Origin of the sequence: Clostridium sp. OS1-26 (assembly GCF_030915445.1) — a bacterium.
GTDB lineage: Bacteria > Bacillota > Clostridia > Clostridiales > Clostridiaceae > Clostridium_AM.
Window position 1 is genome coordinate 345,333 of the sequence record NZ_CP133264.1, and the last position, 115,343, is coordinate 460,675.

At 31.5% G+C, this 115,343-nt stretch carries 98 protein-coding genes, 1 other RNA gene, 6 pseudogenes and 3 riboswitches (2 of these 108 cut by a window edge); of the genes and pseudogenes, 18 read left to right on the forward strand and 87 right to left on the reverse strand.

What is annotated here, in order from left to right; all coding sequences use genetic code 11:
- The 20 genes and pseudogenes from RCG18_RS01765 to RCG18_RS01855 form a co-directional block, all read right to left on the reverse strand.
- Nucleotides 1-124 carry the start of a flagellar biosynthesis anti-sigma factor FlgM gene (locus tag RCG18_RS01765; RefSeq protein ID WP_308039727.1) on the reverse strand. The gene continues 143 nt to the left of window position 1, outside the view, so the window shows 124 of its 267 coding nt (coding positions 1-124); its start codon is at nucleotides 122-124; its stop codon lies beyond the left edge, outside the window.
- 224 nt (nucleotides 125-348) lie between these two features.
- The gene (fliY, locus tag RCG18_RS01770) at nucleotides 349-1,551 is read right to left on the reverse strand and encodes a flagellar motor switch phosphatase FliY (RefSeq protein ID WP_308039728.1); all 1,203 of its coding nucleotides are present in this window, start codon (nucleotides 1,549-1,551) and stop codon (nucleotides 349-351) included.
- Entirely contained in the window at nucleotides 1,544-2,539 is a 996-nt protein-coding gene (fliM, locus tag RCG18_RS01775) for a flagellar motor switch protein FliM (protein ID WP_308039729.1), read from the reverse strand. The genes fliY and fliM overlap by 8 nt, the downstream gene beginning before the upstream one ends.
- Nucleotides 2,540-2,573: 34 nt before the next feature.
- Nucleotides 2,574-2,972 (reverse strand): chemotaxis protein CheW, encoded by a 399-nt coding sequence (locus RCG18_RS01780; RefSeq protein ID WP_308039730.1) that lies wholly within the window; start codon nucleotides 2,970-2,972, stop codon nucleotides 2,574-2,576.
- Nucleotides 2,973-3,105: 133 nt separating this feature from the next.
- Entirely contained in the window at nucleotides 3,106-3,465 is a 360-nt protein-coding gene (locus RCG18_RS01785; protein WP_308039732.1) for a response regulator, read from the reverse strand.
- Between the two features lie 35 nt (nucleotides 3,466-3,500).
- Nucleotides 3,501-4,100 carry a chemotaxis protein CheC gene (locus tag RCG18_RS01790; protein WP_211142241.1) on the reverse strand — a complete coding sequence of 200 codons (600 nt, stop codon included), beginning with the start codon at nucleotides 4,098-4,100 and terminating at the stop codon, nucleotides 3,501-3,503.
- 13 nt (nucleotides 4,101-4,113) lie between these two features.
- A pseudogene (locus RCG18_RS28935) lies at nucleotides 4,114-5,259 on the reverse strand (chemotaxis protein CheA); the annotation flags it as partial.
- 191 nt (nucleotides 5,260-5,450) lie between these two features.
- Nucleotides 5,451-6,186, reverse strand: a pseudogene (locus RCG18_RS28940) (Hpt domain-containing protein); the annotation flags it as partial.
- A 15-nt stretch (nucleotides 6,187-6,201) separates the two neighbouring features.
- Nucleotides 6,202-6,969 (reverse strand): protein-glutamate O-methyltransferase CheR, encoded by a 768-nt coding sequence (locus RCG18_RS01800; protein WP_308039734.1) that lies wholly within the window; start codon nucleotides 6,967-6,969, stop codon nucleotides 6,202-6,204.
- 5 nt (nucleotides 6,970-6,974) lie between these two features.
- Nucleotides 6,975-8,045 (reverse strand): chemotaxis response regulator protein-glutamate methylesterase, encoded by a 1,071-nt coding sequence (locus RCG18_RS01805; protein WP_308039735.1) that lies wholly within the window; start codon nucleotides 8,043-8,045, stop codon nucleotides 6,975-6,977.
- A gap of 22 nt (nucleotides 8,046-8,067) precedes the next feature.
- Complete coding sequence (locus tag RCG18_RS01810) at nucleotides 8,068-8,556, reverse strand: chemotaxis protein CheD (RefSeq protein ID WP_308039736.1); 489 nt, start codon at nucleotides 8,554-8,556, stop codon at nucleotides 8,068-8,070.
- A 22-nt stretch (nucleotides 8,557-8,578) separates the two neighbouring features.
- Nucleotides 8,579-9,025, reverse strand: a complete 447-nt coding sequence (locus RCG18_RS01815) for a chemotaxis protein CheW (RefSeq protein WP_308039737.1) — start codon at nucleotides 9,023-9,025, stop codon at nucleotides 8,579-8,581.
- Between the two features lie 75 nt (nucleotides 9,026-9,100).
- Nucleotides 9,101-11,128, reverse strand: a complete 2,028-nt coding sequence (locus RCG18_RS01820) for a flagellar assembly protein A (RefSeq protein WP_308039738.1) — start codon at nucleotides 11,126-11,128, stop codon at nucleotides 9,101-9,103.
- Between the two features lie 286 nt (nucleotides 11,129-11,414).
- Nucleotides 11,415-13,327: pseudogene (locus RCG18_RS01825) on the reverse strand (glucose PTS transporter subunit IIA).
- Between the two features lie 23 nt (nucleotides 13,328-13,350).
- Nucleotides 13,351-14,175: a PRD domain-containing protein gene (locus RCG18_RS01830; RefSeq protein WP_308039739.1), complete on the reverse strand. Its 825-nt coding sequence runs from the start codon at nucleotides 14,173-14,175 to the stop codon at nucleotides 13,351-13,353.
- A 24-nt stretch (nucleotides 14,176-14,199) separates the two neighbouring features.
- Nucleotides 14,200-15,021, reverse strand: a complete 822-nt coding sequence (locus tag RCG18_RS01835; protein WP_308039740.1) for an aminotransferase class IV — start codon at nucleotides 15,019-15,021, stop codon at nucleotides 14,200-14,202.
- Nucleotides 15,022-15,056: 35 nt separating this feature from the next.
- The gene (locus tag RCG18_RS01840; protein WP_308039741.1) at nucleotides 15,057-15,698 is read right to left on the reverse strand and encodes an HAD-IB family hydrolase; all 642 of its coding nucleotides are present in this window, start codon (nucleotides 15,696-15,698) and stop codon (nucleotides 15,057-15,059) included.
- A 150-nt stretch (nucleotides 15,699-15,848) separates the two neighbouring features.
- On the reverse strand, nucleotides 15,849-16,208 hold the full coding sequence (locus tag RCG18_RS01845; protein ID WP_308039742.1) for a DUF1292 domain-containing protein: 360 nt from the start codon (nucleotides 16,206-16,208) through the stop codon (nucleotides 15,849-15,851).
- 164 nt (nucleotides 16,209-16,372) lie between these two features.
- On the reverse strand, nucleotides 16,373-19,876 hold the full coding sequence (gene nifJ / locus RCG18_RS01850; protein ID WP_308039743.1) for a pyruvate:ferredoxin (flavodoxin) oxidoreductase: 3,504 nt from the start codon (nucleotides 19,874-19,876) through the stop codon (nucleotides 16,373-16,375).
- 889 nt (nucleotides 19,877-20,765) lie between these two features.
- Complete coding sequence (locus RCG18_RS01855; RefSeq protein WP_374119112.1) at nucleotides 20,766-21,815, reverse strand: undecaprenyldiphospho-muramoylpentapeptide beta-N-acetylglucosaminyltransferase; 1,050 nt, start codon at nucleotides 21,813-21,815, stop codon at nucleotides 20,766-20,768.
- Between the two features lie 438 nt (nucleotides 21,816-22,253).
- Between RCG18_RS01855 and RCG18_RS01860 the strand changes: the two genes are divergently transcribed.
- Nucleotides 22,254-22,433 carry an alpha/beta-type small acid-soluble spore protein gene (locus RCG18_RS01860; RefSeq protein WP_308039745.1) on the forward strand — a complete coding sequence of 60 codons (180 nt, stop codon included), beginning with the start codon at nucleotides 22,254-22,256 and terminating at the stop codon, nucleotides 22,431-22,433.
- A gap of 22 nt (nucleotides 22,434-22,455) precedes the next feature.
- Here RCG18_RS01860 and RCG18_RS01865 read toward each other — a convergent pair whose 3' ends face one another.
- Entirely contained in the window at nucleotides 22,456-24,522 is a 2,067-nt protein-coding gene (locus RCG18_RS01865) for an ATP-binding protein (RefSeq protein WP_308039746.1), read from the reverse strand.
- A 231-nt stretch (nucleotides 24,523-24,753) separates the two neighbouring features.
- Nucleotides 24,754-26,532: a single-stranded-DNA-specific exonuclease RecJ gene (recJ, locus tag RCG18_RS01870; protein WP_308041947.1), complete on the reverse strand. Its 1,779-nt coding sequence runs from the start codon at nucleotides 26,530-26,532 to the stop codon at nucleotides 24,754-24,756.
- Nucleotides 26,533-26,683: 151 nt separating this feature from the next.
- On the opposite strand from recJ, the gene RCG18_RS01875 reads away from it, so the two are divergent.
- The gene (locus tag RCG18_RS01875) at nucleotides 26,684-27,439 is read left to right on the forward strand and encodes a SagB/ThcOx family dehydrogenase (protein WP_308039747.1); all 756 of its coding nucleotides are present in this window, start codon (nucleotides 26,684-26,686) and stop codon (nucleotides 27,437-27,439) included.
- Between the two features lie 7 nt (nucleotides 27,440-27,446).
- Here the strand turns inward: RCG18_RS01875 and RCG18_RS01880 are convergent, their stop codons facing one another.
- The 12 genes from RCG18_RS01880 to RCG18_RS01935 all read right to left on the reverse strand — a co-directional run bounded on the left by RCG18_RS01880 (nucleotide 27,447) and on the right by RCG18_RS01935 (nucleotide 45,464).
- Nucleotides 27,447-27,662, reverse strand: coding sequence for a heavy-metal-associated domain-containing protein (locus RCG18_RS01880; protein ID WP_178906361.1), 216 nt, complete (start codon nucleotides 27,660-27,662; stop codon nucleotides 27,447-27,449).
- Nucleotides 27,663-27,803: 141 nt separating this feature from the next.
- Entirely contained in the window at nucleotides 27,804-29,030 is a 1,227-nt protein-coding gene (locus RCG18_RS01885) for a pitrilysin family protein (protein ID WP_308039748.1), read from the reverse strand.
- 268 nt (nucleotides 29,031-29,298) lie between these two features.
- Nucleotides 29,299-31,140 carry an APC family permease gene (locus RCG18_RS01890; RefSeq protein ID WP_308039749.1) on the reverse strand — a complete coding sequence of 614 codons (1,842 nt, stop codon included), beginning with the start codon at nucleotides 31,138-31,140 and terminating at the stop codon, nucleotides 29,299-29,301.
- A 390-nt stretch (nucleotides 31,141-31,530) separates the two neighbouring features.
- Entirely contained in the window at nucleotides 31,531-32,100 is a 570-nt protein-coding gene (locus tag RCG18_RS01895; protein ID WP_308039750.1) for a DJ-1 family glyoxalase III, read from the reverse strand.
- A 126-nt stretch (nucleotides 32,101-32,226) separates the two neighbouring features.
- On the reverse strand, nucleotides 32,227-33,717 hold the full coding sequence (gene glpK, locus RCG18_RS01900) for a glycerol kinase GlpK (RefSeq protein WP_308039752.1): 1,491 nt from the start codon (nucleotides 33,715-33,717) through the stop codon (nucleotides 32,227-32,229).
- A gap of 230 nt (nucleotides 33,718-33,947) precedes the next feature.
- Nucleotides 33,948-34,508, reverse strand: coding sequence for a glycerol-3-phosphate responsive antiterminator (locus RCG18_RS01905; RefSeq protein ID WP_308041948.1), 561 nt, complete (start codon nucleotides 34,506-34,508; stop codon nucleotides 33,948-33,950).
- Nucleotides 34,509-34,631: 123 nt separating this feature from the next.
- On the reverse strand, nucleotides 34,632-35,333 hold the full coding sequence (locus RCG18_RS01910; RefSeq protein WP_308039753.1) for an MIP/aquaporin family protein: 702 nt from the start codon (nucleotides 35,331-35,333) through the stop codon (nucleotides 34,632-34,634).
- Nucleotides 35,334-35,614: 281 nt separating this feature from the next.
- A complete protein-coding gene (locus tag RCG18_RS01915; protein ID WP_308039754.1) occupies nucleotides 35,615-38,497 on the reverse strand; it encodes a DNA topoisomerase IV subunit A in 2,883 nt (960 codons plus the stop codon).
- 17 nt (nucleotides 38,498-38,514) lie between these two features.
- The gene (locus RCG18_RS01920) at nucleotides 38,515-40,470 is read right to left on the reverse strand and encodes a DNA topoisomerase IV subunit B (protein WP_308039755.1); all 1,956 of its coding nucleotides are present in this window, start codon (nucleotides 40,468-40,470) and stop codon (nucleotides 38,515-38,517) included.
- Between the two features lie 454 nt (nucleotides 40,471-40,924).
- Entirely contained in the window at nucleotides 40,925-41,959 is a 1,035-nt protein-coding gene (gene mnmH, locus RCG18_RS01925) for a tRNA 2-selenouridine(34) synthase MnmH (RefSeq protein WP_308039756.1), read from the reverse strand.
- Between the two features lie 642 nt (nucleotides 41,960-42,601).
- The gene (locus tag RCG18_RS01930; protein WP_308039757.1) at nucleotides 42,602-43,951 is read right to left on the reverse strand and encodes an amino acid permease; all 1,350 of its coding nucleotides are present in this window, start codon (nucleotides 43,949-43,951) and stop codon (nucleotides 42,602-42,604) included.
- Nucleotides 43,952-44,102: 151 nt separating this feature from the next.
- The gene (locus RCG18_RS01935; RefSeq protein ID WP_308039758.1) at nucleotides 44,103-45,464 is read right to left on the reverse strand and encodes a sigma-54 dependent transcriptional regulator; all 1,362 of its coding nucleotides are present in this window, start codon (nucleotides 45,462-45,464) and stop codon (nucleotides 44,103-44,105) included.
- 249 nt (nucleotides 45,465-45,713) lie between these two features.
- Here RCG18_RS01935 and RCG18_RS01940 point away from each other — a divergent pair, with 249 nt between their 5' ends.
- A complete protein-coding gene (locus tag RCG18_RS01940) occupies nucleotides 45,714-46,034 on the forward strand; it encodes a DUF1540 domain-containing protein (RefSeq protein ID WP_308039759.1) in 321 nt (106 codons plus the stop codon).
- Nucleotides 46,035-46,082: 48 nt separating this feature from the next.
- Here the strand turns inward: RCG18_RS01940 and RCG18_RS01945 are convergent, their stop codons facing one another.
- From RCG18_RS01945 to RCG18_RS02000, 12 genes are all read right to left on the reverse strand, one after another.
- Complete coding sequence (locus tag RCG18_RS01945) at nucleotides 46,083-46,631, reverse strand: NADH peroxidase (protein ID WP_308039760.1); 549 nt, start codon at nucleotides 46,629-46,631, stop codon at nucleotides 46,083-46,085.
- Nucleotides 46,632-46,834: 203 nt separating this feature from the next.
- Nucleotides 46,835-48,829, reverse strand: coding sequence for a methyl-accepting chemotaxis protein (locus tag RCG18_RS01950; RefSeq protein WP_308039761.1), 1,995 nt, complete (start codon nucleotides 48,827-48,829; stop codon nucleotides 46,835-46,837).
- A gap of 181 nt (nucleotides 48,830-49,010) precedes the next feature.
- Entirely contained in the window at nucleotides 49,011-50,444 is a 1,434-nt protein-coding gene (locus RCG18_RS01955; RefSeq protein ID WP_308039762.1) for a HAMP domain-containing sensor histidine kinase, read from the reverse strand.
- A gap of 25 nt (nucleotides 50,445-50,469) precedes the next feature.
- Complete coding sequence (locus RCG18_RS01960; RefSeq protein WP_308039763.1) at nucleotides 50,470-51,165, reverse strand: response regulator transcription factor; 696 nt, start codon at nucleotides 51,163-51,165, stop codon at nucleotides 50,470-50,472.
- 145 nt (nucleotides 51,166-51,310) lie between these two features.
- Entirely contained in the window at nucleotides 51,311-51,544 is a 234-nt protein-coding gene (locus tag RCG18_RS01965; RefSeq protein WP_308039764.1) for an SHOCT domain-containing protein, read from the reverse strand.
- Between the two features lie 191 nt (nucleotides 51,545-51,735).
- Nucleotides 51,736-51,906, reverse strand: coding sequence for a hypothetical protein (locus RCG18_RS01970; RefSeq protein WP_308039765.1), 171 nt, complete (start codon nucleotides 51,904-51,906; stop codon nucleotides 51,736-51,738).
- Between the two features lie 345 nt (nucleotides 51,907-52,251).
- Nucleotides 52,252-52,926, reverse strand: a complete 675-nt coding sequence (locus RCG18_RS01975) for a methionine ABC transporter permease (RefSeq protein ID WP_308039766.1) — start codon at nucleotides 52,924-52,926, stop codon at nucleotides 52,252-52,254.
- The gene (locus RCG18_RS01980) at nucleotides 52,926-53,909 is read right to left on the reverse strand and encodes a methionine ABC transporter ATP-binding protein (RefSeq protein WP_308039767.1); all 984 of its coding nucleotides are present in this window, start codon (nucleotides 53,907-53,909) and stop codon (nucleotides 52,926-52,928) included. Before RCG18_RS01980 ends, RCG18_RS01975 begins: the two co-directional genes overlap by 1 nt.
- 18 nt (nucleotides 53,910-53,927) lie before the next feature.
- Nucleotides 53,928-54,722: a DUF169 domain-containing protein gene (locus tag RCG18_RS01985; protein WP_308039769.1), complete on the reverse strand. Its 795-nt coding sequence runs from the start codon at nucleotides 54,720-54,722 to the stop codon at nucleotides 53,928-53,930.
- Between the two features lie 221 nt (nucleotides 54,723-54,943).
- Nucleotides 54,944-55,786 (reverse strand): MetQ/NlpA family ABC transporter substrate-binding protein, encoded by an 843-nt coding sequence (locus RCG18_RS01990; RefSeq protein WP_308039770.1) that lies wholly within the window; start codon nucleotides 55,784-55,786, stop codon nucleotides 54,944-54,946.
- A 341-nt stretch (nucleotides 55,787-56,127) separates the two neighbouring features.
- Nucleotides 56,128-57,822 carry a CoA-disulfide reductase gene (locus tag RCG18_RS01995; RefSeq protein ID WP_308039771.1) on the reverse strand — a complete coding sequence of 565 codons (1,695 nt, stop codon included), beginning with the start codon at nucleotides 57,820-57,822 and terminating at the stop codon, nucleotides 56,128-56,130.
- Between the two features lie 37 nt (nucleotides 57,823-57,859).
- Nucleotides 57,860-59,197: an amino acid permease gene (locus RCG18_RS02000; protein ID WP_308039773.1), complete on the reverse strand. Its 1,338-nt coding sequence runs from the start codon at nucleotides 59,195-59,197 to the stop codon at nucleotides 57,860-57,862.
- Between the two features lie 284 nt (nucleotides 59,198-59,481).
- Here RCG18_RS02000 and RCG18_RS02005 point away from each other — a divergent pair, with 284 nt between their 5' ends.
- Nucleotides 59,482-59,607, forward strand: coding sequence for a hypothetical protein (locus RCG18_RS02005; protein WP_308039775.1), 126 nt, complete (start codon nucleotides 59,482-59,484; stop codon nucleotides 59,605-59,607).
- 25 nt (nucleotides 59,608-59,632) lie between these two features.
- Here RCG18_RS02005 and RCG18_RS02010 read toward each other — a convergent pair whose 3' ends face one another.
- From RCG18_RS02010 to RCG18_RS02020, 3 genes and pseudogenes are all read right to left on the reverse strand, one after another.
- Entirely contained in the window at nucleotides 59,633-60,055 is a 423-nt protein-coding gene (locus RCG18_RS02010; RefSeq protein WP_308039776.1) for an OsmC family protein, read from the reverse strand.
- A gap of 261 nt (nucleotides 60,056-60,316) precedes the next feature.
- A pseudogene (rlmD, locus tag RCG18_RS02015) lies at nucleotides 60,317-61,668 on the reverse strand (23S rRNA (uracil(1939)-C(5))-methyltransferase RlmD).
- Between the two features lie 24 nt (nucleotides 61,669-61,692).
- Nucleotides 61,693-62,391, reverse strand: a complete 699-nt coding sequence (locus RCG18_RS02020) for a hypothetical protein (RefSeq protein ID WP_308039777.1) — start codon at nucleotides 62,389-62,391, stop codon at nucleotides 61,693-61,695.
- Nucleotides 62,392-62,761: 370 nt separating this feature from the next.
- Here RCG18_RS02020 and RCG18_RS02025 point away from each other — a divergent pair, with 370 nt between their 5' ends.
- Both RCG18_RS02025 and RCG18_RS02030 read left to right on the forward strand, forming a co-directional pair.
- Nucleotides 62,762-64,621: an LTA synthase family protein gene (locus RCG18_RS02025; RefSeq protein ID WP_308039779.1), complete on the forward strand. Its 1,860-nt coding sequence runs from the start codon at nucleotides 62,762-62,764 to the stop codon at nucleotides 64,619-64,621.
- Between the two features lie 123 nt (nucleotides 64,622-64,744).
- Nucleotides 64,745-65,266: a hypothetical protein gene (locus RCG18_RS02030; protein WP_308039780.1), complete on the forward strand. Its 522-nt coding sequence runs from the start codon at nucleotides 64,745-64,747 to the stop codon at nucleotides 65,264-65,266.
- A 34-nt stretch (nucleotides 65,267-65,300) separates the two neighbouring features.
- Here RCG18_RS02030 and RCG18_RS02035 read toward each other — a convergent pair whose 3' ends face one another.
- The 5 genes from RCG18_RS02035 to ribD form a co-directional block, all read right to left on the reverse strand.
- Nucleotides 65,301-65,441, reverse strand: coding sequence for a hypothetical protein (locus RCG18_RS02035; protein ID WP_308039781.1), 141 nt, complete (start codon nucleotides 65,439-65,441; stop codon nucleotides 65,301-65,303).
- Nucleotides 65,442-65,503: 62 nt separating this feature from the next.
- Nucleotides 65,504-65,968 carry a 6,7-dimethyl-8-ribityllumazine synthase gene (gene ribE / locus RCG18_RS02040; protein WP_308039782.1) on the reverse strand — a complete coding sequence of 155 codons (465 nt, stop codon included), beginning with the start codon at nucleotides 65,966-65,968 and terminating at the stop codon, nucleotides 65,504-65,506.
- A 3-nt stretch (nucleotides 65,969-65,971) separates the two neighbouring features.
- Nucleotides 65,972-67,195 carry a bifunctional 3,4-dihydroxy-2-butanone-4-phosphate synthase/GTP cyclohydrolase II gene (locus RCG18_RS02045; RefSeq protein WP_308039783.1) on the reverse strand — a complete coding sequence of 408 codons (1,224 nt, stop codon included), beginning with the start codon at nucleotides 67,193-67,195 and terminating at the stop codon, nucleotides 65,972-65,974.
- 40 nt (nucleotides 67,196-67,235) lie between these two features.
- Nucleotides 67,236-67,889, reverse strand: coding sequence for a riboflavin synthase (locus tag RCG18_RS02050; RefSeq protein WP_308039784.1), 654 nt, complete (start codon nucleotides 67,887-67,889; stop codon nucleotides 67,236-67,238).
- A gap of 15 nt (nucleotides 67,890-67,904) precedes the next feature.
- Complete coding sequence (gene ribD, locus RCG18_RS02055; RefSeq protein ID WP_308039785.1) at nucleotides 67,905-69,023, reverse strand: bifunctional diaminohydroxyphosphoribosylaminopyrimidine deaminase/5-amino-6-(5-phosphoribosylamino)uracil reductase RibD; 1,119 nt, start codon at nucleotides 69,021-69,023, stop codon at nucleotides 67,905-67,907.
- A 255-nt stretch (nucleotides 69,024-69,278) separates the two neighbouring features.
- Nucleotides 69,279-69,397, reverse strand: a riboswitch (FMN riboswitch).
- A gap of 224 nt (nucleotides 69,398-69,621) precedes the next feature.
- Here ribD and RCG18_RS02060 point away from each other — a divergent pair.
- The 3 genes from RCG18_RS02060 (at nucleotide 69,622) to RCG18_RS02070 (ending at nucleotide 71,229) form a co-directional block, all read left to right on the forward strand.
- Complete coding sequence (locus RCG18_RS02060; protein ID WP_308039786.1) at nucleotides 69,622-70,254, forward strand: 5-methyltetrahydrofolate--homocysteine methyltransferase; 633 nt, start codon at nucleotides 69,622-69,624, stop codon at nucleotides 70,252-70,254.
- Between the two features lie 94 nt (nucleotides 70,255-70,348).
- Nucleotides 70,349-70,627 (forward strand): LysO family transporter, encoded by a 279-nt coding sequence (locus RCG18_RS02065; RefSeq protein WP_308039787.1) that lies wholly within the window; start codon nucleotides 70,349-70,351, stop codon nucleotides 70,625-70,627.
- Entirely contained in the window at nucleotides 70,627-71,229 is a 603-nt protein-coding gene (locus RCG18_RS02070; protein WP_308039788.1) for a lysine exporter LysO family protein, read from the forward strand. Before RCG18_RS02065 ends, RCG18_RS02070 begins: the two co-directional genes overlap by 1 nt.
- A gap of 122 nt (nucleotides 71,230-71,351) precedes the next feature.
- On the opposite strand, the gene RCG18_RS02075 is transcribed toward RCG18_RS02070, so the two are convergent.
- On the reverse strand, nucleotides 71,352-71,669 hold the full coding sequence (locus tag RCG18_RS02075) for a hypothetical protein (protein WP_308039789.1): 318 nt from the start codon (nucleotides 71,667-71,669) through the stop codon (nucleotides 71,352-71,354).
- A 169-nt stretch (nucleotides 71,670-71,838) separates the two neighbouring features.
- On the opposite strand from RCG18_RS02075, the gene RCG18_RS02080 reads away from it, so the two are divergent.
- A complete protein-coding gene (locus RCG18_RS02080; RefSeq protein ID WP_308039790.1) occupies nucleotides 71,839-72,732 on the forward strand; it encodes an MBL fold metallo-hydrolase in 894 nt (297 codons plus the stop codon).
- Nucleotides 72,733-72,808: 76 nt separating this feature from the next.
- Here RCG18_RS02080 and RCG18_RS02085 read toward each other — a convergent pair whose 3' ends face one another.
- The 11 genes from RCG18_RS02085 to purE form a co-directional block, all read right to left on the reverse strand.
- Nucleotides 72,809-74,221, reverse strand: a complete 1,413-nt coding sequence (locus RCG18_RS02085; RefSeq protein WP_308039791.1) for an amino acid permease — start codon at nucleotides 74,219-74,221, stop codon at nucleotides 72,809-72,811.
- Nucleotides 74,222-75,183: 962 nt separating this feature from the next.
- The gene (locus RCG18_RS02090) at nucleotides 75,184-76,593 is read right to left on the reverse strand and encodes an amino acid permease (RefSeq protein WP_308039792.1); all 1,410 of its coding nucleotides are present in this window, start codon (nucleotides 76,591-76,593) and stop codon (nucleotides 75,184-75,186) included.
- A 429-nt stretch (nucleotides 76,594-77,022) separates the two neighbouring features.
- Nucleotides 77,023-78,075: a hypothetical protein gene (locus RCG18_RS02095; protein WP_308039793.1), complete on the reverse strand. Its 1,053-nt coding sequence runs from the start codon at nucleotides 78,073-78,075 to the stop codon at nucleotides 77,023-77,025.
- A gap of 11 nt (nucleotides 78,076-78,086) precedes the next feature.
- Complete coding sequence (locus RCG18_RS02100; RefSeq protein WP_308039794.1) at nucleotides 78,087-79,100, reverse strand: phosphodiester glycosidase family protein; 1,014 nt, start codon at nucleotides 79,098-79,100, stop codon at nucleotides 78,087-78,089.
- A 369-nt stretch (nucleotides 79,101-79,469) separates the two neighbouring features.
- A complete protein-coding gene (purD, locus tag RCG18_RS02105; protein ID WP_308039795.1) occupies nucleotides 79,470-80,714 on the reverse strand; it encodes a phosphoribosylamine--glycine ligase in 1,245 nt (414 codons plus the stop codon).
- 21 nt (nucleotides 80,715-80,735) lie between these two features.
- Nucleotides 80,736-82,235, reverse strand: a complete 1,500-nt coding sequence (gene purH / locus RCG18_RS02110) for a bifunctional phosphoribosylaminoimidazolecarboxamide formyltransferase/IMP cyclohydrolase (RefSeq protein WP_308039796.1) — start codon at nucleotides 82,233-82,235, stop codon at nucleotides 80,736-80,738.
- 15 nt (nucleotides 82,236-82,250) lie between these two features.
- Nucleotides 82,251-82,862, reverse strand: coding sequence for a phosphoribosylglycinamide formyltransferase (purN, locus tag RCG18_RS02115; RefSeq protein ID WP_308039797.1), 612 nt, complete (start codon nucleotides 82,860-82,862; stop codon nucleotides 82,251-82,253).
- Nucleotides 82,850-83,845 (reverse strand): phosphoribosylformylglycinamidine cyclo-ligase, encoded by a 996-nt coding sequence (purM, locus tag RCG18_RS02120; RefSeq protein ID WP_308039798.1) that lies wholly within the window; start codon nucleotides 83,843-83,845, stop codon nucleotides 82,850-82,852. The genes purN and purM overlap by 13 nt, the downstream gene beginning before the upstream one ends.
- 18 nt (nucleotides 83,846-83,863) lie before the next feature.
- On the reverse strand, nucleotides 83,864-85,303 hold the full coding sequence (gene purF, locus RCG18_RS02125) for an amidophosphoribosyltransferase (protein WP_308039799.1): 1,440 nt from the start codon (nucleotides 85,301-85,303) through the stop codon (nucleotides 83,864-83,866).
- A 48-nt stretch (nucleotides 85,304-85,351) separates the two neighbouring features.
- Entirely contained in the window at nucleotides 85,352-86,059 is a 708-nt protein-coding gene (purC, locus tag RCG18_RS02130; protein WP_308039800.1) for a phosphoribosylaminoimidazolesuccinocarboxamide synthase, read from the reverse strand.
- A 1-nt stretch (nucleotide 86,060) separates the two neighbouring features.
- A complete protein-coding gene (gene purE, locus RCG18_RS02135; protein WP_308039801.1) occupies nucleotides 86,061-86,540 on the reverse strand; it encodes a 5-(carboxyamino)imidazole ribonucleotide mutase in 480 nt (159 codons plus the stop codon).
- Between the two features lie 122 nt (nucleotides 86,541-86,662).
- Nucleotides 86,663-86,766: riboswitch (purine riboswitch) on the reverse strand.
- A gap of 283 nt (nucleotides 86,767-87,049) precedes the next feature.
- On the opposite strand from purE, the gene RCG18_RS02140 reads away from it, so the two are divergent.
- Both RCG18_RS02140 and RCG18_RS02145 read left to right on the forward strand, forming a co-directional pair.
- Complete coding sequence (locus RCG18_RS02140) at nucleotides 87,050-87,364, forward strand: hypothetical protein (RefSeq protein ID WP_308039802.1); 315 nt, start codon at nucleotides 87,050-87,052, stop codon at nucleotides 87,362-87,364.
- A 15-nt stretch (nucleotides 87,365-87,379) separates the two neighbouring features.
- Nucleotides 87,380-87,958: a GDSL-type esterase/lipase family protein gene (locus tag RCG18_RS02145; RefSeq protein ID WP_308039803.1), complete on the forward strand. Its 579-nt coding sequence runs from the start codon at nucleotides 87,380-87,382 to the stop codon at nucleotides 87,956-87,958.
- A 379-nt stretch (nucleotides 87,959-88,337) separates the two neighbouring features.
- Here the strand turns inward: RCG18_RS02145 and RCG18_RS02150 are convergent, their stop codons facing one another.
- The 5 genes from RCG18_RS02150 to RCG18_RS02170 form a co-directional block, all read right to left on the reverse strand.
- Entirely contained in the window at nucleotides 88,338-88,583 is a 246-nt protein-coding gene (locus RCG18_RS02150; protein WP_178908109.1) for a hypothetical protein, read from the reverse strand.
- Between the two features lie 145 nt (nucleotides 88,584-88,728).
- Nucleotides 88,729-89,322 carry a YdcF family protein gene (locus RCG18_RS02155; protein WP_308039804.1) on the reverse strand — a complete coding sequence of 198 codons (594 nt, stop codon included), beginning with the start codon at nucleotides 89,320-89,322 and terminating at the stop codon, nucleotides 88,729-88,731.
- A gap of 127 nt (nucleotides 89,323-89,449) precedes the next feature.
- Nucleotides 89,450-90,886, reverse strand: a complete 1,437-nt coding sequence (locus RCG18_RS02160) for an NCS2 family permease (protein WP_308039805.1) — start codon at nucleotides 90,884-90,886, stop codon at nucleotides 89,450-89,452.
- 80 nt (nucleotides 90,887-90,966) lie between these two features.
- Nucleotides 90,967-91,067, reverse strand: a riboswitch (purine riboswitch).
- Nucleotides 91,068-92,059: 992 nt separating this feature from the next.
- Nucleotides 92,060-93,820, reverse strand: coding sequence for a TaqI-like C-terminal specificity domain-containing protein (locus RCG18_RS02165; protein ID WP_308039806.1), 1,761 nt, complete (start codon nucleotides 93,818-93,820; stop codon nucleotides 92,060-92,062).
- A 40-nt stretch (nucleotides 93,821-93,860) separates the two neighbouring features.
- Nucleotides 93,861-95,012, reverse strand: a complete 1,152-nt coding sequence (locus tag RCG18_RS02170) for a metallophosphoesterase (protein ID WP_308039807.1) — start codon at nucleotides 95,010-95,012, stop codon at nucleotides 93,861-93,863.
- Nucleotides 95,013-95,126: 114 nt separating this feature from the next.
- On the opposite strand from RCG18_RS02170, the gene RCG18_RS02175 reads away from it, so the two are divergent.
- Nucleotides 95,127-95,264 (forward strand): hypothetical protein, encoded by a 138-nt coding sequence (locus RCG18_RS02175; protein WP_308039808.1) that lies wholly within the window; start codon nucleotides 95,127-95,129, stop codon nucleotides 95,262-95,264.
- A gap of 55 nt (nucleotides 95,265-95,319) precedes the next feature.
- Here the strand turns inward: RCG18_RS02175 and RCG18_RS02180 are convergent, their stop codons facing one another.
- Nucleotides 95,320-96,705: an MATE family efflux transporter gene (locus tag RCG18_RS02180; RefSeq protein ID WP_308039809.1), complete on the reverse strand. Its 1,386-nt coding sequence runs from the start codon at nucleotides 96,703-96,705 to the stop codon at nucleotides 95,320-95,322.
- A 111-nt stretch (nucleotides 96,706-96,816) separates the two neighbouring features.
- Nucleotides 96,817-97,254: a MarR family transcriptional regulator gene (locus RCG18_RS02185; protein ID WP_308039810.1), complete on the reverse strand. Its 438-nt coding sequence runs from the start codon at nucleotides 97,252-97,254 to the stop codon at nucleotides 96,817-96,819.
- 276 nt (nucleotides 97,255-97,530) lie between these two features.
- Here RCG18_RS02185 and RCG18_RS02190 point away from each other — a divergent pair, with 276 nt between their 5' ends.
- From RCG18_RS02190 to RCG18_RS02205, 4 genes and pseudogenes are all read left to right on the forward strand, one after another.
- On the forward strand, nucleotides 97,531-97,656 hold the full coding sequence (locus RCG18_RS02190) for a hypothetical protein (RefSeq protein ID WP_308039811.1): 126 nt from the start codon (nucleotides 97,531-97,533) through the stop codon (nucleotides 97,654-97,656).
- Nucleotides 97,616-98,281: a trypsin-like peptidase domain-containing protein gene (locus tag RCG18_RS02195; protein ID WP_308039812.1), complete on the forward strand. Its 666-nt coding sequence runs from the start codon at nucleotides 97,616-97,618 to the stop codon at nucleotides 98,279-98,281. The genes RCG18_RS02190 and RCG18_RS02195 overlap by 41 nt, the downstream gene beginning before the upstream one ends.
- Nucleotides 98,282-98,324: 43 nt before the next feature.
- Nucleotides 98,325-98,402: pseudogene (locus tag RCG18_RS02200) on the forward strand (trypsin-like serine protease); the annotation flags it as partial.
- Between the two features lie 66 nt (nucleotides 98,403-98,468).
- Entirely contained in the window at nucleotides 98,469-98,762 is a 294-nt protein-coding gene (locus tag RCG18_RS02205) for a PDZ domain-containing protein (protein WP_308039813.1), read from the forward strand.
- 27 nt (nucleotides 98,763-98,789) lie between these two features.
- On the opposite strand, the gene RCG18_RS02210 is transcribed toward RCG18_RS02205, so the two are convergent.
- The 3 genes from RCG18_RS02210 to RCG18_RS02220 form a co-directional block, all read right to left on the reverse strand.
- A complete protein-coding gene (locus RCG18_RS02210; RefSeq protein WP_308039814.1) occupies nucleotides 98,790-101,105 on the reverse strand; it encodes an Eco57I restriction-modification methylase domain-containing protein in 2,316 nt (771 codons plus the stop codon).
- Between the two features lie 107 nt (nucleotides 101,106-101,212).
- Nucleotides 101,213-101,983, reverse strand: coding sequence for a prolipoprotein diacylglyceryl transferase (lgt, locus tag RCG18_RS02215; RefSeq protein WP_308039815.1), 771 nt, complete (start codon nucleotides 101,981-101,983; stop codon nucleotides 101,213-101,215).
- 115 nt (nucleotides 101,984-102,098) lie between these two features.
- A complete protein-coding gene (locus RCG18_RS02220; RefSeq protein ID WP_308039816.1) occupies nucleotides 102,099-102,992 on the reverse strand; it encodes a TSUP family transporter in 894 nt (297 codons plus the stop codon).
- A gap of 273 nt (nucleotides 102,993-103,265) precedes the next feature.
- Here RCG18_RS02220 and RCG18_RS02225 point away from each other — a divergent pair, with 273 nt between their 5' ends.
- Nucleotides 103,266-104,096, forward strand: a complete 831-nt coding sequence (locus RCG18_RS02225; RefSeq protein ID WP_308039817.1) for an aromatic acid exporter family protein — start codon at nucleotides 103,266-103,268, stop codon at nucleotides 104,094-104,096.
- A 107-nt stretch (nucleotides 104,097-104,203) separates the two neighbouring features.
- Here RCG18_RS02225 and RCG18_RS02230 read toward each other — a convergent pair whose 3' ends face one another.
- From RCG18_RS02230 to RCG18_RS02280, 11 genes and pseudogenes are all read right to left on the reverse strand, one after another.
- On the reverse strand, nucleotides 104,204-104,671 hold the full coding sequence (locus tag RCG18_RS02230) for a 2Fe-2S iron-sulfur cluster-binding protein (RefSeq protein WP_308039818.1): 468 nt from the start codon (nucleotides 104,669-104,671) through the stop codon (nucleotides 104,204-104,206).
- 4 nt (nucleotides 104,672-104,675) lie between these two features.
- Nucleotides 104,676-105,506, reverse strand: coding sequence for an FAD binding domain-containing protein (locus RCG18_RS02235; RefSeq protein WP_308039819.1), 831 nt, complete (start codon nucleotides 105,504-105,506; stop codon nucleotides 104,676-104,678).
- A complete protein-coding gene (locus RCG18_RS02240) occupies nucleotides 105,493-107,838 on the reverse strand; it encodes a xanthine dehydrogenase family protein molybdopterin-binding subunit (RefSeq protein WP_308039820.1) in 2,346 nt (781 codons plus the stop codon). Before RCG18_RS02240 ends, RCG18_RS02235 begins: the two co-directional genes overlap by 14 nt.
- Nucleotides 107,839-108,141: 303 nt before the next feature.
- An RNA gene (gene rnpB / locus RCG18_RS02245) (RNase P RNA component class A) lies at nucleotides 108,142-108,488 on the reverse strand.
- Nucleotides 108,489-108,543: 55 nt separating this feature from the next.
- On the reverse strand, nucleotides 108,544-109,260 hold the full coding sequence (locus RCG18_RS02250; RefSeq protein ID WP_308039821.1) for a C4-type zinc ribbon domain-containing protein: 717 nt from the start codon (nucleotides 109,258-109,260) through the stop codon (nucleotides 108,544-108,546).
- A gap of 90 nt (nucleotides 109,261-109,350) precedes the next feature.
- Nucleotides 109,351-110,166, reverse strand: a complete 816-nt coding sequence (locus RCG18_RS02255) for a Nif3-like dinuclear metal center hexameric protein (RefSeq protein ID WP_308039822.1) — start codon at nucleotides 110,164-110,166, stop codon at nucleotides 109,351-109,353.
- Complete coding sequence (locus RCG18_RS02260; protein WP_308039823.1) at nucleotides 110,157-110,846, reverse strand: class I SAM-dependent methyltransferase; 690 nt, start codon at nucleotides 110,844-110,846, stop codon at nucleotides 110,157-110,159. Before RCG18_RS02260 ends, RCG18_RS02255 begins: the two co-directional genes overlap by 10 nt.
- A 20-nt stretch (nucleotides 110,847-110,866) precedes the next feature.
- Nucleotides 110,867-111,754: a PH domain-containing protein gene (locus RCG18_RS02265; protein ID WP_308039824.1), complete on the reverse strand. Its 888-nt coding sequence runs from the start codon at nucleotides 111,752-111,754 to the stop codon at nucleotides 110,867-110,869.
- 115 nt (nucleotides 111,755-111,869) lie between these two features.
- Complete coding sequence (gene rpoD / locus RCG18_RS02270) at nucleotides 111,870-112,955, reverse strand: RNA polymerase sigma factor RpoD (protein WP_308039825.1); 1,086 nt, start codon at nucleotides 112,953-112,955, stop codon at nucleotides 111,870-111,872.
- Nucleotides 112,955-114,723, reverse strand: a pseudogene (dnaG, locus tag RCG18_RS02275) (DNA primase). The gene rpoD and the pseudogene dnaG overlap by 1 nt, the downstream one beginning before the upstream one ends.
- A 488-nt stretch (nucleotides 114,724-115,211) precedes the next feature.
- Nucleotides 115,212-115,343: the end of a deoxyguanosinetriphosphate triphosphohydrolase gene (locus tag RCG18_RS02280; protein WP_308039826.1), read on the reverse strand. The gene runs 897 nt beyond the window's last position; 132 of the gene's 1,029 nt are visible here — the last part of the coding sequence; its start codon lies off the right edge, out of view; it ends in the stop codon at nucleotides 115,212-115,214.

Genomic DNA, 115,343 nt, shown 5'->3' on the forward strand with positions numbered 1-115,343 from the left:
TCTTTCCTAAAGATGATATCTGTATTGAATCACTTTTCTTTATTTCACCTTTTTTCTCCACGCTCTGCTTTGCATTTGAGTAAAGCTTTATCATTTTACTTGGATCAACTCCATTGATCTTCATATCAATACACTCCTAACGTCTTTTAACCAACTTATTCTCTTCTTATTATTAGTATTATCGAATATATATATATAATATTTATACCTTAAAAACAAAAGAAAACAGGCTATTTTTTGCTTAAAATCCCTGATTTTTGCCTATTTTAATATTTGCATTAGTTTGATTAAAATAATTAATTAATATCTAATAAAGAATAGTAAAAAACAGCCCAATTTAAGGCTGTTTTATTTTCCTAATGATTTAATTCTATCTTCACTACTTACTATACTTGTAATTCTTACACCAAAATTTTCATCAACTACTACAACTTCACCATAAGCAACTTTTTTGCCGTTTACAAGTATCTCTACTGGTTCTTCTGCTAATTTATCAAGCTCTATGAGAGACCCTGTTCCAAGATTTAATATATCCTTTATATTCTTTTTTGTACGTCCAAGAACAACAGATATTTCAAGAGGTACATCTAATATTAAATCTATATTTTTAGGCATACCTGCATTTGCTGGTGCCTGTGCTAGAGGCTGGAATGTTGCTTTGTGTACTTCCACAGCAGGCTGCTTAGGTACATCTGCAGGTTTTTCATATATATCATAAGACCCACTATACGCCGCTTGTGGTTCAGGCTGCATATACTGTATCTCAGGCTCAGAATACTGAGGTTTAGACTGTACACTTTGCGGCTGGGCCACATTTTGTGGTTCAGCTTGCTGTACGGCAGCTTGTGCCTCAGGTTCTTCCTGTCCCATCATTATTGAAACTATTTTTTTAGCCGTAGCTACTGGCAACAGCTGCATTATATGGCTATCTACAAGATCGCCTATAGCTAGAGAAAATGATACTTTCACAATTACTTCATCATCAGAAATATTCTCTGATAAAGGAGAAGTCAAATCAGTCCAAATTGTTGATAATGGCGGAGATATATTTACTTCTCTCATGAACATGGTTGCCATCGATGTAGCTGCTGATCCTATCATCTGATTCATCGCTTCAGATACTGCACTTAATTCTATCTCTGAAAGATCCGCTACATTCTCAGAAACCGTTCCATCTCCACCCATCATTAGATTTGCAATTACAGCAGCATCTATTAACTTCATTACGAGAAGGTTTTCTCCAACTATACCACTGGTGTATTTAACCTCCAAAGCAATATTAGGAACTTCAAATTCATCCTTTAAATCCTTTAATCTCGTTAAAGTTACCACTGGTGTAGTTATATTAACCTGTTGAGCTATAATTGTAGAAAGTGCAGTGGAGGCTGATCCCATGGATATATTTCCAATCTCCCCAAGCAAATCCTTCTCTACATCTGACAGCTCAACTGCCGGTTGTTCTGTTGATTGCTCTTCTGATGGGCTGGATTGCGTATCTCCTCCATTTAAAAGTGCATCTATTTCTTCTTGTGAAAGAAATCCATTACCCATAATTTTCCACATCCTTATCTATAATATCTAGTATCTGAACACCCATATTTTTGCCCAATATTCCTGGCTTTCCGTAGTAATATGGTTCATCTTCCACCACTAATTTAATAGGACTACTGATTTTTTCATCAAGCGTTATTACATCCCCTACACCAAGCCTTAAGAATTCATTCACAGTGATTTGCGCCCTTCCAAGCACAGCCGTCAGTTTTACATTAACTATATTAAGTCTTTCTCTTAATTTCTCCCTTGATTCCTGTAGTACATATTCGTCACTTTCTTGGAACCAGTATTGAACAACCAATTTATCAAGCACTTTTTCAATACTTAAGTATGGTATACAAATGTTTATAAAAGTACTACTTTTGCCCATTTCAACTGAGAAAGTAATTAATGCTACTGGTTCATTTGGTGCTAAAGTTTGGTTAAGAGCAGGGTTTGTTTCAAGACCCTCTATTTCCGGATGAACTTCTAATACATCCTCCCAGGCAAGTCTTAAATTAGATATGAGCCCTGAATTTACAACCTTTATAATGTTTTTGTCAATATCTGTAAATTCTCTATTTTTAAACTTCCCAATTCCATTTCCTCCAAGCAGTACATCTATTACTTGAAAAACAAATTGAGGGTTTGTCTCAAATAATACAGATCCATTTAAAGGAGGCATTTTAAATACCGTCAATATAGTTGGATTTGGTACTGAATGAATAAATTCTTCATAGGTTATTTGCTGTACAGACTCTATCTTTACTTTTACATTATTTCTAACTTGGGCAGTTAAATAGTTTGAAATTATTCTAGCGTAGTTGTCATGAATAAGTTCTAAAGTCCTTATATGATCCTTGGAAAACTTTTGAGGACTTCTAAAATCATATGGTTTAACTTTTTGCTTGTCTTCTTCTTTGGGCATTTCATCTGGAGTAAGCTCTCCAGTTGATAAGGCAGCTAAAAGGGCATCAATCTCACTCTGTGACAATACGTCTGCCATAGTTTTCCCTCATTTCTAAATGTTAGTACAAATTCTAATTGGAAAGAAGTTTATCTATATCTATTAGCGTTACTATTCTATCCTTAAAGTTTATTACCCCTTCAATATAGGCTTTCTTTCCATCGTTGAGTTTTTCTATTAATTCTTCTTCAACATCTAAAACTTCATCTACTTGATCTACTGTTATACCAACTAATTCATCTTCCATTTCAAGTATAATAATATTATTTTGCTTTTCATCTTGTTTTGGAGTACCTAATAAAAGGTTTATATCTAAAAGTGAGATTACATTTCCTCTTAAATTTATAAGACCTTTTATATGAGCTGGTGCCTTTGGAACCTTTGTTATTTCCATAGCATCATTTATACTCTGAACTTTTCCAGTTTCCACTGCAAACTGTTCTTCATTTAATTTAAATATAACAACCTGCATGGTTGCACCTCCAACTATTTTCGTAAGAATTTTTAATATCTTTAGCAAAATTTAATAAAATTTTAATATTTATTTTTCTTTTATTAAAAAACAAATTAAAATTTAATGGATAAAAAAGCCCTAAGGGCCTTTTCTATCCTGTAATTTTTCTTATTGCTTCTAATACTCTATCTGGTTGGAATGGTTTTACTATAAAGTCTCTAGCTCCAGCCTTTATTGCATCCATAACCATTGTTTGTTGTCCCATAGCTGAACACATTATTATTTTTGCAGCCGGGTCAAAAGCTTTTATTTCCTTTACTGCTTCTATACCATCCATATCCGGCATAGTTATATCCATAGTTACAACATCTGGTTTTTCCTTTTTATATAGTTCTACTGCTTTTAATCCATTATTTGCTTCTCCAACTATTTGAAAACCATTCTTTTCTAATATATCCTTTATCATCATTCTCATAAAAGCTGCATCGTCAACAATTAATATTTTTGCCATTTTATTCCCTCCAAATTTATTTACTCCTAATATTATTAAAATACGCCTAATGTGCTTAATATTTTTTCTAGTGAACCAGGCATTGGTACATAATAAAAATGTCCTTTAATTTGTTCATTATCTTGTACAAACATAGTTTCTATGTCAAGTACATAGTCATCAAATTGTCCTGATTCAATAAATGTCGTAGAAAGTATAGCTCCAAGCATATCATATGTCACTGCTGGAACAGAAGGTGTTATGCATAATCCAGTAAATTTTGCAATTGCATTCATATATGAACTTGAAACTATATTTCCTATTTCTTGTACAACTGAGTTACCCATTTCACTTAAATACTCTTCTTTTTGTCCTGTTAAAGTTTCAACTAACTTTAAGGCAGTTTCTTTGTCAAAGACAAATAATATATTTCCAGGAGTGTCTCCTAGTACCCTTACAATAACGCCTACAACTATTTCATCTCCTCCTATACTGGAGAAAATATCATCAAAAGGTACTATATTTATTGCAGGCACTGTCATATCTATCTTATTGTTTACTAACTGTGATAGAGATGTAGCTGCATTACCTGTGCCTATATTTCCTACTTCTCTTAATGCATCAAGCTGCATCGGAGTAAGATCCTGATAGGTCATTATTTTTACCTCCTTAAATTAGAGCAGCAACATCTAATATTAGTGTTACAAGCCCATCTCCCAATATTGTTGCTCCTATATATTCTTTTAACCCTTGTAATGTCTTTCCAAGTGGCTTTATAACAATTTCTTTTTGTCCAAATAATCCATCAACCATAAGACCTACAGTCTTTTCTCCAACTTTAACTATAACTATATAATTTTTCTGAGCAGAGGATTTTTCAAGATCTAATCTCTTATGAAGTCTTATTAAAGGTATTACATTCCCATTATGAATTATAACTTCTTTGCTATTAGTTCTCTTTACTAAATCATCACTATAGTCAATGACTCTGTCAATGTATCCTAAGGATATAGCCATAGTTTCTTCTCCTACTTTTACAAGTAGTGCTTGAATAATTTGTAATGTTAACGGAAGTCTTATTATAAATGTTGACCCCTTATCTCTCTCACTTATTACATCCACAGTTCCGCCAAGAGCTGATATTTTTGTTTTTACAACATCCATTCCAACTCCTCTACCGGAAATATCTGTTACTTGCTCATTTGTGCTAAATCCCTGCATAAATATCAGATTTCTTATATCGTTATCTGACATACCATCGGTATTTATTCCTAATCTTTCTGCTTTCGCTTTTACTTTCCCTACTGGTATTCCAGCTCCATCATCTTCAACCTTAATTACAGCTTTTGTACCTTCTTGGTAAGCTATTAACCTTATTTTCCCTACAAGGTCTTTTCCCTTTGCCATTCTTTCTTCTTTTGACTCTATACCATGGTCTGCAGCATTTCTTATTAAATGAATAAGAGGTTCTCCTATTTCATCTATTACAGTTCTATCAAGTTCTGTATCTGCACCTTGAATTATAAGTTCCATTTCTTTTTCAAGCTCTACGGATAAATCCCTTATCATTCTTGGGAATCTATTGAACACTGTATCCAATGGAAGCATTCTTATTTTCATAACCAAATCTTGAAGATCAGAAGTAGTTCTTGCAACCTGCTCTAAAGTTTCATTTAGTTCATTAAGTCTGTAGCTGCTGCTTATCTGCTCTAGTCTTGTTCTATGGATAACTAATTCAGATACCATGTTCATGAACTTATCCAATCTATCTAAGTCCACTCTTACAGATTGATGTGTTTTTTTGTGAACTTCTTTTTGAGCAGTCTTAGCATTATTGGTTTTCAATTGCACTGTATCTACAGCTGGTTTTGACTGTATAACCTCAGCTTCCTTTTCAACTTCCTTTTCAGCTACCTTAACTTTTATCTCTTCTACCTTTAGCTGATCCTCCACAAGTTTCTTTGCTTTTTCTGCCTTTACATCTACATTATCGACTATAACTTTTTCTACTTCAGATATATTCATTAAAATGTCATATATTTCTTCTTTTTTCTTTGTTGAAAGGAATACCAAATCTATTTCAAAGTCAAAGTTTTCACTTTCTATATCTTCTGCACTAGGAATAGATTTTATTATTTCACCGCATTCTTCAAGCCCTTTAAATATTAAAAATGCTCTTGCAGATTTTAATAAGGTATCTTCACTCAATAATATTTTTATTTGATATGCACTATACCCTCTGTCTTCTGCCTGCTTGACTATATTTATATCATATTCATTTAATTCTATAGGAGAATCTAAGTCAGAACCTTCTTCATTTTGCTCTTCTTGAAGAATCTCCTTAGTTTCTACATCTTCTATTTTTCCTTCTGTTATAGATTCAAGTTCACTTATTATTTCCTCAATTTGAATCTGCTCATCAACTCCATCAGATATATTGTTAACCATCTGCTCAAGAGTGTCAAGGCATTTAAATAATACAGTAACAACCTTTTGAGTAACTTTTAGATGTCCTTCTCTAAACTCTGATAAAACATCTTCCATTTTATGAGTTAACTCTGCCATTTCATTAAATCCCATTGTGGCTGCCATTCCTTTGATAGTGTGAGCTACTCTAAATATTTCGTTTAACTTATCTATATCATTTGGTTCCTGCTCCAACTGAAGCAGTGAATCATTTAATGTTTGTAGGTTGTCCATAGATTCTTCTAAAAACATAGATAAATACTGTGATGTATCCATTTATATATTCCCTCCTTATAGTTTCCTGTATATAAATGTAGAAGCTTTTTCAAATCCATAGTCCCTATAATTATATATGCTTTCGGTAGCTCCCACAAATAATAATCCACCTTTTTTTAATGATTGACTGAATTTTTTGTATATTACATCTTTTACATCCTGATTAAAATATATTACCACATTTCTACATACAATTAAATCAAAATCTTTTTCATAACTTTCAAGTATTAGGTCATGTTTTTTAAAAGTTACCATACTTTTTATTTTAGGACTTATACTATATTTGTCGTCCGTTATAGTAAAATATTTATTTATATAATCCTTCTTTACATTTTTAATTTCGGAGGCAACATACTCGCCTTTTTTAGCTTTTTCAATTATAGTGCTGTCTATATCTGTAGCAATTATTTTATGCCTTACATTTGGTGAAAGATCGTCTAAATACATTGCTATCGAGTAAGGCTCTGCACCAATAGAACATGCTGCACTCCATATTTTAAGTGAGTTACTACTTTTTAAAAGTTCCCCTTTAAGTTTATTTTTTAGTTCTTCAAATATTTCAGGATTTCTAAAGAATTCGGAAACATTTATAGTTATAAAATCTAAAAATTTCTGCCTTTGAACTGGATCCTTTTTTAAAAGTACAATATATTCATCTACAGTTCTTACCCCTACCCTTGACATTAAACTATTTATTCTTCTGTGAAGTTGATTTGATTTGTATGCGGATAAGTTAATATTAAACTCTTTCAGCACCCACTGTTCAAATTGCACCATATCCATAAGATCTACCCCCTATTTAGCTGACACTGTTTTATTATTTCATTTGCTACACTATCTATTGGCAATACTATATCAACCATACCTGTTTCATAAGCTGCCTTAGGCATACCGTATATGGTACATGTAGACTTGTCTTCTGCTATAGTAATACCTCCGCTTTTTTTAATCTCCACTGTTCCCTGAGCTCCATCTTTGCCCATACCTGTAAGCACTACACTTATAGAATGTGGTCCATATATCTTTGCTGCTGATACAAATAACTTATCTGCCGCTGGACGCACACCCCATAAAGTTGGCTCGCTATTTAAGTGAATCCTTGTATCTGAGCCTATTTCCATATGGAAGCCTCCTTGTGCAATATATACTGTATCTTTTTCTATAGCCATGCCATCTGCTGCCTCTACTACCTTTATTCTGCTGTTTGAATTTAATCTTTCAGCAAAAGCCTTTGTAAATCCCACCGGCATATGCTGCACCACAAAAACTGGTACACCTAATCTTTCTGGCATAGCTGTTATAACTGCATATAATGCTTTTGGTCCCCCTGTTGATGCACCTATTACTACCGCTTCTATTTTATCATAACCTAATCTTTTAATACTTTTAGTTTCAATTTTTGGTCCTTCAGACATAACAACTTTAGGTACAACTTTGTGCTGCTGCACAGATACCTTTTTCTCATTAGCTAGCCTTATTTTCTGAACTAAGCCAGCCTTAACCTTATTTATATCTAGTGATATAGCTCCCGATGGCTTTGGTAGAAAATCAAAAGCCCCTGCTTCTAAGCACTCCATAGTTAGTTCTGGACCTCTTTGTGAAATACTGCTTAAGACTATTACAGGTATATTTACATTCAATTTTTTCATTTCCTTAAGAGCAGCAATCCCGTCCATCTTAGGCATTTCTACATCTAAGGTTATTATATCCGGCATAATTTTAGGCAGTTTTGTTAGTAAATCTTCTCCATTTCTTGCTGTGTATACTACTTCCATATCAGTTTCTTCATTTATCATATCAGAAATAATTTTTCTCATTAAGGCCGAATCATCTACTACTAAAACTTTTATTTTTCCCAAACTATTATCACTCCATTAAATTTTATAGTTCTTTGATTCCCATTCCTACAGTTTTAATTTGAACTAACCCATCTGTAGTATCAAAAATCATGGTTCTCCCCTTATTGCCTCCAACATCTTCAGCAATTATAGGTATAGAATGTTTATTTAAAGTGTTTTTGACTGCTATCCCATTTCTGTTTCCTATATCCATAATCATACTTTTATCAGAAAAATTAAACATAGATGCGCCTCCTGCTATTTTAGCTTTTAAATTTCTTTTGGAAGCTCCTAATTTTTCTAGTTCTGCTATTAATAATGGGATTGCTAAATCCGCAAATTTAAGCGGGTTTGTTACATTATTAAATTGAGTACTGTCCGGCAGCATTATATGTGCTAGCCCACCTAAAGCTCTTGTTCTGTCGTATAACACTATGCCTATGCAAGAACCCAATCCCACAGTTATAATTTTATCCGGAGAAGAGCCAGTATTCATATCTGCTATTCCCACTTTTATTTCTCGTTTTTCCATAGTATGCACCCTTTACTTCACGCTATATAAGCTTTTTTTCTTCTTCAGTAAGTATAGTGCCAAGATTTAAGAATATAATTATCTTGCCATCTATTTTAATTAACCCTTTTATGTATCTCTGTGATATTCCTGCTACTATATCTGGTGCTGCTTCTATATTTTTATCGCTTACATCCCTTACTTCTGATACTATATCAACTATTATGCCTATTTTATTTCCATCCTGCTTGGCAACAATTATTTTTGCATCATTTTTAATTTCATCTTTTTCTAATCCAAATCTCTTTGTAAGAGATAATACAGGTAAAATGCTTCCTTCATAATTAATTACACCTTGTATAAAATTCGGTGAATCTGGAAGAGTTGTTGGCTCCTCATATCCTAAGATTCTTTCAACTTCCATGATATCCGTTGCATAATGTTCTCCATTTATACTAAATATTAACACTTTAACTTCCTTATTCTCCATTATAATTCCTCCTCGTTAACTCTATAACACCATGCTACATAAATTTTCTTTCTTACTTGCTGATTGACTTGTTCTTTACAGTTTTAGCCTATCTACAACTATATCTCCTGACTCATCCAAGTAAGCATGTACATTTTTACTCGGCATATCTAACATAAACTCTCTTGTACCAACCGTAAATATTGTGTTCTGGTAAGCTACATCTACCCATATATGACCTTCTTTTTCAACTTCTATTCTTGTAGATACTCCTGCAGTACTGCCAACAACTTTACATTTAATTTCATTCTTAGCTTTTAATCGTCCTCCTCTTGCTACACTTTTATCTTGTATAAAATATATATTACCATTTGCTGTTATATCAGATATGTATTCCCCTTTTCCAAGCATAACTACATCGCCAGAACTTTGTATAATAGAATCTTGGCTGTAAGCCAGCTTAACACTTACTGGAAGAGCCAAAGTGGCCTTCAATGATTTAAGCTTGTCTTTTATACAGCTAATTATCCCATCCAACTCAGCATAGTGTTTTATGTTAATTGGTCCCATCCCCAAGAGTTTAGACTTCAAAAGAACAACTAATTCCTCTTCAGCATAATCTTCTTTCTGCATATTTAGGCTAGCGATTACATAAAAACATATTTTAGGCAGCATTTTAAATTTATTTTCAATGAGAATTTTTATTATTTCTCCATCTTTTTTGTTTTCCCCTAAAAGATTATATTTTTTTATTTCTTCTACTGCTGAAACTAAGTTACCTAATATTTCTCTAAGTTGTTCAATGTTGTTCAAAGCTTTTAGCTTTTCTACATCATCTCCTCCTCCATATATTTTACCAGCAATTACATTTCCCTTTATAATAATATCTCCTCTTGCTCTTATTACCGCTCTTTCTACATCTTTTGCAATATCCACAAGGTTGCCGCTGTCAATCTCCATACCTTCTTTTACACTTCCATATACTATTACATCGCCAATAAACCTTATATTTCCTGTCTTTAAATCTACGTCTCCCTTAATGTCATGAACTGGATAAACGTAAAAAACATTGCTTTTCACGCAGGGCTTTCCGTCTATATCTGCTACTACTATATCTCCGTCTTTTATTGCAGCACCATTTCCAACCTTTATTTTTATTTTCTTACCTATTTTATACTTTATTATTTTTCCTGTAACGTCACAACCATCTTGTCCATCATTTCCTGGATTCCTTATTGCAAGTATATCTCCTTTATGTACTGCTTCTACAGCTCCTATACTTTTAAAGTCAACATTGCCGCCTTTATCTTCCTGTAATTGTCTAAGCGCTTCTTCAAGTTTAAATTTTATTTCTATAAAATCATCTTCTCCGTCGATTACCGGTTGTCCTTTTGCAATTAAGATCTTTTCTCTACAACCTTCAACACATTTTTTCAAGTTTTCTTCTATTATACCATAAACTACATTATTATTCGCTAATTCTTGCTTAACTTCTGACTCATTAAATTTAGGAGGATGAATTTCAGATTCTACTTCCACCTCTAATGTTAACTTTTTGCTCTTATTCTTGTCTTTAAGCTTATATATATTTTGTGGTGTGTAAGTTACACTCGCATAAGCTTCCAGTTTATTATTATTGAGAGAAATATTTAATTCTCTTGTAGCTTTAGTTTCTTCAAAAATAACTACTATATTACTTTCTTCAAATACAGACTTCTGCCCACTTAACTCCACACCATCAACAATGACCTTTATGTTTTTATCTTTTAAAATAATACGTGCAGGATCTCCACCCTCTTTAGGGTTTGTAACTACTATTTTCCCTTGTATTATACTTACAGTTCCATCATTTTCATTTATCTCTACATACTCTTCAATTTCATTGCTACTTTTTAAATCCTTATCTATTATTTCTAGTTTTTCTAAATTATAATTTTCGTCATCTTTTTTTCTTTCAATTTTCATCTCATCTTCTAACTCTACTTGTATAGTTACTTTTTTTCTAAATAGTGATTTTTTCTGTTCTACAATTTCATATTTTAAACTTTCTTTGGATATGCCAAGCCCCTCACTGGCAGTTTCAATACATTTTTCCAATGAAGATTCCGTGTATAACTTTTTCACAATTAATCCCCCCATAGTCATTAATGTATGTTTTCTTTAATTCATAATTTCAAAAAATTTTGCATCGCAAAATTTTCATTTTCTGAATTAGAGTATAAGTATTATCACAATTTATATTAAAGTTCTAAAATTGTCTAGCTATTATATTATTATCGTTAACTTTTTCTTCCTCTTTATAAGACACTTTCTGGGCCATTGGTAATTAGTGGATTTCAGATTCATTATAACATGTCTATCTATTGTTGTGAACTTATAGATAAAAAAAATAGACACTTGTTTCAAGCATCTATTTTTTTATTATAGCTCTAGCTACTTTATTACCGACTTCTACATATCCAAAGCTTACATCTATGTCAGATATTTTATCCATACTTGTTATGATTATTGGTGAAACCATAGTTTTTACTTTTTTCTCAATTAATTCTTTATTGAAAGATATCATTAAATCTCCTTTTTTAATTTTATCTCCTTGTTGTATGTATGTGGTAAATCCTTCCCCGTTTAATTTTACGGTGTCCACTCCAATATGTACTAATATCTCAATATCATCCTCAGTTTTTATTGCCACTGCATGCTTTGTAGGAAATAGAACTCTTACAGTTCCGTCAACGGGAGCATATACTCTATTATCTTGAGGTTTAACTGCGAATCCATCTCCAAGTATCTTTTCTGAAAATACAACATCTGGCACTTCTTCTAGTTTTATTATTTCTCCTTTTATAGGATTTGCAATTATAAGTTCCAAATTAGTATTATTTGTATATTCAGCACACTCTTCTATAGATTTTATATTCTTTAATAATTCACTAGTATCTTTTTCATGATATCCACTATTTGAAATTATTGCCTTAATATCATCTTTGATGCTCTCAGCTTCCGTGCCATATATTATCTGTAAATTGTCTCCTACATCAAATATGCCAGAAGCACCAGTTACTTTTAATAATGCCTTATCTATAATTTTAGGATTTTTCAAAGTAAGTCTTAGTCTCGTGATACAAGAATCAAGCATATCTATATTATCTGCTCCACCTACAGCCTGTAGTATTAAAGCAGCTTTATTTGAAAAAGCCTCTTTAAATCGCAGAGGCTTTATTTCCTCTTCATCTTCCCTGCCTGGAGTCTTAACATTCCTGGCTTTAATTACAGTGTAAAACACAATAAAATATAACAAGAAATATGCTAACCCTACTGGCCATAAGAGTAGTGGATGCTGTGCAAAATTATAGCCAATCATATAATCGATGGCTGACGCAGAAAATGTGTATCCTAATCTTATATGTAGAATACTAGTAACAATACCTGATGAAAAAGCGGCAATTACATGAAATACAAATAAAATAGGGGCTACAAAAATGAAGGAAAATTCTATAGGCTCCGTTATCCCTGTTAAAAAGGACACAAAAGCTGCTGATAACATTATTCCCGCAACTTTTTTTCTATTTTCCGGCTTTGCTGCTGCTATCATAGCAAAAGCTGCCCCAGGAAGACCAAACATAAGTATTGGAAACTCTGATGCCATAAATATACCAGCTGTAGGGTCTCCATGAAAATATCTAGCCGCATCTCCAAAATATTTTACACCATCTGGCCCTATATATGATCCAAATTGATATAAAAATACTGGATAGTATATATGGTGTAATCCTACAGGAATCAGTAGCCTTTTTCCTGATGCGTAAAATGCTGGTCCTAAATAAGAAGAGGATGCCCACCTTGCAAATACATCTATATAGTACTGTATAGGTGGCCATATAATTATTCCCAATATTGAAAAAATAAGAACTGTAATAGAGGTAATTATAGGAACAAATCTCTTCCCTCCAAAAAACCTAATACTTGTGGAAGTCTAATATTATGATATCTATTGTACAAAACTGCGGCAATAATACCTACTATAATACCTCCAAATACTCCCATATTTACATGTGCAATATTTACAACTCCTTCAAGAATTAGCTGACCAACTACGGCAGCTAGTGCTGCAACACCTTCTCCACCTGAAAAGCCAATAGCTACACCAACTGCAAATATCAATGGTAGGTTGCTAAATATAACGTCTCCAGCTTTGGCCATATATGGAATATTAAATAAATCTGGCTGACCAAACCTTAGCAAAAGCCCTGCTGCAGGAAGCACAGACACCGGCAGCATTAAGGACTTGCCTATCTTTTGAAGTACAGCAAATAGCTTTTTCATATTTTTCTCCTTAGTATCTGTTATCATTCTGAAAGTCTCTTTAAATGCAACGCTATATATCCTATTTCATCTTCTGTTATTTTTACTGAAAATAAATCTTCTATTTTTAACGCTACCTTAACAGCAACACTATATTCTCTGTACATCTCTCTTTTTATTATATCAAGCAAGTCATTTTTTATAGGTTTATTCTTCTCAGCTCTTTCTATCATGAAGTTTATATGAGTTACTGTTCTTACATATCCTAAAGAGTTTTTTTCTAACTTTCTTCCTGTAAGCTTCTCTATTAAATCTAATACCTGACCTAATTTTTTAGTATAGGCTAAAGATTCTGACACATCCTTTTGTGTAAGTGCAGCCCTTATATGTAGACATATAAAACCAGCCTCATCTTCTGGAAGATTTGTATTGCATCTTTTGTTGATAAATAACACAGACCTAAGAGCTAATTTATATTCTGTAGGATATAATATGCTTAATTCGTTTTTAAAAGGATTTTCTATATTTAATCCCTTTTGTATCCTTTTTAACGCAAAACTTATATGATCAGGCAAAGATACGTGCACTGCTTCATTCAGCTTAGTATTAAGTTCTCTCTCTACAAAATGTATTATTTCTTCTGAAAGACCAACAATACTGTTATCTATACTTTGAAGCACTTTTTGGTAATTTTCTCCTATAGCAGCTGTCTTTTTTATAAAAACATTTTCAACTCTATCTTCTGGAATATTTTTACTTTTGGGAAAATCGAATCCTATACCTTTCCCAACTAATATAACTTCATCCCTATCTTTTTGTGCTATAACAACATTGTTATTCAATATTTTTTTTATCTTAAAGGACTCCATTTAATTCACTCCAACCAAAAATTATTAATCGAAACTTTTAATATCTTCTTGTACTACCTCATTATATTTTTTCATAATTTCTAAAATAGCTTTGTTATTTACTGAATTAAATTCTATGTCATCAACTCTGCTTATTGGTAAAACCTTAGGCGATGTACCAGAAATAAACATTCCCTCTAAATCCTTTACATCACTATAATGAACATTTTTCTCCGAAACTTGAAATCCTATTTCAGTGCATAACTCCATTATAACAGCTCTTGTTATGCCTGGAAGCACATCCACTAGCGGTGCAGTTATTACATTATTTCCTTTAATCATAAATATATTTGATTTACTTCCCTCTGTTATATATCCTTTTTTATTTACAAGTATAGCTTCATATGCATTTTTTTCTTTTACCTCTTTATCAACCGCAGCTCTAAAATTTATATTTATAATTTTAGCATTTGGATTTTCTCTTTCTCCGTGATATAATACTGTCTTTACACCATTTTTATAGTCTTCATCTCTAGGATAGTGATGTCTTACAAAGTAAGCAAAAAATGAGTTGACATTATCAAATTTAAATACAATTTTTACATTGCCTATGTCTATTTTATTTGATTCTATTAGTTCAAATATTTTATTTTTTATTTCATCCTTTGAAAACCATATTTGCAAATTAGTTATATTAGAGGAATTTTCAAGCCTAGTTAAGTGTTTGTGTAGAAATAAAGGTTTCCCATCTATTATTCTTATAACTTCATATAGCGACTTTCCACCTTTTAAAAGATTATCATCAAATTGCTCACAAGCTTTTATCTCATTATTATATATATAATATTCATTTACACATTCACTCATAAAATCGCTCCTTTCTTTGAGTTAAGAATTTCAATCTATTTCCAATTAAGTATTCTTATCTTGTCATGATTCTTCTTATAATTTATAAGATAAGGATTGCCTACCAAATTAAATAAAGGTAGATCTGCTAAAGAATCTGAAAACATATATGAATTTTTAAAGTCCACTTCTATATTTTCTTCCTTCAGTACTTCCATAAGTCTTCTTACTTTCTCTTCACCTTTACAGTTTTCTCCTGCCATTTTTCTGCTATATTTACCGCCTACACTTGTAAATCGAGTTCCAATTATTTTATCTACTTCTTTTATTTTGTATAATTCATTTAAATAAAATTCCGCTGAAGCAGATATGAGATATACTTTATAACCTTCTGCTTTTAGCTTTCTCATAGTATCAATAGCGTCACTATATATTATTTTACTTAATCTTTTTTCGTAAAATTCTTCTACTAACTCTTGCATTTTTTCTTCTTTTATTCCATCTATAAAAGCTATGAAGTTTTCCTTAGCAGTTTTTGAGTCCAATACCCTTACTGCATATAAAAATGCTGATATAACAGCTCTTGGTGCATGAATTATAAGTCTTGGGCTCTTTTTTATCATAAATGCATAAAACTCCATAAGGGTTTCTCGTTTAGTTAAAGTATAATCTACGTCGAATATTGCTAACTTTTTCAACTTAACACCTCTTTAAATATAAGCTAAGAGTTAAGAATTAAGAGCTACAATTGATTTTTTGCTTAGTTAGAACGCTCTTAACTTTTAACTGAAATAAATCATTAAGTCATAAAGAAAGTCGATGCATTCCTGCAACGACTTTCAACTTTTTTATTCTTCTTCAGCCATTAACTGTTCATAGTAAGCTGATACTTCTTCGAACTCTTCATCCTCTGGAATTACAAGTTCTCCCTCTTCACCTTCTCCTACTACTTTGAATAGGAATATTGATCCGTTTTCTGGATGTTGAACTATAGCATATTCATTTTCTTTATATTCAAATCCGTCGATTACTTCGCATGGAACAACGTTTCCATCTTCATCCTCTAAATCAACTATTAGAGTTTCATGTTCGCCACAGCCGCAGCCGCAATCTTCATGATCATGTTCGTGATTATGTTCACCACATCCACAACCTTTTTTTTCTTCTCCGCAGCCACAGCCACACTCATGTAAATTTTCCTTATCCATAGGATATTACCTCCTTTTACTGTTATGTTCTAATTTTAACCTTAATTCCACAATTTTAAAAGGTTTTTTTTAAATTTAAATAAATATTTTTAAAAAGTTAAGAGTAGACAATTCTCAACTCTCAACTAAAAAGGCGAAGTGCCAAGCACTTCACCTTTTTTATATTATTGAGCTGCTAATTTCTTGTATCCTTCAAGTCTATCCATAGCATCTCTTTGAGTTTTTTCAAATAATGCTTCTGCAGCTTCTGGGAATTGTTTAGCAAGTGAAGCATATCTTACTTCACCCATTAAGAATTCTCTGAAGTCTCCTGTTGGCTCTTTTGAATCTAACATGAATGGATTCTTTCCTTCTTCTTTTAATGCTGGGTTGTATCTGTACATTGCCCAATATCCGCACTCAACAGCTCTTTTACCTTCTTGTTGGCTCTTGCCCATACCATTTCTTAATCCATGGTTAATACATGGTGAGTAACCAATGATTAATGATGGTCCTGGATATGCTTCAGCTTCAGCTATAGCTTTTAATGTTTGGTTCTTATCAGCACCCATAGAAACTTGTGCTACATAAACATAACCATAGCTCATAGCCATCATTCCAAGGTCTTTTTTCTTAGTTTGCTTACCGCTAGCTGCAAATTTAGCTATAGCAGCTGTTGGAGTAGCTTTTGAAGATTGTCCACCAGTGTTTGAGTAAACTTCTGTATCAAATACAAATACATTTACGTCTTCTCCTGATGCAAGAACGTGGTCTAATCCGCCGTATCCGATGTCATAAGCCCAACCGTCTCCACCGAAGATCCAGTTTGATCTCTTAACTAAGAAATCTTTGTTTTCATATATTTCTTTTAATGTAGGACAGTCACAATTTGCAGCTTCGATTGCAGCTATTACTCTGTCAGCTCTTTCTCTTGTTCCTTCTCCAGCATTCATGTTGTCTAACCAATCTTGAAGAGCTGCTTTTACTTCACCTTCTGGAGCATTAGCTATAGCTTCTGTTACAGTCATAGCTAATTTTTCTCTTAATTGTGTAACTCCAAGATACATTCCAAGACCAAACTCAGCATTGTCTTCGAATAATGAGTTAGCCCATGATGGTCCGTGTCCTCTGTGGTTAACAGTGTATGGAGTTGCTGGTGCTGATGCTCCCCAAATTGATGAACATCCAGTAGCATTAGCTATCATCATTCTGTCACCAAATAATTGAGTTACAACCTTAGCATATGAAGTTTCCATACAACCAGCACATGCTCCTGAGAATTCAAGTAAAGGCTTTTCAAATTGGCTTCCTTTTACATTGAATTTGCTCATTGGGTTTGCTTTAGGTGATACTGCCATAACATAATCCCATGTAGGAGCCTTTTCTAATTGAGTGTCAAGTGGCTTCATAACTAAAGCTTTTTCTTTAGCTGGACAGATGTCAGCACAGTTTCCACAACCTGAACAATCAAGTGGTGATACAGCTATGTGGAATTTAAGTCCTTTAGCTCCATTAGCATCTTTTGATTGTAATGTAGCTGGTGCTTTAGCTGCTTCCTCTTCAGTTAAAAGTATTGGTCTTATTGCAGCATGTGGGCATACGAATGAACATTGGTTACATTGTATACACTTGTCCATTTGCCATTCTGGAACGTTTATAGCTATTCCTCTCTTTTCGTAAGCAGCCGTTCCGTGTGGGAATGTACCATCTTCCATTCCTATGAATGCACTTACAGGAAGTTTATCTCCATCTTGTCTATTCATTGGTATAACTATTTTCTTTATAAATTCTGGAACTTCTACAGCTGCTGCAGCTTCTTCTACTGCTTCAGCCCATGAAGCTGGAACTTCTATCTTAACTATTGATTCAACACCCTTGTCGATAGCAGCATTGTTCATATCAACAACTTTTTGTCCCTTCTTACCATATGAAGTTACAACTGCATCTTTTAAGTATTTTATAGCATCTTCAACTGGAATAACATTAGCAATCTTAAAGAATGCTGATTGCATTATCATGTTAATTCTTCCACCAAGACCTATTTCTTGAGCTATTTTAACAGCATTTAATGTGTAGAATTCAATGTTGTTTTCAGCTATAAATTTCTTATAAGAAGCTGGTAAGTTTGCTTCTACTTCTTCTGGAGTCCAGATAGTATTTAATAAGAATTTACCGCCTTTTTTCAATCCTTCTAATACGTTATATTTGTAAACGTATGATTGATTATGACAAGCTACGAAATCAGCTTTGTTTATTAAGTATGGGGACTTGATTGGAGTCTTACCAAATCTTAAGTGTGAAACTGTTATTCCGCCTGATTTCTTTGAGTCGTATGCAAAGTATCCTTGCGCATACATATCTGTGTGGTCTCCTATGATCTTTATAGCACTCTTGTTTGCTCCAACAGTACCGTCTGATCCAAGGCCCCAGAATTTACAAGCTTTAGTTCCTGATGGTGTTGTATCTATATCTTCTCCAACTGATAATGAAGTATTAGTTACATCATCAACTATAGATATTGTAAATCCATCTTTTGGAGCATCAGCTCTTAAGTTTTCAAATACTGGAAGAATGTGTGATGGAACAGTGTCTTTTGAACCTAATCCATATCTTCCTCCAACTATAACTGGTTGGAATTCTTTTCCGTAGAATGCATTCTTAACATCTAGATATAATGGCTCTCCTAGTGATCCCGGTTCTTTAGTTCTGTCAAGAACAGCAATTTTCTTAACAGTTTTTGGTATATATTTAAAGAAATGTTCTAATGAGAATGGTCTATATAAATGAACATTTAATAAACCAACTTTTTCTCCTTTAGCCATTAAGTAGTCAATTGTTTCTTCTATAGCATCACATACTGAACCCATAGCTATTATTATTCTTTCAGCATCTTTTGCTCCGTAATAGTTGAATAGGTGGTATTCTCTTCCAGTTAACTTAGTTATTTCTTGCATGTAGCCTTCTACAATTTCTGGAATCGCTTCATAATACTTGTTTGAAACTTCTCTTTCTTGGAAGTATATATCTGGGTTTTGAGCTGTACCACGAGTTACTGGATGATCTGGGTTTAATGCACTTCTTCTAAATGCATTTACAGCATCCATGTCAACTAAACCTTTTAACTCATCATATTCTAAAACTTCGATTTTTTGTATTTCATGTGAAGTTCTGAATCCATCGAAGAAGTTCACAAAAGGAACTTTTGATTTTATTGCTGCTAGGTGAGCTACTGCTGATAAGTCCATAACTTGTTGTACTGAACTTTCTGCAAGTAATGCAAAACCTGTTTGTCTTGCAGCCATAACGTCTTGGTGATCACCAAAGATGCTAAGTGAGTTAGCAGCTAGTGCTCTTGCTGTTACGTGGAATACTCCTGGTAAAAGTTCTCCAGCAATTTTGTACATATTAGGTATCATTAATAAAAGACCTTGTGATGCAGTATATGTAGTAGTTAAGGCACCTGCTTGTAATGAACCGTGAACAGCACCAGCTGCTCCTCCTTCAGACTGCATTTCCATAACCTTTACAGTTTGTCCAAAAATATTTTTTCTTCCTTGAGCTACCCATTCATCAACATGTTCAGCCATTGGTGATGATGGAGTTATAGGGAATATAGCTGCTACGTCAGTAAATGCGTAGGAAATGTGAGCTGCAGCTGTATTTCCATCCATAGTCTTCATTTTTCTCATAGAAAATTTCCCTTCCTTCTCGATTATATTTCTATAAATTTAAGATTAAGCAGTCGCTACTACTTAATCATATATAGACATGTTAAATTAATTTAATAATATTATTTTTCAAAACTGGTCATACCACCATACCACAAATAGCCTGTAAAATTGCACTTAAACATAAAGCTTTAAAATTAGATGGATCTATAATTAAACGATCATTTCAAAATCAGCACTCTGTGTAAGTGGCTATCACCAAATTAGCACTCTGTATAAGCGATCATATCAAAATCAAAATTTTAGATATGTGCTTAATTGTAATATTAAACTGTAAATCAATTTTCTAATATTTATAGTAAACTGTTAACAGTAAGTCCTTTCTTTTTAAATTTACACCAATTCTTTTTATTTTGCAAGTTATTTTCCGAGTTATTTAAATTTACTCGCTTATTTAGCACAAAATAAACCTTAAAATGTTTTGATTCACCCTTGTTTTGGTCATATATTCAAAATAATTTTTTAACATTTTTAAATTTAATTTAAAATATTAAAAAACTCACCTCAATTACCTTAATATTTTTTGTGAAAATTATACCACTCTATTAATAAAACTCCTTCTCCATACTGTCGAATGAGTACTAGCTGAGTAAACGACTATCTCCAAATCAGCACTCTGTGTAAGTGATCATCTCAAAATCAGCACGCTGTGTAAGTGACTATCACCAAATCATAGATTTGGGATATCTACTTAAGATTTTGGATGCCTGCTCTTAATTACGCTATAAAAGCTATATTCTACATTTACCTCTTATATTCCTTCTATTTTTTTAACATTAACACTTTTTTAACAATAGCTCAAAAGCTATATAGGGTTAGAAGTCCGAAAGTAACTTTCAGACTTCTAACCCTATATAGCATACTCTTGAATAAGCTTGATTATATTATTTACTCCATTTTTTATAGAGCTTGAACTCATTTTATTTATAAATCTATCCTTATTTTTATAAAGCTCTTCTAATTTTTCTAGAATTATTTTCTCATTTAAATCATCTTCCTGTATTACTAAACTATATCCATTTCTTTCAAAAGAAGCTGCATTTAAAATTTGGTCTCCTCTGCTTGACTTCTTTGATAGTGGTATCAAAAGATTTGGCTTTCTTAGAGCAAGAAGTTCAAATATAGCATTAGCTCCAGCCCTAGAAATAACTATATCTGCTGCATTCATTACATGTGGCAGTTCTTCGCTTATGTATTCAAATTGTTTATAGGATTTTCTACTTTGTAAACTTTTGTCTATGTTTCCTTTTCCACATATGTGTATAATATTATAATTTTCAACAAGTTTGTCTATAACTTTTCTTATAGTATCATTAATAAGCTTTGAACCAAGGCTTCCCCCTATTATAAGCAATACTGGCTTCTTGTCTTGAAAGCCGCATATTTGTCTTCCTAGTATTCTACTTCCATTTAATAATTCTTCTCTTATTGGAGTACCAGTAAGCACTCCTTTGTTATCTTTTATATTTTTTACTGATTCAGGAAATGTGACACAAACTTTTGTACAATAGGGAGCTGATAATCTGTTTGCAAGTCCAGGCGTTAAGTCTGATTCATGCGCGATAACAGGGATCTTGCTCAAATGAGCAGCAATAACTACAGGCACAGCTACAAATCCACCTTTAGAGAATACTATATTCGGCTTTTCCTTTTTCAAAATAATTATTGCTTGTAATATTCCTTTAAGTACTTTAAATGGGTCCGTAAAGTTTTTTATATCAAAATATCTTCTTAGTTTTCCACTAGATATTGCATGGTATTTTATATTTTCACCTTCAATTATCTTTCTTTCTATACCATCTTTTGTTCCAATGTATTCTATTTCGTATCCTAGTTCTTTTAGTTTTGGCACTAACGCAAGATTCGGGGTAACATGTCCTGCTGAACCTCCACCAGTCATTATTATTTTTTTCAAGTAAGTTTCCTCCTTTCAGTCGGAACACTGGGTAACTTAAGATGTTCGCTTCCGCTCACAAGTTACCCGTTAAAGTCCATTTAGGACTTTAACCTCTCAACCTTTCAAGTGGTTTAAAAGCTCAAATTAAAGAGAAAATTCGGCTTAAAATAATTTTTACCTTATCCTCACAATATATAATACTATATTTTTTTACTATAAACAATTAAGAGTTCTACACTTTTAATTTTATATTTTTATTAGATAATATTAAAATAAATTTCTTATTTTTAAGCAAACTATTAAATATTAGAGTAATATATTAAAACAGTTTCGGTATCTGAAATAAAATAGCAAGTCAAATATACTAGCATACTGACTAATTATTTTTTAAAGATGCCTTAATCTTGTTAAAAAATAAACTAAATGCAAGAGGTGGTAAAAATGCCTGATAAAAAAATATCACAAGCTAAAGAAGGATTAAATAAAGCCAAAATAGAAGCAGCTTCAGAGCTGCATGGCAAAGGTGAATATGAATACAAGGGAAATCTAAGCTCTAGAGAAAACGGCTCAATAGTTAAAAAGATGGTAGAAGAATATGAGAGGAATTTAATTGGAAAGTAAGTATAGGGTTTGAAACCCTATACTAATTTATATCTGAGAACTCTATGTTTATTCTATCGTCTAAGTTTTCGGTAAGAATGGCATAATTACTTACATGATTAGTTTTAACACTTATTTTTTTAAATTTCACTATAAATTCTGTTCCTTTTCCCGGTTCACTTACTACTTTTATTTCTCCTCCCATAAGTTCCACAAATTTTTTCACAAGGGCGAGCCCTATTCCTGTTCCTTCGGCCCTTCTTGATAATGAGCTGTTTACCTGTGCAAATCTGTCAAATATTAAATCTATCTTATCTGTTGGTATACCAACTCCAAAATCCCTTACGCTTAAATAAAAGTTATCCTCTTCCATACTTAGTGAAACAATAATTTGTTTGCCCTCAGGTGTGAATTTAACTGCATTTGATAATAAATTTAACAATATTTTCTCATACTTATCCTTATCAAGCCTTACATTACATTCTTCTTCATTGGTATCAAATATTAATTCTATGCCTTTACTTGTAGCATATGAATTAGTAGAGTTCACTACTGTCTCACTTATATATACTATATCAAAGTCAGTATTGTTTAAAGTTAAAAATCCAGCTTCAGCTTTTGATATATCAAGTATGTTGTTAATTAATTTTAATAACCTGCTACAATTTTGATTAATTCTTGCAAGAGTTTTATCTATATTGGGAGTTATTTCATTACTATATACGTCATTAGCAAGTTGTAGAGAGGAATACATTATTGTTAAAGGAGTTCTTAATTCATGAGAAATAATAGTAAAAAATTCATCTTTCAGCTTTGTTAACTTTTCAAGTTCAATGTTTCTATTTACTTCTTCTGTTATATCTGATCCATGGATATGTATTCTTGTAGTATTGTCCTTGTTTTTACGAGGTATAAATTTAATTTTGTAGAATCGCTCTTCACCTTTAATTGATTTTACTCTATAGGGACTTATCGTATAAGGCCTAAATTTTTCTCCTACATTTACTAATATTTTATATAAATCGTTATTTATATATTTAAGGATGCTTTCATCTTCAATTTTAGATACTAAATTAGTATCACCATATGTTATAATTTCATCATATTTTTTATTGTTAAGTCTGTATGTTATGTTGGGGTAATCTACCACTGCTATAGGAACTTCTACATTATTCACCACATCTTTCACAAAATCAGCTTGCTCCTCTGCATTTATCTGGTGAAGCTTGGTTTCTGTCACATCCTTGATTGTCAATATAGTATAAATCAATTCTTCATTTTTATTTGTAATTGGAGCACTACTTACCTCTAAATACTTTATTTCCGAAGTCTTCTTTTCTCTAAGTCTAAACACCAGGTTCTTTGCTGGTTTTTTATTTTTAATATAATAATAATATAACTCTGTAATATCTCGGCTCTCATTCTCAAGCATTGTAGTTTCATATTTTTCAAAGAATCTTTTTGCATTTACCAGTTCTATAGCACTTAAGTTTAAGATGTTAAAAACTGCTTTATTGCATAGACTTAGCTTTTCATTTGAATCTAAAACCATTATACCTTCAGATATGTTGTTTATGACATCTTTCAAATGCATAAGATGTTCTTTTTCTCTACTTCTTAGTATTTCTATAATATCACATTTTGTTTTTAACTCCGTTGATAATTCCAGAAACTTTTCTCTTTCATTTTTAATTTTTAGTTCTCTTAAATATTCATCTGTTATATCCCTCAAATTTATAATAGCTCCTATAACTTTATTATCTTTAGCTATAGGAAAGCTGGACATAGAAATGTACAAATCTCTTTCTTCAACTTTATACTTTAATGTTAAGTTCTTAACTTCTTCTCCATTCTTTAAAGATTTATATAACGGAAAGTCAATTAGCTCTAGTTTGGTTTCATTTTCTGAAAACACTTCATAATTATAGAAAAAGTCATATGCATTTTTAAAATTCGCAAAACCATTATTGATTAGTTTATCTTCACCTTTTTTGTTAATATAAAGTACTTCTCCCTCATTGTCAGTTATATATACAAGGTATGGTAATGCTTCTATTATATTTTCTGCAAAATTGCTAATCTTAAATAAATTATCTATAAAATTTTTCATTAACAACCTTCTCCCCCAAATAATAACATTTATCTTATGGCTATTGCCTCTAGATTTTTTCAAGTAAGTTTTACTTTATTTCAATTTATATTAAATTCTATGTTAAATATGAAAATTCCTTCTAATTTTATAATTTACTACAAAGTTGCATATGACAAATAAGTATTATTGTGTTAAACTTTGTCATGTAAAATAATAAGCCCCTTTACTTGGGGCTTATGAGTATATAATCTAGTTTGTTAATCTAAAGTCCTTTATAATTAGCTGTAGATTGGTATTCCCGTTATACTCATTAATTGACGGTGAAAATATTAAATCCATTTTTATATTAGCAGGATTATTATTTAAAATATCTAGAAGCTTTTCTTCTCCGTATGTATCCTCTATCAGTGTTTTAAACTTTTCTGCTCCATCAAAGCATATGGCATCAATCTTTTCAAAGCTTCCTTGAGGTCTACAGTAAAGCTTAAGTATATTCTTTTCTTTTCCTATAAAATAGGCTCTAAATATGGTTACATTTTTTTCTGCAAAAATAGGCGCGGAGTTCCCCTTTCCAAAAGGTTCTAGCTGTTCTATATCCTCAATTAATTTAAATGTTATTTCATTTAAATTCAACTGTTTATCTATTCTTATTTTAGGTATTGTATCTTCATTGGTCAGAACACAGCTATCATTTAAAGCCTTTCTTAACTTATCTATATTTTCTTCTTTTATTGATAATCCAGCCGCTAAAGGATGTCCTCCAAACTTTTCAATTAGATCTTTGCATTTTATAAGTTCTTCGAACATATTATATTCTTCGATAGACCTGCCAGAGCCCTTAGGCATTTTTTCACCTTGCGTTAGCACAATTGATGGAACATTATATTTTTCCTTAAGCCTTCCCGCCACTATTCCGGCTATACTTTCGTGGACATCTGGCTTATATACAACTAAAACTTTATCGTCCTTCATTTTAGAATTTTCTATTATGTCTATAATTTCATTTACACTTTCAACGGTCATGTTCTGTCTTTCTATATTTAAAGCATGAAGCTTTGTTGCAAGCTCTGATGCTCCTTTTTCATCTTTATGTAGTAAAAGTTGCAGCGCTAAGTTAGCACTTTCCAATCTTCCTGTAGCATTAATACAAGGTCCTAAGACAAAACCTATATGATAAGAGCTTATTTTTTTTCCCTCTAGTGACGTTGCTTTTATTAATGCTTTTATTCCTATATTTTGAGTCTGGTTTATCATTCTCAATCCATTTTTAGCAATTATTCTGTTTTCATCAACTAAATCTACAACATCGCATATTGTTCCTATTGCCGCATACTGCATAAAATCATAAGCTTCTTCTTTATTTATACCCATTTTTTCATAAAGTACTTGAATAAACTTAAATGCAACTCCTGCTCCACATAGAGACTTAAAGGGATAACTGCAATCTTTTTGTTTTGGATTTATTACAGCATCCGCTTGAGGAACTACAAATTCTCTTTGATTATTTTCAAGTTCTATAAAAGGTATATCATGATGATCTGTAACTATAACACTCATGCCGAGCTCTTTGGCAAGTTTAATTTGCTCAATAGCTGAAATACCATTGTCACAAGTTATTAAAACTTCATATCCCTCTTCTTTTAACTGTTTTAAGCTTTCACTATTTATGCCATATCCTTCAGTAATTCTGTCTGGTATATGGTATTTTACGTTGGCTTCACATCTCAATAATGATGAATACAAAATATATGTGCTGATTATTCCATCCGCATCATAGTCTCCATAGACTACAATTTTTTTGTTATTTTTTAAAGCATTTATCATTATATCTGTGCCTTTGTCCATGTCCTTCATTAGCAGCGGATTATGTAAGTAACCTATATCAGGGTTCATAAATTTTCTTATATCTTCTTCTGTGTTTACATCTCTATTTACTAATATGGAAGCTATGATTTCGCTTATTTCAGTGTTTTGTGATAATTTTTTAATGTCAATTTTACTTCGTCTTAACATCCATTTACTATTTATCAAACATTTTCACCTCTCTCCTTATATATTATACTATAATAATTTTGCGGCGCAAAATAGGAAATCTGAATCGCAGCTTTTTTATTATGTTATAATATTAATATAATTAGAAAAATATTGTAAAACAAAAATAGAAAGGTGGATGGTTTTTATGAGTAAAGAAATATCAAAAAATTTTTTAAAGGCTGATGTGTTTAAGGAATTAGATAATATTGAAACAGATCAAGAAAAAGAATTACCGCAACCTCCTGTTCAAAAAAGTTGTTCACCTTCTTCATCTTTAATTGATCTAGTTTCTGTAGAAAATTTTAATTGCGGCCAGATGAGTGTTTTAGATGTATTAAAATGTAGAAAGACTAGACGTCTTTTTACAGATGAGCAATTATCTTTGGAAGAACTTTCATTTCTACTTTGGAGTGTTCAAGGAGTAAAAAAGATAGTTAATAAAGGATATGCTACGTTAAGGACTGTGCCTTCTGCAGGAGCTAGACATCCCTTTGAAACTTACTTAGCTATTTTAAAGGTAGAAGGTCTTAAAAGTGGCTTATATAGGTATTTACCATTAGAGCATAAACTTTTATTTATAAATGCTATAGATGGCCTTGATAAAAAACTTAGTTCTGCTACTTTTAATCAAAGATTTGTAGCTAAATCCGCAGTAACCTTCATATGGACTGCAATCCCTTATAGAACGGAATGGCGCTATGATATAGCTGCACCTAAACTTATAGCTCTCGATGCTGGCCATATGTGTGAAAATTTATATCTATCAGCAGAATCAATAAGCTCTGGTGTTTGTGCCATAGCTGCTTATGATCAAGATAAAATAGATGAACTTTTAAATATAGACGGTGAAAATGAATTTACAGTTTATTTATCCTCAGTTGGAAAAATAGAAAAGGTATAGTGCTTAGCTATACCTTTTCTATTTCAATTACTTTATATCCTGCATCATCTATCGCTTCTTTAATTTCATCATTCTTTAGGTTTGGATTGCTTTCTAAAAATGCTGTTTTAGTTCTCACATCTACAGCTACTGATTTTACTCCGGGCAATTCCATTAAGGCACTGTGAATTTGCTTTACACAATTTTTACAGCTTATTCCTTCAACTGTTAGTATTCTTCTCATGTACATCACCCCTTATATCTTTAGATTTAATATATTTTACCCAATTTACCATATTATATAACTTTAACTTAATGTATTTAATTATATTTTATCTATTTCTTAACACTTTGTAAAATAATTCTAAATATTTTTAATAAAAAGTTAATTTCCAGGAATCAATATCTGTATAGTTGGCTTATTAAGGACCTTGTTAATAACCTTTAATATTTTTTCTTCATTAATATAATGAAACTCTGCTGCTTCATCATATACTTTCTTAGCCTCTCCATACATTAGCTCATAAGTAGCCAGTTCTTTACAAAGCTGAATTGATTTTTCAAGTTTCAGTTGTCTTTTAAGTTTTATACCTCTGCATAATGAATTCATTTTCTTCTCATTAAAATATCCTGTACTATTTTTAATTTTATATATGCTATCATTAACTATAGATAAAGTTCTCTCTAAGTTTTCCTCTGATGTTGCTATATTAATAGTAAAAAACTTTATGCCTCTTTCATTTTTAATAAAGCTTCCTACATCATAAGCAAGACCGTTTTTTGTTCTTATTTCATCAAACAATATGCCGCTGGTACCTTCTCCAAAAGCTGCATTAAATACACTTAATGCTTTTATTTCCTCTTCCTCTAGATCATCAATATTAAAAAGGTATTGCAATTTAGCACCTTTTATGTTGGAGATTTTCTCAGTAAATGTTCCATATTGATTAAATTCTCTTTCATCCTCTTCAATGCTGCAAAAGCTTTTTTTCCAATTTTTGAAATACTTTTCTACTACAAAAATTACATCTTCAACAGTTAATGAAGAACATATGCTTATAACACAATTTTCAGGTGCATAGTACCTATCATAAAAACTTTTTATATCATCTAAAGTAATAGCTTTTACACTTTCTTCTGTACCAATTATTAAATCTTTAATTCTCTTTTTATTAAAAGCATTACTTAATAAGCTATCTTCACAATGTTGGTATACATCATCTTTCCATTCCTTAAGCTCTTCTAATATAATATTTATCTCTTCTTTAAATCCTTGCTCTGGAAAGGTAGTATTCAAAATCATATCAGAATAAAGTTCGAAGCCTCTCTCAAAATCCTGTGAAAGTGAGGTTCCATAATAAATCACATAAGGGAAGTTTGTCATTGCATTTTCAAATCCAAAAATCTCATCACAAAGTTCATTTATTTCTTTTTCAGTTCTGTTCTTTGTTCCCTTTGATATCATGTGCTCTACAGCATGAGCAGTACCGAGCTTGAACTTATCTCTTTCCTCTAACGCACCTGCATTAAAACCGATGCAAAAGGATGTAATATCCGCAGCTCTATATTCATATATTAATTTTATTCCATTTTTTAATATGTGTTTTTCCATAACAACCTCCAAAATTAAATATATAGATATCCATTCTAAATAATTGACTTATTCTTGACTAAATACATTGATATACAAGGCTTCTAATGAAGGAATAAGTCAACTTTATGGTTAAGAAATCTATATAGAGAAACTAACTGACCGCCTAGTAACCCTATATATTCAAATTTCATATCTAGCTCAATTATACTTTTCTTCCAAAGTAAAATAAAGAGGGCCTTTAGCCCTCTTTAATATATTTATATACCCTTTATCTATCCATATATAACTAATAATCCTCAAGTATATATGGTATAGTTACCATAGCTATATTTCTTCTTTTTAAAAGCATTGTTCTAATAACTAATGATGTTTGATTATGAAGTATATTTCCCCACCATGTAGTAGTTATAAACTGAGGCATTACCACAGTTACCGTATCCATAGGTCCTGCTGCATATTCTTCCGATTCAATAAATTTAACCAATGGACTTACAATGTTTCTATATGGTGATTTTTTTACAACTATAGGGATACCTACACCATATTCATCCCATTTTTTTAGAAGTTTTGCGGTAGCTACATCATCAACGGATACATGGAAAAGTATTATATTATCAGATATAGTTCTCGCATAATTTAACGCCTTCAAGAATGATTTATTTAAAGTATCAATTGGAACTATAACGTATCTTTTTTGTTCTGCTAAATCTATATGCTTTGGTCTTTCGCATATATCTAGTTTTAATTGCTTTGCAACTTTTTCATAGTGATGTCTTATTTTTAACATTATTGTAACAAATATAGGCATCAAAATGCAAACAATCCAAGCACCATGTAAAAATTTAGTTACTCCAATTATTATAACAGTTACAAAGGTAACTACTGCACCCATTCCATTAATTGCTGCCTTATGTCTCCAGCCTTTTTCTTTTGTTCTAAACCATCTTGTTAACATACCAGTCTGAGACAACGTAAAAGATATAAATACTCCAACAGCATATAGCGGCATCAAAAGGTGAGTTTCTCCTCTAAATAATATAACCAAAATTGACGCCATGAAAGATAAAGCTATAATTCCGTTAGAAAAACCTAGTCTTTTTCCTCTTTTAGTAAACTGTCTTGGTACATATCCATCCTTAGCCATAAGCGCTAAAAGCAATGGAAGTCCTGCAAAGGCAGTATTAGCAGCCATTATTAATATAATTGCTGTAGTTGCCTGAATTAAATAGAACATAAAGCCTGTACCAAAAACCTGCGAAGCTATCTGCGCTATTACTGTAACCTCTAAGCTAGGTACTGCATGGTATAAAGTTGCCAGATATGATAATCCACCAAATATAAGCAGTACTATAAGGGCAAGCATTCCTAAAACTGTTTTTGCATTTTTTTGTGCTGGATCTTTAAAGTTTGGAATACCATTACTAACTGCTTCTATTCCAGTTAAGGCTGTACACCCTGAAGCAAAAGCCCTAAGAAATAAAAATAAAGCTATATCTCCTGTGGCATTCGGTATTGAAAACATTGCATGAGGAGTGTATCCAAATATATATACTTTAACCATTCCTATTACTATCATAGATAAAACGGATATCATAAATAAGTAAGTAGGAATACCAAATATCTTAGAAGACTCTCTTATTCCCCTAAGATTTCCTATAGTTAATAGTATTATAAAACCAATTGTTATAGATATCTTATGTGGTAAAAGTGACGGAAATGCCGACGTTATAGCTGCCGTTCCCGCACTAGTACTTACTGCAACAGTTAGAATATAATCTATAGTAAGTGATGCTCCTGCTGTAAGTCCTGGTATAGTTCCAAGGTTATCCTTTGCAACTATATAAGCTCCACCACCATTAGGATAGTTATCAATTGTTTGTCTGTAAGAAAATACTAATAAAAACATCAAAAATACTATACATAGTGCCGCATAAAACATATATTTGTAGGACATTAATCCTAATATAGGAACAAGTACCCACAATATTTCCTCACCTGCGTATGCTACAGATGATATAGCGTCACTGGATAAAATAGGCAAACCCCAAAACACATTAAACTTTTCGTCTTTAAGCTCATCTGTTTTAAGAGTCCTACCTATAAGCCATCTTCCTAATTTTATTTCCATTTTTTCCACACCTCAAAAAGTAAATTTTTTATAAATTCTATAGGCATGGAATGATTATATATTATCCTCCAATTTTATCATAACTTTATATCCATATATTTTTCATGGTTTTTAGTTGATATTTCGCATTTTTTAGATATCAGGATTTATCTTTGGGTACTTTTCCTTTAAGATTCTTCTTATAGATTCGTATTAAGCATTTTAAAAATCATCACATTATTCTAAATATACAGCATAATGAATAATTAATTATACACTTATTCTAATTATATATTTAGTATTATAGACAAGCTAAGCACCGTCAAACTTATAATGAATTACGATGGTGTCTTTTTATATTTTATGAATAAAGCTACATTATTTTATTCTTTTTTCGAAGTTATTTTGAATTTATAAGAATTTACTCTCTACAAAATTAACTAGCATAGCTTCTTTCAAATTTTTAACTGTTTCTTCGTTAGCAAGGTTTTCTAGTATTTTAAAAGCAAAGTATATAGCTGTAGCTGGTCCTCTGCTTGTGATAATATTTTTATCCTGCACAACTATTTCCTCACAATATAGTTCTGTACCTAACTCATTTTCAAAGCCTGGATAACAGGTAGCTTTCTTTCCAGTAAGTATATCTGCCTTTCCTAAAACAATTGGACCTGCACAAATGGCAGCTATTAATTTGTCTTCATTATTAAACTTTTTGACAAGATTAATAACTTCTTCACTATTTCTCAGATTGGCAGCACCAGGCATTCCACCAGGAATAACTAATGCATCATATTTATCTACATCAGTTTTCTCTAATAGACTATTTGCTTTTACATGAATACTATGAGAGCCCAATACCTCTTCTTCTCCATTTATAGAGCATGTAATACAATGTACTCCTCCTCTTCTTAGCACATCAACTACCGTAAGAGCTTCAACTTCCTCAAAACCCTTTGCAAGTAAAACTATCGCCTTCTTCATAGTTAACCACCTTTCTTCACCAATTGTTATTCTTTTCTATTATAGCATACAAGGGTAAAAGGCCGAAAGTTGACTTTCGACCTTTTACCCCTGTATCATTATAAAGATCATATAAGCTGAGAAAAACTATTTCGCCCATCTCATTGATCTGTTTACTGCTTCATGCCAGCCTTTTAATAATTCAGTTCTTCTTTCACCCTCCATATTTGGTTCGAAGTTCTTAGAAACAGCCCAATTTGTAGCTACATCATCTTTGTCTTTCCAGTATCCTACTGCGATACCTGCAAGATATGCTGCTCCTAATGCAGTTGTTTCTATAACTTCTGGTCTATCAACCTGTACACCTAATATATCTGATTGGAACTGCATTAAGAAGTCATTTGCGCAAGCTCCTCCATCTACTTTTAATGCTTTTAATTCTATGCCTGAATCCTCCTGCATAGCTTTTAATACATCATAAGTTTGATATGCTAATGATTCTACTGTAGCCCTTATAAAATGCTCTTTCTTTGTTCCTCTTGTTAAGCCTACAATAGTTCCTCTTGCATATTGATCCCAATACGGAGCTCCAAGTCCAACGAAGGCTGGTACTAAATAAACTCCATTTGTATCTTCTACTGCTGTACAATATTTTTCTGATTCTGGTGCTGATTTTATCATTCTAAGCTCATCTCTAAGCCATTGTATTGAAGCTCCACCTATAAATATACTTCCTTCAAGAGCATATTCTACTTTTCCATCTATACCAACAGCTATAGTTGTTAAAAGACCATTTTTAGATTCAACAGCTTTTTCTCCTGTATTCATAAGAAGGAAGCAGCCTGTACCATAAGTATTTTTAGCAGTACCTGGTTTAAAACAAGTTTGACCAAATAATGCTGCTTGTTGATCTCCTGCATCTCCTGCTATTGGAATTGATGCATTAAATAATGCTTTGTCAGTCTCACCATACACACAACTTGATGGCTTTACCTCTGGAAGCATTGACTCTGGTATATCAAGTGCTTCTAATAATTCCTTGTCCCACTTTAATTCATGTATATTATAAAGCATTGTTCTTGACGCATTTGTGTAATCAGTCACATGTACTTTTCCCTTTGTTAAGTTCCATATAAGCCAAGTGTCTATATTACCAAAAACTAAGTTTCCTGCTTCAGCTTCTTTTCTTGCTCCTGGCACATTGTCAAGTATCCACTTTACTTTTGTTCCTGAGAAATATGCATCTAAAACTAAGCCTGTTTTTTCTTTAACTACTTTATCGAAACCTTTTGCTCTTAATTCATCACACATGTTAGCTGTTCTTCTGCACTGCCATACTATTGCATTATAAACTGGGAGACCAGTTCTTCTATCCCACACTACAGTAGTTTCTCTTTGATTAGTAATACCTATAGCTTCTATATCAGTTGCTCCTATATTTGCCTTTAATAATGCCTCTGTTGCAACACTAAATTGAGTAGCCCATATTTCCATTGGGTCATGTTCAACCCAACCTGCTTCTGGATATATTTGCTTAAATTCTTTTTGAGCCACACTTACAACTAGTCCTTTTTTATTGAATATAATACATCTTGAGCTTGTAGTTCCCTGATCCAATGCCATTATATATTTTGCCATAATAATTATCCTCCCTTTAATCAACTAACAAAATTTAACAAACGTTTACACTTCATTGATAACTGCCACCTCTTATCCCCATTTAAATGATGCTTTGATAAGAGGCGGCATTTCTCTGAATTCGTTCAACTAAGGATTAGATATGCTTAAAACTCAATCCGATTTAAGTCTTTCTTTACTCTAAGCTCTCTCACTCTAGAGAGCTTCATTGATTAAATTTTAAATTAAGTTTATAATTCCCATAATTTTTTTTCAGTAGTAGATATAGCTAACGCTCCTGCTGCTAATGAATCCATAACATCTTTTTTTTCTTTTATAAGACCACCTGCTATAATAAATGAGTTAACTTCCTTTTCTAAAAAACTTATTATTTTAGTTGCAATACCAGGCATAACTTCTACAGCAGTTGGTTTTGTCTCTCGAATATTTTTTATCCCTGTTTTTAAAGATAATGAGTCAATTATAAAAATTCTTTGAATAGTATATAATCCAAGGTGATTTCCACATTTGATATTTGAAGCTTTAGTGCTTATTATACCATCTGGATTAGCATATTCTTTTATATATTTAACTCCTGCCGAATCTCCTCTTAATCCCTCAATAAGGTCTATGTGTACAAAAACAATTTTCCCCTTTTCCTTAAGTCTTGCACATACTTTGGAAATATTGATGATATCCCCATATAGTATAAATACGATAGCAGCATTACTGAACAAAACCTTCTCTAAATCCTCATCACTGCTTATAGCTGCTATTACTGGATTTTCTACTAAACTTTCTTTTAAATTAATCATAGTCAAGACTCCTTTAAGTTGTTATATTTTTGGTAATATACTTATTTTACCATTTAGCAGCACTTCATTCAAGGAGAATAGTGTTCCTTCTTGTCCATATCTTTTTAAAGGGTTGTATTATTAGAATACAGCTACAAATAAAAATGCACCAAGTAATGCACCAACTATTGGACCTAAAACCGGAACCCATGAATATCCCCAGTCTGAATCTCCTTTACCAGCTATAGGTAATATTGCATGAGCTATTCTTGGTGCCAAATCTCTAGCTGGATTTAAAGCATATCCTGTTGGTCCGCCTAATGAAAGACCTAGAACCCAGATTAAACCAGCGACAAAAATTGGTCCAAGACCATCAGCAGCCTTTATATTCCCTAAGCCAAGAATTCCAAATACTAAAGTAGCTGTAGCAAGAAGTTCTGTTAAGAAGTTTGAAGGTAAGCTTCTAATAGCTGGGCCTGTACTAAACACCCCAAGCTTAGCACCCTTATCTTCAGTTTCTGCCCAATGTGGTAAGTAAGTTAACCAAACTAGTGTAGCTCCTACAATTCCGCCTGCCATTTGTGCAGCTATATACCCTGGAACCTCAGCACCTGGGAACTTACCAATAGCAGCTAGTGCTATTGTCAGTGCTGGATTGAAATGAGCACTAACTCCACCAAATATTGCTGCAGGAATCCCAACTGCAAATGCCCAAGCAGTAGTAACAACTATCAATCCCGCATTATTTCCTTTAGTTTTAGTAAGAGAAACGTTTGCAACAACACTATCTCCTAAATAAACTAACATTGCTGTGCCCAAAAATTCAGCCATTAAATGTGACATGTTATTACCTCCCAAACATAATTTTGTTTTGAAACATTGATTTGTAACCGGTTACACTAAGCTTTGCAAGATCTAAGTAAGCTCAAGACGTAAAAAAGCCACATCAAAAAAAGTTATTTAAACTCTTTTAAACGCGGCTCTCTAATCTCTGCCTACTTAATATTTTCTTTGTAATTTATATTATACAGCAAGATTTTGCTAATTACAATTAGTAAATAAAAGTTAAATTATTAACTTAGTTTATAGTCATATTATGGCTTTGGTGCTTATATACTATTAGGTTATTTCATTTCTACTTTCTTTATATAATCATCCATAACAACCATTATTATAGGCTTTCCTCTTCCAGCTCTGTTTTGTGTTTTTATATCACTAACGTTTATTTTTTCTTCACTATTCTTTAGTGATTTTACTATGATATTTTTATTTAAATCTTTTTTATTATTTAATAGTGTTGCATATACTACTTCATCATCTTCCTTAAGGCTTATACCTGTAACGCCTGATGCTATTTTACCCATATAATTTACACTATCTCCGTCAAACCTTATGCACATTGCTTTCTTAGTTATCAAAATTACCTCTTCACTACAATTTTTACTACATTGAACATTTATTAAAATGTCTTTTTCATTTTTAAATTTATACCCAATAGTTGAAAGATACTCTCCCCCAAATTCACTCAATGGAGTTTTCTTTACCATACCCTTCTTAGTAAAGAAATATATACTTGCTTCTTCTTCAAAACTTTCTACCGAAATAATGTCAATTATATTATTTTTATTTATGTCGTCCCAAAGTTCAGTTATGTTTATTCCGGTTTTTCCTATATTCTGCAGCATTACTGCAGGCATCGAATATACGACTCCATCATTTGAAAAAACGAAAATTTTTGATGAAGAATTAACTAAAGTATTTATACCTCTGATACCTTTTGACTCATCTAGAGCTTTAATTGTTCCCATTTTATCAATACATATATTAAAACTTTTGTGTGAGAACTCCTCTGTAAATTCTATACTCATTACTTTATCCTTTGAACATAGATTAAAAACTTGAGTACTCATTATATTTCTGTCAGCAGCCTCTAATTTAGGCTCTTTTAGAGTAAAGCATAAACCTAATTCTGTTTTGATGTTTATAAATTTTTCATCCCTATCTTTTTCTACGCATTTAACATCTATAAGCTCTTCTGTATTTTTTAGCTTTAAGGCCATGATTTTAGTGTAATTTGTATTAAATTTACTTATCTCTGTCTTTTTCATAGCTCCACTGCTTGTAAACAGTATAAAATCTTTCTGCGCATTTAGATTATCAACGCTGTGGATTGCTATGACTTTTTCTTCATTAAGATCAATTCCTCGTATTATACTATCCAGCCTTTCGCCTTTTTCTTTCCACTTAAACTCAGGAATATTAATCCCCTTAGTTTGATACATATTCCCTTTATCAGTAAAGAACATTAAAACATCTTTTGTATTTGAATTAATAATGTATCTATTAAAATCACCTTCTCTATACTCTATATCGCTTACTTCTGCATTGGAACGATTATAAGTTTTTAGAGAAATTCTTTTAATGAAACCTTCATTTGACATTGTTATAACAATGTCCTCTTCTACTATAAGTTCTTCCACATCTATTTTGGCTTCTTCATCATTTTCGATTACAGTAGTTTTTCTTTCATCTGCATACTTTTCCTTTATTTCTAGAAGCTCTTTCTTTATTACTTTAAAAAGCTCTTTTTCGCTTCCTAGTATTTTATTAAGCTTTTTTATTTCTTTTTCCAGCTCTTTATATTCCTTTTCAAAGGCTACAATCTCAAGTCCAGTAAGTCTATAAAGCATAAGCTCTAATATAGCTTCTGTCTGAATTTCCGTGAATCCAAACTTATCCATAAGATTTTTACTAGCATCTTTTTTTGACTTTGAAGCCCTTATGGTTTCTATGATTTCATCCATTATGCCTATTGCTTTAATGAATCCCTCAACAATGTGAAATCTTTTTGAGGCTATCATAAGTTCTCTTTCTGTTCTTTTTGTAACAACTTCTTTCTGATAGTTTACATAATGATGAAATATAGATTTTAATCCCAATGTTTGAGGTTTTCCATCAGCTAGTGCAACCATATTAAAAGAAATATTGCACTGCAGGTCAGTTCTCTTAAATAAGTACTTAAGGACCTTATCTACCATATCCTCATCTACAGACTTTTTAAACTCTATTACTGCTCTAACTCCAGTTCTATCAGATTCATCTCTAATATCCGAAATTGCTTCTAAGGCTTTAGAATGCTTTTTATCTGCAGTCATTTCAGAAATAGTTTGAAGCAGCTTTGCTTTACTTCTTCTATATGGAAACTCGGTAATTACTATACCTAGTCTTCCATTCTCCAGTCTTTCAATAGAAGTTTTCGCTCTTAATGTAACTCTACCTTCTCCAGTTTCATAGGCAGATATAAGAGAATTCTTTCCTATTATAATACCACCTGTTGGAAGGTCTGGTCCCTTAACATAATTCATAATCTCTTTAGTAGTTATTTCTGGATTATCGATGTAAGCAATAGACGCATCTATTGTTTCTCCTAAATTATGTGGTGGTATATTAGTGGCAAGACCTACAGCTATACCAAAAGCTCCATTAACAAGCAAGTTTGGATATCTTGCCGGTAATACTTCTGGTTCTTTTTCAGATCCAGAGTAGTTATCCACCATGTTAACTACTCCTTTTTCTATATCTCTTATCATTTCCATAGCAATAGGCGTAAGTTTTGCCTCTGTGTAACGCATAGCCGCTGCATTGTCTCCATCTTGAGATCCCCAATTTCCCTGTCCATCAATTAATGGTTCTCTTGTTGTAAAATCTTGAGCCAGTATTACCATAGCATCATAAACAGATGTATCTCCATGTGGGTGATATTTACCTAATATATCCCCTACTATTCTTGCTGACTTATAATATGGTCTGTCTGGAAATGCTTTAAGCATATATGACCCATATATTATTCTTCTATGCACAGGCTTTAATCCATCTCGTACATCTGGAAGTGCTCTATCTTTTGCTACTTCTACCGCATATGGAAGATAGTTATCTGGCATAGCTTCTTCAATAGAAATTTTAATTATATTTTTATCACTTGGAATAGTTGTCTGTTTTTTAGCCATTACCTAACTTCCTCTCCCTAAAATTCCGCATACTTATACATATAATTTTTTCTTGGTGCTACTACATCTCCCATAAGCAGCGATACCATTTTCTCTGCCTTAGATGCATCCTCTATTGTAATCTGATGCAGAGTTCTTGTTTCTGGATTTAGCGTAGTTTCCCAAAGCTGCTGAGGGTTCATTTCTCCAAGACCTTTATATCTTTGGAGCAGTGCACCTTTTCCTACCTCTTTTTTTACTTTTTCTAGTTCATCATCACTGTAAGCATATTTCACAATTTCTCCGCCTTTTCCCTGCTTATATACTTTATACAAAGGTGGCTGTGCTAAATAAAGGTGTCCATTAGCTATTATTGATCTCATATATCTATAGATGTATGTCATCCATAATGTTCTAATATGATACCCGTCCACATCAGCATCTGACATTATTATTATCTTGTCATACTTTAAATCATCTTCTTTACAATTATCTAAAACTCCAGTACCTATAGCTGTATTGAATATCTTAAGCTCCTCACTTCCAAGTACGTTTTCAAGCTTCTGCTTTTCGGTATTCATTATTTTACCTTTAGAAGGCATTATAGTCTGGAATCTTCTGTCTCTAGCCTGCTTTGCAGAGCCTCCTGCAGAATCCCCCTCAACTACAATAAATTCACAAACAGTAGGATCTTTCATAGTACATACCGCTATTTTTCCTGCTAGCGGTGCAGTACCTTTTCCTATTTTCTTTTTTTCCGCTTCATTTATCTTTTTAATCTTTTCGCGTCTTGCAGCTGCATCTAGGGCATTATTTATCATAGATGCTGCAGTGTCCTTGTTATCCTCTATCCACTCAGAAAATTTAGTATAAGCTAAATCGTTCATCATGGTATAAGCTTCTGTATTTCCAAGCTTAGTTTTGGTCTGACCTTCAAATATAGGATTACTTATTTTGATTCTGGCTATAGCAGTCATTCCTTCTCTTAAGTCATCCCCTTCAAAGTCCTTATCTTTCTCTTTTACCAAATTAAGCTTTTTAGCCCATTCCTTAAAGGCCCTAGTCATGCCAGTTTTAAAACCGCTTTCATGAGTTCCTGATTCCGTAGTTGGAATATTATTTACGTAACTAGCTATATATTCCGTAGTAGAGTCAGTGAACTGAACACATACCTCACCATACATGTTTAAACCATTTACTTCTCTTTCTCCATCGAATAAAATAGGTGGGTTATGAAGCGGCGTTTTGCTTTCATTTAGATAATCTATAAAATCCAGTAGTCCTCTTTCAGAATGATACTCTTTTTCCACTACTTCATCTTTTCTATTGTCAACTAATTTTAACGTTATTCCTTTATTTTGAAATGCTAATTCTTGAAGTCTTTCATCTATAACTTCAAACTTAAACTCAGTAACAGAAAAAACATCTTTGTCCGGCATAAAAGTTACTTTTGTACCTGTCTCCTTAGTACTTCCTAAAGTTTCTAATGATGTCACAGGAGTTCCTGGCATTTCTCTTTTCACAGTTCTATCATATGCATTCTCAAACCGCTGTTTATAGATACGTCCATTCTGTTTTACTTCTACTTCAAGCCATTTTGATAGTGCATTAACTACAGCAGCTCCAACACCATGTAATCCTCCAGAAGTCTTATATACATCGTTGTTAAATTTTCCTCCTGTATGAAGTTCAGTAAACACCATTTCAACACCAGATTTTTTCTTAGTAGGGTGCACTCCAGTAGGTATTCCTCTTCCATTATCTACAATAGTTACAGTCTTATCTTTATTTAAAATAACAGCAGCACTATCTCCGAATCCATTTGATATTTCATCTATAGCATTGTCCAATATTTCCCATATACAGTGATGAAGTCCTTTAATTCCTGTAGAACCTATATACATTCCTGGTCTTACTCGAACCGGTTCTAGTTTTTCTAAGGAAGTTAAGGCTGTTACATCATAGACCTGTACTCTTTCCTCTTTTTGTTCCATCTGCTTCCTCCTTTTAGTCGGAACACTGGGTAATTTTGCTTGTTTCCCTTCGGGTACTGGGTAACTTAATATTTTCGCTTCCGCTCACAAGTTACCCGTAAAAGTTCATTTAGAACTTTTACCTAGCAAAATTACCCGTTAAAGTCCATTTAGGACTTTAACCTCCAAATTTTATTTATACTTATCCGTAGTATTCTTTGTTACCATGCTTACGATTATAACAAAAAACAAAAACAAAAACAAATGTTCTCATTTTAAGTTCATATTCAACCCTAAAATCTTTCTAGGTTATCAATTATGAATTATACAACAATAAATCCTCTAATTCAAACGAAGTAGAGGATTTTGTTGGGATATAAACTAGAAAATTGACTTACACAAAGGTATATGTTTCCAACGCTGAAGGTAGATTAAAAAATTTTGTGTCAGTCAATTTCGGACTTGTAACTCTATATTAAAATTCTAAATTAGATTTTGCCCAATTAACTATTATATTACAAGTTTCATCTATATCTTTATGTTCTAAAGTTAATCGAAAGTCATACTTATTATTTTCATACATAGGATCGTAATATTTAATCATTAATTCTCTAATTACATATTCGTAATTTTTATTATTTATCTCATTAATATACTTATCAATATTTTTTTCACTAATATATTTTCTTAACTTATTTAGCGATTCTATAAGTTCTGAATTATCATTTTGAACATAATCAGCTAGTATATTTTTTACTCTTAAATCTATATCTGCAGTTACTTTTATATGTTCCCCACTTTTCATTGAGTTAAATATATAGTCTGGTATCATGATCCTTCCTATTCTTCGGCTTTCCCCTTCAACAAAAACAAGGTTGCTTTTTCTATTTTTTAATTTGTCATATACTAAACTTTCAAATTGCTTTTGACTATTTTGTTCACCTAATCCCACACTTCCTAGAAGAGAACCCCTATGGTTAGCATATCCCTCCAAGTCTAATATATCATGCCCCTGGTCCTCTAATCTTTTCAAAATATTTGTCTTACCAACTCCTGTGTTACCATGAATCACAACAAATTTAATATCACTTACAGTGCATGGGAGTTTCTCATTTATATAGGCTCTATAACCCTTATAACCCTTATCTAACTTAAATGCACGTACACCAAGCGCTTCAACTAAACCTACCACTGAGCTACTTCTCATACCGCCTCTTGCACAAAAAAATACTAATTCTTTGTAATTCTTATTTAACTCGTTTATTTTATCATAAATACCAGGCAAATTTTTAGAAGCAGCCTCTACACCTATTCTCTTTGCTTTTTCAATACTTTCCCTTACATAAACAGTTCCTATAAGCTCTCTCTGTTCATCTGTAAAAAGTGGAACATTAACTGCTCCCGGAATAGTTGAGTCTGAAAACTCTTTAGGACTTCTTACATCAATAAGAACATACTTATTTTCTATATCATTTTTTTCAACTTGTGAGTATTCTATAGTTTTTACCATAATCATTACCTCTATCTAATTTAAACTTTAACATTAGTTCCATGCTACTCAAGCTTATTCAACGACTAAAGAACACCTTAATTTTAAAAAAGGTGTCCTTCTATAAGATAAACTTATTCATAAAACTTTATCTATAAGAAAATTTTATTCATCTTATATTATATCACAGCAATATCTATTTTCAATCCTTTCACAACTTGATATAGGGAAACTAACTATAAAGCCTATATAAAGTAAAAAAATTCCAAACTATGATATCTCTATATTATCACAGTTTGGAAATGAAATTATTAGGAGTGTCTTTAAAAATTCAATTATATTTTATTATATCTAATTCAATCAATTCAATTCACATTTAATTCAATCTTATTTTTTAATTGTAGGGAAAAAGTTCGTTTAATATTCAATCCGTTTTAATTCAATCAAATTTTAACATTAGAAAAAAATTTCTTATAGCTTATTTTATTCACCTTTATCAATTTAATATAACTCTATTCTACTTTAGTCTAATAGGCAGTATTATTACCGCTCAATTTTACTAAATTATATTACTAACCTATAAGACTCGAATAACCTTTTCTAAAGAAGAAGTTTATCCCCCATTTTGCCCCCTATTTTTTATGTAAGGATATTAATTTATCTTTACACAGACGCTTCTTTTTTTGTTGAATCGGTTTTCTTGATATACATATATATAGGTAACCCTACTAATGTAAGTCCAATTCCAAATAATGCATTCATAGTTCCAGTAATAAGAGTACTTATTACAACATATAATGCTCCAACTACACCTACTATAGGTATTATAGGGTACAATGGAACCTTATATGAATTTTCTGGTATTAAGTGTTTGAAATTTCTTCTTAATCTAAATACACCAGCTATACCAAGTATAAAGAATAACCACATAGCAAATGTAGCTAAATTAGTTAAAGTTTCAAAAGACCCTGATAGAGCATATGCAGCAGCAAGCACACTTTGGAAAATAACAGCATTAGCAGGTGTTGATGATTTTTCGCTTAGTTTTCCAAAGAATCCTTTGAATATAAATAGATTATCTGCAGCCATAGCGTATGGCATTCTACCACCTGTCATTATAAATGCACTTAGACATCCAGTAATTGAAATTAATATTCCAGCTGCAATAAGCTTTGCACCCATTGGTCCAAATAGAATTACTGAAGCATCAGAAGCTGCTTTTTTAGATGCTGCAACTTGATCTACTGGCATAGTATTTATTATAGCTAAATTAACACCTAAGTAAGCTATAGTTATTATAATCATTCCAAGTATTATAGCTTTAGGTAAATCCTTTGCAGGATTCTTCATTTCCTCTGCCATATTAGCTACTGCAATCCATCCTTCATAGGCAAATAAAACCCCTAAAAGTGCAGTACCAAAGCCTGATCCAGTACTTGCTGATGTTACAAATGGAGTAAACTCGTGAACTTTACCCATAGTAAGACCACAAACAATAATTACAGCTATAGGTACGAGTTTTCCTATAGTAAATAAAGATGCAAACTTAGCCCCAAACTTTGTTGATACAATATTTACAATAGTAAGAAATATAATTAGTCCTACGGATACTGCCTTTTGTGCTGTTGGTGACAAGTCGATAAAGGTTGTACATTGTGTAGCAAATACTACGGCCAAAGCAGCACTCATTCCTGGATAATATATAACAGTCTGCATCCATCCAAGTAAAAATGCCCACTTTTCTCCATACAATTCCTTTAAATAAACAAACAATCCACCTGCCTTTGGAATAGCTGAGCCTATTTCTGCAATTGTAAGTGCTCCAGCTACAGTAATTACGCATCCAACTACCCAAGCAAATATTCCAAGTCCTGGTGCCCCTGCATTTTTAAATACTGCTGCAGGCTTGAAAAATACTCCACTACCTATTACTATACCAACCACAAGCAATGTTGCCTGCATAAGGCTGATTTCTTTTTTTAAGGTAGTTGCTCCTTCTTTTGTTTCTTGCATAGTCCATTCCCCCTTTTTATTTATTCATTATTATATAAAGCAAATTACGTGCCAATATATTTACACCTTTTAAATGCTATAGATACGTGTATATAATAAAAAAGTTCATAATAAAAGTGAAATTTTCTTCACTTTTATTATGAAAAAAATTTCACTTGATATTATGTTCTGCAATTTTATTAAATAGCTGTCTTTTACTTATTTGAAGACATTCTGCTGCCTTGTTTAAGCTACCATCACACTCTTTCAGTACTTTGTTGATATAATCTTTTTCTGTATCCTTTCTAAACTCTCTTAAAGGTATTATCTCTTCTAAGTTATCCGTATTTGCTATAGTTACCTTTCTTCTCTCCGGCAAATCTTCAAATCTTACAACACCATTTTCTGATAAAACAACTAGTCTTTCAATTATATTTCTAAGCTCTCTTATATTTCCCGGATAACTATAAGAAAGTAAAAAATCCATTACTCCCTGCTCTACATTATCAATTTTTTTCTTTTGTTCCTTTGCACATTTTTTAAGGAAAAATTCAATAAGCATATTTAAATCTTCTTTTCTTTCTCTTAGAGGAGGCACATCTAATATTATAGTGTTAATTCTATAAAATAAATCCTCTCTAAAAGTACCCTCTTGAATAGCTTTTTCTATATTTTTATTAGTAGCAGAAACAAGCCTTAAATCTACGTTTATACTCTTATTGCTTCCTATCATTTCAATAGTTCTTGTTTCTAAAACTCTTAAAAGCTTTATCTGAACACTTACAGGCATTTCTCCAATTTCATCTAGAAATAGTGTTCCTCCATTAGCCTGTTGAAATCTTCCTATTCTTCTCTCAATAGCCCCAGTAAAAGATCCTTTCTCGTGTCCAAAAAGTTCCGATTCTAATAAATTTTCAGATAATGCCTGGCAATTTACAGCAACAAAATGGCCTTCTTGTCTGTTACTAGTCTGATGTATGTACCTAGCTAATACTTCTTTTCCCACTCCAGATTCACCAGTTATCAATATATTTACATTACTTTTTGAGGCTTTGCGAATTATATTAAGAATATTTCTATACTTTTCATTATAAGTTTGCAGTATATAATTATTATCATTTTGCTGATCTCTAAAGAAATCATTATCACTTTTAAGTCTCCAAAACTTTCTTATCTTTTCAATTTCCAGTAATAGCTCTTCTGGCTTATTGTTTCTCACAAAGTAGCTAAAAGCTCCTTTTTTCATTGCTTGTACCGCATTTTCAATAGAGCCATAATTAGTTACTATTATAACTTCAATATCTGGATGGTCTTTTTTTATTCTATCCATTAATTCAATTCCATCCATACCAGGCATTTTTAATCCAGTTATAACTAAGTTGAAATTTTCTTCCTTTAGCTTTTTTACTGCTTCCATACCAGATAGAGCTTGTTTTGAATTATAACCTTTCTCATCTAGCAATTCTTTCATAGTATTTAAATAATCTACTTCATCATCTACATGCAATATTTTAAAGTTGTCTTCGTAGTTCAAAATATCAACCCCTATATGTCTAATAATTCATTTATTTATTATATTATGTCATATTTTTTAAGTAATTGCATTTATTTCTCGCTTACTTTCATAGTTTTTTATTTTATTTCCACTATATCCCATGATTATATCTATAGCTTTATCTTTAATTAATGTCAATAACATACTCCACCTGCTGTATATTATGAAAACTTTAGCTAAAACTAATATTGGTTTATTAAAATCATAAAGATTTAAGGAGGTAATTTTATGCCTAAAATAGTTTGTGATGTTACTAAATGTTCTCATAATAAAAGTAACGTCTGCTATGCCAATCGTATAAATGTAGCTGGAGGAAATGCAGAAAACTCTGAGCAAACTAATTGTGCTTCTTTTCTAGATAAAAATCATTACAGCACACTAACTAACAATACTAATTATAATGGTGATGAATGCAATGCTATAGTATGCAATGTACATAGCTGTACATATAATCACAACAAATGTTGTTATGCTGACAGCATACAGGTAACTGGTGATGACGCTAATTTATACGAAGAAACCAATTGTCATACTTTTATACCAGAATAATGCCTTACTAATAATAAAAAGGAATGCTTGCAAAAGCATCCCTTTTTATTATTGAAAATATCTTTCTAATAGGCCTTTAAAAGCTCTACCATGTCTGGCTTCATCCTTACACATTTCATGTACTGTATCATGTATAGCATCTAAGTTTTTTTGTTTTGCTAGAGTTGCTAGCTTCTTCTTGCCCTCACAAGCTCCATACTCAGCTTCAACACGAGCACTTAAATTTGACTTAGTATCAGCCTTAACGACCTCACCTAAGAGCTCAGCAAATCTTGCTGCATGGTCTGCCTCCTCAAAAGCAATTCTTTTGTATGCCTCCGCTACTTCCGGATAGCCTTCTCTATCAGCTTGCCTTGACATTGCTAAATACATTCCAACTTCAGTACATTCTCCTGTAAAATTAGCTCTTAATCCCTCAAGTATTTCTGCATCTGCATCGGAGTCTGGGGCAATTCCTATTCTATGTTCATCTGCCCAATCTAACCCGTCAGTCACTTCCTTGAATTTTTCTGCAGGTGCTTTACATATAGGACATACTTCTGGTGGTTCATTTCCTTCATGTATGTAACCACAAATTGTACAAACAAATTTTTTCATAACTTCATTCTCCTTTTCATTGTGTATTAGACTTTTGTTATGTATCCTATATTAGTTTATCTATAAATGGCATTATTAATTCCCTTAATTTCACAAAATATCACAAAAAATTTTTGTATCTTTCAAGATAAAAACAAAAGCTTAGCATGTAACTTTATTGTTATATACTAAGCTTTTACAGGAAAACTAACTAAAAATTTAAACTAAAGTTTAAATTTACCTATTTCTATCTCTAGCTCTGCTGAAAGGTCTTTTAGCTGCTCTGCATATCTTGTAAACTCGTCCATAATAGCGTTAATCTCCTCTGTAGATGCAGATACTTCCTCTGTAGCAGATGCTGTTTCTTCTGATATAGCTGAAATATTTTCAATTTGTCCAACAACTTTTTCTTTCTTATTATTAATATCCATTGTTTGATTCTTAATTTCATCAACCTTTTCAGTTAAAACTCCAATAGAACTTATTATTTCTCTAAATATCTTTTGCGTTTTTACAACAGCTTCTTCCTGATCTTTTACAACAGTCTCTGTTTCATCTATGGCTCTTACAGCAGTAGTTGATTTTGATTTAATATCTTCTATTATTTTTTTAATTTCTTCAGTAGAATTTTTAGATTGCTCTGCTAATTTTCTTATTTCATCTGCTACCACAGCAAAACCTCTACCGGCTTCTCCTGCTCTTGCAGCTTCAATAGATGCATTTAAAGATAAAAGATTTGTTTGTTCAGTTATATCTGAAATTTTACCTGAGATAGCATCAATTTGATCTGTACTACTGTTCATTTCTTTAACTATATCGCTAACCTGTAGTGCTGCCAATTTAGTTTTATCTGACTTCTCTACAAGAACCTGTACAATTTCTAATCCTTGTGAGCCTAGTTGTCTTGTACTAGCAGATACTTCTTCCATTTTTTCTGTAGATATCTCAATTTTATCTAAGCCCTCAGATAAATTTTGTATGTCCTCAGCTCCCTCTTGAGCACTTTGTGCTGTATGTGTAGCTCCTGAAGCTATTTCTTCTATAGCATGCGATACTTGTCCTACTGAATATGTAGTTTCCTCTGCCATAGTTGCAAGAGTTGAAGAAGTTTCTAACACAGTCTTTGAGGAAGACTCCACATTTTTCATTAAATTTGATATATTATCAATCATAATATTGAAGTCTTTTCCTAACTCACCAAACTCATCCTTAGATTTAATATCTGCTTTTGCAGTTAAATCCCCATTAGAAGCCAAGTTAAAAGCATGCTTTATTTTATTTAGATTATTTGCAATTCCCTTACTTATAAGTGTAGCTATAAATATAGCAATAACAGCTACAATTAGTGCTACTATTAATATTAAAGATCTTACGCTATTTAAATCTTTATTTAGTTCATCTTCATTCATAGAAGCTACCATTTTCCATCCAGTTACTGTATTGGTTTCATATGTAGAAAATTTATTTTGCCCTTGGTAATCGTATTTTGTAAAGCCACTTTTATTATTCTTCAAATCATTCCAAAAACTCAGTTTCGTAGGGGTATTTCCTCCAATCTCCTCTTTTTTAGGATGTGAAATAACTGTCCCATTGTTATCACATATAAATACATAACCAGAATCACCTATTTTTGATTTAGATAATGTATTGGATAATGTGTCTAATGACATATCTATGCCCACTACGCCAACAACTTTACCATCTTTCTCCACAGCTTTAGACAAAGATACTACTAATTTTCCTGTTTGAGCATCTTTATAAGGCCTTGTAATAGCTATTTGTCCCTTTTTTTCTAGTGCTAAGGTATACCATGGCCTATTTTTATGATTAAAATCTTTTGGTAATTCAAGTTTGGGATAAGCAGCAAACTTTCCCGATTCTGTGCCATAAAATGTGTTTAATATATTAGGATTACTTTCTTTTACATCACCTAGTAAAAGTTCAGCATAATTAAGTCTTTCTCCAATATCAGCCTCTGTAAAATTAATGTTAGTTGAGAGCATTTTTATTGGTGCTGATGTAGCAGCAAAATAATTGTTTAAACCGTTATCTATTTCAGTTAAAGTCTGCTTACTTGTTACTTCTAGTTTTTTAGATAAAATACTTTTAGATTGGAAGTAAGTTGCTATTCCTAAAATAAGCAGCGGTACTAAACAAATACTGATAAGGTTTATTATTAGTTTTGTGCGAATACTTTTAAAGTTGAAACTTGGTTTCATGATTAATCCTCCTTGGTAATGTCCGTCGAAATATATATTTTTTTACAGTATTATGTATATTATCGAAGCTTTTTATACTTCCAACAGTGGTTTTTTATTGTAAAAACAAATATTTTGCAACATTTTTTATTAATACTAAATAAGCTCCAGTATGTTTTTACATAAATAAAAGGAGAAGTAATTACCACTCCTCCTTACCAATTTCACAAATTGTCTGTTTAGGAAATTGTACTATAAATGTACTTCCCTCTCCTACTTTACTTTGTACACTTATTTTTCCACCATGAGACTCTACTAAACTTTTAGTAATAGTCAGCCCTATCCCAGAACCTCCGGTATTTTTGCTCCGGGATAAATCGGTTCTATAAAACCTCTCGAAGATATAGGGTATATCTTTTTCTGGAATACCTATTCCATTATCTTCAACTTTAATGCAAATACCTTCTTTTTCTTTCTTAAGTTCTACTACTACTTTCCCCTGAGATTTTAAATATTTATAGCCATTTGATAATAAGTTATGCATTATCTGCTTCAACTTATCTTTATCCATATACACCCATATATTTTTATCAATGTTAGATATAATAACATGATTGTTTTTTGAATATAAAGGCTCAAAGCTTAATATAACTTTTTCTAATTCACTTGATAAGTTAAATTTTGCCTTATTTAATTTTGAATCTGCTTGTTCCAATTTTGCTAAATTACGAAGATTATCTACTAAGTTTGTTAATCTTTCTATTTCATCATAAAAACTCTTAAGTCTTTCTTCTGTTGGTTCCCATATACCATCTAGTAATGCTTCTACATGAGTTTTAAGCGTAGTAAGAGGAGTTTTAATTTCATGTGACATATCAGAAGTCAACCTTTTTCTAAGCATTTCTTGATTTTGCAAGGTTTCTGCTAAGTAATTTATTGAAGCTGAAAGCTCTTCTATTTCCTTAGTTTTCGTTTTAACTTCTGAACGAACAGTTAAATCTCCTCTTCTCATTTCATTAGCAGTTTTAGTTATCTTGACTAATGGCTTGGTGAGCTGCTTAGCTAAGATAAAACTTACCCCAAGTCCAAATAGTAGAGCTATAAAACCTGAGAGTATAAAGGAATGATTTAATGTCATTTTAAAAGTCAAAGCTCCTTGATTTAAATATGAGGTTCCAAAATATCCAACAACTATTGTACCGATATTTTTTTTATCTTTTACTAAAGAGTGTATCTCTTCTTTATATTCTCCTACATTCATACTAGAGTGATTGCTCATATCACCTTTCATCATACTTCCCATCATTGATTCCATCATACTTCTATGCTGAAGGTGAGAATTACCTGAATCAAATACTACATTTCCACTCAAATCCTTTACTTGTATATAAAATTCTTCTAATACTGCATATCGCAATAGTTCATCTTTATTAGCATTCGAAAATCCAGTTTTATCATTATATAAATCCTGGGCAGTAATTATAATTTTATTTACTTTATCTTTGTGTTCATCTATTAGATAATTGTTAAACTTTTTTCCAACCATATAATTTGAAATAAAACTTACTATTAATATCGCTCCTATTACTGCAAGAAGAAAACCTGCAGATAACTTTTTCATCAAGGACATTTTCATTTCATCAGTCCACTCCTACTCTTTATTAACCTACAAACTTATATCCCATACCGTAAACTGTGATAATATATTTAGGTTCTTTATGATTATCTTCTATTTTTTGTCTTATATTTTTTATATGGCTATCAATAGTCCTATCAAAGCCTTCATAATCTAATCCAAAAGCTCTTTCAACTAATTGTTCCCTTGAAAATATCTGTCCTGGATTAGTTAATAGCGCTACTAGTATCTTAAATTCATTAGTAGTTAAATTTACATACTGGCTATCTTTTTTCACTTTCATCTTATTTATGTCTACCTCTAAATCTCCGCTATTAAAAATCAAGTAATCAGCAAGAGGGCTAGAATCTCTATAAGACCTTCTAATCAGAGCTTTAATTCTTCCCACTAACTCACGAGCACTAAAAGGTTTAGTTAAGTAGTCATCTGCTCCAATAGCTAAACCTTCAATTTTATCATCTTCTTCTGATTTTGCTGTTAGCATAATTATAGGAACATCAGATGTTGACCTTATCCTATTGCAAATCTCTTCTCCTGATATTTTAGGAAGCATTAAATCCAAAACAACTAGATGAATTACTGCATTTTTAAATAATTTCAATGCTTTTTCACCATCTTCAGCAGTTAACACATTAAAGCCTTCCTTTTTTAAATAGGCCTCCACTACTTCAACAATCTTAGGTTCATCATCAACTACCAATATTGTCTTTATATCACTCATTATTAGCACCCCTTTATTATAACATCTCATTTTTAAACTTTATTATATTTTACCATATGTCAAACCGTCATTATTAATAAATAAATCAACCCTCTAGTACCAAAACTAGAGGGTATACAATTAGCTTTTGTAAAAATTAAATTTTTTATTTTTTCTGTGTCATAACAGTTCTTCTTTTAATATACTCTTCTTCACTAATTTCTCCACTAGCAAACTTTTCATCAAGTATTTTTAAAGCACCGTTAGAGTTTGATGTATAATTTTTTATAAGCTTAACTCCAAACACTATTAAAATTATGAATACTAATATCCTAATGCCCATCATCACAGACATCCATGGACTAAATCCAAAACTTGAACCTCCAAATCCACAAAACATATTGATTCCCTCCTAAAATATTAATTTTTTCAACTACCTCGATCTGTTATTTGAGTTAATTATAAATTATAACTATGGAGAAAATATGGAGAAATTCCTATGATAAAAGTACAAAGGAGTAAATTTCTCAAAATCTACTCCTTTGCACTTTATAGTTTTAATTTATTAATATAAATCCTTTTTCTAAGTATCTATTCCATCTGATTGGATTCTTCATCTGATGATTTTTTCTCTTTAGAAGTGAAACCAAATCTTTGTATATTAGGATAGTCGCAGCTTCCAGATTCATTAGCTCCTAATTTTAGTCTATTTAACGTTTCATTGTCTTTAGATATTAATTCGTCTTTATCTCTGCTTGGCATTTAGTTATTCCTCCTTTTAATTACTTTTTGCTTGCATTTTATCTTCTATACATAAGTTTGTACAATTACACAATAATTACTATATAAAATTAAAGTAAAAATATACATTTATTACAATAACGAAAATAGTGTTGTAATTTTGTTATAAATCCCCTTAAATAAAATCAAGTACATTTAACATTAAAGATTGTCTAAAATAATTATAAATAAAAATCCTTATAAACTACTATAAAAATAGCCTATAAGGATTCCTATTTATCTCATGGATTCAGTTCTCAATAGCGTAGTGTTATAATTATAATCGACAGCACGAAAAGTAAGTTTTTATACTTTAATAATGAACTGCTAAATATTTTTCTTATACATAAAGTTTCCTATCATTTGAATTAACTGTACCATAATTAGTAAAATAAAAACCGATGTATAAAGTATTGTGTTATTAAAGCTTTGATATCCGTAATTAAGAGCTACTGCACCAATACCACCTGCCCCTACGGCACCAGCCAAAGTTGTTGCTGTTAAAAAAGTGATAGTAGACAATGTTGTCCCAGAAATAATAGAGGGAATAGCCTCTTTTATCATAACCTTAAATATGATTTGTACGTCTGAAAAACCAAAGGACCGTGCAGCCTCAATTAGCTGATAATCAACAGAAAGTAGGCTGTTTTCTATAATACGCGCCATAAATGGGGATGCTGAAATAGTTAGAGGCAAAATAGCCGCCTTTTCTCCTATTGAAGTTCCAAGCAGCATTCGTGTTATAGGCGAAATAGCTACAATTAATATAATGATAGGGAAAGAGCGAATAGTATTTATAAAAAAGTCCATCACTGCATAGCCTTTTTTGTTAGGTTTCAAACCTTTTGGTCCCCATAAAATCAGCAGAATAGCTAGAGCAAATCCAATTATAAAAGCAAAAATCATAGAAGCCGACAGCATACGTAATGTTGACCAAATGGAAGGTATAATTAATCCCTTACAATACCTCAGCCATTCTGACCAAAAATCACTGTTATACATTAATCTCTACCTCCTTCAGCAGATGATACAATGTTCCAAACTACTTGTCTACTATTTAAGTAATTCTGCACACTTTCAAGACTCTCACTTGAAATATTAATCATCACTGAACCTAAAATATGTTCACGAAATCTATCCATCTCCCCGCCCAAAATGATAAAGTTAGTCTTTAAGTCCTGCGCCATTTGAGTAATAATCGGTGTATCTGAATGCTCATTCGACAGCATAATCTTCAGTGTTATACCTTTATTATGAACTAATAAATCCTTCTCACCAATAAGACTTTTTAATGCTGGCGGCTGCTGCAGAAATATTTGTTCTACATTACCTTTTTCTGCTACCATACCATCTTCAAGTATGACCATTTCCTCACAGGAAGCTTGTAAAACTGACATTTGATGAGTTACCATTATAATAGTGATTCCTAACTCTCTATTTATTTGATTTAAAAGATTGATAATAGAATTAGCAGTTTTAGGGTCAAGAGCACTTGTTGCTTCATCACATAATAGGATTTTAGGATTCATAGTCAGGGCACGTGCAATAGCAACTCTTTGTTTTTGCCCACCTGAAAGTTCTCGCGTCATGGAATTAGCTTTATCTTGCAGGCCGACCATTTCCAATAAGTATTTAACCTTATTTTCTATATAATTATTGTCATATCTCCAGCCTTTAAGAGGTAGTGCAATATTTTCATAAACTGTTAAACGTGAAAGTAGTGAAAATTGTTGAAAAATCATCCCTACTTCTTTTCTAAACTGTCGCAGATGAATACCGGAAAGAGTTTGAACATCAATTCCCTCTACAATCAGGCTGCCAGATTGATATGTCTCTAATCCATTTATACATCTTAAAAGAGTAGACTTTCCTGTACCACTGCGACCAATGATACCATAAATCTTTCCTTTAGGAATACTCATGCTAATATCCTTAAGCACTTGTATATTGTCATAGGACTTAAATAAATTTTTAATTTCTATCATATAATTTATCCCTTACCTTTATTTAAGATATGCACCTGTATAATAGTTTTTATTATACTCAATGGTAAGCTCATCTCTTCCTGCCTCTTTAAGCTTTTCTTCTATAATAGCTTTGTCTTTATTTGGTTCCATGATATTTATCGTATTATAAAGACCCTCAATCATACCAACAAATTTATTGAATGGGATTCCAAGTCCCATTTCATCCTTGCCCCAGCCAGCCATATATCTAGTTCCAGCACATAGTACTGAAATATTTATATCATTACTTTCAAATGGGTAAGCAGTACATTCAGAGCAAAGAGCCTGATTGCCTATAACTTTAAAATTTTTATATGTACCATAGGTGTAAGTATATCCTTGAACAAGTCTCATAATATTGTATGGATTTGTAACCATAATAACAATATCAGGTGCTTCCGAATATTGATCCAATGGCTTTACCATTACACCATATGCCTTTTGTTTTATACAAGTGGTATTATTAACAACCTTCTTTGCTGTAGCCAAATCTTGATACATACCTTTATCCCGATATTGGCAGCCTGATAGCCATTTTTCATCTGGCTCCATAATGCCTAATGCCCGTGCAGCTGAAAGGCAAGCGAAATTATCAAGATTTGCCTTAAAAGAGCGACCAGACATTGCAAGCTTCACTAAAACACAATAGGTTACTCTGTTTTTAACATTCTGAACATCAATGCTGTTAAATTCCTCCTCAGAATAAAGAAATTTTACACCAATGATTTTACGTTTAAGTTCTAGGGAACAATTAGCCTTTGTAACTATCTCTTTAATTATATTACAATTCATAATTTCTCCTCATTTTCAGTATAATATGTCTTAGTATTATTTAACTATCTATCAATAAAAATGGAGTTAAAGATAATAATATTAGTAACGTTTTCCACCATTCTTACAACTAATAAAAACTTTATAAAGAATTCTATTGACATAATCAATAAAATTCCTTATAAAGCTACAAAATAGTTTATTTAAAACATAATTCGTTTATATTATGTACATAGTTTAATCTAATTAATTAATGTAAATGCCCCTTTAAATGTATCATTGAATTTTGCTTTATTTTCATCAGTCTTAAGAAGTTTCATTGCATCAACAGCCCACTTTTCGTTAACATCCTTAGCTTTCACAATAAGTCCCATTGGATAGTTTGATGATTGAGGATCCTCATAAAGATATACATTAGGATCTATATTTCCTGTTTTTTGAGCAATAAATGCCATAGCAAATACTGCATCAACATCTCTAATGCTGCGTGCTGTATTAGTTACTTCTACTTCCGTAAATTGTAAGTTTTTCGAATTTTCCACAATATCTAATTTTGTATAGAAGTTACCCTTTTTTTCTCCAAGTTTAACTAGTTTACACTCAGATAACATTCGTATACTTCTATCTTGATTAGCGGGATCATTAGGGATAATAATCTTTGCATTATTAGGTAACTGATCCACAGATTTATACTTTGTAGAATACATTCTGAATGGTGAGTAATAAAAATAAGGTTGAACCATTTGTAAGTCAGCGTTATTTTCTTTATTGAAAGTTTTTATCCATGGCAGATGATTAGCAAAAACTGCATCAATACTGCCATCCTTAAGTGCTGTTGCAGGTAAGTTATTACTATCAAACATAACTAACTCTGCGGTATTACCACCTTTTTCAATAGCCTCTTTAATCAATTTTGCAGCTGGTTCAGTTGTAGCAACACAACCAATTTTAATATGACGAGCCCCTGAGTTCTCCTTGCTTTTTGTGTCTGTCTGAGAATTTGTTTTTTGTGAGCATCCAGATAATGATAATAAAAGAACTAGAATAAGAGAAAAAGAAAAGGTATTCAATAGTTTTTTTCTCATAAATATTCCTCCTAAAAACATATCAATTTTAGTCTCCTGTGAAATTTTATATTTATTTCTTTTGCAGCATAATGTAAATACACTACATAAAACAAAATATCACAGAAAATTTTTCGACATATGGTAAATTATATCATTATTCTACATATTTTTTACCAACTATTAATATATTTTATAGAAGGTTGTATAATTATAAAATTTTATAATTATACAACCTTCTGATTCAAAGTGTATTCAAGGAGGGAAAAGATCAAGGTGAATGGCTTGAGGGACTGGCATACGATTAAAAATATACAATGATGACATTTGAAGCTGGAAAGACCTTGACAAAAGGGTATAACTTATCTTAAAATCTGAGTACTAGATTTTAAGACATCGTTTTCAAAATTAGGTTTATAATTTGAGGTAGATAAACTTTTATATCCTCCAGTTATATTTTTAACCTTATATCCATGCTGCAAAAGTATTCTTGAAGCAATATGCCCTCTAAGGCCAACTTGACAATATTCAATAATTTCCTTATTTTTGTCTAACTCACCAATCCTTTCTCTCAAATTATCAACTGGAATATTTAAAGCACCTTTAATATGCCCATTATTAAACTCAATTTGTGAACGCACATCTAGAAGTATTATATTTTCTTTATCATAGCTTTTGAACTCCTCAGGTGTAATGACTTCCATTTTTTCTGTAAGAACATTTTCTGCTACAAAACCTGCCATGTTTACAGGGTCTTTTGCCGAAGAAAATGGTGGGGCATAACACAGTTCAAGTTCTGTCAAATCCCATATAGAACCGCCAAGTCTAATAGTCGCAGCTATAACATCAATTCTTTTATCAACACCTTCATAGCCTATGGCTTGAGCACCTAAAATTTTACCTTCATCGTTGAATATAAGTTTTAATGTTAATGGAAGTGCACCAGGATAATAAGATGCATGAGAAACAGGATGAATAGTTATAACTTTATAAGGTATATTAAGTCTTTTTAAAGTTCGTTCATTATTGCCTGTACTTGCTGCTGTTAAATTGAAAATTTTAATTATTGCAGTACCTTGGGTGCCTTTATACGTTGAATTTAATCCTGCTATATTATCTGCAGCTATTCTTCCCTGCTTATTTGCTGGACCAGCTAAAGGAATTGCCGTATTTTGTTTATTAATAAAATCAACTACTTCTATAGCATCACCAGCAGCATATATGCCTTCAATATTTGTTTCCATTTTACTGTTGACTAATATATGTCCTTTATCGCCAAGTTTTATATTGCTATCTTTTATAAAGTGAGTATCTGGAACAACACCAATTGCTAATATAACTATATCTGAAGTTAATTTCGTATTACTATTTAAAGTAACTTCAATGTTATTTTTATTATCTTTAAAAGATTTTACACCATCATTTAAAATTACCTGCATATTATTATCTACAAGTTCTTTTTCAGCCATAACTACAATATCTGAATCAAAAGGTGCTAGAATATGAGGAGCAGCTTCAACTAGAGTAACCTGTAGCCCTTTTTGTTTTAAGTTTTCAGCCATTTCAACGCCTACATAACCGCCTCCAATAACGACGGCACTACTTGTACACTCTTTATCTACAAGCATCTTTATTTTATCTGTATCTGAAATATTTCTTAATGTAAAAATTTTATCACTATTAATGCCTTCTATATTAGGCTTAATAGCCTTTGCTCCAGGAGATAACAGTAAATAGTCATAACTTTCTTCATAAATTCCTTTTTCCTTATTTTTAATCTTAATAGTTTTTTTATTAGAATCGATATTTATTACTTCACTGTTTATTCTTACGTCTATATTAAATCTATCATTAAAACTTTTAGGTGTTTGTAATAAAAGTTTTTCCCTTTCTTTAATTGACTCACCGATATAGTATGGTAATCCACAGTTTGCAAAGGATATATACTCATCTCTTTCAAACATTATTATCTCAGCATTTTCATCTAATCTTCTAAGTCTTGCGGCTGCTGATGCTCCACCAGCAACCCCTCCTACTATTAATACTTTTTTATTCATCAAACTTCCTCCTTAAGGACCTATACATAACAATTATTTATAACTTAGCTTGCTTTTCTTCTTGTATAGAACATTTCTTTTTGCAATAAATATATACTGGTACACCTACTAGAGTTATTGCTAGTCCCATTAGAGCGCTAGAAACCGAATCTTTAAATGTAGCATATAGCAAGTACACACCACCTATTACTCCTATAATTGGAGTTATCGGAAATAGTGGAACATGATAAAGTTTTGGGTTATGTGTTACTTTTTTTCTAAGAATAAAAACACCAACAACACCTAAAATGAAGAAAATCCATAAAACGAATACAATTAAGTCAGTAATAGAATTGAATGTACCTGTTAGAATGTATATTAGTGCAACAACAGCCTGAAAAATTAATGAGTTAATAGGAGTGCCTAATTTAGGATGAATAGCACACAAAACATCACATTTAGGTAAATGCTTACGTTCACCCATTGCAAAAGTATATCTTGATCCACAAGTTAACATTCCATTTACAGTTCCAAATACAGAAATCATCATACCACCAGTTATAAATGCTGCTCCACCGCTACCAAAAAGTGCTCTACACACATCTACACCTATTTTTTCTGAAGCTACTACAGAAGAAGCTGGTAATACATTAAAAATAGCTACGTTGTATATAACATATACAGCCATAACAAACAATATACCTGTAACTACAGCTTTAGGTATGTTTTTTTCAGGGTTTTTCATGTCAGCAGCCAGTGTACAGGTAGTAACCCAACCATCGTATGCCCATAGTACTCCAAGTAGAGCTACTCCAGTACCAGCACTTTTAATATTACCCACTGCGGCAAAACTTATGTCGTGCGCAGTTCCGTGAATTAAACCAAAAATGATTATAGCTATAATTGGAGTAAGTTTACCTATAGTTGCTAATGTCTGCAGCCAAACACCATACTTAGTTGAAATGGACTGTGTAACAACTAAAAATATAACTAATGATATAGCAAATATTCTTTGTTGCCACAGAGTCATTGGTATAAAAAATGTTGCAAATGTAGCACAGGCTATTCCAGCAGCAGCTATCGTTCCAGGAGCATTTATGAAAGTTGATACCCACCCAAATAAGAAACCGATAAAGTCACCATATAATTCTGATAAATACGTATATAATCCGCCAAGTTTAGGGATATACGCAGCAATTTCTGCAATTGAAAGGGCAGCGGCTATGGTTATTAAGCCTCCAAAAATCCAAACTAAAAGTGCTGCACCTGTTGAGCCAGAATTTTTTAGTACTATTGCTGGTTTAAGAAATATTCCTGATCCAATTACTAAACCGATTACATATGTCATGCCTTGAAATAAATTCATACTTCTTTGGAGTTCCTGTTTTTGACTCATGATAATTTCCCCCTAATAATAAATAAATTTGTTTAACTCATCATTATTCATACCAAATTCATTACAGTCACTCCAATTAAGATAACGATTACACAAACCATACCTTGAAATAAATTCATACTCTTTTGGAGTTCCTGTTTTTGACTCACGATAATTTCCCCATAAATAATAATTTAATTTGCTGTTTTAACTTGTGCACTAAATTGAGAAATTTCAACTTAGCTCATAATCCAAGATTTACATTACCAAATTAAAGGTAAAACAAAAGCATAAACCGATCCTATATGTTAATTATTGTTGATGAGACAAAAACTAAAACAATAGGAGGTCAATTTATGCCTGAAATAATAACTCAAGATGAAAGTATAATCAGATATATAACAGCTCATTCAGTCTCTGATAAATTATAAGATAACCTTGAGAAAGTATTAAAAACTATTCTTCAATGAGATTAAAATCCCAAGTGATATTAGATTTATAAGTGTTTGCAACACCACTTTCAACTTCAAAAGCAATTTTAAGCACATCTTTTATCATTTCATCTGTCATGCCTTTTCCTTTTATATTATATGTAAGTTTGATTTCTTCTATAGGCTTTGGAGCTACTGCTCCTCTGTCTCCTCCAACAATTACCTCGTATTCTGAAATTTGAGCACCTCTAGCCTTAAGCATTGTAATTGTGTCTACGCTTGTACATGCTGCAACTGCATGAAGAAGTACTTCTATTGGCTTTGGACCTAGAACCTTTCCATTATTCATTTCTGCTGGACCTGCCATCACAAATTTTGCACCCTCTGGAGTTGTACCTTCAAATACCACTCCTTCTCCAAGCCATTTTACTACTGCATTTAACATCATAATTAATTCCTCCTATATTCATAATATGGTATGTGTTTAATTAAATAATAGCTCATGACACTCTAAAAGAAAAATTGATATAATAAATGATGATCATATAAAAAATCTATGGATGAAGAAAGGATAGGGCCGTAAAAAGAAAAGAATGGATCTTTGAAACTCCTAAAACTAGCAGCTCCAATAGAACCATTCTAATTGGTAATACTCTCGTTAATATATTAAAACACCATAAAAATTCAAAATAGAAAATAAACTATGATATTACTTGCTTAGCTTCACCACAGTTTCAATATGCGGTGTATGCGGGAACATATCCATCAGTTTAACCCTATCAACCTTATATCCAGCATTTTGTAATACCTGAAGGTCTGTCGCTAAAGTCTTCGGATTACATGATACATAGATTATATCCGGTGCATTAAATTGTATAACATAATTTAATGCAGTAGGGTGAACTCCTGGTCTTGGTGGATCTAAAATTATCACATCCGGTTTATCTTTAATAGTTTTTATAACTTCTGCTACATCTCCAGCTATAAAGTTACAATTAGACAAACCATTAAGTTTTGCGTTCTCATTGGCAGCCTTTACAGCCTCTTCTATAAGTTCAACACCTATAACTTTTGCTGCCTTAGAAGCCACAATTTGCCCTATAGTTCCAGTTCCACAGTATAAATCAAAAACCACCTTAGAAGAAGCATCTCCCAAGAAGTCTTTTACGATGCTATAAAGACTTTCAGCTCCCTTTGAATTTGTTTGGAAAAAGGATTCTGGGGCTATTTTAAATTTAAGACCTAAAATCTCTTCTATTATATAGTCTCTTCCATATAAAATTTCAACGCTATCAGCTTGAACTACATCAGAAAAACTATCATTTATAGTATGTAATATGCCCTTTACTTCTCCATTATAATTTAAGTTTAGTAGTATATTGGTTAATTCGCTAAAATCAAAATTTATCTGTGAAGTAGTAACAATATTCACTAAAACTTCACCAATATTTTTCCCTTTTCTTACTACAAGATTTCTTAAATAACCTTCCCTTTTCATTATTCTATAATAAGGAAGTTTTTTCTCTCTAAAATACTTTACTACAGTATCTAAAAGAATTCTAAAATCTTCATCTACTATCTGGCAACCGTGAACATTTACAATTCCAAAGCTTTTTCCTGTTATATGCATGCCTAATGTGAGTTCTCCACCTTTTTCTTCGTCACCAAAGGAGAATTCCATTTTATTTCTATACTCAAATTCCTCTGGACTTTTTTCTATGCCAAGGAATTCAAAGTCTTTAATACCTGCATTGCTTAAAAGCTCCAGTACTTGATTTTTTTTAAATTCTAATTGATTTTCATAAGGAAGAAATTGAGAATTACATCCGCCACAAAGATTAAAATGAGAACAAGCTACTTCTTTTGCATAATCTATATTCTCCAGTACTTCTGTTATTTTAGCTTCCGCATATTCTCTTCTTTTTTTGAAACTCTAGCCTTTACTTTTTGTCCTGGAAAAGCATTTTTTATATACACCTTAAGTCCATCATAATTTGCTACACCTGTAGCTGGGAATTCCGTTTTTTCTATGTAAAATTCATATTCATTGCCTTTTTTCAATTATTACTCTTCCCTTTCTTGTGTCTATATTTTACTGAATTTTTGCCCTAAAGTTTTTCCACACTTCGATTTCTGCATGATAACTGGATACAAAACTAGTATTATTAAAAATATAATTATATATACTCCTTTAAAGTCTGCTACATAGTATCCAAATATTAGCCTTAAAATCACATCAAATAAGTAAACACCAACAAGGGATGTTAATGCCGTTACTGCTGTATCTATTAAAGAGACTTTAAGTGAACTGTTTAAAAATGATTTTCTTTCTTTTGAAGGAGTATCACTACCTTCTGAGACTAAAGCTGTACTTTCTGATTTCTCGTCCTTATTTGTTTCTTCATCTTTAGACTCTTCCAGCTCTACTGTATCTTCCTTATCTACTATCTCTTCACTTACTACTTCTTCATTCTTAGGCTCTTCATTTATTATTTCTTCTTCCTCTACTGTATCCTTCTTGCTTTCTGTATCCTTACTGCTTGCTATTTGCTCTTTGCTTATTACCTCTTCATTTGCAACTTCATCAACAACTGTTTCTTTAATATTTGATTCTTCATTGCTTACTACTTCGCTATTTTTAGCATTGGCATTATCATCAGTAGTACTGTTTTCCTTTTTCTTATTTTCTTCCATATTTTTATTTCTTAACTCTTCTAAGAATTGTCTTTTAGCTTCTTTTTCATCTATAATAAGTCCTTCATGTTTTAATTCATCATCTAACATTTCCAATTCCTCCTATATTTTTTCTTTATAACAAATATATTATGCTACACTATTTGTATTATGTAAATAGTCCCTTTAAAATCCCCTTTCATATTTCCTTAACAAATGAGATTAGGAAAATATTTTTACAAATAAACTCTACGACAAAATTAGTTATTTTTTAACTAATTATTCCTTAATTAAACATTATTTCAACATTATTATCATATACTATGAATTCAAATTACATTTTTACGCAGAATAGTTAATATTTTTACTATATAATTAAATCATACTTGTAAACAATTTATTAACATATTGTTTTACAATTATACATATATTAGTTTTATAATTTATTGTGGTGAGTAGTTTATTGTGTGGAGGGTTAAAGATGGAAAAACTAAATTCATATATCCGTACATATTTAGATATATTATTATTTCTTCTTTTAGTAGTAACAAAAGTTCTTCTTTATGGGAGGCAAATGGAAACTGGTTATTTTTCCTATCTTTCGTTATTTCCACCTGTATTTGCTTCTATCTTAGTCCTTGCAGCAATATCATTACTTTTAAACAGTCAGAAAAGAGTTAGATTCTTATATATATGCAATATAGTTATAACAATCTTTATTATAGCAGATCTTACATATTTTAGATATTTCAAAGATGTAATATCTATACCAGTTTTAATAAATGGACTTCAGTTAGGTGCAGTAAAATCTAGCGTCAGCAATCTTATAAAGTTTTCGGATTTTCTGTATGCTATAGATATAATTTTTATATTTCCGAAAATAAATAAATTTAGATATATAAATAGGATAGAAATATCTCGATCATTAAAATTATCACTTTTTTTCATTCTGATGATTATAAGTTCCGCTATCAATATAAATAGTTTTTATGCTTTGTCTAAGGAACAACCAAGACTTTTGAGTACAATGTATAATAAGGTTTATGTAGTAAAAAATCTTGGTTCAGTTAACTATCATTATTTAGATTTCTACAATTCACTTTATGCTAGTATAAGTAGAAGAACTCCTGTTTCAAAGGAGAAAGAAAGTGAAATAAAAACCTTTTTACAAACTAATTCCCAAGATACATCTTCTCTTAAGGGAATTGCAAAGGGTAAAAACCTAATCATGATTCAAGTAGAAGCTCTTCAAGGTTTTGTAATAAATAATAAGATAGAAGGACAGTATATAACTCCAAACTTAAATAAATGGGCTACGAATAGTGTTTATTTTGATAATTTTTATTATCAAATTGCCGCTGGAGGAACCTCAGATGCTGAATTTATGTCTAATAATTCCCTCTATCCCGCAGCTTCCGGTGCAGCTTATTTTTTATATTGTAGTAATGAATTTAATTCCATGCCTAAGAATTTTAGAGACTTAGGTTATGATACTGCTGCTTTACATGGGTACAGGGAAACCTTTTGGAATAGAAATATAATTTATAAGAGATTTGGATTCAATAATTTTTATGGTGAAAAAAGTTATGATATAAATGAAACTATAGGTCTTGGATTGAGTGATAGATCATTTCTTTCTCAATCTATAGATAAGATTAAAGAGCTTAACAAACCTTACTATTCATTTTTAATAACCTTAAGTAGTCATTTTCCCTATGACGATGTTGATAATTATGGTACCTTTGATGTTGGACCATACGAAGGAACTCTTTTAGGCAATTACCTAAAAAGTATCCATTATACTGACGAGCAGCTTGGCATGTTTTTTGATAAGCTTGATGCAGAAGGGATTTTAAAGGATTCGGTAGTAGTATTGTATGGAGATCATTACGCTATTCCTAAGGACCATGCATCCGAACTTGCTAAATTTTTAAACAAGGATTCATTATCTGATCTTCAGTGGATTAAACAGCAAAAAGTACCTATGATGATTCATTTTCCTGATGAATCTAACAAAGGTGTGAACAGTATTTTGGGTGGTCAAATGGATATATATCCAACTATCTGCAGCTTATTTGATATTCCAAATAATAATTTAATGGGTAAAGACTTATTTAATTCAAAAGAAGGCAATGTCATTTTCAGAGATGGTTCCTTTATTGACGGCAAGTATTATTATATGGCCCAAACTAATACTTATTTCGATATGATTACTGAAGAAAAAATAGATGAAAATGAAGACCTTAAAAATAAGAAGGAAAATTCTTTAAATCAATTAGAGTATTCCGATGAAATCTTAAAGCATAATTTATTAAAAAAATTTGAAAGTGAAAATCAATAAATCCAAAAGGTTGTTTCAGTAATATGAAATAACCTTTTTGTATATTTTTTCTTTTGAAAAGGATTTATAAGTGTTAATGAAGAATATCTATAAAAAGATCAAACTTTTGAAGGGGGTATATTTATGTTAAAAAGAATAAAATTAAACATGGATTTAATTGAAGCTATGCTTTATTTTTGGCAAGCTACAAACGACAGAGAAAAAGTTTCTGAAAAATATCTTAATGACGTAGCTGATATGGCTGGTTTAACTCTTATATACGATAATGAGTTTAATGCTGAATCTGTTCGTAAAGTCCTCAGCGCCATAACTAACAGAGAGCCATTTTCAGCTAGCAACAAAAAAGAGGGAAGATTTTGGAACAACAATATGTGGATGATGGAGGATCTAGAATATACTAACTTAATGATTCAGCCTCTAAAAAAACTTAACTTAGATGATCTTATGGAAAAACTCCAAAATGAAAAATATGAAGAATTAGAAGTTATAATTTCTCCTATGCATTTAGATGAGTATAAAATTGTGGATAATAAATTAGTTATAAATTTCTTCAGAGTAAAACCTAGTGACATAGATGATAATCTATACATTAATGAAAAAGAAATAAAAAATTACATAGAAGAAAAACTTAATGAACTTATGTAAAAAGTACTATTAGGACTGCTTAATTTATGCAGTCCTAATAGTATTTGCTTGTTAATCCTCTATAAGGTATTTCAACACCTATTATAGTAGGATAATAATCCTTTGAATCTTCTTCTTTGTTTTCCTTACTTTCTGTCTTTTCTTCATATAATTCTTCATCTGGTTTATTTTCCATTAAACTCACCTCTGAGTTTATCTTTCCCAAGGTAAAGCCATTATATTAATATGTTTATAAAATTATTTTAGATCCTTAATAAGATTTGACATTTCTATTGCTGTCATTGCCGAATCATATCCCTTATTTCCAGCCTTAGTTCCTGCTCTTTCAATTGCCTGCTCTATACTTTCAGTTGTGAGCACTCCGAAGATCACTGGCATATCAGAATGTAGTGATACATGTGCTACTCCCTTTGATACTTCACTGCAAACATAATCAAAATGAGGAGTTGAACCTCTAATTACTGCACCTAAACATATTATTGCATCATACTTTTTCATTGCCGCCATCTTTTGCGCTACCAATGGAATTTCAAATGCTCCTGGCACCCAGCTTACTTCTATATTTCCCTCTGCTGCTCCATGTCTCTTTAAACAATCTATAGCTCCACCAAGAAGTTTTGAACCTATAAACTCATTAAACCTTCCAACTACTATTCCAAACTTCAATCCTTCCGCTGTTAACTTTCCTTCGTATACTTTCATTACTTATTCCTCCTCATAGCTATTTAAATTATAATTTAAGAATATGACCCATTTTTTCTTTTTGGTTCTCATGTAATGTTCACTCTCTTTTGCATGCTCAATTTGTATTGGCACTCTATCTACTATTTCAATACCATAGCCAGAAAGTCCAGCTATTTTTTTAGGATTATTAGTTAAAAGCCTAACTTTTTTTATACCTAGATCTTGAAGTATCTGTGCTCCTATTCCATAATCTCTTAAATCCGCTGGGAAACCTAGTGCAATATTTGCTTCCACTGTATCCATACCCTTTTCCTGAAGGGCGTAAGCTTTAAGCTTATTTATAAGTCCTATGCCTCTTCCTTCCTGTCTCATATATAAGAGTACACCTTTTCCCTCCTCCTCTATTTGTGTCATTGCTGCTGCTAATTGATCTCCACAGTCACACCTTAAAGAATGGAATACATCACCTGTTAAGCATTCAGAATGTACTCTTACTAAAACTGGCTCATCCCCAAAATTTTCGCCTTTAACAAAAGCTACATGGTGTTCTCCTGTTAATGTATTTTCATATCCTACTGCTCTAAATTCACCGAATTTAGTTGGTATGTTTGCTTCTGCTGCTGCCTTTATAAATATCTCATTCTTTCTTCTGTAAGCTATTAAATCAGCTATGGTTATAATTTTTAGATTATGCTCTTCAACAAATTTCATAAGCTCCGGAACTCTGGCCATTGTTCCATCTTCATTCATTATTTCGCAAATTACTCCTGCTGGATAAAGTCCGGACATGCGAGCTAAGTCCACTGCAGCTTCAGTATGTCCTGCTCTTGTAAGTACTCCACCTTCTTTTGCTTCCAATGGGAATATATGTCCTGGTCTTTTAAAGTCATCACCATTAGAACTCGATATTAATTTTTGTATAGTCAATGCTCTGTCATAGGCAGAAATACCAGTAGAAGTGCCTACCGCATCAACAGATATTGTAAAAGCCGTATAAAATTTATCAGTATTATCCTTAACCATGTGATCAATATTAAGTTCTTTAAGTCTTTCTCCTGTCATAGGTGTGCATATAAGCCCTCTTCCATACTTAGCCATAAAATTTACATTTTCATGAGTAGCCTTTTCTGCAGCCATTAGAAGATCCCCTTCATTTTCACGGTTCTCATCATCTACTACAACAATCATTTTTCCTTCTCGTATATCCACTAATGCCTCTTCTATAGTGTTAAATTTGTATTCCATATTGTACATCTCCCTTTCGATAAACTAATTGTATGCCTGCTTACATAAATCCATATTCTTTAAGTAGATTTTCTGTAACTCCATTTTGCTTGCTTTCTTCTCTATCTTTCATGAATAAAAGTCTTTCAACATATTTTCCTACTATATCGCATTCAATATTTACTTCATCTCCAACTTTTTTGCCATGAAGAGTAGCTTCTTCTTTTGTGTGTGGTATAAGCGAAACTTTAAAAAAATTATCTCCTAAACCAGCGACTGTAAGACTAATACCATCTATAGTCACAGAACCTTTTAAAACTATATATCTTAAAAGATTAGAATCACTTTCTACTGTAACCCATGTAGCTATGTCTTCATTTTTTGTACCTATAATTTTTCCTGTACCATCTATGTGTCCACTTACTATATGACCTCCAAATCTTGCACCAAGAGCCATAGCTCTTTCAAGATTAACCTTACTTTTTTTGTCTAACTTTCCCAAATTGCTTTTTCTCAAAGTTTCTGCCATAACATCTACAGTAAAACAGTTTTCATTAAAACTAGTTACAGTTAAACAAACACCATTAACTGCGATACTATCACCTAACTTCACACCTTCCAGTACTTTTTTTGCTTTTATTGTAAGCCTTGCAGATTTTTCTCCATTAAAAATATTAGTTATTTCTCCAATCTCCTCTACTAAGCCCGTAAACATATAATCACCACCATGCTAAGAATATAAGTACCCTTGTAACAACAAGTCACTTCCAAACACTTTGTATGTAATATTTTGAACCTTTATTGCTTCATTCATTTTTTCTATTCCCTGTCCCTCAATTGGAGTTTTAGAGTCTTTACCTCCAAGGATTTTTGGGGCTATAAAACACATGATTTTATCCACTATTCCAGAGCTTACTGCAGCAAAATTTAATTCACCTCCTCCTTCTAGTAATATGCTATCTATGCCTAGCTTACCTAGCTCCTTAATTAGATGATTTAAATCCACTTTATTATTCTTATCCTTAGGAGTGATTACAACTCTTGCTCCTTTTTCTTCTAAAATATCTTTCTTTTTATTATCAAAGCCCTCTGTACAGACAATTATTACTTCTCTTTCATTCAAAGTTTCTAATATTTTGGACTCCATAGGTATTCTCAATTTAGAATCTATTATTATAGCTTTAGGACTTTTACCGCCGCTCTCTTTTAATCTTGTAGTAAGCAACGGATCATCTGCTATTACTGTACCTATACCTACCATTATTCCCATAACCTTGTTTCTTATCTTATGAACATATTCTCTTGATTCTTCTCCACTTATCCACTTTGATTCTCCTGTATAAGTGGAAATCTTACCATCAATAGTCATTGCGGTTTTTAAAATTACAAAAGGTATTTTTTTTGTTATATATTTAATGAATATTTCATTTAATTTTTTTGCTTCATTTTCTAAAACTCCAGTGATAACTTCAACACCCTTTTCCCTTAAAAAATTAATACCTCTTCCTGCTACCAATGGATTGGGATCTTGCATGGAAATAATCACTCTTTTTATACCTGCTTTTATAATAGCTTCTACACAAGGAGGTGTTTTACCATAGTGACTGCAGGGTTCTAAACTTACATAGATATCAGCATCTACAGCTTTTTCTGCCGCCTCTTCTAGTGCATAAACTTCCGCGTGTGGTCCTCCATAAAACTTATGATAACCTTTTCCAACTATTTCTCCATTTTTCACAACTACTGCACCTACTAAAGGATTTGGATTTACTGCTCCTTCTCCTTTTTTAGCTAGGCCTAGTGCAATACTCATATAGTGTTCATAAGAGTTATTATATCCTCCGCCCATTTTCTCACCTCTTCAACCTATGATTATTAAATATACAATTATCATTTTTATTATTTTTTACATATTTTGTATAAATTTACATTATAAAAAAATAGAGATATACATATACCGATGTTTCTTTATCTACATTTTAGTATTCCATAAACTCGGCACATAATGCTTATATATTATGTGTTTTAAATCTGAAGATGCCTAAAAGCCCCTGAAAAAACTTTCAAGGGCTCATATGTCAAATATAAATAATGACAATTAATAATAATCTTTCTTTCATCCAGACTTTACTGTCGGTACTGGAGTTTCACCAGTTCATGCTGATTACTCAGCTCGCGGACTTTACCGCCGGTCGGGAATTACACCCTGCCCTGAAAGCTTAATATATTTAATTTTTGATTACAAACTTAATATATATTATTCCAATAATTTTGTCAATTAATTTTATAAATTTTCTTCTATGTTTAATAAAAATACATAACTCTATTCTGTTATTTACATTTTATTGTATAATAGTTATAGGATTCAAAGATTGAAAGTTTAGTTATTAATCGGCACATAGTACCAATTGGAAAGTAAATTTTAAAATTTTTTAGGGGGAAAATTTATGGAGGTTGTATTAGATTTTAACTTTAAGCTAGATAAAAAAATAGTAATTAATACTCTAAAATCTTACTGCGAAACAATAACTGATGAAGAAATCAGTTCAATGTACGAAACTTTGCTGCCTGTTCTGTATGAATCTGTACAACCAGCAGGAATATTCAAAATAGATATAAAGGATAAAGACTTTACTTTTAATGTAATTAATGACTTCGACTACATTGTATATTGTATTGTTACCATAGGAGACAAAATTAGTGAAAAGGTAAATGAGTTTTTTTCTTACGCTAAGATGAAGGAAGGTATGGTTCTTGATGCCATGGCCACATCTTACCTTTTTGATATAAGTTCTCAGCTATTTGATCACATATATAAAAAAGTTAAAACATTAGAGTTAGGACTTAGTCACAGAATAGCTCCTGGTGATGGAGAAATTCCCCTTTGGTATCAAAAAAATATTCTAGATGCACTAGATTCGAAAAATTTTCTTGGAATATATGTAAATGAAGACTTCATGCTTACATCTCTTCGATCACTAGCGTATATTTACGGGGCAGATGAGTATAAACCTTTAAGCGACGTAGACCACGATTGCAGTAGGTGCTCAAACAAGGAATTTTGCAGCATGAAAAAATAGTAGCTATAGCATAAACAGGATTTTTGCTTTCAGATTAAAATTTTTTGTAATTCATCGGATAAAGCAAAATCTAACTACGGAGGTGAAATGGAAAGTGTGGACTATTTTGATTTCTTTATCGATTGGTATTCTTATAGGCTATTTTTTTAACCTAAGTGACAAGCAAAAGAGTTATAACGGACGTATACAGCAAATAGGTGTTATTTTTCTTTTGTTCTGTATGGGAGCATCAGCTGGAGGCAATAAGTCTATTATGGTCAACTTAAAAAATATAGGCAAAATATCTTTGACCTTTGCCGTATTGACTTCTATATGCAGTATAATTTTAGTTTTCTTTGTAACTTCGTATTTTATGAGAGGGGGAGAGGAGTAATGACAGTCTCAATAATTATTGCAGTTATTGCTGGAATGTTATGCGGATACTTTGTAATGCCTCAAAATATAGTAGATAATCTCAATACTTTATCTACTATATCTCTTAACTTTTTAATATTATCTGTTGGAATTGACGTAGGATCAAATAAAAGTCTAATTAAGAATTTAAAAAAGAGCGGTTTTAAAATTATATTAATTCCTGCTTGTATTATTCTCGGAAGTTTTGCTGGTGGTATTTTAACTGCATTAATTTATAATCTTTCCTTTAAATCTAGCTTATCTATAGCCTCTGGTTTTGGATGGTATAGTCTTTCGGGAATACTGCTTACAAATCTAGATGGCGCACAGGTAGGAACCACGGCTTTCCTTACAAATGTATTTAGAGAACTTATTGCCGTTATACTAATACCTATAGTAGCTGTAAAACTGAATCATTACACAGCTATAGCACCTGCTGGTGCTACTTCAATGGACACAACTTTACCCTTAATAGCAAAAGCTACAACTCCAGAAATTACTGTAATTTCTTTCTTAAATGGAGTTATATTAAGCTCTTTAGTGCCAATATTTATATCATTTTTTTATACATTGAATTGGTAGTATAGTACTGCACTTTAGAAATTTAGCTTATATATAATAGCACTACCAAACTTCAGCAAATAAAAATTAGGTTATTCCATAATTTTCAATTGTAGGAACAACCTAATTTATATGTTACTAGCTTAGCTTTGACGTTTTCTGTTTCTGATCTTTTTATATATAACATCAGATGTTATTGCAAGAAGTAAGAAAGCTGAAAGTAATATCTGAAGTTTTTCTCCAGTTGAAGGATTAAAATGGGCAACTAATTGAATTAAAAGTATAAATGTTCCTGTAAAAATAAGAAAATTTATTTTAAAGTTAATATACTTTTTATCTATTCCTTCTGCGTCAATCATAAGTTTTTTTCTAATAGCTTTGTTATACTTCATTCCTAACCCCTGTAGGATACCTGTTATTCCAAAAAGTGTTAGTAGTGGTCCCCAAGCAACACTATCCATATTTAAAAACCTCCAATTTCTATATACTACAGCATAATTGCCTCACAATAGCTTATTAAAGATTATACCATGTATAGAGCCAAATTTCAAAATTTTTCGCAACTTCAAGTCTCAGCAAATTTTACCACACTACAAGTGGTGTTAACTTAAATTAAGGATGTGATTATATATGACACTAGCTAAGATAAAGGGAAATACTTATTACATACACTCAGTTACAAACTCAGGAATATTTGCATTTAAAAATAAAAACTGTCTCATCATCGATACAGGAAGTAATAATTCAGATGCTAAAAAAATCGAAGAGATACTTATAGAAAATAGCCTTCATCCCAAATATATAATAAATACACACAACCACCTTGATCATAACGGTGGTAACACGTATTTTCAAAAGAATTATCCAGGCTGCTTAGTATATACCTCATTAAAAGAAAAGTTATTTATGGAGAACCCAGAACTTCAAGCTTCTATATTATTTTCTTCTACACCTATTAAAGGAATAGACAAAAGTAATAAACCTCTCCATGTAGATTTTGTACTTGATTATGGAGTAAATAAAATTAATGATGAAAAATTTGAGATAGTTCCTCTAAAAGGACATTCTATTGAACAAATAGGTATAATAACTCCTGAAAAAGTATGTTTTCTTGGAGATTCTATATTTAGTAGTGAAATATTAGAAAAATATTCTTTTCCCTATCTTTATGATATAGAAGAAAGTATTGATACCTTAAATAGAATTAAAACAATAGATGCAGATTATTTTGTAATAAGCCATGCTAATGAAGTATTAAATAAAGATGAAATTAAAAAGTTGGTTGATAAAAACCTTGAAAATATAGAAAACTATAAGAATCAAATTTTAGACTTATTAGATCAGCCACTAACCCGAGAAGATATACTTGAAAACTTATCGGTTTTAAATGACTTATCCCTTAATTTTTACCAATACCATCTAAATTTCGGTGGTGTTTCTGCATTTATTTCATATTTATTTTCTAAAGGGCTTATTCAGTACTCTATAGAAGATGGAAAGCTTTATTACTTCAAAAAAACCTGAATAAAAAAACATCTTCCCATGCACTTATGTACATGGGAAGATATAACAACGATTACATTCTTGTAAATACTTATATTTAAGAAGCTTTCTTTTCTCGATTCATTACGCTATGACTTCTTCCATATGCAAAGTATACTACGAAGCCTATAAGAAGCCATATTACAAATACCATTTTTGTGAAATTTGGTAATTTAAAAATTAAGAATACACAGAAAGCCACTGATATAAATGGAGTAACTGGAACTCCTGGGCATTTAAACTCTCTCTTAATATCAGGTCTTTTCTTTCTAAGAACTACAACTGATATTGAAACTATAGCAAATGCACTTAGTGTACCTATATTTGTCATCTCTGCTAATTTTCCTATTTGTAAGAATCCTGATAAAACCATCGTTAATATACCAATTAATACTGTACTCTTTACAGGTGTACCAAACTTTGGATGAACATCTGAGAATACTTGTGGTAATAATCCATCTCTTGATAATGAGAATAGTATACGAGTTGCTCCAAATGTCATAACAAGTAATACGGATGTAATACCTGCAACTGCCCCAACAGCAACAAGAGCTGAACCCCAGTTTACTCCTATTTGAGTAAGTGCATAAGCAACTGGCGCTGCATTATTTTTATATGACATATAAGGAAGAACTCCTGTTAATATTGCTGAAACTACAATATATAATACTGTACAAACTAAAAGTGATGCAACTATACCTATTGGTAGGTCTCTTTGAGGATTTTTAACTTCTTCTGCAGCTGTAGCAACAGCGTCAAATCCTACGTATGCAAAGAATATGATTGCCGCTCCTGTAAATACACCGTTAACTCCATATGGGAAAAATGGGTGCCAGTTAGCTGGTTTAACGTGACCTACTGCTACAACTATAAATAGAATAACACAGGCTAACTTAACTATAACAAGTATGTTATTTAGCTTAGCACTTTCACTAACACCTTTAACAAGTAAAGCCATTATTACTGCTAGTATAAGTATAGCTGGAAGATTTACTATTCCACCATTTTGTCCTGGAGGGTTAGCTAATGCTGCTGGTACGTGTATACCTGCCGCTGCTAAAAGCTCTACAATGTATCCTGACCATCCTACTGCAACAGCAGCAACGGCAACAGTATATTCTAGAATTAAGTCCCATCCTATAATCCATGCCCAAATTTCACCTAATCCAACGTACCCATAGGTGTAGGCACTACCTGCAATTGGAATCATAGCTGCAAGTTCTGCGTAACATAAAGCTGCAAATGTACAAGTGATACCTGAAACAATAAATGAAAGAATAAGTGCTGGCCCTGCATAATCTGCTGCAGCAACTCCTGTAAGCACAAAGATACCTGTTCCTATAATTGCACCAATACCTAGCATTGTAAGTTCGAATGCACCAAGTACCTTTTTAAGTGATCCTTTTCCCGAAGCTTGAGCTAACAATTCCTCAATAGGCTTCGTTCTAAAAATTGACTTTGAGTTTGACATTAAAGCCACTCCTTCCCCTTATTATTAATAAAATAAGTGTAAAATATTGAGATATAATGTGAAAAAATTGATAAAATAGTGAAAAAATTTAAAAAAATTTGATTGAATTGAATTACTTATATAATAGCATAGATTTTTTTGAAACCTTTAAAAGTTTTATTATTTTATATTTTCTTAATTTTCTTGATATTACAGAATCATAAATACTATAAAACCAGTCATACCAATATATAGTTATAAATATTAAAATGCAAGATTGCAATTACTTCTTAAAATTTTTTTTTCAATTAGCCAAATGACTAAAAAAATTTAATCGCAAATTAACTTTTTCAATTAAGCATTGATAAAATTTAAAAGAATTTCATTCTTATGTTTGAATAATTTTTATTTTTAAAAAAATTTCTTCTTTTTACATTCTAATTTTCTACAAAAGATGCTCTCATTAAGTAATTTTCTTTAAATAATAATTTAGACTTCCGCATTTTTATTCGCGGAAGCCCAATCCCTTATCAGCTTTTTTTATATTACTCTTTCAAATTCATCACACTATTTTTTCTACCATAACTAAAGTAAACCACAAAACCAATAATAAGCCAAATTACAAATACCATTTTTTTGTAAAATATAGTAAAAACTATATCAAATATAAACAGAATAATAGCGATATTATAGGTGTAACCGGAGCTGCATTATTTTTATATGCCATATAAGGAAGAATTATAAATAGTATAACCACTCCTAACTTTATTATAACAAGAACATTATTTAAAGTCGCACTTTCTCTTACACCTTTAATTAAAAATACCGTAACAATAGATTATAATGTATACATTTCACGAACAATTTACATTGGTGACTATACAATCATCAATTCAAATAATTAATAAGATATTTTAGTGCAAAACAAAGAGATACCTTGCAATAAATCGCAAGGTATCCTTTTATTATTAAAGTATTATTTTTTATTTTGTTTGTTCTTCAAAGTTCATAGTACTATGAGCTTTACCATATCCAAAGTATATTACGAAACCTATAACAAGCCAGATTACAAATACCATTTTTGTGAAGTTAGGTAATGAGTATATTAAGTATAAGCAGAATATTATTCCGATGATAGGAACAGTTGGAACTGCTGGACAGCTAAACGGTCTTTCAACATCTGGTCTCTTCTTTCTAAGAACTATAACTGAAGCAGCAACTACACAGAATGCTGCAAGTGTACCTATGTTTGTCATTTCTGCAAGTCTTCCTATTTGAACAAATCCTGAAAGTACCATAGTCATAATACCAACAAGAATTGTACTCTTTATAGGTGTTCCAAACTTAGGGTGAACTTCTGCAAATACTTGTGGTAATAATCCATCTCTTGATAGTGAGAATAGTATACGAGTTGCTCCAAATGTCATAACAAGTAATACTGAAGATATACCGCAGACTGCACCTACTGATACTAAGGCTGAACCCCATTGTATTCCTACAGAAGATAACGCATAAGCAACTGGAGCTGCATTACCATGGAACTGTGCATAAGGAACTATACCTGTTAGTATACCTGATACTATAATATATAATACTGTACATATTGCTAATGATCCAAGTATACCTATTGGTAAATCTCTTTGAGGATTTTTAACTTCCTCTGCTGCAGTTGTAACTGCGTCAAATCCAAGATAAGCGAAGAATATTATAGCTGCACCTTTAAATACACCATTAACACCATATGGGAAGAATGGATTCCAGTTAGATGCTTTAACATGTCCTACACCAACAACTATGAATAGTATAACAACTGCTAATTTAATTACAACAAGTATGTTGTTTAACTTAGCACTTTCACTAACCCCTTTAATTAGAAGTAATGTAATAACAAATAATATTAATATAGCTGGTAAATTTACTATACCACCGTGTTGTCCTGGAGCATTAGCAAATGCATCTGGGATATTTATGCCACCTGCTTTAAGTAATGAAACAATGTATCCCGACCAACCAACAGCAACAGCTGCAACCGCAACTACGTACTCTAGAATTAAGTCCCAACCTATAATCCAGGCCCAAATTTCACCTAGTCCAACATACCCGAAGGTATAAGCACTACCCGCAACAGGAATCATAGCAGCAAGCTCAGCGTAACACAATGCAACGAAAGCACAAGTAATACCACAGAATATAAATGATAACATAAGTGCTGGTCCTGCATAATCTGCTGCAGCAACCCCTGTAAGAACGAAAATACCTGTTCCTATGATTGCACCAATTCCTAACATTGTGAGCTCAAATGCTCCTAGAACCTTTTTAAGTCCCTTTCCTTTCGTTTGAGCTAGCATAGCCTCAAGTGACTTAGTTCTAAAAATAGACTTGTTACTCGCCATTTTAAAGACACTCCTTTCGAATAAAAAAATATAATAAATATAATGAATTTTTTAACTATTGTAATTATAGCATATATTTTGGACAAGTATTTATTTTTCGTAATATTTTGAATATTCTAATTTTAACATTTATTTATACATACAACCGCTTAAAAATCAATGCTTTAAAGGATACTCTGAATTTTTTTGAAAAATATTTTTTTAAAATTTTATTAATTTTCTATTAACCTTCAATTTTATTTGAACAATTGTTGTTAATAACAATTCATTTTTATTCATATTACTTAATAATCTTTATTTTCTAAATATTAAAAATATTATTTATAATAATGTTAATTTTTTATTTAATAAGAAAAATAAGGAGTAGCTGCATGTATTTCTGCATTTCTACTCCTATGTTCCTTATTTATATATATGCTGTTAGATCATTTAAAATGTGCTTCCTAGTAATTTATTATTGTCTATAGATATAACACCCAAATTATATATTTGTACTAATTTTCCCTTGTATTCAGTTTCTTTTCCTGTACCAAGCTCTGTAACTACAGCTTTTGAATGATTGTTAACAAATATTCTTCCATCCCTAGCTATATATATGTTGCTTTTATCAACTGATTCAGGTAAAGTCATGGTTTTCATATTATCCTTCGATTTTTTCAAACTAATAATAAATATTTTTTTAACTTTTCCATTCTCGCCGTTTCCAATATAAATTTGATCTTCAGCATCTGTATTTAAAAGATAATGAGTAGCATTTTCTCCTGTAGCAATAGGATTTTTTAAACCTATTCCTCTTATTCTATTATAAGTTGTATCCTCGTAAATTAGCCTATCCTCTTTATTTTGCGCAGCTATTTTACCAAGCTTACAATTAGGATATTTAGTTTCTTCAACTTGAGCCATTACATTTATACGATACAATCTGCTTCTTACTCCTTCTTTTCCAACTTTAACATATGTTACATTTGTAGCACTAGATATAGCCATATCTAATACTTCATATTTATCATCAGATAAGGATATTTTCATTTCTTTATTCTTTTCATCGCTTAGAAAGCTTTTATCATCTTTTTTTGCATTGTAAGATTCAAACTTTAAATAATTTGCATCGAAGCCCCCCGTAAACTTCTCTGCTATTAACATTATATCTCTATCTGGAAGCCACTTATATGAAGAAAACTTTGCACCATTTTCAAATTTCAGTTCTTTCTTCTTATTATTTGATGTATCAACTACATATAATACATCATTATCACAGTAAGAAATGTAATTGCCATTATAAGAAATTCCAACATTTTGGGCACTTTCCGGAATTTTTACGTTAATTTTATTTGGTCCTTTCTTTGAAGTAATATCAACTTTTTTAGCATTAAAATTAGTTTCATCACTTAAGTAAAATTTATCAACGTATAGGAGGCCAATCAATTCTAATGTTATAGGAATTAAACTCCATATAATTAATCTTTTTAGTACTTTCATCATTGCACTCTCCTCTAAGGTTTTACATATATTGCCGTAGCAACAGTTCTTTCGCCATTCCAATCACAAGGGTCATTTATAACCTCTCCATCTAAATACATAGTTGACGAGGAACCACCATCAAGGTTACTGGCGTTAAATGCACCTTGTTGTATGAGTAAGTTTTGCACCTCTTTTAAGGAAGCACCAGGTTTTAACCCTTTTCTACCATCAATAACTAACATTATTACGGTTCCATCCTGTTTTTGTCCTATAGCTGTTCTAGGATTTAATCCTTCGTCATCAACAGCCACGGGTTTACCATTTATTACAAGAGTATTTCTAAAAGAAACAGCCTCCACTACATTCTTTTTTTTCAAATCACTTATAGTATGATCTCCAACAATTAACTTTCCATCCTTTGTAAATGCAGTTACATTTACTCTCTCATTGTCCTTAATGTCACTATAAGCTACTTTCCCATCAGATATAACAACCCCTTCTGGATAAGCCCCTGTACCAGACCATAACTTACCATTATTAGGAGATCTATCAGTAAAGCCTCCGCCGTTTACAGCAGCTACAGCATTATTTGCCGCTGCTATTTCACTAGTTCTCTGACCCACTTCTCCAATTTTATTTGTGTACCCTATTTTCATTCTTGTAGGGTCCTTAATTTCAAGTATATACCCGTCAAACTTTTTAGTATGAATATCATATCTTTCTATACCCTTATCACTTGCATGACTTACTTGAATCGTATTCAAATTTTCCGACTCACTTCCACTTACCCCACCAGCTTGATCACTCTTTATTAGCTTACTTATTTGATCCTTTGATAAAAAAGCAGTTGCAATATATTGATGGCTAAAGGTCGCCATAGCAGTACCTACTATAGTTTTTTTAACATTTTGAAAAGGTCCGTAAAAAACTAGTAATGGTGTCGTAATAGCCGCTACTATAAATTCATAAATTATAAATGTTATAAGCACTTTTGCAGAAAATTTCTTCTTTTTTTTAGCCCTGGTACTTTTTTCTTCTTTTTTCATATTTACCTCCAAACATAATAGTCATTTTTGCATATAGAAAGTTAAGCATTAAATATTCTCAAATTAATAAAACATACATAACACATTTTACTATTATTTTAGTTTTTTTTCTACCACATAGTTTTGAACAAGATTTAAATTTTACTATTTCATTATACGTAATATTACTAATTTTTACAATATTGTAATATTAAACAAAAATGTAAAAGCGCGTACTGTTCTAACAATACACGCTCTATTTATAGGGGTACTAAGCCGAAAGTTAACTCTCTAGTTAGTTTCTCCATATAGATTTTCAATTTTGATACTTCATTTAATCAAGGTATCCCTATGAATGCCGCTAATAAGTCAAGCACCCAATTTGAAAATCTATAGTTTACCTATATCATTTCTATAATAAATTCCTTCAAAACTTATATTCTTTAAATCTTTATATGCTTTATCCATAGCTTCATCTACAGTATTTCCTAATGCTTCAGTACATAGAACCCTGCCTCCATTAGTTTTTAAAATACCATCTTCATATTTAACACCAGCTGCAAAAACTCTATTTGCTTTACTTATGCCTGTAATCTCTAGACCAGTGTTATATTTTCCCGGATATCCCTGAGATGCTGCAACAACACAACAAGATGTCCCATTATTCCAGCATAATTCAAACTGTGATAATTTTTTATCTATGGCAGCATATATAAGCTCTACTAAATCACTATTCATAAGAGGCAAAACAGCTTGAGTTTCAGGGTCTCCAAATCTCATATTATACTCAAGTAAATATGGACCTTTTTTAGTTATCATAATCCCAAAGAATATTATGCCTGCAAAATCTAAACCTTCTTCTTTGAGGCCTTTTAGGGTAGGTTCCATTACATCCTTTTTAAATGCTTCTAATATCTCTTCTGTGCAATATGGGTTTGGGCATATAGCTCCCATTCCTCCTGTGTTAGGTCCCTTTCCACCATCATAGATTTGCTTATGATCCTTTGCGGAAACAAAAGGGATTATTGTTTCTCCATCTGTTATAGAAAGAATAGAGGCTTCTGGTCCTTCCAAAAACTCTTCAATAACTAGTTTTTTCCCTGAACCTTTAAAAATATCTTTAACCATAAACTCTATTACAGTATCTTCCGCCTGTCCATAGTTTTCACATATAACTACACCTTTGCCAGCTGCTAATCCATCTGCTTTTATTACTATAGGATACTCACAAGCCTTGAGGAACTTTAAAGCCTCATCTTTATCTTCGAAAACCTCATATGCCGCTGTTTTTACATTATACTTTTTCATAAAAGCTTTAGCATAGGCCTTACTGCCTTCAAGGAGAGCAGCATCAGCTGAGGGCCCAAAAATCTTTAAGCCTAAAGCTTTAAATTTATCTACAATACCTTCCGTAAGAGGAACTTCAGGTCCTACAATAGTAAGTTCAATATTATTTTCTTTTGCAAAGTTTGCAAGGCTATTTATATCTTCTATATTTACATTTTCACACTTTTCCTCTATAGCTGTTCCGCCATTTCCTGGTGCACAATAAACTTTCTTTACAGAATTATTTTGAGCTACCTTCCATGCAATAGCATGTTCACGTCCACCAGAACCAACTATTAGTACATTCATACATCACACCTCTTATCTCTTTTAATGTTTAAAGTGTCTCATACCAGTGAACACCATAGATATTTCATTTTTGTTACATTCCTCTATAGACTGAGCATCTCTTATAGATCCACCTGGCTGAATTATAGCTTTTATACCGTACTTAGCTGCTTCTTGTACTACATCTTCAAATGGAAAGAAAGCATCTGATGCAAGTACTACACCGTCACCAGCTCTATCAAGAGCATGACAAGCTGCCCATATTCTATTAACCTGTCCGCCACCAATTCCTTTAGCCATTCCATCTTTTACAACAACAATAGCATTAGATTTTACATATTTGCATACTTTCATTCCAAATAATAAATCATCCATCTCCTGATCTGTTGGAGCCTTTTCTGTTACTACTTTTGTTTCGTTAACTAATTTATCATCAGCTGATTGTACAAGTATTCCCCCATCAACTTTAGCAATTTCTGCTTTATTTTCAGGTTTTATGGCACATTTAATAACCCTTAAATTTTTCTTAGATTTTAAAACTTCTAAAGCCTCTTCTTCAAAGTCTGGAGCGATCACTATTTCTAGAAAAATTTTAACCATTTCTTCTGCCGTCTTTTTATCAACCTTTTTATTTACAGCTACAATGCCGCCAAAAATTGAAGTAGTATCGCACTGATAAGCTTTAATATATGAATCATAAATACTATTTCCAACTGCTACTCCACATGGTGTATTATGTTTTACTGCACAGCAAGCAGCTTCTTCAAACTCTCTTGCTACCTTCCAAGCAACATCCATATCTTTTATATTGTTGTAGGAAAGCTCTTTTCCATTTAGTTGTTCAAAATCTTTCATAGAACCCTTTTCTACAGTAGATGTATAATAAGCTGCACTTTGATGTGGATTTTCCCCATATCTCAAGTTCATGGATTTTTTATAAGAAAGAGTTAAATACTCTGGATATTCTTCTTCTAGTAAGAAATTACTTATAGCTCCATCATAAGCTGACATAAGATTAAACACTTTTCCTGCTAGTTTTCTTCTTGTTTTAAAATCTACATCTCCACTTTCTGCTATTTGTGTTATAACATCGCTGTAATCATTGACATCTGTAAGCACAATAACATCTTGAAAATTTTTAGCAGCTGCTCTTATCATTGTAGGCCCGCCAATATCTATAAACTCAACTTTTTCTTCAAAGCTTAAGTCTTCTTTAACTTTATCAAAGAAAGGATATAAATTTACTACAACAACATCAATTGGTTTTATTCCCTTTCTCTCTATAGTCTCCATATGCTTCACGTTATCTCTTATAGCTAAAATTCCTCCATGAATAAAAGGATGAAGTGTTTTAACTCTTCCGTCTAATATCTCTTCAAAACCAGTTACATCTGAAACCTCTGTAACTTCTATACCATTATCCTTTAAGTATTTAAAGGTTCCACCAGTGGAAAGTATTTCTACACCTTTCTTTATTAAAAAGTTAGCCAACTCTAATACGCCATCTTTATTAAAAACACTTATAAGAGCACGATTTAACATTTTGCATACCTCCAACTATTTTATAATTACTTTTCTTCCATTAACCTTCACTCTTCCATCAGATATAAGTTTTATAGCTTCCGGAAGAGCTTTATGTTCCTGTTCTAATACTCTTTTCTGTAAAATCTCAGCAGTATCTTCTCCATATACTGATACAGTTTTTTGCAGTATAATCGGACCAGTATCTGTTCCATTGTCTACAAAATGTACAGTACATCCTGAAATCTTAGCTCCATGCTCTACAGCACTCTCATGCACTTTAATACCATACATACCATCCCCACAGAACGCAGGTATTAAAGATGGATGAATATTAATTATTTTATTTTCAAATTTTGAAATTAAGTCACCTTTAAGTATAGATAACCATCCTGCACAAACTATAAGATCTACTTTATCACAAAGAAGCTTAAGTATTTCATCAGAAACTCTGCCTTTGTGTATTTTTCTATCAATAACATAGGCTTTTATATCATTTGTCACAGCTCTTTCAAGTGCATATACTTCTTTCCTATCACTTATAACAGCTTCAATACTACAGTTTGATAAATATCCGCTTTTAATAGCATCTATAATCGATTGAAGGTTTGTTCCCCCACCAGATACAAGGACAGCTATTTTAAACATACTTCTTTTTCCCCTTTTTTAACATACCCTATTTTATATGCCTTCTCACCCATTCTGCCAAGTTCTTCAATAATATTATTTGAATCCTCTTCTTTAACACATAAAACAAATCCTATCCCCATATTGTATGTGTTAAACATATGATTTTCATCTACACCCTTGCTAATAATATACTTAAATATTTCTGGAACTTCAAAACTATCTCTATTTATAACTGCAGTAAAATCATCTTTAAACATCCTTGGTATATTTTCAAAGAATCCACCACCAGTAATGTGTGCCATTCCTCTTATTTCGAACTTTTCTATAAGATCAAGTACAGGTTTAACATAAATTTTTGTCGGAGTTAATAACTCTTCTCCTATCTTCTTTCCACCAAAATCCTCTTCTAGATTTATAATAAGTTTTCTGATAAGTGAGTAACCATTGCTATGAGGTCCACTGGAAGCTATTCCTATAAGCACATCATTTTCTTGAATTTTGCTGCCATCGATAATACTGTCTTTTTCTACGATTCCAACTGAGAATCCTGCTATATCATATTCTCCTTCTGGATAAAAACCAGGCATTTCTGCGGTTTCTCCTCCAATTAAAGCACATCCAGCTTGAACACATCCATCAGAAACTCCTTTAACCAAGTCTGCAGCAACCTTTGCATCAAGTTTTCCACAAGCTATATAATCAAGAAAGAATATTGGTTTAGCACCATGACACAAAATATCATTTACACACATAGCTACACAATCTATACCAACTGTATCATATTTTTTTGTTTTAAAAGCTATTTCAAGCTTTGTTCCAACTCCATCAGTTCCTGAGACAAGCACAGGATTTTTATATTGACCAAGCTCAAACATACCTGCAAAGCTTCCTAAATTATTTAAAACCCCAGGAATAAATGTTTTTTCTGCATGTTTTTTTATAAGCTTTACTGATTCATAACCCTCTTCTATATTAACTCCTGAATCCTTATAGGTTATCATAGTTTCACCCCTACTCTATTATTCTAAACGTTCCTTTGCTACTTCCATCGGTGCTGATACAGGATATACACCACTAAAACAACCTAAGCAAAACCCTTTATTTTCTTCTAAGGATTGTATTAGGCCTTCCATACTTATATATCCTAAACTTTCTGCTCCAATTTCCTGCCTTATTTCTTCTACTGTATAATTGGCTCCTATAAGTTCACTTCTATAAGGAGTATCTATTCCAAAATAGCATGGATATTTTACTATAGGAGAAGAAACTCTAAAATGAACCTCTTTTGCTCCAGCTTTTCTTAAGGTTTCTACTAATCTTCTGCTAGTAGTTCCTCTAACTATAGAGTCATCTATAATTACCACTCTCTTACCTTCAACATTTACTTTTAGTGGATTAAGCTTTACAGAAACAGCTCTTTCCCTCATCTCTTGAGAAGGAGTTATAAAAGTTCTTCCAACGTACTTGTTCTTTATAAAGCCAATGCCATATGGGATACCAGATGCCTCTGCATAACCTACTGCTGCTGGAATACCTGAATCTGGAACACCTATAACTATATCTGCTTCTACTGGACTTTCTTCAAATAACTTCTTACCAGCTCTTACTCTTGATTCATATACATTTATGCCGTCTATAGTACTATCTGGTCTTGCAAAATATATATATTCAAAAGCACAGGTTTCACATTTTGTTTTTTCTGCAAAATTTACTGATCTAATTCCTTCTTCATCTATTATAACAATTTCTCCTGGCTCTACATCTCTTACAAACTCTGCACCAACAGAATCTAATGCACAGCTTTCTGAAGATAACATATAACTATCATTTATTTTTCCTATGCATAATGGTCTTATTCCATTTGGATCACGAACGCCAATGAGTTTATCCTGAGTCAAAATCACTATAGCATAAGAACCCTTTATGGCTTGAATAGCATCAACAGCTGCTCTTTCTATACCTTTCTTGCCTCCTCTTGCTATAAGATTTAAAATTACCTCAGTGTCTATAGATGTTTGAAAGACACATCCACAATCTTCTAAAAGTTCTCTTATTATATCTGCATTTACAAGATTCCCATTGTGAGCAATAGCAATGGATCCTAATTTATATCTTCCAATTATAGGCTGTGCATTATTAACATGACTAGCTCCTGTAGTTGAATATCTTACATGTCCTATAGCTGATATTCCCTTTAGCTCTTCTAGTACGTTCTGATTAAAAATATCAGATACTAGGCCCATATTCTTGTGCCCATTTAATTCTTTTCCATCAGATACTACAATGCCTGCGCTCTCCTGCCCTCTATGCTGAAGAGCATATAATCCATAGTAGGTAATAGATGATACATCTAGATTTTCCTTAGAAAAAATACCAAATACTCCACATTCATCTTTAAACTTGTCCTCTTCAAAATCTAAGGATAAAGGAGCATTAAAATTTTCTGTTAGGTTGCTCATATAACCTTTCCCCTTCTCTTTATAAATTATTATTTAATATGCCACTTATTATTTTCCGCTTATTCTATTAAGTATTTCTATATATGCTTCCTTTACATTTCCTAAATCTCTTCTAAATCTGTCTTTATCAAGCTTTTCGTTAGTATTTACATCCCAAAATCTACATGTATCTGGTGAAATCTCATCTGCTAAAAGAATTTCTCCATTATATCTTCCAACTTCAATTTTAAAGTCTATTAATTTTATTCCTTGCTTTAAGAAAAACTCCTTTAATGTATCATTAACCTTTGCTGCTATTTTATATATAAGATCTAATTCCTCAAAAGTTGCGAGTCCTATTCCAACAGCATGATAGTCATTTATTAAAGGATCTCCTAAATCATCGTTTTTATAGCTTAATTCAAAAACTGTAGTTTTAAGTTCTGTACCTTCTGCTATGCCATATCTTTTAGCCATACTTCCGGCTGCTACATTTCTAACTATAACCTCAAGTGGAATGATTTCTACCTTTTTACAAAGTTGCTCTCTTTCATTTAATTTTCTTTCAAAGTGGCTTTTTACACCATTCTTCTCTAATAACTCAAATAACATTGAAGTTATTGCATTATTTAATGTTCCTTTATCTTCTATTTGCCCTTTCTTTTCTCCGTTAAAAGCAGTAGCATCATCCTTATAATAAACTATTACTTTATTTGCATCATCTGTAGAATAAATTTTCTTTGCTTTTCCTTCGTATAACATTTCTCTTTTTTCCATTTTAAAATTCAACCCCTTCTTCATTTTCTTTAATAAACTTTTCTTTCATGTTCTTTCTATATTCTTTTAATTTATTTTTAATTTCTGGATATTTTAACGACAAAATTTGAACCGCAAGCATGCCAGCATTATAACTATTGTTTATGCCTACAGTAGCTACCGGAATAGATTTCGGCATTTGAACTATTGATAAGAGAGAATCCATGCCATTAACTGCAGCATTAATTGGAACTCCTATAACAGGAAGAACTGTGTGAGAAGCTATAACTCCCGGAAGGTGAGCTGCAAGTCCTGCCCCAGCTATTATACATTCGCATCCGCCCTCTTCAACTTTTTCTATTGTTTCCATAAGCTTTTCAGGTACTCTGTGCGCTGATAGTATGTAGGCCTTATATTCTATATTAAACTCCTTTAATGCATTAGCTGCACCCTTCATTTTTTCAGTATCAGATTTACTACCAAAAATAATAGCAACTTTCATGGAAAATCCTCCTTGTAATTTAAATAAAATAAAAGTTCCGCTAGAATTCCTCGGGGAATCCAGTAGCGAAACTTTACGCTTGCTAAATATTAATCCAAATCACTAGGATTAATAAATATCACTGCAATACTAGATTCACCCATAGAGACAGGAAATTTAAGGTTTCCTCGTAGAGACTCCTGAACCATATTATCAGGATTATACGGATGACTTTTTATTATCTTGTATATTCATGTTAACATAGCATTTTTAAAAAATCAATATGTTTGTATTTATTTTTAATTAAATATTCGCCTTTTATAAAGATCTATTGCAATCAAAGTGCATTATCATTCGTATCATTACGAACTTTATATATTAACTATTTTACACCAATATATTCTTATAGTATGTAATTCTTTCTTTTAATTCATTTAATTCATTAATATATTTAAGGCATAGTTGTTTTAGCTAGATTTTAGAATATGTTATAATAATTAATAATTAATTAATGGGAAGGTAATCATAAAATGTTTGAAATCTTAGTAATCATATTATTATTTGGTATAACTATTTTTATGTCAAAAAATAATTTTAAGTCAAGATCAGATGAATTGAAGGCAAATCTTAAAGAATTTAATTTAGAAATAAAAAATAAATTTTATTCTATGTCAGAGGATAAGCAAAAGGAATTCTTATCTTTGCTAAATGCTGAGTGGAAAGCTAATTTCGAAAGCATACTTAGCAATAACTTCAATTATGCTGCAAACGCTTGGGCATTACAACAACAAATAGCTAAGCAGCAAGAATTATTTATAGAACTTAATAAGTATGCAAATAAATAATAGGGGGAATAGTCTATGAAACTTGTATGTATAGGTGACAGCCTAACTTACGGATATGCAATTTTTAGAAAGGATTGTTGGGTAGAACTCATTAGAAATAAACTAAATATAGATGTTATAAACAGAGGAGTGAATGGAGATACTACTGCAGGTATGCTTTCAAGATCCTATCAAGATGTTATACAAAGCACCCCTACCCATGTCATTATAATGGGAGGATCCAATGACTTTATTGCTAACCGTTCTCTGCACTTGGTTCAAGAAAATATAGAGCAACTAGTTAATGAAGCCATCGAGAATAATATTGTTCCAATATTAGGCATTGAACCTCCTATAGACAAAGTATTAGCACAAAGAAAATGGACCGATGCCGTAGACTATGATCAAATAAATTCTGTATTAAGTAACTACAGAAATTGGATTATTAAATTTGCAGAAAACAATAATGTACACTACATAGACTTTCATGGGTGCTTTTTAGAGTTGCTTAAAAACAAAGACCCGAGAGAACTATATGTTGATGGATTACACCCAACTCCATATGGACACACAGTTATGGCAAACTATACCATTGAACTTTTAAAAAACATATAGATTTCACAATTTAAAAATTGACTCAAAAGCTTGAAATTAGTAATATAAAAATTATGCGATACAGTTTTTATAGAAAAAGTAACTAGAAAGTCATCTTATACAGAGGGATATGTTTCCAAAGCCGAAGTAGATTTAAAAACTTTGTGCCAGTCTTAGTGAAGGGTTTTAAGAGAACCTTAGAACTTTAGAGTTGTTTGAGCATAGCGAGTTCTCGAAAGTTCTTAGGTTGTCTTGAAACACAAACTTTAGACTGACTAAAAGTTTTTAACGTGCTGAAGCTTGGAAACATATTCCGGCGTATAAGCTGACTTTCAGCCTAGTTCCCTATACAGGGTCTTGTGTCGCATAATTTTTATGTTCTGAATTGCAGTTACAAAACCTATAATACCTTTCTTAGTTGCTCTGCGTTATATTCTTTAAGTAATTTATTGTTAGCTTCATCTCTAATAATAAGATCTACTTTACCTTCCTTAATTTTAAGTACTTTTCCTTTAGTTTTTGTTCCTATAACATTTACAGGAGTCTTTAACATAAGCTCTTTTACGTCACTAGAATCACAGTATGCGCACTTACCTTCATTTGTTATAACCCTTTTACATTCTGAACAATAATAGAGTCTTTCCATACATTTACCTCCTAGCATGTCATTTAAATTAATAACCATTGAAGCTCATCAGCAGAGCTGAAAATCAAAATTTTATAACATCTGCCTTTTGCTCTTATCGGTACTTAATATATTCTATATTTTACTCAAATTTCCTTTTAAAAAATTAAAATAATTTAAAACATATTAACTGAAGGTAAAACTTTATCATGGCTGGAACTTCTCTTAAATAACCTGCTATTTCATGAGATTTGTATTCCGTAACAAAAACCCCTGAATAAGAAGCCTTAATATCATAGTATTTTGCTATTAAGGAAGCTCTTTTTAAATGATATTTATTTGATACCACAACAGCTGTTTTTAGATCTCTCTTTTTCATTATTTCCTTTGAATTTTGTAGATTCTCCATAGTTGTCATAGACTTATCTTCTTCTATGATATTAACCTTATTTACTCCTTTGGATATTAAGTATCTTTTCATAGCCTCAGCTTCAGATATATCTTCCCCGCTTCCACGGCCTCCTGAGACAATAACGTAATTCCCATATCCTTCACTGTATAACTTAACAGCACGATCTAGCCTCCATGCTAAAAAAGGGCTTGGTATCGTTCCATATACCTTACAACCTAGAACTATTATACAATCTGATTTTTGAGGCTTAGAAATTTGTCCAAAATAAATTACTGTAGATAGTGAAATTAAACCAAACACACCCCCACATATTAATATAATTTGTAAAAATCTAAATATCTTATTCATATTGTGATCACCCTTACCCCTAATTAAGCAGTCTATATAAATCATTCTATGACTTATATACAAAAGTTGTCAATGTTGAAATAAAAAAACTGCCTGCGGTATATCTCCACAGACAGTTCTTATACAACTATTCCGGTAATAGTACAAATCTAATTATAAATAAAAGTGCTAATATATAAACTATTGGATTAACTTCTTTTTGTTTTCCTGTTACTAATTTTACTATTGGATAGAAAATTATTCCTGCTGCGATACCATTTGCTATACTGTAGCTAAATGGCATAATAGCTATTGTAAAGAATGCTGGAAGTGCTTCTGTAAAATCTTCGAAGTTTATCTTCGTAACAGCCCCCATCATTAGTACTCCAACAATTACAAGCGCCGGTGCCGTAGCTTCTGCTGGAACTACTCCTACTAACCCTCCAAAGAATAATGCTAGTATGAATAGAATTCCTGTTGTGAGGGATGTAAGTCCTGTTCTTCCTCCTTCAGATATACCTGATGTAGATTCTACGTAAGTAACTACTGTACTTGTTCCCATTATAGAACCAAATGTAGTAGCTAAAGCATCTGATAAAAGAGCCTTATTCATGTTTTTAACTCTTCCATCTTTGTCTAGCATTTTTGCTTTTTGTGCTGTTCCAACTAATGTTCCTATAGTGTCAAATAAATCTACTAAGCTAAAGGTTAACACAACCATAACTAAGCTAGTGAAAGCTCCTACCATACCTGCTTTACCAAGTCCTAAAAGACCTTTAAAATCAAAGGCAAAGAAAGTAGGTGCTAATGATGGCGGTGCACTTATTATTTTTATACCAGCAAGATGAGTTATTCCAAAAGGTATTCCCACAATAGTAGTTAATATTATTCCTATAAGTATAGATCCTTTAACTCCTCTTGACATTAATATTCCTGTTATAACAATCCCTATAAGTGTTAGAATTGCATGGGGATCTGTGAACTTTCCAAATCCAACTAAAGTTGCTGGATTAGCAACTATTATACTTCCACTTTTAAGTCCTATAAGAGCTATAAAGAGTCCTATACCACCTGAGATAGCAAGTTTTAGATTATGCGGAAGCGCATCTACTATTTTTTCTCTGATTGACGTTACTGTTATTATTATAAAAAGTATTCCTGATACAAATACTGCCGCCAATGCTTGCTGCCATGTATAGCCTAAAGTTAAACATACGCTATAAGTGAAGAATGCGTTAAGTCCCATTCCTGGTGCTTGTGCAAATGGCAGATTAGCATAAAGTGCCATTACTAAAGTACCTATTGCAGCCGCTATACATGTTGCACCAAAAACCGAAGCAACAACAGGGTCATTTATCGCTGAAATCCCAGCTTTAACAGCAGCATCTCCCATAAGTCCTTGAGAGTTCATTCCTGCTTGCATCAATATACTTGGATTAACAAAAATAATATAAGCCATTGTAATAAATGTGGTTATTCCGGCAACTATTTCTGTTCTTACATTAGTCTTGTTTTCTGATAGTTTAAAAAATGAGTCTAAAAATGATTTTTTTTCGTCTTCATGATTAGGCTTTTCCATATACATTGTTTTTCCCTCCAATAAAAAAAGCTCCCAATTCGAATCTTGAGTAAATCCGAATTAGAAACTCTAATAATTAGTATAATAGTTTAAACGGATCCACCCATAGTCAGAGATTTACGGTACTCTGGTAGAGACTCTTGAACCATATTATCAAGATTATACGGACGAATTAATTTATTTCATTTTTACACTTCATATATTAACATCACATAAATATAAAGTCAATATATTTTATGGATTTTTTAATTATAATGTTCTTAACTGTATTTACCATACAAATATTTTGGCATTTAATATTCGTTACAATTCGAACATTCAATAATTATTTTTAAAATAAATCCTTCAATTTATCGAAATACATTTGATGTAACGCTGGCATAGAAATAAAATTTTCCTTATACTAAGATAATTTAGAGTTTTTAATTTGGTAATCATCGGATAAAGTGAAACTTACTCTAAGTAAGGTCTTAACCCACACCTAAAATTTATCGGATAATTATTAGCTATAATATAAATTTAATATTTTATTTTAAAATAATAAATATAATAGCATATTTTTTGCATTTTTCAAAAATTTTATTAGAAATTTTCAGAAAACAACATTTTTTTCTTTTTAAATAATTCATTTTTTTATTTCAAATGCTATTTACGGACTGTATTTTTGTCGATTTATGCTGATATCTTTCATTGTTTTTGTATACTTATGCAGTTATTTTTTTATTCTTTAGTAATAATACTATTTTTTTATTGACTTGCAGTAATTTTTTTGCTATTATTTTAATAATAAATAACTTGAATGTAAATTTTTAGTTAAATTTTGTTCTAAAATGGCAACTTATCAGTTTGGTTAAAATATTTTGAAAATTGAATTTTAAAACGTTAAAATTTCTCAATTTTGATATATGAGGAAGCTATATATAAAATATAAATTTGTTTCCTCTAATGATACCCCTTTCACTTCCCCTCCACATGTATATCATGTGGAATTTTTTTTATTAACTTGAGGCATCTTCAAAGAAATAACTAGTCAGTATACTAGTCTATTTTCTTTCAGATGCCTAACATTAAAAGGAGCTATAGAATATTATTCTTAATATTCTAGCTCCTTTTGTTTTATATTATTCACCACAACCATACATAAATTTAAAGTTCATCTTCAATATGGTTTTTTAATATCTAAATTTTATTGATAATTTTCCTCTCATATGAATTAATATTATACAAATTAAATATTTCCGTATTTAGTTTTTCTTCAATTTTATTAATATGCTCTGTGTCATTATGTTTGATTGCATCTATTAAGTTATTAACTATTTTTTCTATGTCTTTTTGTTTATCTATACTACATTTTTTAATTGGCATTTTATCTAAATTATACTTTTTAATTTGAGGAGTAGAGTTTAAATTCGTTACTAAAAAATTTAAATAATACCATCCCGCTAACTTTGAGTTTAATACAGCCAAAATGTATTTATATAAATATTTATTATCTAGCTTCATCAATCCATAGAGCGACTGCTCTACTATATATCCTTTTGTATCTAAAGCAGCTATTATTTTATTTCCAGTCTTTCTAATAATTATCTTTGCTGCGGAAGATAACTTCGATAAATCCTTTGTTCCACCTTTTATATTCTCTGGCACAAACTCGTAATAATATGCTTTTAATATATTGTATCTAGCTATATTTTCTCCTTTTAATATTTCTACCTGTGAATCACTTACCCTTTCTTTAGTTATCTTCTTTGAATCTCCAATGAAGCCAGTAAATGTTGAACCTATCTCTCCCAAAGATTCGCTTTCTTTTTCAATCTTATTCTTTATAGCTCTGTAATTATTGCCATCTTCATATGAAAGCTCATAGTTTACACTTTTTAGGTATTCCTTTTGATTAACATAATAGCTTCTCTTATTAAATACATTTATTCTTATCTTATTATCTTCAGAATAATTTTTTTTAGCCACAAAAACCATTGTATCAGTATTTATATTGGGAAACTTTATTTCAAAAGTTAGATTTAAAATATTATAATTATTTAATATATTTTTTCTTAATAATTTATATTGTAAGTTCTTCGCAAATCTATCTGGTATGATAAATCCGATTGCTCCTTCATCCTTAATCATTTGAAATGATCTCTTAATAAAATACTCATATAAATTAGGCAAATAGAAGTTACCCTTATATTTGTCTATATAATAACTTATTAACTTATCTTCTATGTCTCCCTTATGTTTTCTACTTAATGAAACCCAAGGGGGATTTCCAATAATATAATCATACTTATTGCTCCAAAACTCACATCTATTAGTCAACTCTTTTACTTCATTGCAGTTTAACTCTTTCTTTTTTAAGTTTCCCTCTATATCTGTGTATTCACACAAAAATACTTCATTATTTATTTCTGTTATGCTTTCTAAATTGTAATCTTCTTCCCATTTTATCAAGCTGTCACAACAAATTACATTAGGTTCAACACAAGTACTTCCCTTAGACTTTGAAGATAAGTTTATTTTAGCCAGTTCAACTGCATTAATATCTATATCTGATCCAAATATACAATTTTTAATTATATGGTAATGAATATTTTTACTATACCAATAATCTTTGCCTTTAATTTTTAGTGCACCATTATCTGTATACATTACAAATTCATCGTAATAATACTTTTTATTTAACATAGGGAGATTTTTTGAAAATTTATCCATTAATATATCATATACCTTAATTAAAAAATAGCCACTGCCACAAGAAGGATCTAATATTTTTATAAAAGGATTTTCAATTATATCAATGTTATTCATAGTATTTTCTATAATATAAGTAACAATAAATTCTGGAGTGTAGAATCTTCCATAATCTTTACGAATCTTTAAATCTAAATGCTTTTCGTATTCTTCTCCCATTACAACTGTATTATCATGTTTGCCATCCATACGCATACCTTCCTGTAATTAAACCTTATTTTACATGTATCTACTGTTTAAAAGTAACCTCAGTTTTAACAATTTCCGAGCTGCTTCCTACCCTTATAGGCGGACCCCAGGTTCCGAATCCAGAAGTTACAATAATATTAAAATTATTCTCTTTCATATGTCCCCAATCTATTTTAAAAATTCTCTTTGTAATTAAATCAGTAGGAAAAAACTGTCCTTTATGAGTATGACCTGAAAATTGAAGATCTACGCCTGCTTTTTCTGCATCTTCGAGTTTTACTGGCTGATGATCTAGAACTACTATTGGTAACGACTTATCACACTCTTTAATTAACTTAGAAATGTCACTTCTAATTTTACCGCTAAACCTCTGAGTTGAAACATCATCTCTGCCAACAATATAAAAACTGTCCTGTATCTTTTCTACATTATCTTTTAAAAGCTTTATACCAGCATCTTTGTATGCTTTTTCTATTTTTTCAATATCTCCGCCTATATATTCGTGATTGCCAAGCACTGCATAAACACCATATCTAGATTTTATTTTTTTAAAGGATTCCTCCATATGTTCCTCAATAAAAGTGTTTGTATCATCATCTATAATGTCTCCACAAAATAAAACTATATCAGGATTTAGCTCATTAACTTCCTCTACCATTTTATTCAACCTATTTTTGCCTATTATACTCCCTAGATGAATATCTGATATCGTTACAATATTAAGCTGCTTCAAGTTTCCTGCCTTTTTATTTATCGTTATATCATATTCAACTACCTTTGAATGATTTGCATTATAAGTTCCATATATTAAAATTATAGAAATTATAAAAATTGCTGCTACATCTAAAATTAATTCTATATCGTAAGTTCCTCTATAATAAGTGCCTGCACCTGTTACTTTAAGTATTAACCTTATTACTATAATAAAGACTGTCATAATTAAAAAATAAAGCAATATTGCCAGCCAATAAGAACCGATTAAGTTAAATATTCTATCAATAGATGTAGGTAGAAACCTTCTCCCCATTCTTCCTATGAAGAATGATAGAACTATTAAAGCGAAGAAGACCCAATATAAATATATATTAACAAAAGGCACTAATTGTTTGACGATTTCCCATCCTCTTAAACCTACAAATATATTTGCTGCCGCAAAAATGGACAGAAATAAAATTCCTATCAAATATACCATTTCGACCACCCTCAATTAATAATTTTGTAATTATTATATTTTAACATAAATTATGGAAAAGCATAAAAACTTTTTTAAAGGTTACTCTATAAAATATAGAAAGGAGGACTAACTATGACTCATACCGAAAGCAAAAAAGCTACAAAACCGCAAAACAAAAGACTTGCAAAACCAGATATAAAATATGAAGAAGAAATGGAAAAAAGACAGCCAAAAAGTGCCTTGGATATTGATAGAATCAGTAATTCTTAAAAGAAAAACCCCAGCAAATTCTGGGGTTTTTCATATTAAAATTTCTTCATCTCAATTATTCTATGCATTCTTTAGGTGATTGTGAACCTAATTCAGGTATATCTTCTAACTTTAATTTCCTTACCTCTAACATCAGAAATATTAAAGTTAAAATTGATGATATAAAATCTGATATCGGACCTGCCATCCATACACCATTTAATTTAAATATTCCTGGAAGAATTAGCAGCATAGGAATTAAAATTATTACCTGCCTTGAAAGAGCTAAGAACATCGATACTTTTGCTTTTCCTATAGCTTGAAAAAAGTTTGAACTAACAATTTGGAAACCTACTACAGGAAACATTATCATAAATATTTTCATTCCATGTACTGTTATTTGTGTTAGCGAGACATCTGACTTATTAAACATTTGAACTAAAAATTCTGGAAAAATATGAACTAGTAGGATACCAACTGTTGAAATTACCGTAGCAGAAATAGCAGCTAATTTTAGTGCCCTTTTCACACGTTCATATTTTTTTGCCCCGTAATTGAAACCTATTATAGGCTGAGATCCTTGATTAATACCAAAGATAGGCATCAAAATTATTGTAGCAATACTATTTATTATTCCAAAGGCACCTATTGCTAAATCTCCGCCATATATTCCCAATCTTTTATTCAAAATAACATTAACTAAACTAGCGGCAATCTGCATCGCAAATGGAGACATACCTATAGCAAATATACTTAGAACCACTTCTTTTTCTAGTCTAAAGTTCTTTGCTTTAAGTTTTAGCAAGCTGCTTTTCCCTCTAAAGTATGAAATTACCCAAATAGTATTAACAGCTTGTGATATAACAGTTGCAGTAGCAGCTCCTTTTATTCCGAAGTTAAATATATATATGAATATAAAGTCTAAAATTATATTTAAAATACAACCAATTAGCATAGTTGTCATTGCTTTCCTAGGATTTCCCTCTGCACGAATTATATTATTCAATCCAAAGCCTAAATTCTGAAGAACTGCACCAGCTAATATTATAGTTATAAATTCTTTTGCATAAACAATGGTGTTACTACTTGCTCCAAAAGATCTTAGCATAGGATCCATAAATACCATGCCAAAGAATGTTACTAACACCGAAACTATTATAAGCAATGTAAAAGCATTCCCTAATATCTTTTCCGCCTCATCTTTTCTGTGTTGCCCTAATTTTATTGATATATGAGAAGCTGCTCCAATTCCTACAAGCATTCCAAAGCCCATAATTATAATTCCAATAGGAAATGTAATGCTTACACCGGAAATTGCCATAGCGCCTACTACTCTTCCTATGAATATTCTATCAATTATAATATATAAAGAATTTACTAACATTCCAACTATTGCTGGAATAGAAAATTCAAAAAGTAATTTTCCTACACCTTCATTTGCCAGTTTTTTTGAACGATCCATATACTACCTCCTTCTATTTCTATAAAGCCATCTATTTATAATAGTGTTTTTCAACAATTAGGTTCCTAAACGTTCCTTAAAACTCCAATTTAATATTCACTCAACCTTCATTTAATCTAAATTGGCATATATCTTTTTTATCCAACAGAATAACAACTGCTTCTCTTCAACTGTGAATCCTTTGCATAATATATCTTCCATTTCCTTTGCAACTTCTAGGCTTTTAAAGCTAAGCTCTCTTCCTTCCGCTGTAACATAAAGCCTTTTAATTCTTGCGTCTTTTTCATCTTCTTTCCTGAGTACCCATCCCCTAGAGACTAAAGTATCTACTAATCCTGTAAGAGATGGTGGTTTTATTTGAAGCCTTTCCGCAATTTCCTTCTGAGTTAAGCCATCTTCTCTCCAGAGTTGAGCCAGTACACTTACCTGTGATACAGTAAAGCCATATTTCTCAAGTTTATGATTGTGTAAATTTATCATATTTCTATATATTCTTTTCAACCAATAACCTATTAACTTATCTACCTCGCAGGTTGAATTTTCCTTCATTTATTTAGCCTCCTAATTAATTACTCAGATCATTATACACGTATAAACTTTATTTGTCAACAGTAACTTATAATTAACAATTAAGTGACAAAATTGTTATATTCATTTAACATTTTTGTCACTCAACTGTAACAAACTAAAATTAATATTAATTTATCCGATATGGATTTATTCAACTTATTTCAGATATGATCTAAAAAATCCACCCGAAATAAGTTTCACCTTATCATCATGATCTAAAATTACATTATTAATGCCTAAAAGGAGGAATATTTTATGGATAACTTTAATAATGAACTTACAAAAATAGAAAATACAGATATTGTTGAAAGTACTACTGGGTCTGGAGGTAATAACTTTTATGACTATAAAGCATCTAAAAACTTCAAGCCCAAATTATAAGCGTAAGGGAAAAGTATTTTCCTATATAATAGTGGGCTTAATTTGCAGTGTAATTGGTGGAACTGCTTCTACTGCTTCTGCATTATACCTTTTGCCTAAATCAGATTTTTTTAAAAATACTCCCTTATATCAAAGCATAACACAAAGCACTAATACTCAAAGTTTTAGCGCTTCCCCTATGTCTTCATTTAAAGGTTCTCTTTCAGTCCCAGAGATTGCTAAAAAAGTTGGACCTGCAGTAGTTGGTGTATCAGTTAAAAGTTCTTCTCAAAGAAATATGTTTTCTACTCCTACGGAAGAGGAAGGCATGGGTTCTGGTATTATAATCAATGAAGATGGATATATTCTAACTAACTACCATGTTATAAATGGTGCCGATGTAGTAAGTGTAATTTTTAATAATAACGAAGAAGTGCCTGCAAAAATAATAAACTATGATTCAAACCTCGATTTAGCTGTAATACAGGTCACAAAAAAGGTTAAAATGCCTGCTGTAGCAGAACTAGGTAGTTCTAAAGATATGCAAGTTGGAGATCCAGTAGTTGCTATAGGAAACCCATTAGGAAAGGAATTATTAGGTTCTGTAACAACAGGGGTAATAAGTTCATTAAATAGAGGAAATTAGTGTAGGGGATTCAAAACAAACTCTTCTTCAAACAGACGCTGCAATAAACCCTGGGAATAGCGGTGGTGCTCTTGTTAATTCCTTAGGTCAGGTTATAGGAATTAATAGTGCTAAAATTGGTGGAAATGGTGTTGAAGGCATTGGATTTGCTATACCTATAGATATAGTTAAACCAAAGATAGATAGCTTGCTAAAGCCAATATTAAAGCTTGGTATTTCAGCTAGGGAAATAACTTCGGATATGGCTAAGCAATATCAAATACCTCAAGGAGTTTATGTAATTGGAGTCCAAGAATTTAGCGCCGCTGAAAAATCCGGGCTACAAGCTGAAGATATTATTCTAAAATTTGATGGAAAATCTGTTAAATCTGTAGATGACATTAATAAAATTAAATCTCAACATAAATCTGGTGATGAAGTTAAACTAGATATATACAGAAACGGAAAGAATTCAACTTTAAGTTTAAAGTTAACAGAGTAAATCATGACACCTTAGCAGCGCACTTTGCTAAGGTGTTTTCCCATTATTTTCAAACCATGTTTCATGAATATCTTCTTCCCATGAAGCTAAGCCGTATTCATGCCTAGAGTATTTTACTAAATCTTTCTTATTTATAGCAGTTTTCCTACTTCTCATATACTTATTCCATGTATCAGAATAAGTATTTAACATTTCTTTTACTATACATGAATTACTGTTCTGATATCTATATTTTTTAATTATCGTAATTATATCATAAAAATTTTCTATCCTATCTTTTATGCCCTCTTCTATTTCCTCAACAGATAGATATCTTTTATTTTCTTTTAAAAGTTTTATTGTTTGAGATTTTAAAACATTAAAAAGCTCATCTAATAACTCATTATAGTATGTATAACTATCCTTATTCAATTGAAAAACTTTATTATACTGCAAAACATCATCAGCGTCTTTATGATTTTTACTTAATTTATCACATATTAAAACTATATCTTTTTGAGTAAACCTGTAGGCTTCATATAATATACTATTACTTTCTATAATACATTCTTTAAGCTTTTTCTTAAAGTTAAGTTGATGTTCTTTGAATTGATCATAATGATACATAATCTTATGATAATCTTTATTTTCGGTTATAAGATTAAATTTCAAGTTTTTAATTTCATTTTTTGCACCTATTATCTTTTTAATAAGTTCTCCATATTGCTTATCATACATTAATTCTAAATTTATAGGTAGTCTTTCTGCATCATAATGCTGTATATATGGATAAGCCTTTGGATTAGTTATTAAAGCTTCTTTAAAATAAAAATTACATACTTCAGATTGAATTTGTCCGAGTAAATTAAAAATATTACAGTTTTCATAAGGTATAATCAAATACACTGATTGCTCTGCAAAGAGTCCATACTCATCAATAGCTGCAACTATATTATCTCCAGTTTTTCTTAGCAAAATTTTAGGATAGTATTTATGCTTTTCTACATTTTTAGTTCCACCAAATATCTCCACACGATTTGCATTAAAGTACCTGTCCTCATTGTCTATTATATATTTATCTAAGTCTCTTCCCACTACTACTCTATCTCTTTTGTTATCATACGGTTGATCCTCAAAATGATGACTTTTATCTTTAATCATCATCCCAACATGTACACTACTAAAATCCCTCAAGATTTTTGAGTTATCTTTTACTTTTTTAATTAAACCTTGGCATTCATTTTTTGTAAGTATATTTACTGCAAATTTATTATTTTTATTTATATCTTTTGGATTAATGCTGCTGCTGTAAAAGTTTTTATCATCAATATAATCTAATTTTATCGGTATACTATAATCCTTTTCACAGCTTCCTTTCTCTATAATATATACAACACTATCAACAATAGCATCTTCAAATACTTTATTTGAAAAACCAGTTATATTTATTATTTTAGAATTTTTGAATAAACTCTTCCTTGATTCCTCATAGCTATTTGCAAGAAAATATCTGTCAGGTACTATAAAACTATGTCTTCCTCCATATTTTAATACATCAATGACTCTTTCCATAAGCAGATAAAATGTATTTTTCTTATAACCAATGGTTTTGTAATTGTTTATAATATAATTCCAATAATCTTTTTCTATTTTAGATTGCAACAATACTATATATGGTGGATTGCCTATTATATAATCAAATTTATTACTCCAGAATTTTCTCAAATTATCAATTGTTCTGTCAATTTTATTTGTAGTTAAATATTGTTCCCTTCTATTCTCATCTTTGTAATCTTCATATATGATTGATTTTACTATACTAGCTTCATTATTTAAATTTATTTTTTCCCATCTTATTAAACTATCCCCTTGAACTATATTCATATCAATTTCTACTTTACTTTGACACCTGTTTAGGAGGTTTCTTTTAGCAAGTTGTACTGCTACTATATCTAAATCCATTCCATATAGACAGTTCTTTATAATATGATAATCTATATTTTCTTCTATCCAATATTCCCTTCCCCTAATTTCCTGCATATCGGCACATGTAGATTTCTTATTTTCCATGTAATAGACGTGATTTCCATATTTCTTTTGTAAAGCACTTAAGCTAGAAATAAACTTCTCTCTCAGTATGTCATAAGATTTAACTAAAAAATACCCACCCCCACAAGTTGGATCAAGAATCTTTATGAAGGGGTTGCTTACTATATCTGCTTCTAAAACTGTATACTTTAATATATAATCTACTATGTAGTCTGGAGTGTAGTAAATACCTTTAGATTTTCGAGTATTTTTATCTGTTAATTTTTCATATATGGCTCCGATAGATTTTTTGTCCTCATTAAAACCCTTAATCATAAGCCTACTTCCTCCAAAATAATATGATACATTAAATTCTAAGCTTCAGATAGAGCACTGGGCAAGTCTGCCAGTTGAACTCCACCTGAGGTCAAGAATTCTGTTTATTATGATTTTTTATTTTCACTTCTTCTATAAGTAAATATATAAAATCCTATGCAAATTATAATTCCTGATAAACTTATTAATTGAGCGACTCTTATAGGACCAAACATTAGGCTGTCAGTTCTCATTCCTTCTATAAAAAATCTCCCTAGGGAATATAATCCTATATATGAGAAAATTACAGTACCTCTTCTTAGTTTTCTCCTTAATAGATAAATTAGTATTATACAAACGCAAAAATTCCAAATAGATTCATATAAAAAAGTAGGATGATAATATATACCATCTATGTACATACCTTTTTGTATAAATTCAGGAAACTTTTGTATGAACTCATAGGTCACAGGACCACCATGTGCTTCTCCATTAAAAAAATTTCCCCATCTTCCTATTGCCTGACCTAGTATCATTGAAGGAGCTGCTATATCTGCCATTTCAAGAAAATCCAAATTTTTATGTTTAGTATATATATAGGCTGAAGCCAGTGCAAATATTACTCCTCCGTGAATTGCAAGTCCTCCCTGTCTTATATTAAAAATATTTATTAAATTATCCCTGTAATCATTGAACTGAAATATTACATAATATGCTCTAGCACCTATAATAGCAAAAGGAAATGCTATTAAAAATGTATCTATGAGTTTATCATAATCATACTCTCTCATCTTGCAGTTAAAGCTTGCAAGCAGCAATGCTGCTGTAATTCCAAGTGCTATAATTATTCCATACCATCTAATTTCAAATCCATTTATTGAAAATGCTATCGGATTCATAAAATTACATCCTTTCTATTATTACAAAAATTATATCACTATATATAATACTACAAAGATTAAAAGACTTCCAGCTTATAGAATTAAACTGAAAGTCTTTGAACTCCATATTATGTTAAACTATTTCTTCCGTGCTTGATTTAAAATCTCTATTTGCTTTCGCTGATTTAAACATTACAGATGATGTATATATTATTACACAAACAACTACCCATTTTAATATATTTAATGGCAGAGATTTTACTATATATGCAGCTATTAGAACACCTATTGACCCTAATATAGCCGTAGCCATAGACGCTTTAGTAGAATAAGCACCATTTTTGATAAACTTATATGAAGCAAAAGGCATTAGAATTGCACAAGAGCCCATCATTATTGGAAATGCAACCTTAGGTCCCATTCCTAATGCAAATACAAGAGCCATACAAGGGGCGTATAACCCTATCCCTACAGTCATTAATGCTCCAAAAATAAAATTACCTATAATTCCTATTATTAATTTTATCCCCGTAAGGCCTACTGCATCTCCTCCGACTGGGAAAAGTTTTAATTGACCTGCAACCATGAGTCCAGCCACCGCAATCAGCGCTACTCCCATGCAAATTTGGATGGTTCTTTCTTCAAACTTGGACACAATCTCCGCCCCAACAACTGCACCAGCTATTGCAGCTACTAGCATGCAAATAAGTGTAATAGGTTCAACTTCGATAACTGTCATAAAAATGATAGCTTCAAGAATTGTTGGAATTGTGTTAGCTACATTTAACGTTCCTGGCAATTTTACATCATCAACAAGCTTTAAATTTTTGAAAAATGAGGTTTCAATGGCAAAGCTCCCTATGCCTAAAGTATCAAAGAAGTTTGCTAACATGCCGATAAGCCCTAACTTTATGAAGCTTCCTTTTTCTAAAGTTCCCTCTTTTTTCTTTTTTAAATAGTCTTTAGTTATAATAACCATGAGCCAAATACTACTTGCAATCATAAAACCTAAAATAAACTTTAGCATATGTTTCCTCCCATTTGGACTTTTTTTGACATATAACTTTAATATTTTGCATTTTTCTACTTTTTATATTATTTTATAATATTTCTGACATTTTTTCAATACATCCTATATCATGGTTCCTACTGAAGTTCCTATGAAAAGTCAAAAACATTATTTGGTTTGCAAACGTATAATTTTTATCTATATTACGAAAAGCTATTATATAATGGTGCTTTGTAATTATATATTAGCTATTAAAATATTGGGAGAATTCCTTTTTAAGAAGGTGAAGCAATGGATTTAAAAAGAAAAGCAATTAGAGTTGGATTTGCGGCTTCTTTATGCATGCTAATATCAAACTTATTAAATTTAAAATATCCTTTTTTCGTTTTACTACCTGCTGTCATGCCAATATCAACTTTCTTTGGAGAGACAATTAAATTTGGACTAAACAGAATTATTGGGAGTTTCATTGGCGCTGTTATTGGCGTTATACTTGTAACTATTCAATCACAGAATGTACTTTTAGCTGGCGCAGGAGTTATATTAATTATTTATGTGTGTAACTATCTAAAATGGGACAGCACTACATCTATTGCATGCTTAGTATTTGCATCTATTATAGTGGGAATAAAAGGCTCCTCAGCCCTCATATACAGTGTTCACAGACTTCTTGATACTTTTATAGGTATAGCTATCACCACACTCGTAAATCACTATATTTTCAATCCAGATATGAAACAGTTGCTAAAAAAACAAGCAGAAAATATACAAGAAAAACTACTAAATATAGCTAACACCAAAGGTTTTTTCGGAAACAAAAATGAGTTGGACAAAATTGAGCAAGAACTAAATGATATGAAAGAAAAGTTGAAAATATGTACTGAAGAATTTAAACTTAACCCAAAGTTCCTTCTTGTAAAAAATAAACTAGAGAATATGATCTATACCCTTACTATCATATTGGAACAAATAAAGATAATTAATTACATCAATACCAATAAAGATGCTAGTCATAGTACAAAACTTGATGCAAATAATAAGGATTTAGTTATTGGTGTTCATAAAGACATATTTTTTAATGAAATGAAAAACCTAAATAAAATCGTGGACGATATTACATAAACTTCAAATACTAAAAGGAGGTTTACTAATAAGTGAACTTCCTTTTTATTTTCTTCATAAAGAAACTTTCTAACTCTCTATATATTAATCTTTCTAAACTGTTAGATTTATTTAGATGACATAACTGATTTGATAGCATTCTTTATCTCCTCATAACCGGTACATCGACAAATATTAGATTGTAACCATTGTTCTATTACATGGTCATTTGCATCAGGATGTATATTAGCTAAAGCATGGCAGACCATTAAAAATCCTGAAGTACAATACCCACATTGAAACCCCCAATTATCTACAAAAGCCTTTTGTATTGGTGCACTTTCTAAGCCTTCAACAGTAACTATTTTCTTCCCTATTGCCTCAACAGTCAGCATTAAACAAGATTTTATAGGCCATCCGTCTATAAGAATGGTGCATGCACCACAATCTCCATTTTCACAACTTGGTTTAGCCCCTGTAAGTCCTAATTCATTACGAAGAGTATTTAATAGAATATCTGAGGGCTTTGCAGCAACTTCTTTATCTTCTCCATTAATATTCAAGGTTATTATTGTTTTACCAGAGATCTTCAGCACTTAATCATCCCTCCAGTTTCTCTAAAACTTCTATAAGCATTTTTTGTAACATAAATTTTCTAAAGTCAGCAGAGCCAGCTAAATCATTTAATATTAAATCTGGTGTATTATCTATTGCATTATTAATCCTTATGTTATTTTGCACACTAATATCATTTAAATAATCTTCAATTAAAGAAGATCTAAATGGATAACTACAGACTCCGCTAAAGGCTATGTTTATTCTATTATTGTTCTTAAGTGCTGCAAGAGTAATTAACGGGTAGTCTATCTTATCGCTCTTAGTTCTTTTTACATGCAAATATGGTAGAGAGAGAAAATGGCTATCTACTATTACATTTACTATAAACTCTCCATCATTAAGTTGTATTTTTTTATTAAATATATCCTGAAGTAAAATTTGCTTTCTCCCACTTGAATTTGCTATAACCACTTCGCTATTTGATAATAAAAGAGGCAGCACAGCTTCCCGATATATAATTGTTCCTGCTATGTTTCCTCCAAGTGTTATTTTATCTTGTATAGTATGGTCTGCAATTCTTTGTACTGTTAAACCAAGTAAAGGAAATGAATTTGTTTCAGCAATTTGTGTAAGTGTAACAGCAGAACCAATAATAAGTTTATTATCTCTTAATTCCTGAAGATTACATTCAGATATTCCTTTTATATCAATTACGGCTTCAGTATATACATTATGAGCCCTTGACATACTTATAATCTCGGTTCCGCCGCCATAATATAAAGGCTTCTTTCCTTTGCCAGTTAATTCATTATATACTTGAACAGCTTCCTCAACGGTTTCAGGTTTATAATATTCAAAATCAAAGGGTATCATATTTTCCTCCAGTCTTAGCCTTCCAAATTACTTCAGACGTGATAGGCAGTTTATCAAATTCATAATCAGCTGCATGTGATATAGCATTTGCAAATGCAGCTGGAATTGCTATAATGCCATGTTCAGCAAATCCGCGTGCTCCAAAGGGTGCATCAATTTGAGGCGTTTCAATAAAATCAACTATATATTCTGGATTTTCACCAAACCTCATAGGCTTATAAGTTCGCAGTGTAGTGGTTTTCAGTCTAGCATCCTCATCATATTCAAAAGCCTCTCTGGTAGCTATCCCAAACCCCATATTTACTCCTCCCATTATCAATCCCCTAGAGGTTTTGGGATTGATTACTTTTCCTGCATCTAGAACAGTAATTGCTTTTAAAAGTCTATACGTGAACTTAGCAGGATCGTATTCAATTTCGACTGCTTGAGCTCCTACCGTCCATGCCGGTCCAGGTTTACCTTTTCCTGTTTTTTCGTCCATGTCAGTAATATGGCTCATTATAAAGGTTCCGCGGCCAATTATTTGACCGTCAACTGCAAGACCATTTGAATGTTTATATCCTCGAGCTAAATCCTTGAATGAAACATATATTTCTGGGTCTTGCTTTAAATACACTTTTTCTTCTGCAACCTCTAAATCTTCTGGTGGAGAATTCATAACAGTAGCAGCTAGGCTTTTCAGCTGCCTTATAAGATCATCAGCAGCTCTAAGAACTGACCTGCCTGCCATGAATGTTGTCATACTTGCAACAGTTTTCCAATGTTCTGGTGAGACTTGAGTATCCACTCCCATAAACACATGAACTCTACTTACATCCATCTTCAGTTTTTCAGCAAGTATTTGAGCTAAAGTAGTCTTTGTGGCGGGTCCAATTTCAACTGCGCCGTTATTAAGATTTATGCTTCCATCTGTATTAAAAGTGAGAAAGGTTCCAGAAACAGCATCAGTAGGTGAATCAGATGTTTTCCAAAAACATCCTATTCCTTTTACCTTTATCACACCATCTTCTGTTTTTATTACCTGACCTTCATCCCATTTAGCTAATTCTTTTAATTTTGTCAAACATTCTTCCAGTTTGCCTATATTACTTAAAGTTGTTTTGACTTGCGTAGGTGTGTACTGCCCAGGCTTTATAGCATTTTTAACCCTTAATTCTAAGACATCAATTCCAAGCTTTGCTGCTAACTTATCCATCATTCTCTCTATGCAGAAAGTATATTCTGTATGACCAAATCCACGATAGGAAGTAACATAAGTATGATTAGTATAAACACTTATTGAATCACACCATATATTTTCAATATTATATGGCCCTGAACAATCTATCGCTATGGCCTTAGCCATACGTGGACCAGTATCTGCATAGGCCCCATTGTCAACCATATATTTAGCTTCTAGAACTTTAATAATTCCATCCTTTGTTGCTCCTATTTTTAAATTTGCCTCAACTCCAATTCTAGATGGCGAAGTTTTAATATCCTCTTCTCTTGAGTTGGCTATCCTAACCGGTCTACCATTAGCAGCCTTCGAGGCAAGGTATGCAATAATCTCCAAATTAACAGCTGCCTTGCCGCCAAATCCCCCACCTACAAATGGTACTTTAACAATTATATTTCCTTCTGGTATATTATAAATCTTACTTAGACGCTTCTTAACAGAATAGGGAGCTTGTGAAGAAGTATAAATTATTATCCTTCCATCAGGCATAATTTGTGCTCTCACATTTCGAGTTTCCATTGCAATATGATCTGACTGTGGAAGTGAAAAGCTTCCCCCTACTATGACTTCGCTTTCTGACCAGCCCTTTACCACATCGCCTTTTCTTATTTGAATTCTGTCTGAAATGTTAGTATTTAGCTCAGGATACACATCCTCCACTGCATGTTTGTACTGACCCAGATTTTCATGTATAAGAGTGGCACCTGGCTTTAAGGCGTCACTTATTGAGTTAACAACAGGTAAAGGCTCATATTCTACATTTATTAGCTTTAAAGCCTTCATTGCTTCCTGCTCACTATTAGCAACAACTACTGCGACAGGTTCACCATTATAACGTACTTTATCTCTTGCTATCGGAGGTCTATCCTCTATTACTGATCCAGATAGCACAGGAAAATAATCCCCTGTTATTACTGCCTGAACACCTGGTGATTTCTCAGCTTCAGATATGTCAATGGATTTAATCTTTGCATGTGCAAAGGGGCTTGTGAGCATTTTGGCGTGTAAAATACCAGGAAGAATTATATCATCAGTATATTTTGCTGCTCCAGTAACTTTATCAAAGGCCTCTTTTCTTGGTATGCTTACACCAATTCCATTTATATTACTCAAGTATCTTACCTCCTTCTAGAAAGATATATCTTAGCAAGTTAATCTACGTATCTAAGAGATAAGCTTATTTTTTCCTAATTTTTTGCACTTTATTCAATGATTACTAAAATTTATATATAACTATCTATGTAATGAAACAAATATATTTTGATATACTTCTTCTCTTGATTGTTCTGTATTACATATGAAAATTTAGAAAAGCTCTAAATAATATGAATTTTGAAGAGAATATTAAGATTTTATGATTTTAGACATATAGATGACAAAAAAGTAAAAAACCCACTCTCAAGTGGGCATATATAACCTGCGACCAAACCTATAAGCCGAGTTCTGTATTAGACAATCATCTATCTAGGCCCATTGTTACCAATAGGCTCAAGCGATACTACCCGGAAGCGGAGCGGACCACCCCTTTAATGCTTCTCTATTCGATCTTGCTCCAGATGGGGTTTACATAGCCGCAAAGTCGCCAATGCGCTGGTGAGCTCTTACCTCGCCTTTCCACCCTTACCGAAACAAAGTTCCGGCGGTATATCTCTGTTGCACTTTCCTTCAGGTCACCCTGACTGGGTATTACCCAGCACCCTGTCCTATGGAGCTCGGACTTTCCTCTCCTGTGTTATCACAGCAGCGATTGTCTGGCTTACTCGCAGATATTATAATATCATATACTATCACAAAATGCAAATAGTATTTTACTGTAAATTATAACTTATCGTTGTAGTATAGTATTCTTCCACAATGATCACAATAAACTATCTTTTTACTTTGTTTTATATCATCTAGAACAATAGAAGATAAATACATCCTACAGCCAGAACATACATTATTTTGTACTTCAGCAGCCCCTGTCCCTTTTGTCTTTTTTATATTATTAAAATCGAGTAATAGCTTAGGCGGAATTAATTTTTCTAGATTATGAATATTGATTTCCACCTTTTTTATATCTTCCTTAGCTTTATTGATCTTCTTATCTGTATCTTCCTTACAGCTATAGAAGCTATTTTTTAGTTCTCTAAGTTTTATTTTTGAGTTCTCCTTATCTTTTAGAATCTTTTCTTGACTCTTCATCAACCCTGCTTTCTGATCTTCTAAGTCTTTTATTATACTTTTCCTATATTCCATAGAGTTTTGTATTGCTTCTAATACGTGATAATTGCTTACACCGTTATTGTACAATTTATAGTCTTCTTTGTTTTGTTCTTCCTTAACACTAGTGAGTTCTATATTCAGTTCGTTAATCCTGTTGTTTAAATCACTCAGTTCTTTTTCCTTTTTTTTAAAATTTACCTTTTCATTTTCAAATTCTTCTTTAAGCTTTTTCAATACGTTGATATATGAATCATCTTTTAATACTTTAATGCCTTCTTTTAAAATCTTCTGATTTTCTTGGATTTCTAAAAGTAAATCTAATGAATTCATTGTTTACTCCTCCTCATAATCTTTAGCATTAATACTTGCATATAGAATTTATAATAATAAAAAATAGAAATAGGTATATGAAACCCATTTCTATTTATATTTATACGGACTTCTATTAAATTCAGATATATATACAAAATTACTAAATCCCATAAATTCCAACTTATCCTTTAACCATTTAGTAAAAACCTGCATAGCAGGCCATTCAGTTCCAAAATGCCCAGCATCGATAACAGCAATGTCTTCCTCATTTAAATCGCTAACATAATGATAAGTTGTATCTCCTGTAATTATACAATCTGCACCTAATCTTTTAGCAGCGTTAAAATAGTCTTGACCACTGCCATTTATAACAGCAACCTTCTTAATTTTCATTTCATCTTTTCCACTATATCTAAGCATAGAAATATTTAAATCTTTCTTGATTTTATCACATAGTTCTAATACTGTTATAGGCTCATCTAAAACAGCAATTCTTCCTATTCCTGTACTATAATCATCAACTTTTCTTTTATCAGAAAGACTTATAGTCTCATATTTTTCAAAACCCAACAACTGCATAACAATATCATTTATTCCACCTTTGATAGAGTCTAAATTAGTATGACTTGAATAAACATTAAGGCCACTTCTTATAATTTCAATTATTTTCTTTCCTAATAATGTGTCTGTAGTTATGTTCAAAGGCTTTCTAAATAATAGTGGATGATGAGTCAATATAAGGTTGCATTTTTTTTCTTTTGCTTCCTCAATTACATCCAATGTACAATCTAAAGCTACAAGTATTGATGTTACCTCAGCACTTCTTTCACCAATCATAAGTCCAACATTATCATAGCTTTCTTTAAATTTTGATGGGGCATGTTCTTCCATTATTTTATCAATATCTTTAACTTTTAAAGACATTCTAACAGCTCCTCAAGTTTTGTTATTTTATTTTTTACTTCGACCTTTCTTTTATTGGATGACTCCGACTCTTCTACTATATTATTTAATATTTTTATATAGCGATCAATTTTTATCTTGATATATTGCTTTGCAAGTGGATGTTTTTTTTCTATTAATCTCTTCCCTACTTCATAGTAAATGCTATCTGTATTTTCAATTTTATTATCATAAGTTACTTTAATGATTTCATAAAGTCTATTATCATCTATACATAACTCTTCATCAATTATTTTATATCCTTTTTTATAAATATATTCCCTCAGCACTTCAGGATTTTGAACAGGCTGAAGCACTGCAAATTCTGCCTTTTTAAACTTATCTAAGCCTTCCTCCATAATATCCCTTATTAAGTTTCCACCCATTCCAGCAATAACTATTCCTTGTACCTCTCCTGGCTGAATTGTAGTAAGTCCTCCCCCTAATCTGCACTGTATTCTATCCTGCATATTTTCAAGTTTAATATTAAATCTTGCTTTTTCTACAGGACCTTTATTTATATCTGATGCTATAGCTTTTTTGCATACCTTATTCTTTACTAAATATATAGGTATATATCCATGGTCAGTTCCTATATCAGCTACAGCTTCACATTCATCAACCATTCCAGCAATAGTCTTAAGTCTTAAACTAATTTCCATTGAATTCTACTCCATTCTAATTATCTAAAAGTTAATAATATTCTTACCTGCATAATAAAAAACATCATAGACAAAATTAATGGTATATAAATAAACTTATATGCAGATTTTCTATCGTATTTTGCACAAAAGTAGGCAGCATAATACATACAGAATAAAATAGCCATATTAAGTATTCCATAAAACATATGTTTAAACGCAAACTGCTTTGCCGTTCCAAACTTAATAGCTACAAATTCAGGATTAAAATTTAAAGGCATCATGCTTGGGAGCTTATTATAGAGATACAATATTATAGGTGTTACTGTTATTATAGTTACAATTATAGCTACTATAACAAAAGGAACAAAAAATTTTTTATCCTTATAAAGGTTAACATTCTTATTTATTTTATAATCCCAAATTAATTGATTAATGCATTTTTCGTTTAATTTTTCTTCGAATTTATCAAAGTTTTCCGGAGATAATCCATAATTTATATCCTCTGTTCTTAAGTAAATTATATTTTTTGTAGAGGTTACAAACATATAAGTGCTTCCTATTTTATCTATTATGGACCTTCCTATAGCAAACTTGCTATTGCCATATCCAGATAGTTTTACACCTCTTATATATCCCTGAGCTTTTTGATATCCTTGTATTTCACTAAAAGGTATAACTATGTTTTTTAGCCCTAAAGCACTATTAATATATATGTTTTGATTATCTATAGAATATGTTAAAGAACAGCTGATGATCATATAATAAAATTGGTATATATTAAAAACAATCATAGTCATTTTAATCAGTGTTGAAATTTCATAATAGCTTACCATATATAAGATTATAGCTAAAAGAATATCATATGCTGCAGTTATTCCTAGTATAGAATATACACCGGACCCTTTAACTGATTTATAAGTTTTCACATCATCACCTTCCTTTATACATTATAACATAACTGCCATTTAATATTAAGGCATCTTCAAAAATAACTAATTAGCATAATAGTGCATATAAAAAAAGCACCATAATCTGGTGCCTTTAGTCTAAATAATCCTTTAATTTTTTGCTTCTACTTGGATGTCTAAGCTTCCTTAAAGCTTTGGCTTCTATCTGTCTTATTCTTTCTCTTGTAACATTAAACTCTTTACCTACTTCTTCAAGAGTTCTAGCTCTTCCATCATCTAATCCAAATCTTAATCTTAGTACTTTCTCTTCTCTTGGTGTTAGTGTATCCAAAACGTTTATAAGTTGCTCTTTGAGCATAGTGAAGGCTGCTGCTTCTGCTGGTGCTGGTGCTTCATCATCTGGGATAAAGTCTCCTAAATGACTATCTTCTTCTTCTCCTATTGGTGTCTCTAAAGATACAGGCTCTTGAGCTATTTTCATTATTTCTCTTACTTTATCTACTGGCATTTCCATAATTTTCGCTACTTCTTCAGGTTGTGGCTCTCTTCCAAGTTCTTGTAAAAGCTGTCTTGATACTCTTATTAATTTATTAATAGTTTCAACCATATGAACAGGTATTCTTATAGTTCTTGCCTGATCTGCTATTGCTCTAGTAATTGCCTGTCTAATCCACCATGTAGCATAAGTACTGAACTTGAAGCCTTTTCTATAATCAAACTTCTCAACAGCTTTTATAAGGCCTAGGTTTCCTTCCTGAATAAGATCAAGGAAGAGCATCCCCCTACCTACATATCTTTTAGCTATGCTTACAACAAGTCTTAGGTTTGCTTCAGCTAGTTTCTTTTTAGCAGCTTGATCTCCAGCTTCTATTCTATTTGCTAGCTCAATTTCTTCCTCTGAAGAAAGCAGAGGTACTTTACCTATTTCCTTTAAATACATTCTAACAGGATCATCAATTGCGATACCTTCAGGAATTGATAAGTCTAGATCTTTTTCATCTACTTCTACACCCTGCATATCTCCTATAACTTCAATTCCCATTGATTCAAGTACTTCATATATCTTTTCTATTTGTTCAGGACTTAAATCAATTTCATCTAATTCATCCATTATTTCTTTATAAGTTAAAGTGCTAGTTTTTTTACCTTTTTCTATTAGTTTTTTAACTATCTGCATCTTTGCACTTTTATCTTTCATGATTTTGCCTCCTTCAGCCATTACTGTATCCCACCAATCTTTTTTTGTATTTCAATCAGTTCGTGTGCTAACTTTAGCGATTCTTCAAGCTTTCCCTCTGATTCATAGCGTTTTATTTTATTAATTAGCTCTTTTTTTCTTCTTCAAGTTTATATTTTTGGATTCCCTTTATAAAATCTTTTATCATATTTTCATAATCATATTCGTCATATACTAAATTAGTTTCTAAAATATTTACCCATTCTTTTGAAGTATCTATATCATCACATCTTGACTCTATGCGTTTTTCTCTTTCATTTTCATCAAATTGCATGTTTTCAACAATATAGTCAAATATTTTTCTGTGACTATCCATTATTAATTCATCTTTTTTTATAGTGCTTAATGCATATTCTAAAGCATTATTGTCATTTACCATGAGCTTTAATAGACCTCTCTCAGCCTTTAGATATGCCGGCTCTAAATATAATTTTTGTCCAAAAATGTTATCTGTATTCATATTTTCAGAATTTTTTACATTTTTTTGAATTTTATTATTCATTATGTCATATAAAGCCTGATCTCTAATTTTAGTTTCCTCGGATAATCTTTTTATATAGACCTCTTTTTCTAAAGGATCCAACTCTTCTAACATTTCTAAAGTTTTTTCCGCATATTTTACAATATCATCAGAATCACTTAAATTCAGTTCATTTTTAAGTACGTTTATTCTATAGTCAATAAGCGGGAGAGCCTCCTGTATAAGTTTTAAGAATGCTTCCTTTCCATTATTTCTTATAAATTCATCTGGATCTTTACCCTGTGGAACAATTAAAACTCTCACATCTAATCCCGCTTTTTTTAATATTTCTAATCCCCTCAATGTGGCCATCTGACCTGCACTATCTGCATCATAGGAAATTATAACTTTATCTGCATATTTTTTCATAAGCTTAGCTTGGTTCATAGTTAAAGCTGTACCAAGAGAAGCTACAGCATTGGTTATACCATGCTGATGAAGAGATATACAATCCATGTACCCCTCTACTATTATAAACATCCTTGAATTATTACTTTTAATTGCAAAGTTTAATCCATAAAGGTTTATACCCTTCTTAAATAATGATGTTTCAGGTGAGTTTAGATATTTAGGCTTAGAATCATCTAAAACCCTTCCACCAAAGCCAATAACCTTACCTTTATAATTAAAGACAGGAAATATAATTCTATTTCTAAACCTATCGTAATAGGAGCCTTTTTGGCTTTTAATTACAAGTCCTGCAGTTAACATGTCTAATTCAGTATATCTCTTGGCTCTCAAATGTCTTATTAATCCATCCCATCTATCAACTGAATATCCTAACCCAAATTTTCTTATTGTAGCTTCAGTTATCCCTCTATTGATTAAATATTTTTTGGCAGTGTCGTCTTTCTGTAGACAACTAAAAAAATATCTAGCAGATTCTACATTTAGTGTATACAACTTTTCAAAACTATTGTTCTTATTATCATTATCATGATCTAACTCTAAATCTATATTTACTCTATCAGCTAACAATTTAACCGCTTCTGGAAAACTTAAATTCTTAGTTTTCATAACAAATGTTATAACATTTCCAGCTTCACCACATCCAAAACATTTGTAAATCTGTTTATCTACTGAAACACTAAAAGAGGGTGTTTTTTCGTGATGGAATGGGCATAATCCAGAATAATTTCTTCCTGCCCTTTTTAACTTTACAGTTTCTGATATAACATCCACTATATCATTTTCCTCTTTAACCCTTTGAATGACATCTTCCGATATCAATAAATACTCCCACCTATCTTAATAATTTAAATGAAACTCCTTCTCCTTTCGTCGAATGAGTACTCACTGAGTAAGTGACTCACTCCAAATCAGAGATTTGGGTTCGCTACTTAACCGATCATCACAAAATCAGCACTCTGTGTAAGCGATCATCTCAAAATCATAGATTTTGGATGCCTGCTTAAGATTTTGGATTCCTGCTTAATTGTACTCGGATTAATTATATTCGACACCAATCACGACATTCCTCCTAATAATATTAAATTTTTTTCTTCTAATCTACTATATATATTCTTTATATATAATAAATATCCTTCAAAAACAATATTATTAATAAACAAATTTTGCAATAGTGTCTATATCCATTTAAGTTTATACTAGACAACCTATTATACTATTTCATCATTAGGCTAATCAAATGGATAATATTATATAATTAACTTCTTTTGGCTTTTGTTATTTTACCCATTTAATACTAGAAATTATTCCTAATACACAACAATTTTAGGAACATATATGTTATTAAATAAAAGTAAACAGTAATCATCACTCATGCCAGATATATAATCTGCGACACCTCTATATAATCCTTCTTTTTCAACAATATCTATGTAAAATTC

Coding starts and splice junctions, on each gene's coding strand:
- fliY (WP_308039728.1), bottom strand. CDS start 1,551: ATGGGTAATGGATTTCTTTCACAAGAAGAAATAGATGCACTTTTAAAT.
- fliM (WP_308039729.1), bottom strand. CDS start 2,539: ATGGCAGACGTATTGTCACAGAGTGAGATTGATGCCCTTTTAGCTGCC.
- RCG18_RS01780 (WP_308039730.1), bottom strand. CDS start 2,972: ATGCAGGTTGTTATATTTAAATTAAATGAAGAACAGTTTGCAGTGGAA.
- RCG18_RS01785 (WP_308039732.1), bottom strand. CDS start 3,465: ATGGCAAAAATATTAATTGTTGACGATGCAGCTTTTATGAGAATGATG.
- RCG18_RS01790 (WP_211142241.1), bottom strand. CDS start 4,100: ATGACCTATCAGGATCTTACTCCGATGCAGCTTGATGCATTAAGAGAA.
- RCG18_RS01800 (WP_308039734.1), bottom strand. CDS start 6,969: ATGGATATGGTGCAATTTGAACAGTGGGTGCTGAAAGAGTTTAATATT.
- RCG18_RS01810 (WP_308039736.1), bottom strand. CDS start 8,556: ATGGAAAAACGAGAAATAAAAGTGGGAATAGCAGATATGAATACTGGC.
- RCG18_RS01815 (WP_308039737.1), bottom strand. CDS start 9,025: ATGGAGAATAAGGAAGTTAAAGTGTTAATATTTAGTATAAATGGAGAA.
- RCG18_RS01830 (WP_308039739.1), bottom strand. CDS start 14,175: ATGGAGTCCTTTAAGATAAAAAAAATATTGAATAACAATGTTGTTATA.
- RCG18_RS01835 (WP_308039740.1), bottom strand. CDS start 15,021: ATGAGTGAATGTGTAAATGAATATTATATATATAATAATGAGATAAAA.
- RCG18_RS01845 (WP_308039742.1), bottom strand. CDS start 16,208: ATGGATAAGGAAAATTTACATGAGTGTGGCTGTGGCTGCGGAGAAGAA.
- nifJ (WP_308039743.1), bottom strand. CDS start 19,876: ATGAGAAAAATGAAGACTATGGATGGAAATACAGCTGCAGCTCACATT.
- RCG18_RS01855 (WP_374119112.1), bottom strand. CDS start 21,815: ATGACTGGTGGAGGTTCAGCAGGACATGTTACCCCGAATCTTGCGTTA.
- RCG18_RS01860 (WP_308039745.1), top strand. CDS start 22,254: ATGCCTGATAAAAAAATATCACAAGCTAAAGAAGGATTAAATAAAGCC.
- RCG18_RS01865 (WP_308039746.1), bottom strand. CDS start 24,522: ATGAAAAATTTTATAGATAATTTATTTAAGATTAGCAATTTTGCAGAA.
- RCG18_RS01875 (WP_308039747.1), top strand. CDS start 26,684: ATGAGTAAAGAAATATCAAAAAATTTTTTAAAGGCTGATGTGTTTAAG.
- RCG18_RS01880 (WP_178906361.1), bottom strand. CDS start 27,662: ATGAGAAGAATACTAACAGTTGAAGGAATAAGCTGTAAAAATTGTGTA.
- RCG18_RS01885 (WP_308039748.1), bottom strand. CDS start 29,030: ATGGAAAAACACATATTAAAAAATGGAATAAAATTAATATATGAATAT.
- RCG18_RS01890 (WP_308039749.1), bottom strand. CDS start 31,140: ATGGAAATAAAATTAGGAAGATGGCTTATAGGTAGGACTCTTAAAACA.
- RCG18_RS01895 (WP_308039750.1), bottom strand. CDS start 32,100: ATGAAGAAGGCGATAGTTTTACTTGCAAAGGGTTTTGAGGAAGTTGAA.
- glpK (WP_308039752.1), bottom strand. CDS start 33,717: ATGGCAAAATATATAATGGCATTGGATCAGGGAACTACAAGCTCAAGA.
- RCG18_RS01910 (WP_308039753.1), bottom strand. CDS start 35,333: ATGTCACATTTAATGGCTGAATTTTTGGGCACAGCAATGTTAGTTTAT.
- RCG18_RS01915 (WP_308039754.1), bottom strand. CDS start 38,497: ATGGCTAAAAAACAGACAACTATTCCAAGTGATAAAAATATAATTAAA.
- RCG18_RS01920 (WP_308039755.1), bottom strand. CDS start 40,470: ATGGAACAAAAAGAGGAAAGAGTACAGGTCTATGATGTAACAGCCTTA.
- mnmH (WP_308039756.1), bottom strand. CDS start 41,959: ATGGTAAAAACTATAGAATACTCACAAGTTGAAAAAAATGATATAGAA.
- RCG18_RS01930 (WP_308039757.1), bottom strand. CDS start 43,951: ATGCAAGAAACAAAAGAAGGAGCAACTACCTTAAAAAAAGAAATCAGC.
- RCG18_RS01940 (WP_308039759.1), top strand. CDS start 45,714: ATGCCTAAAATAGTTTGTGATGTTACTAAATGTTCTCATAATAAAAGT.
- RCG18_RS01945 (WP_308039760.1), bottom strand. CDS start 46,631: ATGAAAAAATTTGTTTGTACAATTTGTGGTTACATACATGAAGGAAAT.
- RCG18_RS01950 (WP_308039761.1), bottom strand. CDS start 48,829: ATGAAACCAAGTTTCAACTTTAAAAGTATTCGCACAAAACTAATAATA.
- RCG18_RS01955 (WP_308039762.1), bottom strand. CDS start 50,444: ATGAAAATGTCCTTGATGAAAAAGTTATCTGCAGGTTTTCTTCTTGCA.
- RCG18_RS01960 (WP_308039763.1), bottom strand. CDS start 51,165: ATGAGTGATATAAAGACAATATTGGTAGTTGATGATGAACCTAAGATT.
- RCG18_RS01965 (WP_308039764.1), bottom strand. CDS start 51,544: ATGTTTTGTGGATTTGGAGGTTCAAGTTTTGGATTTAGTCCATGGATG.
- RCG18_RS01970 (WP_308039765.1), bottom strand. CDS start 51,906: ATGCCAAGCAGAGATAAAGACGAATTAATATCTAAAGACAATGAAACG.
- RCG18_RS01975 (WP_308039766.1), bottom strand. CDS start 52,926: ATGTATAACAGTGATTTTTGGTCAGAATGGCTGAGGTATTGTAAGGGA.
- RCG18_RS01980 (WP_308039767.1), bottom strand. CDS start 53,909: ATGATAGAAATTAAAAATTTATTTAAGTCCTATGACAATATACAAGTG.
- RCG18_RS01985 (WP_308039769.1), bottom strand. CDS start 54,722: ATGAATTGTAATATAATTAAAGAGATAGTTACAAAGGCTAATTGTTCC.
- RCG18_RS01990 (WP_308039770.1), bottom strand. CDS start 55,786: ATGAGAAAAAAACTATTGAATACCTTTTCTTTTTCTCTTATTCTAGTT.
- RCG18_RS01995 (WP_308039771.1), bottom strand. CDS start 57,822: ATGAATAAAAAAGTATTAATAGTAGGAGGGGTTGCTGGTGGAGCATCA.
- RCG18_RS02000 (WP_308039773.1), bottom strand. CDS start 59,197: ATGAGTCAAAAACAGGAACTCCAAAGAAGTATGAATTTATTTCAAGGC.
- RCG18_RS02005 (WP_308039775.1), top strand. CDS start 59,482: ATGTTAATTATTGTTGATGAGACAAAAACTAAAACAATAGGAGGTCAA.
- RCG18_RS02010 (WP_308039776.1), bottom strand. CDS start 60,055: ATGATGTTAAATGCAGTAGTAAAATGGCTTGGAGAAGGAGTGGTATTT.
- RCG18_RS02020 (WP_308039777.1), bottom strand. CDS start 62,391: ATGTTAGATGATGAATTAAAACATGAAGGACTTATTATAGATGAAAAA.
- RCG18_RS02025 (WP_308039779.1), top strand. CDS start 62,762: ATGGAAAAACTAAATTCATATATCCGTACATATTTAGATATATTATTA.
- RCG18_RS02030 (WP_308039780.1), top strand. CDS start 64,745: ATGTTAAAAAGAATAAAATTAAACATGGATTTAATTGAAGCTATGCTT.
- RCG18_RS02035 (WP_308039781.1), bottom strand. CDS start 65,441: ATGGAAAATAAACCAGATGAAGAATTATATGAAGAAAAGACAGAAAGT.
- ribE (WP_308039782.1), bottom strand. CDS start 65,968: ATGAAAGTATACGAAGGAAAGTTAACAGCGGAAGGATTGAAGTTTGGA.
- RCG18_RS02045 (WP_308039783.1), bottom strand. CDS start 67,195: ATGGAATACAAATTTAACACTATAGAAGAGGCATTAGTGGATATACGA.
- RCG18_RS02050 (WP_308039784.1), bottom strand. CDS start 67,889: ATGTTTACGGGCTTAGTAGAGGAGATTGGAGAAATAACTAATATTTTT.
- ribD (WP_308039785.1), bottom strand. CDS start 69,023: ATGGGCGGAGGATATAATAACTCTTATGAACACTATATGAGTATTGCA.
- RCG18_RS02060 (WP_308039786.1), top strand. CDS start 69,622: ATGGAGGTTGTATTAGATTTTAACTTTAAGCTAGATAAAAAAATAGTA.
- RCG18_RS02070 (WP_308039788.1), top strand. CDS start 70,627: ATGACAGTCTCAATAATTATTGCAGTTATTGCTGGAATGTTATGCGGA.
- RCG18_RS02075 (WP_308039789.1), bottom strand. CDS start 71,669: ATGGATAGTGTTGCTTGGGGACCACTACTAACACTTTTTGGAATAACA.
- RCG18_RS02080 (WP_308039790.1), top strand. CDS start 71,839: ATGACACTAGCTAAGATAAAGGGAAATACTTATTACATACACTCAGTT.
- RCG18_RS02085 (WP_308039791.1), bottom strand. CDS start 74,221: ATGTCAAACTCAAAGTCAATTTTTAGAACGAAGCCTATTGAGGAATTG.
- RCG18_RS02090 (WP_308039792.1), bottom strand. CDS start 76,593: ATGGCGAGTAACAAGTCTATTTTTAGAACTAAGTCACTTGAGGCTATG.
- RCG18_RS02095 (WP_308039793.1), bottom strand. CDS start 78,075: ATGATGAAAGTACTAAAAAGATTAATTATATGGAGTTTAATTCCTATA.
- RCG18_RS02100 (WP_308039794.1), bottom strand. CDS start 79,100: ATGAAAAAAGAAGAAAAAAGTACCAGGGCTAAAAAAAAGAAGAAATTT.
- purD (WP_308039795.1), bottom strand. CDS start 80,714: ATGAATGTACTAATAGTTGGTTCTGGTGGACGTGAACATGCTATTGCA.
- purH (WP_308039796.1), bottom strand. CDS start 82,235: ATGTTAAATCGTGCTCTTATAAGTGTTTTTAATAAAGATGGCGTATTA.
- purN (WP_308039797.1), bottom strand. CDS start 82,862: ATGTTTAAAATAGCTGTCCTTGTATCTGGTGGGGGAACAAACCTTCAA.
- purM (WP_308039798.1), bottom strand. CDS start 83,845: ATGATAACCTATAAGGATTCAGGAGTTAATATAGAAGAGGGTTATGAA.
- purF (WP_308039799.1), bottom strand. CDS start 85,303: ATGAGCAACCTAACAGAAAATTTTAATGCTCCTTTATCCTTAGATTTT.
- purC (WP_308039800.1), bottom strand. CDS start 86,059: ATGGAAAAAAGAGAAATGTTATACGAAGGAAAAGCAAAGAAAATTTAT.
- purE (WP_308039801.1), bottom strand. CDS start 86,540: ATGAAAGTTGCTATTATTTTTGGTAGTAAATCTGATACTGAAAAAATG.
- RCG18_RS02140 (WP_308039802.1), top strand. CDS start 87,050: ATGTTTGAAATCTTAGTAATCATATTATTATTTGGTATAACTATTTTT.
- RCG18_RS02145 (WP_308039803.1), top strand. CDS start 87,380: ATGAAACTTGTATGTATAGGTGACAGCCTAACTTACGGATATGCAATT.
- RCG18_RS02150 (WP_178908109.1), bottom strand. CDS start 88,583: ATGGAAAGACTCTATTATTGTTCAGAATGTAAAAGGGTTATAACAAAT.
- RCG18_RS02155 (WP_308039804.1), bottom strand. CDS start 89,322: ATGAATAAGATATTTAGATTTTTACAAATTATATTAATATGTGGGGGT.
- RCG18_RS02160 (WP_308039805.1), bottom strand. CDS start 90,886: ATGTATATGGAAAAGCCTAATCATGAAGACGAAAAAAAATCATTTTTA.
- RCG18_RS02165 (WP_308039806.1), bottom strand. CDS start 93,820: ATGGATGGCAAACATGATAATACAGTTGTAATGGGAGAAGAATACGAA.
- RCG18_RS02170 (WP_308039807.1), bottom strand. CDS start 95,012: ATGGTATATTTGATAGGAATTTTATTTCTGTCCATTTTTGCGGCAGCA.
- RCG18_RS02175 (WP_308039808.1), top strand. CDS start 95,127: ATGACTCATACCGAAAGCAAAAAAGCTACAAAACCGCAAAACAAAAGA.
- RCG18_RS02180 (WP_308039809.1), bottom strand. CDS start 96,705: ATGGATCGTTCAAAAAAACTGGCAAATGAAGGTGTAGGAAAATTACTT.
- RCG18_RS02185 (WP_308039810.1), bottom strand. CDS start 97,254: ATGAAGGAAAATTCAACCTGCGAGGTAGATAAGTTAATAGGTTATTGG.
- RCG18_RS02190 (WP_308039811.1), top strand. CDS start 97,531: ATGGATAACTTTAATAATGAACTTACAAAAATAGAAAATACAGATATT.
- RCG18_RS02195 (WP_308039812.1), top strand. CDS start 97,616: ATGACTATAAAGCATCTAAAAACTTCAAGCCCAAATTATAAGCGTAAG.
- RCG18_RS02210 (WP_308039814.1), bottom strand. CDS start 101,105: ATGATTAAGGGTTTTAATGAGGACAAAAAATCTATCGGAGCCATATAT.
- lgt (WP_308039815.1), bottom strand. CDS start 101,983: ATGAATCCGATAGCATTTTCAATAAATGGATTTGAAATTAGATGGTAT.
- RCG18_RS02220 (WP_308039816.1), bottom strand. CDS start 102,992: ATGCTAAAGTTTATTTTAGGTTTTATGATTGCAAGTAGTATTTGGCTC.
- RCG18_RS02225 (WP_308039817.1), top strand. CDS start 103,266: ATGGATTTAAAAAGAAAAGCAATTAGAGTTGGATTTGCGGCTTCTTTA.
- RCG18_RS02235 (WP_308039819.1), bottom strand. CDS start 105,506: ATGATACCCTTTGATTTTGAATATTATAAACCTGAAACCGTTGAGGAA.
- RCG18_RS02250 (WP_308039821.1), bottom strand. CDS start 109,260: ATGAATTCATTAGATTTACTTTTAGAAATCCAAGAAAATCAGAAGATT.
- RCG18_RS02255 (WP_308039822.1), bottom strand. CDS start 110,166: ATGTCTTTAAAAGTTAAAGATATTGATAAAATAATGGAAGAACATGCC.
- RCG18_RS02260 (WP_308039823.1), bottom strand. CDS start 110,846: ATGGAAATTAGTTTAAGACTTAAGACTATTGCTGGAATGGTTGATGAA.
- rpoD (WP_308039825.1), bottom strand. CDS start 112,955: ATGGCTGAAGGAGGCAAAATCATGAAAGATAAAAGTGCAAAGATGCAG.